Genomic DNA, 112932 nt, shown 5'->3' on the forward strand with positions numbered 1-112932 from the left:
GCGGTCCAGCCCCTGCTGGACGCGGGCTGGGAACGCAAGCCGCTCGCCCGCGGCTTGATCGAGATCGTCTCACCGGACCAGCTGGCCGGCGCGAGCATCGACGTCGTCAGCGGCGATCCCGATGCCGAAGTGGTGACGCTGTGGGCCGGACCTGACGCACGGAGTTCTCGTGCTCAGGCGAACTTCACCGCACGCACCCCGAAGCACCTGATCGCCGCCATGGCGGCCTCCTTTGTCGCACCGGCCCCCATCGCCCGCTACCAGGCCGACCTGAGTCCCCGGCTCGCCCAACTCGCCCAGCTCACCCCCGTCCAGCCACCGAAGCCTCCCGTGCCCACCCCGCTCGACGTCCAGCAGACCGTCACCGCCCGCCGCCGCCCGCCCGCGCTCGGCACGCGCAGCGTCCCCCGCTGGAGCACCACCACACTCCCACCGGCCGTGGCCGGTGCCGCCCTGCCCGCCCGCCGCCGCTGAGGACCCCCATGTCAATCGACCCCTTGGACAACCTCAGCCCCGATCAGCAGGTGAAGGTCCTGCCCCGTCACCTTGCCGGTCCCGGATCCATTGACCTTCCTACAGTCTGGCCCTTCCCCAAGGACTGGACCGTGCACCAAGCCGACGACGGAGCAGCCCTCGCCACCAGCCCCTGCCTGCGCCTGGTCGCCAGCCTCGCCCCCGATGCCGACAGCCCGCGCAAGGGGAAGTGAACGGTCACCGCCAATCGCGCCCCATTTGGCCCTGCGGCCTGGCAGGTCACCTTCGACGCCACCACTCCCATCGAGCTGCTGCACGACTTCCACAGCGAACTGGTCGACCTCTACCTCGAAGACCGCCAGAGCGGCCAGGGCCGACTGCTAGAGGACAACACCCCAGCGCAGGAGGCGTACACGCAGCTGCTCGCCCGCGGCTGGAGCCACCAGGTCAAAACTGACGGCACCCAGTTCTTCCGCGATTCTCAGCCTCTCGGCGTCGTCCAGCACCGCTACGCCCTCATCGGCACCGACACACCCATCTGGGCAGCCTGGGGCGGACCCGCCAGGGAGCCCCACTGGCGCGCACGGTTCTCCCGCGGTACACCCACCACGCTGGCCGCCGCCTTTACCACCTCCCTGGTCTCTACGGAGCTGGTGAGCCGTGCGGTGAAGGACATCCCGTCCCAAACCCGACGCCACCTGTACGTCGCGGCAACGACCCCGGCGCAGCAGACGTCCGTCTCCTCGCCGCTCCCTCCACCTCCTGCGCGCCACGGCCCGAGCCGGGCCCGCTGACCAACCCTTCGCCCCGGCATTGCCGCCAAATACCTGGAGAGTTCCTACGTGCACACCCGATCCGCCCGCCTTCTGCCGGCTGCGGCCCTCACTGCCGTCGCCACCGTGACCGGATCCCTGGCCTGGGCCCCGACCGCCTCCGCCCAGACCCCGGATCCGACCCCGTCCGCCTCCACCACGCCCGCCCCGCGCAATGCCGCCGAAAACGGAGGCGTCGCCATCCTCAAGAAGGACCCGGGCGGCGACGTCCTGTCCGGGGCGTCCTTCACCCTCTACGACGCCAAGGGCAAGGAAGCCGGGAGCGGCAAGACCGACGCCGAGGGCCACCTGTCCTTCAAGGACCTGGCGCCGGGCGTCTACCGGCTCAAGGAAGTCTCCAGCGGCAGCCCGCTGCACGACGTCGTCGAGGACCAGGACGTCATCGTCACCCCCGGCAGCGACGCCCCACTCACGATCATCGACCCGTTCAAGCACGCCTCGGTCCTGCTGAAGGCCAAGGACGACAAGACCGGCAAGCTCCTGCCCGGCGCCACCGTCAACATCGGTACGGGTGACAAGACCATCCTCACCCTCACCACCGGCGACAAGGGCACCGCCACCGCCAAGCTCCCAGTCAACAACCGCACCGGCACCGACTTCTGGGTCAAGGAGACCAAGGCGCCCGCGGGGTATGACCTCTACAAGGGGCAGCGCGAGTTCAAGGCCAAGCCCGGCGACCCGGTCACCGTGACCGTCACCAACGCCAAGACCCACACCACCCCGCCGAGCCCCGACCCCACGGACAAGCCCACCGACAAGCCGACCGAGAAGCCCACCGACAAGCCGACGGACAAGCCCACAGAGAAGCCGACGCCCGGCGGCTCCGGCGACGACAGCACGTCGGAGCCGACACAGAAGCCGACCGGCTCCCCGGCCTCCGACGAGACCGCATCGAGCACTTCGGCCCCCGAGTCCGACGGCTCCCTCGCCCACACCGGCGCCGACGCCACCCCGTGGCTGCTCGGCGGCGCCGGAGTCCTCCTGGCCGCTGGCGGAAGCGCACTCCTGGCCGCCCGCCGACGCCGTACGGACGACTCCACCGACGAGAGCTAACCTCTCCCACAACACCGCCGAAGGCCCCCGGAATCTCCTGATTCCGGGGGCCTTCGGCGTGGGCGCGTGTGGAAGCGGACAGGAGGATCGACGCCCGTCGAGCGCTCCAGCCCATCGTGCGGCCTCGGCTCGGAGCGCCCTACCGGGAGTGGAAGACGATCGCCAGGAGCCGTTCGGCGCGCGCCCTGACCTGAGGTTCGGGGTGCGCCAGGGCCACGGCGAACAGCACCGTCAGCAACGCCAAAAGTGGGCTGGAGAAGGCCATGAACTGCGTATCAGGTGTCATGCGCCCGAAGGTACCCGAAGCGCTCTGACCTGGGCTTTGCGCTAATTTTCCCCCGCAGGGGAGGTGGGTCAAATTAGAAGCGTCAAACATCAACAGCCGTGCTGGTCAGGCATGTTGATGTCCGACGTGCACCCCGTCGCTCGCGGCGAAGACTGTAACTCGACTGTTATCGAGGTCGGCTTGGCGGCCTGCCGGCTTCAGAGTCGACAACGGCTTCCTAAATGCGAAGGTGACGTCCGCACTCAACCGGCTGCGGTAGACGCGGCCCCCGCGCAGCCACCGAGCCGTCGCTACTACGGACGGCGCTGCGCACCGAGCGGTGATACGCGTGCGGTCCTGGAGGTCATAGTGCAGGACCTCAGCGTCTAGGTTTACCGGGTGAGCACGCGGCCCCAGCTTCCAGGCGACCCTTCCAACCTGCACCTACGCATCTCCTACGACGACGAACTCTGGGACACCCCGCAGGCCGACACGCTGGAGCGATGGAGTGTGACCGTTCTGCACCGTCGGCGTGTGCACGACGGCGACCGGGGGGCGGAGACCACGAGCGGCTGCGCCACCGCGGATTGCACCTCGTGCACAGTCGAGGACGCCGTCGTGGGGTCGATGACGTTTTACCAGGTACATCTCGACCGCGGCCGGAACGCCTACTGGGCCATGGAGGAGGAGTCCGAGGAGCTGTACGAGACGGCCCAGGTGCTCCTCGATCCCGAGACAGGCTCGTTCACCAGCGAGGTCAGCGAGCGTCTGGAATACGTCGGTTCCGCGCTGCTCATCATGGACCGGGTGACGCTGGATCCTGCGTGGCGTGGGCACGGCCTGGCGGCCGTACTCGCCTGCGAAGTGATCCACCGGCTCATGATCGGCTGCCGGGCCATTGCCTGCTTGCCCGGAGTCACCGACCTCAGCAGCCAGCGGCTGACGGATCAGTCCGAGTGGCATCGCGTAAACGCCAAGATCGCCCAGGGATGGGAGAGCCTCGGGTTCCGCCTCTACCGAGACAACGTCTATCTCCTCTCGCCTGCGTCGCAATAACTGGAAGAGCAGCGCGCAGTACTTCGAGGGCGGCTTGCGGAACTCGGTGCGTCGTGGCGGACCGGGACCTCCTGAGGGGCGTCCCGCTGCGATCGTCGTGTGCCGGTTTTCGTCATGCTGTTCTGTGTGCAGCCCGGCGGAGTGGTGACCACTCAGGGTCGGTAGCACGATCATTCTGTGCCGCCTGGGCAGTGCGTGTGCGCTGATGTCGCCAGCGCTGCACTGCATTGGTGGTTGCGGTCTCGCATCCGCCGGGCCTACAGGAACGATATGGGTTGGCTGAAGGCGGGCGGCGTGCCGAAGGGGGAGTTCATCCATTCGGGGATGGGTTACTACTCGGCATGGGGATGACCCTGTCAAGCGCTTTGTCGTGCAGTGGCCGCGGCGCGATTCGGTGGCGACGTTGGGTCCCCATGCGGCGTAGGAGGAGTAGTTCGCCGGGGGCAGACAGGAAAGATCGCGAAAGGACTGGTGGAAGCCGCCAGGGGCATGTCAACGTAGACGACCTTCCCCGAAACCCCAGGTCAGAGAGGTGATGCCCGTGACCGTGGACGCATCCACACCCGGATTCTCCACCACCACCGAGGCGCTGCGGCTGCGTTCGTGGCAGCTGGGGCCAGGCCAGCCGACGATGGTCACCGACCTGTTCAAGGCGGAGTTCTTCCACCTCGTTGTGGACGACCGGGCCGATGTCCATGTCAGCAGCAAGGACGGCCGCTTCTACCTCGGATGGTTCCCGCTGGGGCGCCCCGGCACCGACGGCGACGGCTGGACGCTCGCCGTCACCGGCACCGCCAAGGTCCCCGGCTACCGGATCCGCTTCGACACCGAGACGCCGGCGGAGATCGTTGCGGCCACGGTCCAGCGCGTGCTGGCCACCTCCCGGCCGCTGTGAGTCCACTGCCACCGCGCGGCTCGGAGCTGCCGCTCACGTATGGCACGTACCCTGGCCTCGGCCCCTGGTGGGGCGCCCGTTACTGCAAGGAGATGCGTCTTGGCCCCGGAGCTGACCGTCGGCGACCTGCTGGAGAGCCTGTCCGCCAGCGGCCGCGACGTGGTGGTCCGTCTGTGGATCAACCCCTTCGCCCGCTCGGCCCGCCGCCTGGGCGGCGTGGTCCCCACCCGCGACGACGCAGGCCGGCCGGTGGTGTTCATCGCCGAAGCCAAGGGCACCGAGCCGCTCAGCACACTGCCCGAGCCGACCGTCGGCGACCTGCTCGACCATCTGTCGGCCTGCGACCGCACCGCCGTCGTGCAGCTCGCCATCAACCCCGACTTCCCGATGGCCCACCGTGCGGGCGCCGTTGCCGCTGCCCGCGACGAGCAGGGCCGACCCGTGCTGTTCCTCACCGAGCCGGAGGAGGCCGAGCAATGCGGCCCACTCCTGCCCGACGTCGCGGTCGCGCTGACCTGGCACGAACCGACCGAGGCCCCGCCGCGCCGACGGCGCGGCACCCGCCCCAGCGGCGGGCAGTGAACCACCCCCGAGCCCACGGAGGCGCCCCTGCACCCGCACCATCCCTCTGACTCCTCCTACCCCGCCGCCTCGCCGGACCCGGTGCGCTGGGTCACCCCGCGCCATCTGGCCGGCGACGACGACGCCCTCGCCGAGCGGATCGGCGACACCTTGACCGGTCTGGGCTGGCGCATGTGGCCGACCGCCCGGGACACCCTGCTGTATGTGAGCCCGGACGAGCTGCGCGGCGCCGAATGGATTCTGGCCAGCAGCCCGTTCACGCTGGGCGGCCTGCGGGTGGCCCTGCAGATCTCTGCCCGCCCGGACACCGCCAGCGCCCTGGTGCAGTGGAACGCCTACTTCACCACCGGCGTGCCGCACGAGGCACTGCACGACTTCCTCGTCGCGCTCGACGTCAGCGCGGTGCCCGACAGCGGCTTCGAGGAGCCCGAGGCGGTGGTCACGGCGCTGAGCGCACGGGGCTGGATCCGTGACGTGGACCGCCCCCGCACCGCGGCCACGGACCCCGGCTTCGCCTCGCACGTCTCACTCGAGATGCTGCCGGACTTGATCGCGGACGCCGACCTGCGGGAGGACCTGATGGGCTGGCAAGCGTGGGCCGAGCCCACGTTCGGCGCCCCCTACCTGTGGTGCGCGAACTTCAGCCCCAGCGTCCCCAACGAGCTGGTCGCCATCTTCGCTTCCTCGCTCGCCTCCCCGGTCCCGGTGGCACGCCACCGGCTGCCGCAGAGCGCGGAGAAGCGCCTCACCGTCGTCCACCTTGGCTGACTCGGGGCCGGCACGCGAACGACGCCCTGCCGTTCGCGTGCCGCGTTCCCGCCTCAACCTTTGGAGGTGTCCTTCACGAACCCGCTTCCTGCTTCCGGCGCGCAGTGCTGCGAGCGCTGCGGCTCCGTCGGCTTCCTCGCCCGCAACCGCGACCTCACCCATGCGCCCGCCTGGTGCATCAACTGCCACGAACGAGCCGACACCACCCAGGCCCGCGCCGGTCACCCCTGCGAGGACGGCTGTGCCCTCGCCACCGACCACGACGGCCTGTGCGCCGTACGCGTCTGACCGCCTGCTCCCCGCTGCCTAACCTCACGGAGGTCCTTTGTCCCTGCCGCTGATCCGGCTCGCCATCGGCCGTACGAACGGCACCGCCCACTACGGCGTCCTGCTCAATGGCGCCCAGCCGATGACCATGTGCGCCACCCACTCGCCCGACCTTCAGCCCATCGGCGAGAACACGGCCCACACCCTGTGCCAGAGCTGCACGCGCGCCTGGCTCATCCTCACCACGTCGTCCTCCAGCGCCGAGCCGGACGCCAGGCCCGCTGCTGGGACCGGCGCGAGCGCCATGGCGCACCGGCCGATCCCCGGTCACCTGCTGGGCTACTGCGGCAAGGCGCTCGACAACTGCCGCTCCGCCGAGCGACGCACGTGCGCCCACTGCACGCGACTCAGCGACGCCCTTGCGGCCTTCACGAAGCGGGCCGTGGAGCTGGACTTGCCCGCGGCTGACCCGTGCCACGTCGATGATGCCGTGCTGTGGGCGACGAAGGGCCGCGCCAACCTCGTCACCGGCCACTACCGGGACGCGGTCTCCGGCAAGGCGCATTGCGGTCGGCCGCTCGACCAACCCCTGCCCGGCGCCCAGCCGTGCGCACCGTGCCGACGGTACTGGGAAGAGACCGAGGTCCTGCGGCAGATCCAGACCCTGCCCCGCATGCGCGAGCAGACCGTGGGCTGGACGGACCGGGTGCGGGAAGTCTTCGATGACACCGCGGCCGTACTGGAACCCGGCGACGCCTACACCGTCTCCGGATGCACCCAGCGCCACCATGTGGCCGAGACCCTCGGGCGCCTGCACACCGGCCACGCCGAGCTGCTCGTCTACCTCGACGGCGAGGACCGGCTGAGCGAGGTGCGGGTACGGCGCGAGCGCCTCATCACGGTGGAGCGCCCTGATCCCGGGGAACGGGAAGGCGAGGAGGGTGTTCGCGGTGTGAGCAGAGAGCGTTGACCAAACCGCTGTGCCCGGCAGGCCCTTTGGCCTGCCGGGCCTTCGTCGTAAGCGCTGACTCTCCCCGGCGTGTGCCAGGCCGCCGCGTCGGCGGCACCTCCACGACTGAGGTGGTGAAGGGTCCGCTTCCTACTCCGAGACCAAGATGGGGCAGGTCACGGCATTGGGGCAGGTGGCTCGGTTGGTCCGCCTGCGATCCAGGAATTGCGGCTTCTGCCCATCCAGTGCCACGGCTCTCGAAGGTGGTGCTGTGCCACGGTGACGTAGCGGGACAGGTGACGGTCGAGATCCGCCGCGCCCACCGAAGGGTCGCTCAGAGAGTTGTCGATCGCGTCCATCAAGAACTGTGCATGCGCCGTGACATTGTCGGTGTCTTCCAACCGCAGTACCTGATAAGCCCGCTCGGCCTCAGCCAGCAGCGTTTCGTCCAAGGAACCCTGATCTCGCTTGCGGTCTTCGACGAGCGCCTGGGCGGCTTGCAGGAAGGCCACGTAAGCCTCGCGCTTAGCGTCGATCTGCTGATTCCTGGCCTGCGCTTCCAGTGTCTGCTGCACCGTCTTGAGAACGGCCTCGGCCTGCTTCTCTCCAGCGTGCCGTACCGCAGCAGCCTGTTCCTCACCTGCCAGATGTGCCGCGGATGCTTGGCGAAGTCCGGCACTGCGCGTAAGCCAGCCGGTTACGACACTGCCCGCAATCGCTGATCCTGCCGCGATCAGCGCTACCCCCCACTCACTCATGATCGGTATCTTCTCGCAGGCGGTCGGTGGTCGTATGCGCGGGGGAGGACACTGCCGCTCAGCAACGCCTGGCGAAATGACGGTGCCCCTGCCAGAAGTGGCAGGGGCACCGTTGAGTGCTGCTTCACGTGGTGTGGTTGGCGCGCTAACCGACCTCGTGATTGCGGAAGATGGTCCGTATCCCGAACGCGATGAGGCTCACGCACACCCCGCAGATGACGCCCACCAACCACCACCGCGGGCTGCCGGTGAACACCCAGGCGAACAAGCCAAACAGCACAGCAGTCCCACCACCCAGCCAAAGAACGGGTGGTGCATCGGAGACGGAATTGTGCGAAGCGAACATCCGAGAGCGCCCTTCCACGCATTGCACGCCGGGTAGGGACCTCATCCCTGGGCACGCGCCTTGTTCAGCGCCTTGTCGAGGTGGGCATCAACCAGGGCTGGTGAGCCGGAGACGATCACTACGATGTTCCCGGCGCGGACTGCCGTCTGCTTGACGACGGTACGCTGCCCGCCAGCCGCGTACGTCAGCAGATGGCTCCATCGCTCGTCCCCGAGGTCGGGTGCGGTGGCTGTCTCAGTGGTCATGTCGACGGCGGTGCTGCCCGCGACGACCTGGTACTTGGGGCATGAGGCCATCGCCTCGAAGATGCGGTCCACGCCGTCGGACAGCTTCCGCGCGGTGTCGCTGTACAGCTCCTCGCTCAGCTCGGAGTTGCTGTTCCTGCTGTAGGTGAAGGCGGTCTTTGCCTTGCGCGGGAAGTCGAGGCTCGCGCCGGTCGACGCGTCCTGGCCGAGCCTGTCGAGGGCGGGGCATCCGATCACCGTGACGTCGTCCGTGTTCGGAGTCCGCTCGGCCTTGCGCGCATATCCCTCGCCCAGGTCCTCCTCGGTCAGTAGCCGTGTGCTCAGCACGGCCGAGGGCAGCGGCTTCGTTGCCGCCGTGCTGCCTGCGCCACGAGACGCGGAGGATGCCGACGACGAGGTACGGGAGGAGCTGGAGCCGCCATCGGAGCATCCCGCGACAGCGAGCCCGGCGAGCGTGGTCAGGACGAGAACGGCGGTGGTGTGGCGACGCAAACAAAACCCCTGGAGTGTGCGGAGCGGACGGTCTGACTGGGCCGCCGCGCAAGGCACTGCCGGCGGGTAGGGGTTAGGGGTGGTCAATGGCCCAGGTGGCGCAGGCCGTCGTCCAGCGTGGGGTGGAAGTGGTCCACCGGACCGGAGTTGCGGTTGTACCAGGCCGGGTCCAGGCGCGGCTCGGCGGTGTTGTGGCCGGCGCGGCAGCGCAGCCAGATCGTGTCGTCGCGCATGCTGAAGACGATCCAGTCCCGGTACGCGCCGCACTGCGGGCACTCACGTACCTCACCGTCGATGACGAGCGGCTGCTCCCAGCGCATCATCAGTCCCTCGACCTCGTGGCGGGAGGGCACGCGAAGGTCCGGCGGCGGGAAGTCGGGCACCTGCCCGATGCCCCCGCCGTGGGCGGGCGGCGCCGGCTCGGCGGCCGGGCTGCCGAAGTCGGGCGCCTGCCAGGTCGCGTGCATCTGCAGCATCGCCTGGCCGGCGCGCTGGGCGTCACGGAACTCGCGGTCCGCGCGTCGTCGAAACATTCGTCCCCCTCTTCGTCGTTCATCGGCCACACGGAGAGTGCCCCAGGCCCCTGACCTGCTGCAACTTGCAGATTCAGGAATCATCTCGGCTTCCTGGGCCGGGTGCTGCGCCCGGTGGTGGGCCGCTTCGGCCGCCCGGCGCTCTGCGGCGCGGCGGTGTCGGCCTCGGACATGGCGGAGGCGTCGGCGGGCAGGTCGGCCAGGCGGCGCAGCCGCCAGACCAGGACGTCGCTGACCGACTCGGCGGTGTCGAGTTCGCGGCGTGCCACGGCTTCGGTGAGCAGGGCGGCGGGCTCATGCCCGGCGGCTTCGATGTCGGCGAGGGTGGCGGCGAGCGCGTGCCATCCGGGCTCGGCGAGGATCTGCTCGGCCAGCTCCGGCATCGCCTGGCGTAGGTGGGCCACCTGGCGGCGCTGGAGCGGCTGGGAGAGGCGGCGGCCACGGTGGCGCAGGACGGCCATCGGGTGCTGGGCGGCGGACTGGTAGGCGGCGCGTAGGTGTTCGGCGGCCTGGCGGGCGGCTGCGGCCTGCTGGGCGTGGTTCTTCTTGCCGTGCCAGTGGGCGGCGGCGATGACCAGGAAGGCGACCATGTCGATCACCATGGCGGTGGTGGCGCCGTCCTCTCCGCGGCCCAGGGCCGGTCCGCCGTAGATGAGGTCGCGGGCGGCCTGGCGCAGGGCGCGGTCGTGCCCGCGCTCGGCCTGTACGTGGGAGCGGGAGGCGCGCTCGAAAGCGCGTGCCGCCTCTTGGAGTTGCTTGCGGGTATGGGCGGCGGACGTCTTGGCGAGGGCGTCGAGGACCTCACCGGCCGCCGCGATGAGAGCTGCGGCCTGACGGTCATTGCCGTGGTCGATGATCACGAGCGCCTGCCAGGCAGCGGCTGCCGCACGGCGCCGTGCCCGTGCCGGACCGCTCGGCGCGCTGGCGCGGTCGTCCGGCCCGGCGGCGTCCTGCTGGGTTGCCGACCAGCGTTCGCGGATGCGCGGCAGCGAGAGGTCGGGGGCGAGCGTGGAGCCTGCGAAGTAGACCGGCTCGTTGTCCTCGTTGCGGTCGTCGGTCAGCGCGACCTTGTAGCCGAGCAGGTCACCGGAGGGTGCTTCGCGCTTGCGGACGAGCAGGCCGGCGGCGGCCAGCCGGTCGAAGAACTCCTCCTCGCTGGTGGCGCCGGCCACCGCCCGGCGGACGGTCTCACGCAGTTCCTCGCGGGCGGTCTGCTCCCGGCCCTGACGCTCCGCCTTGTGGCGCTCCGCGCTGGTGGGCCGCTTGGCGGCAGTGCCGTCGCCCGCGTTGACCAGAGTCAGGCCCAACTCCTTCTCGATGAGACGGCATTCGGCCTGGGCACGCATACCGGAGCGGAAGTCGTCGGGGCGGCTTCCGTCCTCGCACACGAGGGTGGCGACGATGTGGATGTGGTCGTCCGCGTGCCGTACGGCTGCCCAGCGGCAGCCGGGTTCCCCGCCGCCGGGATCGATGCCGGTGGCGGCGACAACCCGGCGGGCGATATCCGCCCATTCGTCGTCGGACAGCGTGCGGTCGCCAGGAGCCGCACGCACCGACGTGTGCCACACGGGCAGGGCGGGGCGGGAGTGTGGGGGGAGAGCCTCGACGGGCTGGTCGATGAGACCCGCCAGATCCTTGATGGCGCGGTGGAAGTCGGCGCTGCGGCCGGGGTCGGGCGCCAGGCCGTCGAAGGACGCGACGAGGTGCGGGTCGACGTGCTCCTCGGCACGGCCGGGACCGTACAAGTAGTAGAGGAGACCGGCGGTGTCGTCGCCCGGGTCGTTGATGCTGGGAATCATGCCGGGTTCATGCCGCGTTCTGCTGGCGGGCGATGAGCTGGGATACGGCCTCCTGGACGCGGTCGGCCGCCGCACGAACCGCGGCGATGGCCGACTCTAGCTGCGGCGCGTCGGCGCCGGAATTGAGTGCCTTGACGGCCTGGTTGAGGTTGCTGCCCGCCCAGCCGAGACGGCGACGGGAGTCGAACAGGGCAGTGATCACTTCGCGGTCGTCGGCGATCTCGGCAGCAGTGCGGTCAACGTCGCGGGCGGCGCGCAGGGCGGAGCGGGCGAGGAAGCCGGCGACGGACAGATTCGACTGGGCGGCGGCGGACTTGATCAGGGCGAACTCTTCATCGTTGAAGCGTGCATTGGGCTGGTGCAGACGCTTCTTCTCGCGCGGCTGGCGCGGACGCTGACGGGCGCGCGGCGCGGAGGGCTGGCGGCGAGGACGGCGGTTCGCTTCATTCTTCCCCCCAGGCTTCGGTCCGCCCTCGGTCGAAGCCTGCCGGACCTGCGCCCCCTGGTGCAGGTCCGCTCCCGCCCCCTTCGGGGCGGGGTCGGCGGAAGCTACGCTTCCGCCCCAACTTGCTCCCCGCGAGAGGAAGTTGGATACCGCCTCGTTGGGGGTACGGGGCTGCGTGTTGTTCGGGCGTGTCATCGGGTGCGGTTCCTCGTGGTGCGGGTATGGAGCTGGACCTGGGCGGCGAGATCGACCATGGCGACGGGCCCGTCCAGGACGCGTACGGGGGCCTCGGGAGCGCTCTGCACGAGCCACTGCCCGCTCGGGGCCAGGACAGCGGCGTGCAGGAGACGGCGGCGGACCAGGACTTCCGCCCAGGCGCTCGCCTCGGCTGCGGTCGGGATCGACGTACGGGACTGGCGGGAGCGGATGGCGGGTCCTCCAGGGCCGGGGCGGTGGCCGGCACCGGGCCGGGCCACCGCTTCACAGGGGGATAAGGTGTTTGACCTGCGGTTATCGCCTGGTCATCCGCATATCGGGCAGCCTTCGAAGTGCCGGCCGAGGGCTTTGGCCATGCGGGACTTCACGGCGAGGGCGTTGGTCGCGCTCGTCTTCGCCGCCTTTGTGCCCGCGCTGCGCCGGGAGTGGTTGCGCAGGTAGGTGATGTCCCGCTCGTAGCCACGCTTGATGCGCTCGAAGCGCTCGCAGGTCTTCATCGGGCTCTCCTCGTGTCTCGGGGCAGGTGAGCGAGCGTCGGATCGGCGTACAGGGCGGCCTGGAGGTCGCTGAACAGCTCGTTGCTGACCTTGATCTTGGCGCTGCGCAGGTGCGGTCGGAGGGCCCGGCGGGTCATCCGGCCTTCCGCGAGAGCGGCTCTGCGGGCGACCTCGACCTTCGCTTCCCACGGGACCTTGTCTTCTTGGTCCTCGGGCTTGGTCCGCGGATCCGGCGCAGAGGCGTCATGGTCTGCGGTCCGCGCCCCCTGCGGTCCGCCCGAGGCGCCGCCCTCGTCTTGGTCCGCCGACGGGTCCAGCGGCTGGTCCGGTGCGGGGTTGACCCGGTGGTCCGCAGCCGTGGCATCGCGGTCCGCAGGAATGGAGGCTGCTGGTTGGTCCGTGGTCCGCGTCTCGTGGTCTGTGGTCTGCGGGTGCTCGCGGTCCGGCATCTGGTCCGCCGGGGCACCCTGGTCCGCGCTCACCGGACCAGACCCTTCGGCCGGTCCGCGTACGTGGTCCGCCCGCTCGTGGTCCGCCAGACCACGCGGTCCGGGGGCCGCTTGGCCTGCGGCGTTGCTGGTCCGCCCCTCGCTGTCGGCCTCCTGCGGACCAGCAGCGATCTGCTGGTCCGCAGCGGTCACGTCGTGGTCCGCGACCTGGTCCGGCTGGTCCGGTGCGGGGTTGGCCCGCTGGTCCGCAGCCGTGGCGTCGCGGTCCGCAGGGACGGAGGCGGCTGGTTGGTCCGTGGTCCGCGTGCCGTGGTCTGCGGTCTGCGGGTGCTCGCGGTCCGGCATCTGGTCCGCCGGGGCACCCTGGTCCGCGCTCACCGGACCACGCTCCTGGGCTGGTCCGTGCTCGTCGTCGGCGAGGGCGGGAGAGGGCGGTTGGTCCGTGGTCCGCCCGTGCTCGCGGTCCGGCGTCTGGTCTGCCCCGGCGCCCTGGCCCGCATTCTTCGGACCGGTCTGGGTCGCTCGTTCGTCGCCGTGGTCCGCTCGGTCGTGGTCCGCCGGGGCCTCCGCCGGATCCTGGTCGGCCGGGTGGTAGCGGGTGATGAGGATGTACAGATGGACCGCGCCGGCCAGGGCGAGTGGGGCGAGGGTGGAGAGCACGGCGACGACCGTGTCCCCCAGCCGCAGACCGGAGCGGATGGTCTGCTGGTTGAGGCGGACCGCGTGCAGGGCGTTGGCCCAGATGCTTGCTGCGGTGGCGGTTCCGAAGAGTACCCAGACGTAGAGCCGGGCACGCAGCGGGGCCTCGGAGAGAACCATCAGGGCCCGCACCCCGTAGGCGATGAAGCCGTCAATCACGAGCGGGAAGAGGTAGGTGAGGAATCCGCGGATGTGGATGGCGACGGCCATCTGCTGCAGAGCGTCGTAGCTGAGGGCGCAGCCGGCAAGACCGAGGACCACGATCGCGAGGCGGTCCCAGAAGCCGACGGGCGCGACGGTGGGGCGTGCAGCGGTGCGGTGGGTCATGCGGCCTTTCCGAGCGAGGAGATCAGGGCGTGGGACTGCACCTCGCGACCGTGTGTCGCGGCGTGCTTCTCGTCTGGGTTGCCGGGGCGAGGCTCGCGGAGCTTGCCGTCGGTCTCCTCCACGAGGCCCCAGTACAGGTCGCGTGCCTCAATGGCGCGGGCGGCCTCGCGCATCAGGTCGCGGGTCCAGTCGAGGTCGGCGTTGAGCCGGTGGGCCACGCGTTCCGGGCTCCAGCCGCGCAGGCGCAGTTGATGGATGACGGTGCTGCGCTCCGCCGTACTCAGGGGGACGTCGCGGCCCTGGAGGGTGGCGCGAACGCGGTCGTAGTCCAGACGCTCACCGCGCTTCTTCAGCCAGGGCTGGCGCTCCTTGTCGGTCAGGCCGCCCCAGATGCCGAAGATGACCTGGTGGTCGATCGCGTAGTTGAAGCAGTCCTTCTTCACCGGGCAGGTGGCGCATATCTGCTTTGCCTCGGCGATGGCCCGGCGGTCCCGCACCGTGTGGAAGAACAGCTTGTCGGCGAGGGCCGGGGCCATGCCGTAGCAGGCGCCCCGGGCGTGCCAGCTGTGGTCGCCGGTTCCCCGCAGGTCCGGCGCGGGCGAGTCGTTGGTGGTCTTGTAGCGCAAGGGAGTCTCCGAGGTCGCCTCGCAGGAAGGCGGGCAGGGCAGCACCGCGGTACGGCGGTGTGCGGCGAGGCGGGACAGGGTGCGGCGGACAGGTCCGCACGGTGGAATCAGTGGCGCAGGGGCAGGTCAGCGGCGCTGGAAGCGGCGGTCGGGCCCGGTGAACTCGACGGCGGTGCATATGCCGGACAGGCGGGAGAGCACGCGGTCGCCGACCTTGTCGCGCAGCACCGCCTGGCGCGCGGGCATCCGGTCGGTGCGCACGGGCGGCATGTTGCTCGTGACGATCGTCGGCAGCCGGTTCTGGCAGCGCCAGTTGACCAGCCGGAAGGTGATCTCCTCGGTCCACTCGCTCGGCTTGGCCGCACCGAGGTCGTCGAGCAGCAGCACCGGGATTCGCATGACCCGCCGCAGCGTGTGCTCGGGGTCCACCCCGGCGCGCGGACGCAGCTCGGCGTAGAGGTCGGCGGCGGTGGTGGCGTGCCAGCGCACCCCGCATCCGGCAGCGGTCAGGGCGCGGATCGCGCCGAACGCCTCGTGCGTCTTGCCGGCACCGGTGGAGCCCCACAGCAGCAGGCTGGGCCCATGCGTGATCTGCCTGCGCCCGGCGGTGCCGTAGTGCGGGTTGACGCCCTCGGCGTTCGGCGCCACGGCGTTGTCGGCGATGGCCCGCACCCACGCGGCCACCTCCGGGTGCTCGGGCACCGCGGCGCGGTAGTCGACCGGGATGCGCGCCTGGGCGGCTTCCAGGGCCGGGATCGGCTCAGGAGTGTCCGGCAGAGCCCGGTTCAGGTCCAGGCCGCGCTCGGCGAGCTTGGCCTCCAGGCGCTCACGCAGCCGCTCGGAGATCGCCGGCTGCGGGTCGGCGTAGCGGGCGCGGGTCACAGGCGGCCTCCAAACGTCGTGGGCTCGGCGGTGGGGTTGAGATACGGCGTGTAGGAGCTGCCGGTGCTGACCCAGGGCCCGGCGCCGGAGGCGGAGGACAGCGCGGCAGCCGACTGGGGCATCGCGTTGACGACCTCGTTCACCAGGCTCGGCAGGACGCTGGGGTTGAGCCCTTTGGCCCGCAGCTTGTCGAGCGCGGCGCGGATGTCGTCGGCCTCGAACCGCTCGTCGAGCAGGGCGTTGACCTTCCGGCCCAGATGGCCGAGGAAGTCCTCCGGAGGGCGGCGGTTGCAGCCTCGGACGTACTCGGCCACCAGATGTTTGGCCGAGACCTTGACCGAGGAGGCGTCGGGCGCGGGCGCCTCGCGCCCCGTAAGGAAAGATCCAGGATCCAAGATCCTAGATCCAGGGCGTGACTCCTCCTGTAGTCCTCCCGTAGTCCTCCGGGAGTCCTCCGGTATTGCCCTCTGACCTGCGGTTTTACCCGTCGCTGTCGAAGCGGCGTCCGTTGAGGCGCTGACCGTCGCTGTCTCGGGCTCCAGAGTACGCCCCGAGGCGTCGGTGGCGTGGATGAGAGGGCTGGGGAGTCCTCCCCGCGGGCTCCGGGAGCCCTCCGGAAGTTCTCCGGGAGGAGTCAGTGCCACCGAGGGCGATGCCTCTGCCCGCGTGCTGGGGCAGGCCCCGCCCTGGCACTTGCCGCAGTGCTGCCGGGCCTGATGGCTGGGGCAGCGCGGCAGGCGAGAAGCGGTCGCCTTGTTGATCTTCTGGTGCTGGTCCCAGGTGACGATGTGCAGCCAGGTCCGCCCGTCGCATCCGGTGTAGCGGCACACCAGCCCGGCCGAAGCCAGCTCGTCCAGGTCGCGGGCGACGTGGGTGGCGGTGTGCTCCGGACGCAGGGCCCACAGCCGTCCGGCGATGATCGCGGGGTGGTCGCGGTGCCGGCCGGAGTCGTCGGCCTGGGTCAGGAGCCCGAAGAAGGTCCGCTCAGCAGTGAGGCTGACCGAGGCCAGGTCCTCCGACTCGAACGCCTCGGGCTTGATCGTGCGGATGCGTGCCATCAGGCCCCACCTCCGACGCTGTGCCGGAGCGGGCCCCGCCCGACCGGCATGCGGTCACGGGCAGTGGACAGGGGGCAGCCTGCCGCGCCGGCCGGGTGAACCGGCCTTTTGCGCAGGGCAGCGCGCATGCAACACTCTCCTCTGAAGTAGAAGCCGCGCCGGGGCGTGTATGGGAATTGGCCCGGTGCGGTGATGGTGGGTAAATCTCCGGCCCTTGCACGGGCAGGAGTCCCATTGGGCGGTCGGCGTCTGGGAGTTGCACCTCTCAGGCGCCGCCGCTGTTTTCTGGGCTACTCGGCCCGGCCGATTCGCGTGAAGCCCACGCTGTTCCTCCTCGTCTCTGTCGCCGGGCGGGATGCCCGGCGAGGGACGACGAACATATGCGGGCGCCGCGACAAGATCCAGACTTAGCTAAAGGCGGCGGTACAAGTCGCAGAGGGAGGGCGTCGGCTCCTGCGTCTGCGGGTCGAGGCCACGGGCCGTGCTGCGGGCAGCCGTCGGATCGCTCCGAGCATCCCGGAGATGATCTGCACTGCAACCCCCCTGCGCCTCTTGTCACAACGTGTTGAACCGGCTGGTCAGAAGGATTTAAGCCAAGCCTCACCGGCAGCGTCAACGGCGATCTTTTGCCCGATTTACATGCATAGATCAGGTGTGTCGCACCCGCTCGCCAATCCACCTACGGGGCCGTAAGTCGCTTGTCGTGTAAGCGGAATGAGGTGATCCACTGCTGCAGGAGGCCGATTTGACAGTCTGGTCTAGACCGCCCTCAGTGGCCGGGAACGAAAACCGGCAATCTTTTGCCGGTTTCGCGGAGTGATCTTGACCTGTCCGCCGAGATGCCCGATTCGCCAGCGAACGTCTCCTTGATATGGCCGAGTTCCGTTCAGTAATAAACAATGCATTCCGCGTGGTATGTGGGCGAGGCCACACGTGGTCAAGGTCGGCTAAATCTTTGCGTATGGTCGTGGTGGGGAGACGACAGGGCGGGGGCCAGCTATTGCGCTGACCCCCCTTTTTCATGCCCAAAATCAGGCGTCTCCGTTCGAGAGGAGAGGGAGGATCTCAATGGTCGCGAAGGAACCGGACCAGCCCGACAGCAACGGCGCTGCGGAAGAGGGGACCTCCGACACAAGCGCAGAGCAGCACCCCGAGGCGGGCAGGGCCAGTGCTGCGGAGACAGAACTCATGCCCGCGCGCCCCACGCCCGCTGGCCAGTTCATCGGCTTTGGCGCGATGCTCAAGCGGTGGAGGAAGGCCGCCGGGGTCACGCAGCCTCGCGCCGCCCGCGCCCTGGGAATCAGTGAGCGCAAGCTGCGCGGCATCGAATCCGGCGCCACGCCGCGCTTCACGCAGGAGCAGTGCGACGCCCTGGTCGAGCTGCTGCAGCTCGACTCCGAGGATCGCCACGCGCTGCTGCTCCACAACGTCGGCACCTATCTGCGGTCCGCCGAGGGGCAGCCCGAGGTGGGCCCCGCGCTGCGCCTGCTCATCGACCAGCAGATGCCCAGTCCCACGTACCTCAGCGACAGGAACTGGAACATCCTCGCGTACAACACCGCGATGGCCGAGACCTGGCCGTGGGTGATGGAGCCGAAGGCCAACCTGATCAGGTGGGCGCTGACCACCGCCGAGGGGCGCGCGACCTACCACGACTGGCACAAGCACGCCACGGTCTTCGTGCGGATGCTCCGCTTCGCGGAGAACATCCACGGCGACGACCCCGACCTCCAGGAACTGATCGAGGACGTCAAGAAGAACCCCGAGGTGCTCCGCATCTGGGAGTCGGACAATGACTTCGTGGAGCACCGCGACGGGCACGTGTTCCTCGCCACCGTTCCGACGCTCGACTACAAGACGATCGAGATCGTCAGCCACGTCGCTTACCCGGCGATCATGCCCGACTGCCGGTTCGTCGTCATGACGTGGGTCGAGGCCGGAGCCGAGGTGGAGCCCGATGCTCAGCGCGACGCCCTCGGTGGTGTCCGCGACGCCTGGGCGGACGAGACGCACAACGGTGCACACGAGCGGGACCGGGCGCTGGGCCGGATCGCCGAAGCAGACCGCCTTCGCGCGGAAGACCTTCGCACGGCCCGCCTTTTGGTCAGCAGCGCGGCGCAGGCTGCGGCCCAGGCGGGCGAGGACGCCATCCCTCTGCCTGCCCTCAGCCGCCTCATGGGCCCCGACGCTCAGCTGACGCTCTCACCCTCCAAGCGGAGCGTGTTCTGGGCAGTGGAAGAAAGTGCTGGCCAGTGGGGCGTCACCGAAGTAGCACCGACGACGGTGATCGCACGGGTCCCGCGCAAGGAACTGTCCGGCGAGCGGCTCGACGAGATGAAGCAGCTCGTACGCGTGGGCCTGCCCGCCGAGCCCAAGGCCGCCGCAGCGCGCATCGAGCAGCTCCTCGGCGAACGCGACATCGAGCAGCGCATACTCCGCGACATCCTGGCCGATCTGCCCCTGCCCGACAGCGACCCACCGAACTCGCACGACGAGGCAGCCTAGGGCCCGTACCGGTCCCGGACCCGAGCCCGGCACCGCATGCGCCGGAACCAACGCGGCAGGCGTGGCCCTCTCCACGCCTGGCGCAGTCTCACCCTTCTTCCGAAAGAATCCACACGTGAACAGGTACACCTACCCCTGCCCGCTGCGCTGGGCTGACGCCGATGTGTACGGGCACGTCAACAACGCGCTGTATCTCCGCTTCATGGAGGAGGCGCGCACGCGGATGTTCCAGGAGGTGCTGCCCGCGGACGAAGCAGATCGCCGCCGGCACGCGTTCGTCGTCAGCCGAGCTGCTATCGAGTACCGCGTACCACTGCAGTACCGCGAAGACCCTGTCGACGTGTGCGTCAAGGTCGCGCAACGCAAGGGCGTGTCGTTCGATCTGACCTATGAAGTTCGCGATGCTGATCACGTATACGCCGAGGGCACGACCACCATCGTCGCCTACAACCTGGATACAGGACGGCCCCGCCGTCTCACCGACGCCGAGCTGGCATTTCTGGACCGCTACACGGAGTCCTGACTCCGGGGTCTCCCCGGAAGGGTGCCGGGCCCGCCTCGACGTGACAGATGGAATGCACGCGGCCCCTGGCGTTGATGAAAGGCCCGGAGAGTTAGTACGTCGAACCCGTCAGGCAACGAGGGCTGACCCTCGCCCAGCTCGGTGAGAAGACCGGACATTCGGCCGCCCAGGTGTCCCGCTACGAGCGAGGCATCGCCCCCATGAACGACGTGGACGTGAGGCGCAGGTTCGCGGACGCCCTCGAACTGCCACACGAGGCGTTCGGACTCCTCGCGCCCATGCCCGCCCCGCGGTGAAGTCACTGATTTCGAGCCTGCCCGTTTCCGGACCGGCGTCGCCGGAGTTGCGCGGCCTCGCGACGCGCAGCGGCGTCCTTGTCTGACAGCCCTCCCCTCTCAGCGGTGATGTCGCGAGCGAGAAGCAGCATCGGTTAGGTACAGATCACATGCGGCCCGTGTAAAAGTCACCGGAAATCGGTGGCCAGGTTGGCATGACGGCCCTGGTGATGGCTCCCAGCGTGGCCCAGGCGCAGATCGGCTCGGCCAGGAGATCCGCGACTCGACAGACCACCACCTTGCCCTCCGCCCCGCCGTCTGCACCCTCGGTGTTTTGGCTGCGGAGGGCGGTGAGTTCGTCCTCGGTGAGTTCGAGTACGGCCACGCTGCGCTTGGCGGCCAGGAGGGAGGAGTCGTTGCGGCCTCCGAAGGATCGCAGCCGGCCTGCGTCGATGCCGTCGATGCCGAGCGCCTCGTTGAAGTGCTGCAGAGCACGGGTGCGGATGTCTCCGTCGCCGCCGAATTCGGTGGCGACGGTCAGTAGCCGCAGAGACTGACCCTTGGGCGCGTCACGGCCGGGAGTGCTGGACAAGCTGTTGTCGCAGTGGACTAGGACGATCTCGCAGTCCGTCCACCGTTCGCGCCGGTGATAGGCGACAACACTGGTCACCATGGGATGACACACGAGCAGTTCGCTCGTGATGCGGTGATCGGCGTGCAGGATGCGCGCACGCATCGACCACCACAGTGCTTTATGCCCGGAGCCCTCGTCGCTGTAGACCCATTCGATGTCCGCCCCGGTGAGAGCCTTACGGGCCTCCCGCAGGGCGTCGCTCCATGCGTAGAAGCCGGTGGTGCGGGCCACCAGCAGTGGAACTTCCCGTTCCCCGCCCTTGCGTTCGCGGCCCCGACCAATGCGCTCGCGGAGTCGTACCGGGAGGCCGCCGGGAGCGGCGGAGACCGAGCGCGCGGCAGTGAAGGATCCGACATCAGAGGCTGGTGCGGATCGGGTGTGTCCAGTCGAAGTCGAGGCGAGTGTGCTGCTTCACGAGAGTGCGGGCGCCGGTCGGTTCTGTGTCGCCTTTGAGGCGAGAGCGGATCGTCAAGCGGGGAGCGTCGCGGATGTGGTGGTCGCGGTCCCAGATGATGACTTGCTGTGTCATCTCCTCGGCGAGCTGCTCGGCGGCCGGTCCGTAGGCGTGGATGACCCACTCCCACGTTGAGGTGCCGGTCTGCTGGAGCAACAGGCGGGCGAGGGAGCCGTCGCGGATCACAGCCGCTGCGTCCCAGCCCTTGGGGCGCTCGACGAGCCCGGTGTCGAGGTTCGGGTCGACAGCGAGGCGGCAGAAGCCGTCCATCGTGGTGGCGAGCCGCAGCATGAGCTTGTCAAAGGGGGTGTTGCCGGGCAGCGTGACGCCGGTCCGGCGTTCGAGGCGCGGCGCCTTAAGGGCCTGGGTGAGCTGCTCGGCGTCCGCTGTGCCGCCCTCGGGGAAGCGCAGGCGGATCTCTCCGCCTCGTAGGGACACGACGTCTTCCGCCCTGGCCCCGGCTCCCTGCATGGGGACGAAGCCACACACCGCGTAGGAGCGGCTGACCAGCTCGTTGCCGCGCTTCTCGAAAGCGATGGCCCAGCTGTATCCGTGGATCCTCAGCGGGACCACCAGGCGCCCGCCCTCGACGATCGGGGTGACCCAGGCCGACGGGATGTCGAGGGCCTGGACGGTGACGAGGATCGCGTCGAGGGAGCCCTCGTCGGTGAGGCCGGGAGCACCGTGCTCGCCGTCGCCCAGTACGACGCGCACCCGGTCGTAACCCGCGGCGGGCAGGAGGCGCGCTGTGCGTTCGACGACGAACGGGTCGATGTCCATCGTGGTGACTTGCCCCTCGGCGCCGACGCATTCCTGCATGAGTGCTGCGTTGGGGCCATTGGACCCGATCTCCAGCGCGGTCTGGCCGGCGCCGAGGGCGGCCTCGCGGAGCATGACGGCTTGCAGCCAGGGCGCCGAGACCGTGCTGGTGGGCCGGCCGCTGCCGTCGCACTTGGTGGTGACGGTCGCGTCGGCCGCGGCGTACACCGTCTTCAGCGGGACTCCGGGGAGGAAGAGGTGGCGACGCACACGACGGAAGGCGGCCTCGATGGAGGCGTCGTTGATGTAGCCCTGTTCGATCAGCTGGTCGGTCATTTCCTGGCGTAGCCGGTGGCTCTCGTGCGCCTGCACTGCGTCCTCGTGCGGGGCGGGCTGGAGGGCGCGGTTGCGGTGCACGGGAGGCAGCCCTTTAAGGAGGCCGGGCCAGACGCAGTCCAGTACATGCGCGGACGGCGTGAACAGCGTGCCGGTGAGGGCGGGGAGGTCGGCGGGCCAGTGCCATTCCCAACGGTGGAACAGGTCGGGTTCGGTCACGGTGGGGATGCCGTGGTGAGCTGTGATGCGGACGGCGGCGGTCAGGCGTGGGATGTCGTGGGTGGTGTCCATCAGGAAGGCGAGCACCTGCGCGTTGTCCACCGAGGTTTCGAGCCCGGTCTCCTCGGCCAGCTCGCGTACGGCTGCCTGCTCGAAGGATTCACTAGAAGTTGGCTTGCCGCCGGGCAGCTCCCAGACCCCGCGTACGGATCGGCCCAGCAGTACGCGGCCCTGCTCGTCGGTGACCACGACACCCGCGCCGATGAGGGCCTGCGGCGTGGGGCGTCGCTTGTCGGCGAAGGACACCGGACCCGCGGCAGGCTCCCGGAGCATCAGCACGGCCATGCCGTCGGCGTCGAACCGCTCGGCTGTGGCCCATCCGGCCGTGGCCAGGGCGATCTCGCCTTCGTCGAGGGCGATGTCACGCCGGTCTGCGGGGACGGCGCCCGCGAGCGGGGTGATGATGCAGATCGTGCCGCCGGGCCGAAGATGCTCGCGAAGGCGGTTGAGGAGCCACGTGCGGTTGTGCAGGAATGCGTAGCACAGGCGCAGAGTGATCAGGTCGTACTCGTCATGGGGCAGGTCGGCGAAGCTGTCGTGCTCGATGTCGTGGTGCAGGAAGTGCACGTCGACGTCGTCCGGGGCCTGCGCGGTGGCGAGTTCGATGGCTGACTCCGCGTAGTCGACGGCGTCAACCGAGTACCCCACCTCGTTCAGGTAGAGGGCGAGTTCGCCCAGGCCGCAGCCCACGTCCAGGGCGACGGCTGGACCGGCGGGGCGGAGGGCGCTATCCAGGACGGCGCGTTCGGAGCCGGTCAGGGCCCGGAACCTCTCGCCGCGGGCGTAGTGGTCGTGCCATTCGGCCTGTTGTGTGTATTCCACCGAGGCTGCTCCTTGCGGTCGAGGGGTTGGTGGTCAGAAGGAGTGAGTGTTCTGGAGGCGTCGCAGGGTTCGTCGGCCGCGCTCGACGACCTCGGGGTCGTCGTGGGTGAGGCCGAAGTCGATACACGCCGCCCGCCCGACGGCGGGCGTGGCCGGCACCACGGAGCTGGCGGCCACGCTGGTGCCCTCCCCGAGCAGGTAGAGGCGAAAGGGCCGATGCCGCCACAGGTTGGCGTCCTGCTCGATGGCAACTGGCGTCTGCTCACCGGACATTTGCGGCAGATCACACGAGGACGTCATGTGCCACCCCCGGCGTCGACGTCGTCTGGCACCTCAGGTGCGGTGCTGAGGTAGCCCGCGGCCTGGAGGGCGAACATCGAGGCGTACTCTCCGCCCAGCCTCATGAGTTCGCGGTGCGTACCGGATTCGATGATCCGACCCTGGTCGAAGACGTAGATCATGTGGCAGCCGACGACGGACGCCAGACGGTGGGAGATCAGCACGGTGATGCGGTCGGCGTGGTGCTCGCCCCGCAGCACCGCTTGGTACACCGCGTGCTCGGCCTTGGGGTCCATGCTGGCCGTCGGCTCGTCCAACAGCAGTACGGGGGCCTGTTTGTACAGGCCGCGGCCGACCGCGACCTTCGCCCACTGGCCGGCCGACAGCTCCTGTCCGTCGCGGAACCGCTTCGACAGCACCGCCCGCCAGGTGCCCGGTAGCGCAGCGATGACGGGTTCGGCGCCCGAGGCCCGTGCGGCGGCCAGAGCCCGTGTCGGGTCCGCCTCGGTCAGCGTTCCCCGGGAGACGGTGATGTTCGCCAGCGCCGGGAAGGGGAAGTGGACCGGATCTTGCAGCACCGTCGCTACCCGGGACTGCACGGACTCGCTGTCCATGTCGATTAGGTCGACGCCGTCCCAGGAGATGGACCCCTTGCTGGGGTCGTGCAGCCCCGCGATCAGGCGAGAGGCGGTGCTCTTGCCGGAGCCGTTGACGCCGACGAAGGCGACCGTGGTCCCGGTCCGCAAGGTCATCGACACCCCGTCCAGCGCGGGGGTGTCCGAGCCCGGGTAGGTGTAGGAGACGTCGCGGAGTTGGATCTCTTTGACGACGGCCGGTGCGATCACGCCGCCGCGCCGGGGCAGCAGCTTGCGGCACTTGTCCTGGAAGCGCAGCAGGTCGTCGACCCACATGGCGTGTTCATAGACGAGGTGGGCGACCTGGACGGCCTCAGTCATCGAGGAGCGGCTGTTCTGGATGGCCAGCACCGCGCCCGCGCCGGCGGCGAGCGGTAGCCACTCGTTGAGCAGCATGGCGCACAGAGCGAGGTAGGTGATGCCGGTGCCGATCCCGCCCGCTGCCCGCCCGACCAGGGACAGCCGGGCGGAGCTGAGACCGAGACGGGTGTCCTCGTCCGCGATGCGCTCGGACAGCCGGTAGTGCTCGGCCAGCAGCGCGCGCTGCGCGGTGTCGGAGCGAAGCTCCGCGGCCGAGTCCCGGTCCAGCAGCAGCCAGGAGAAGACGTTCACCCGGCGCTGCAGCGCGTTCCACCGCTTGAAGCTGTGGAATCGGGCGCGGGCCGCGGAGATCGCGGCGGCCCCGACCGGCACCACGGACAGCGGCAGCAGCGCGATCAACAGAGGGTGGAGGACGGTGATGACGCCGGCCGTACCGACCAGGCCCAGGAGGGAAGAGGCCAGGGTGATGATCTGGCCGACGATCTGCCGGGCGTAGAACAGGCCCCGGTCGCGGGCCCGGTACGCCTCGTCGTGCCAATCGGCGTTGTCCACCACCTCCAGCCGGACATGTGCGGTCAGCTCCAGGAACTCCCGCTCCAGCGCGGTACGGATCTTCGGTGTCAGACGGGCCTGGGCCACCGAGACCCCGTACTCCAACATCGCCCGCACCGACAGCACCGTCACCACGACCACGAGCTGTGGAGCGGCGGCCCGGATCCGATCCGGGGTGGGGCCCTCGCCCACGACATGCTGGACCACCCCCACGGTCGCCATCAGGCCGAAGGCGAGCATGGCCGCCGAGCCTAGCTGCATGACGACCAGCCGCACGGTCACCCAACGGTCGGTCGACCAGGCCAGACGACCGATTTGGCGCACGATCCGCGGCAGTCGGCCCAGGATCTGCCCGACGCTGGCACTGGCCGCCGCACCGTCGTACACCGACCAGTACGCCTCTTTGAGGTCATCGGTGATGTCGCCGTCGATGTCCGTTTCGAGGGAGGAAGGCGGCAGGTCGAGGACGTGCTCGCGGGGATGCGGCACTCCGCTCGGCGCGTCGTCGTCGGGGCTCAGGCTGAGTGCATCACTCATGCGCGCTCCCCGGCCGGTGACGGGACCGCCGCCTGGGCGTGGTGCGGCAAGGCCCACTCCACGGCGGCGCGGCCGGTGCCGGAGATGACGTACTGGGTGCCGTCAGCGGCGATGTCCAGGCGGTACGAGGTCGGCTTGCCCGCCGTCACCCAGCGGGCGTGCACCTCCTCGACCTGGTCCCAGATGGGCCGCGCGCCCACGGACTCGGTCATCCAGCCGCCTCCGACGGTGGGACGGACGACGACCCATGAGTCCTCGTCGGGGGCGATGAGGGTCAGGTGTTCGGCCTGATAGTCGCGCACCAGCCCAGGGACAAGATGGTCCAGGGCGAGCCACAGGCCGTACGCACTCTCGTCCGGTGGCGCCAACGTGGTACTCCGACGCGTACCTGGCTCGGCGGCGATCCGCTCGCGGTGGGCGAGCACGCTCACCCAGTCCAGCCCCTGAGCTGGGCGATGACCGCTTCGCACCCCCCGCAGTGTGGCCTCCACGCGCCCGCCTGCGGTCTTCTCCACCAGAGCACGCCCCGGCCAACTGGGCGACCGAGCCGTGAGCGTAGTCAACAGGCGGCCCCCAGGGGCCAGTTGTTCCAGTCAGGGCAGAGGGAGGGCTTCCACCGCGAAGCCGGACAGCATCCTCTTGAACGGCCCGAGGTTCGGTGCTCCGACGTAGCCGTCACCAGTGACGCCATGAGGTCGCAGGCCGAGCAGGCAGAGGCGTTCCAGGACCGCTTCGACTAGATACGGATCGCGGTCCACGAGTGTCACGCGCTCCGGGCCGCAGATCAGGCAGGCCAGCATCCCGGTTACCCCGGCGCCGCTACCCAGGTCGAGGAAGGATTGGCCGCGCTGTGGTTGAAGTTCGGTGAGGAAGGCAGCGGTCATGCTCATCACGCTGGACATGGAGGTCATCCGCCCGCCGGTCACCACGCCGCGCCGCTGCCGGTCCAGGCGCTCACCGTTGTGCTGGATGCGGACGCTGTCGCCGCTGTACAGCACTCTGAGCCACTCGTCGCGATCCTCGGGATGCGCGCCGTTGAGGAGCTTCCACACGCCCGGTTCGACGCCGTCCGGCACCTGGCGGACGTAGGCCCGGGGGATCAGCACGTCCAGGCGCAGAGCGAGCAGCGCCTCACGCACGGCCGGGTCCAGCGGCTGGGCGGCATCCAGCCGGGCAACCATCTCCTGCCGGGCGACGGCGGCTTGGGGAGGCTCCTGGGGCAGGGGAGGGGGAGGAGGCGTCGCGGCGTGGGGAGCGGCGGGAGTGGGCTGGGTCATGCGAGCCTCCAGGGAGCGGGTCAGTTCAGCGGGGCGAGTGACTGGCGAAGATGTGGGTCGTTCAGGACTCCTTCGGCGTTGTCAGCGCGGTATGGCGGGACGGCGGGCGTGCGTCGGGCCAGCCGAGTTCGGTGTACGGGCTGCCCGCGGCGATGCCTTCGAGGGCGGCTTTGGCGTACGGAACGATCGGCTCGGGCAGCGCGGACCTCGGCCACCAGGCCCACTTGTGGCACTTGTCCGGCTCCATCAGCTGCGGCTCGCCCTGCCAGCGCCGCACGCGCAGGACCAGCTCGAGAAGTGGTCGGGGATTGTCCGGATCCAGAAGATGGACGCTATGCACCAGGTCGAGGTGCTCGGGCTCGAGGCGGAGGCCAAGCTCCTCTCGCGCCTCACGGACGGCGCACTGCTTGATCGACTCGTGCTCGCAACATCTGGCAGGGAAGTGCCAGGTGTCAGGGGCGAATTCGGCGGTGGAGCCTCGCAGGCCGAGCAGGATCTCGTCGTCGCGCTCGAAGAGCAGGTGGACGCCAATCAAGTTCAGGGTGGTTGCCATCAGTTCTCCTTCACAAGGCGGAATCGGGAGGCTGTAGTCGGGTCGGCCACGACACACCACGCGCAGTCCGAGGCCGACTCGACTACGGGGAAGCCCTCCATTGCAGCCAGCGGTCGACGACGGCCCGCAGGTACGGCGGCATCTGGTAGCTGTCCAGCTTCTGCGGGGACACGAATCGCAGCTGACGGCCCTCGCCGAGGACCAGGTCCTCCGGCTTGCCGTCGTACGGCGCGGCGAAGACGTGGACCAGCTGCTGCGAGCCGCTGAGATCCCACACGCGTTCCACCAGGCGCGGTTCACTGACGCGCAGTCTGGCTTCCTCCCACAGCTCACGGATCACGGCCTCATCGGGGAACTCGGCGTCCTCCAACCCACCCCCGAGCAGCGACCAGTACCCCGGCCAGCAGGGAGCCTGCTCGTCGCGCTCGTGCAGCAACAGCTCGCCGCTGTCCGGCCGGTACACGATGGCCACCGCGCCCTCGGTCAGGGCGCGGCCGTTGACCAGCTCCACCGCGCCCGCGCCGGCGGCGCGCACCGCCAGGCAGGACCGGACCCGGGGAGCGATTCCGTCGGGCAGCAGGGCGGACAGGTCCTCCTCGCTGTCCGCCAGGCGCCATTGCGTCAGTTCGTGCTCGGGCAGCCGGATCGACGCCAGCTGGTGCGCGGACAGAGCGCCGCCGTCGTAGACGTGGACGACCTCTGCCGGGCGCTGCATCTGCCGGATCCAGTCGGTGGCCAGAAGCGGCCCCACGGGCACGCTGATCCCCAGCTCCTCGCGGACTTCGCGCACGGCGGCCTGCCGCGGCGTCTCGCCGGCATCGCAGTTGATCGCGCCACCGGGCAACAGCCACCGCCCGTCCTTGCGATAGACGGGACGCATGATCAGGACCCGGCCGTCGAAATCCGTGAACAGCACGGCCGACGCGGTCAGCGCCTTCGGCCGCACGGCGAGGTGATCAGCCGCCGCCAGGTCGCCGCCCTGCTCCAGACGTTCCCGTTCCGCAGGCGTCAGCCCGACCGGCGACCCGCGGTGCGGTACGCCTTCCTCCAGGTGCGCGATGCTCCCGCTGCGCAGGGCCTTCACGCCGGCGAGCATGCGGCGTCCGACACGCCGGGGGAGCCGCTCGGCCGCCTCACCGGGGGAGAGCCAGTGCGCGGCGCTGATCTCCCCGTCGGCAAAGTGGAGGTCGGCGATCTGCTCCTCGGTGAACGGTCCGGCATGGAAGACGTGCAGGATCACGGTGCGGCCGTAGCGGTCAGCAGGTACGTGGTCGACGGCCAGGAGCCGCCCGACGGGGACGTTGTCCAGGCCCAGTTCCTCCGCGATTTCCCGGGCGGCTCCCTGCCGCGGCGACTCGTGGGCCAGGACCATGCCGCCGGGCAACCCGAAGTAGATTCCGTCGCCGTGGTCGTAGGGGTGTTCAACGACCAGGACTCGGCCCAGTTGGTCGAAGACGAGGGCGGTCGCAGACATCAGGGGCGCCGGCAACAACGCGTAGTGGTCACGCTGGTTGGTCTCCACCGGCTTGCCGTCGCGCAGATGCGCGGTGCCCGCCCCGCCCTCGGCGTCCAGCGCGGCCCGCACCCTTCGCCGCAGCAGCTCCGGAAGGCGGGCAAGGGCCTCCGCCACGGGCAGATACTGCGCCGCGCGCACCTCCTGGGTCTGGAGCTGAAACTCCTCGGCGGGCGTGGGGCGGTCGAGGTGGACTGCGTAGATGGAGGCGATCAGGGTGCGGCCGTAGACGTTCCTGGGGACCGTGTCGAGGGCCAGGAGTCGACCCACACAGGCCGGGAACGGGCCCAGCTCCTCATGGGGTTCGCGCAACAATCCGTCGACTGGCCCTTCGTCGCCGAGCATGCCGCCCGGCAGGTCCCAGCCGGGCTTGTAGACCGGGTCGACGATCAGCAGGCGCCCGTCCTCGTCGCGGATCAAGGCGTCCACGGCGGCCACGGGGGCGGGGTGCTCTGCCAGGCACCGGGCCAGGTCGGGATCAGCCGGAAGGGGGGAGGTTTCCGGGCGAGAAGCATCGAGGAAGTCGCTCATGCCGAGGCCCTCTCGTCGGCGACGATACTGATGTTGGCGCGCGGTGCACCGGTGACGAACTGCCGCAGCAGCTCGCGCGTGAACGGGTGGGCATCCGCAGGCGGCTCTCCGGGATCGGCCCACACCAGCGCGGTGTGCCGGTCCGGCTCGCAGTTGTACGGCTCTCCGGTCCAGGACTGTGTCGTGAACAGCAGGGCGAGGCGACGCTGCCCGCTTGGCGCGAGGAGGTGAGCGGTGCAGCTCAGCTCAAGGTCTCTGGGCTCGACGCGAACGCCGACCTCCTCGCGAACCTCCCGGCATGCCCCTTCGTCGCACCACTCGTGATCTTCGAGATGCCCTCCGACGATGGTGAGCTGACCTTGATACTCCGGTTCGGCCCGGCGCAGCAGCAGGACGCGGCCGTCCTGCCGGTACAGCAGGACTAGGACGTCGACAACGCTCGTGTACGGCGCGGCGGGTGTGGTCATGCCCGTGCCCCCAGCCCTGCTCGCGCTCGGTGGACACTTCCGCGTGCGGCAGCGTCCGAGGCGAGGCTGGGACCGCTCAGGGGTCGGGTTCCGGGAGGAGGAAGGGGGCGCGTAGGCCGTCCGGCAGGGCAGCCCTGTTCGAAGGTTTGCTGGACCCGGGTGCTGTGCGTGCCGTAACGCATGACGCCTCCTCGTTGACGCAAATCTCGGACAGGTGCTCGGACTAACGGCCGTCGGCGAACCGCGTTCGGGGGTGACGGGGGCGAACTTTTCGAGCTGATGTGCGGATGTGGCACTTTGGGGCTGTGCGGACCGGCCTGGGCTCCTGTTCGATCACACAAATGAGTGTCCGAGTCGAACCCGAACACGATCTAGTGATTGCGCGGGCCCCTGTGCGGGAGCGCTGACGTCGGCGGTAGTCTGCCCTGGCGGTCCCGTATGCGTATGGGTGCCCCGTGGCAGATGCCTCCGGGGAGGAGCCGGGTGCCGTCGGGCTGGACCGAGGGCGAGCGCGTACAAGGTGCGGCGGGGCGAGCGAAACGGCGGCCATCAGGTGTGCTCCGCTCAGGGCTCGGGGATCGTGAGCGGAAGTCCGAGAAGGTCTTGAAGGCGTTGCACAGTCAGCGTCGGGTGCGTGGCATGGATCGTCGTGATGCCGAGGGCGTGCGCTGGAGGAAGGTTCGCAGTGATGTCGTCCACGAAGATGCAGTCCTGCCCTCGGCAGTCGAGCCGGTCCAGCGCGAGCTGGTAGATGGCGGGATCTGGCTTGCGCAGTCGGACCTGCTCGGACAACACGACTACGTCGTGGGCGTCTTCGAGGGCCCATGGCTCATACGGGTTGAACGGGCTCATGCCCATGCTGTTGGACAGGACGGCGGTCTTCAGGCCGGCGCCGCGGATGGCGCGGGTTGTATCAACGAGGAGCGGCTCAGGCTGGAGGGTTGTAAGGGCCCGGCGCATCAAGTCGGTGCCGTCGATCCCGAGCAGGCTGGCGATTCCCGAGTTCCAGGCTTCCTGGGTGATGTCGCCGCGCTCCAGCTGTGCATACAGGCGGCGACCGTCGGGATTGACGGCGATGGCGTGCAGGTAGGCGTCTTCGGGGAGTCCGCATTCCTTGGAGAAGGCGCGGGCGCAGTCGTCCAGGCTGGTGGTGAGGACTCCGCCGAAGTCGAATATGACAGCTTTGTACGGCATGGCAGCTCGTGGGCGTCAGATGGAGGGCGTGTTGGAGTGCGATGGTGACTGGGCGGTCAGAGGCGGCGCCGTGCCCGCTCGGACAATCGCCGCCATGAGGTGGATGGTCCGCCCGGCGCGCTGGGGAGAGCACCGAGGAGCCCGGCCGTCGCGCAGGGCCTCGGCGAGATCCAGGCTGCCCATGCCGCGGCCGGCGGCTGCGGTGGTGGCTGGATGTGGGAGGACTTCGGCGGTGCGGGCGCCGTAGGGGCGGTGGAGCACCTCACCGTTGTGGAAGTTCGGGTCGGGGAGGACGAGCGTGCCCTCGGTGCCGTGGATCTCCAGGTGGGGCGTCTGGGTGGCGGCGGCGTCGAAGCTGGCGATCAGGGTGACAGGGACCTTGTCGTCGATCTCCAAGAGGGCGGCGACGTAGGTGGGAGCGTGGGCGGTGAAGCCTTCCCCCGCGTGTGGTCCGGAGCGAATACGGCGGTCGGTGCGTGTGTGGACGGTGGCGGCGCGTACCCGCAAAGGGCCGAGCAGGTAGTCGAGGGCGGTGAGGTAATAGGGGCCCATGTCGCCGAGCGGGCCTGCGTGTTCGGCGTAGAAGGGCTGGGGCGCGGGGTGCCAGCGTTCGGGGCCGGTGCTGAGCAGGGTGGCAGTGGCGGAGCGTACGTCACCGATGAGACCGTTGCGCAGGGCGGCTGCCGCCGTTTGAAGCGCCGGGCCGAGCAAGGTGTCGGGGGCGGCGCCGAGCAGGACACCGGCGTGCTCGGCGCGGGCCGTCAGCGCGGTGGCCTCCTGCGGGTCGGTGGTGAGGGGTTTCTCGATCCATACCGCGCGCAGGCGTGCCGTGATGGCCTGGTGGGCTAGGTCGGCGTGGGTGGGGGGCGGAGTGAGGATCAGGACCAGGTCGATCGTCTCCGGGGTGAGGAGATCCACGACGGGGACGGCCGAGATGCCGTACTGGTCGGCAAGGCGCTGGGCTCGCTCGTGGTCGAGGTCGGCACACGCCGTGAGGTCCACGCTGCTGCTGGCGGCCAGAGTCGTGGCGTACTCGGTGGCGACCATGCCGCAGCCGAGTATGCCCGCCCGCACGGGGTGCGGGCTCACCGTGCACCCGCAAGGGTCGTTTCGATGAGGCGGGTCAAGTCTGCTGCCCAGGAGGGGTGTTCGGCTACAGGAAGCCAAGGGATCTGGACGTCGAGATAGCGGCGGGCATCGATGAGGGGGCGCTCGGGCTGGACGGGCCAGGCGGCGGCCGTGTGCAGGTCACCAGGGCCGGGCCACCAACTGCGGTAGCCCCCATGGAAGAGGCTGTTGGCCAGGTGCTCCGCTGCGGCGGGGTCGGGAAGGCGGAGCCCGACCAGCGAGCCGTTGCCGATCGGAATGCTGGAGGCGGGGACGAGAGTGATCCCGCGGATGCCGTGCAGGGACTCCAGTACTCGCTGTTGCAGGGTGCGCAGGTCGGCCACGAGTGTGGGCAGGTGGTCGAGTTGGGGCAGGGCGAGCCCGGCGGCCAGTTCTGTCATCCGGGCCTTGGAGCGCCATACGGCGTGCGGAGTGGGCTGACGGGTGTCGCCTCCTATGGCCCGCATCAAGGCCATGGTGTCGGGACGGTCACCGACGACGAGCCCGCCTTCACCGGTGGCGACGAGCTTGAAGGTGTGGGTGGAGAACGTCGCCAAAGTTCCCCAACCGCCGGCCGGACGTCCCTCGACCTCCACGCCCCAGGCTTGCGCACAGTCCTCGATGAGGTCGATCTCGCGATCGTGCAGGTGGGCGGCGATATCCGCAGTGCCCGGGGCGGGACGGCCGCGCAGGTGTACCAGGACGACGGCCCGGGTGGCGGAGGTGATCAGCGGGAGGATCTGTTCCCAGGTCGGTGTCAGTGAATCCGTCGCGGGAGCCACGCGGACGGTGGCGCCGAGCATGTCGGCGGCGGCGCCGATGGAGACCCACCCCAGCTCCGGGATGATCACCTCGTGGCCTGGGCCCACGCCCAGGCCGCGCATGGCCAGGCGCAGGGCGGACGATCCGGAGTCGACGGCCAGGGCCTGTGCGCGGCCGGTGAGGCAGGCGACGCGCTGTTCGAGCGCGGAGAGGTGCTTGCCGTCGAACGTGGCGATCTCGCCGGACAGTATCCCGCCCCCCACGATCACATTCTGTTGATCGGAGGTGAGCTGGCTGTACTGGTACAGGAGTGTGGTCTGTGGGGAGTTGGGCATGGTGGTGCATCCCTTCGCTATAGGAGGGTGCGGGGACCGACTGGTCAGAGGTGCGCGGCGCTTGGCAGGCGGCCCAGGATCGGTATGGGGGTGAAGGCTTCGGCGCGTGCAGCGCCGATCCGGCCGCCCCACAGAGTGGCCAGGTTTTGGGCCATCGGGCCGAAGTGGTCGTCGATCGGCTGCGACCGGTGTTCGGCCAGGGCGCGCATCTTCTGGTCGAAGGTCGCCGTGACGTTGACGATTACCCGGGCGTTGACCGGGCCGCTCAGGGTCAGGGAGTTGTAGCTGTCGCAGGTGTACAGCCGTCGCGGGCAGCCGGTGTGGATGTGCGCCTCGGGCAGGCCCGCCAGGACAGCGGCGGCGACCGCCCGGTGGTCGGGGTGGACGTCGTCGAGCGGGTGGGTGATCAGGATCTCTGGCCGGTGGCGGCGTATCAGGTCGTCGACCGCGGCGGCATCCGCGATGTTCAGGAGTTCGAGTTCGATACCGAGGACCTTGGCGCTGGCAGCGGCCTCAGAATCCCGCACTTCGTCGTGTGCCGTGACGGCTCCGGTCACCGGGGCGTGACGGGCATGCAGGGCGAGCGTGCCACCGGCCCACAGTTCCAGGTCATCGGGGTGGGCCATGACGGCTAAGACGGATCCCGGCACCTTCACCACATCCCCAGCTTCTCGATGACGTCCGCCGGCCGGGGCAGAGGAGGGCTGGCGTGCCCGGTGGCCTGCCACGGGATGGGCACGTCGCGGCGCATCCGGCTCAGTGCGCGCCACCGCAGGACGTCCTCCCAGGCGGTGGTGATCGCGGCCCCCTTGGTGCCGGCGAGCCGCCCGGAGTCCGGGAGATCTTCGAGGGTCAGACCGTCGGCGAGTAGCCCGGCGGCCGTCTTGGCGCCGATGCCCTTGACGCCGGGCAGGTTGTCCGACTTGTCCCCGGTCAGGGCCCGGTAGTCGGGCCACTGAGCGGGGGTGACGCCGTAGCGCTCGTGGACTTCGGTGTCGGTGATGATCCGCTTGGACGCTTTGCGTGAGCGGTTGATGATCCGCACGCGCTCCCCGTCCAAGAGCTGGTAGTAGTCCTGGTCGGCGCTCATGATGCGGATCGTCCGGTCCGGGTGGCGGTGGACGAGGGTGGCGACGACGTCGTCGGCCTCGGCGTCATCGATCTCCACCCAGGCGATGCCGTAGGCGTCGAGGGCTTCCTTCATCGGCGCCAGGAACTGCAGCGGCGCCAGGGCCTCCGGCGTGGACTCCCGGTTGGCTTTGTAGTCGGCGTCGGTGTCCTTGCGCCCGGCGCTGCCGTGCTCCCCGTCCAGCACGACGCATACCTCGGCCGGCGGCGTATCCAGATCATCGCGGAGGGTCACCCGCAGCAGGGCGAAGAATGCGAACAGGCCCGTCAGGTTCCGCTGCTTGTCGCGGGAGAAGATCGGAGCCGGGAAGCCGAAGTGCCCGCGCCACAGGACGTTGAAGCCGTCGACGAGGAACAGCGGGGCTGCCGAGGAGTGAGACGGGGCTACAGCACCCATCACGACACCGCCTTAATAAATTGCAGGGCGATTCGGTCGGGCCTGTAGTCCTGAGCCAGGTGGTACATGGCCTTTGAAGTTCGCCCGTAGGCTACCGGATCGGTCAGCAGCGCATCGACCGTGTCGAGGAGCGTGTTGGGTCCTGACCGAGGATCGCCCATCAACCGCTCGGTGGCGTACTGATGTTCCAGGAGGGCGGGCAGGTTGCCGACCGGGTAGCTGACCACGGGCACCCCCTCGCTCATGGCCTCCAGGGCGACCAAGCCGAACGTCTCCCGCAGAGACGGAACGATCACGGCGGCGGCCCCTGCCAGCCAGGTGGGAACCTCGCGCCAGGCCAACCCGCCCTCGGACAAGGTGATGTGCGCCGAGGCGTCCGCGAGGGCTCGGCATTTGGCCAGGAGCCGTGCTTGGGATCCGGTGGCCGCCTCGAAGCCCGCCGCCGCGACCATGACCTCCAGCTCCCGGCCCCAGTCGGCGGCGGCAGTCAGCAGAGGCACGAGGCCCTTCTCATGTCCGAGACGGGCCAGCACCCGCACGGGCCCGGAGCGGCGCCGTTCGATGTGTGCGTCATCGGGTAGTGCAAACGGCGTGAAAAGGAGTGCGTTGGGTACTACGCGCCACCCGCGGGTCGGCAGGCCCGCGGCTTGGGCCTCGGCCGTGACCACGGGCGAGGGGACGATCACTGTGTCCGCGCGGGAGAGCGCCGCGGGCGCGTCCTCCGCGTTGGGCAGCACATGCGCCGCGAGCACCCGGCACACGCCGTCGGGCAGTGCGGCGGCCAGCCGCCCCAGGCCCCACAGGGCGTCGGTGAAGACGACCGTGTCGGCCTGATGGCGGGCGATGATCTCCCAGAGGCGGGCTTGGAGCTTGCCCTCGTACTGCAGGACGGCCTTGCGGAGCTTCTCGTCCGAGCAGGGGAAAGTGATGGAAAGGTCGAGGTGCTCGATGGCGACCCCGCCGAGCGCGCTCCTCGACTTGCGGGGTACGGCGGTAGCGATGGCCACGCGGTGCCCGGCGTCGGCCAGGCCGCGGGCGAGTGCGGCCGTGGCGCGTTCGATGCCGGCGGGCGCGTCCATCTGCCAGGAAGCGAGCACGAAGACGAAGCCGCGGGCCCCCACGCGGGTGCCGGTCATGGTGTGTGGATCCTCTCGGGTACGGGCAGCGGCTGCACGGCGGTGTCCGGGCGAGGCTCCCAGGGGAAGACGACCCAGTCATCTACGTCCCAGGCCCACCAGGCGGGGCGAAGTGGGCTGCCCACGTTGCGGCACAGGGCGACGTTGTCCACACGGACGTCCGGGGCAAGGCGCCCGGCGAGGGCCTTCGCGACGGCGGTGAAGGTGGCGCCGGTGCCGCAGATGTCATCGACCAGGAGGACACGCCCACCCAGCGCAGCCGCAAAGCCGTCCGGGACGGTGACCGTCACCGTGCCGGTGGCCTGGGTGTACAGCGCGTCGGAGGCGTTGTGCTTCGCTGCGACATGGCACACGGGCACACCGAGCCGGGCGGCGATCTCCTCGGCGGGCCGCCTCCCACCGCCCGCGATGCCGATCACCGTGGCGATCGGCCCGGCCGCGGCGGTGGTGTCGGCCAGGAGCGTGAGCGCCGACTCGTACGCCTGTGCGGTCAGCTGGTAGGCGGTCTGATGGCGGAAGACGCGTTGGACGGGTGCGGTCGATGTCATCGCCGAACCCCCTCGGTGAGAGGCAAATCCAGATCGGCGCCGGTCAACAGGGGGCGTGTGGCCTCGATGTCCGTGGCACCGCGCACGTTGTGGTACACCTGCCCGTCGGCGCGGATCACCGTGAACCCTTCGGCGAGTTCGCGGGTCCGTAGCCGGACGCGCAGTCCGTGCGGCGGCTGGACGGACTCCACGATGCGCCGGGCCTCGGCGTCCTCGACCAGCTCCGCGGCGGCGAGGTGAGCGCCGCCCCCGATGGGCAGCATCTGCAGGAAGGTGACGCCGACGGCACCGAGGTCGGCGGCTAGGTCGGCGACCGACTGGGCACGGTGGGCGGTGGACTGCATCATCACCGCGTGCAGCTGCACCGGTACACCCTGGCTGACCGCGGCGCGGGCGCCGGCCACGGCCCGCTCGAAGCTGCCCTTGCCCCGCCAGTGGTCGTGCGAGGCGGCGTCGGGGCCGTCGAAGCTGACGCGCACCGCGTCCACTACCGGGGCGAGTTCCTCCGCCCGGCGCTGAAGGTGCCAGCCGTTGGTCGTGCAGCTCACCGCGGCCCTCTGGCTGGCCAGCACTTCCAGCAGCTGCGGCAGGGACCGCAGCAGCAGCGGCTCGCCGCCGGAGATGTCGTGGCCGAGGACGTTGCTGGCGGCGAGAAGGCTGGCGATGCGCTGGCGTTCGGTGGCGCCGCTCTCGGGGAGCGTTTTGTCGTCCAGGCACTGCGGACACTGCAGGTTGCAGCGCACCAGGGGCGACCAGCAGATGTTGAAGGGGACGTGGGTGGCCACCTGGTGCTGGGTGACGGTGGGCCACTGGTCCACCTCCGCATCGTCCAGGAGGACCCGCCCGGCGGGCACATGCCGTCCGGGCGTGTGCGTGAGTTCGGTGGCCGGGTCGTACACCAGGGGCGTCTCACCCAGGGTGGCCGCGGAGAAGATCCGGACTGTCATCGGCTGATCACCTCTGACTGGGAGAGCAACTGCTCGGCGGCAGTGCGGAAGGCAGCCGCGCGGCCGTGCGGGGGCGGGTCGTCGAGCAGGCGGCGGTAGTAGGCGAGGGTGCTTGGCCAGCCGGCGAGCTTGGTCTGCCACTGGGCTTCGGCGTCCGGGGGATCGAGGTGGAAGCCGACGCACTGTCGCAAGGGGACGACCAGGCAGCCAGCGGCGATGAGAGCGGCGCCGAGGTGGGTGTCCTCCATGCCCCAGCCCACAAGCCCGAACACCGGGTCGAAGCCTCCGACGTCGAGGACCTTCTCGCGCGGTGCGGCCATCAGGGCGGTGACGACCACGCGTGGGAGGTCCCAGTCCAGATACGTGGCGCCGTGGCCGAGCTTTTGGAAGTCGTCGGTGTCGTTGAGAGGACTGCCGGTGGTGGGACGGTCCAAGACGATGCCGGTGTACATCTGTTTGCCGCCCTGGCTGCGCCAGGTGACGCGGTGATCGGCGGCTAGGTCAGCGCTTCCTTTGGGGACTCGGGCGGCGCCGTCGCGGCTCGGGGAGTAGGGGGCGTTGTGGCGGAAGCCCACCAAGACGGCATCAGGGTGGAAGCGGACGGCGATGTCCGCGAGGGCGTGGGGTGGGAGGACCATGTCCCCGTCCAGGAAGACGACGGTGTCGGCGCCGGCCAGGGCTGTTCCGGCGTTGCGGGCCGCTGCGGCGCCGCTCTGCTGGGGGAGCCGGACCAGCGTGTCGACGACTGGGTGGGCGGCGGCGATCTCGGCGGTCGCGTCCGCGGACGCGTCATCGACCACGATGGTCTCGATGGAGCCGGTGGTGTCCTGGGCACCGAGGGCGTCGAGGACCGGCCCCAGCGAATGCGCCGTGTTCCGTGCCGGCACGACGACCGACACGGCGTGGCCGGCGGCCAGGGGCGCGGGCGTGGGCGCGTGCCAGGCGAGACCGGTGCGTGCTTCGAACTCCTCCCTCAATTTGCTGTGATCGTTGGGCCGGGTGGTGAGGGCCTGAGCGAGGGTGTGGGTCACGGCCAGTTCCAATCGTCGAGTACGGCGGCGGCCTGTGACCAGCCGCGGGGGTCGGGGATCCAGTGCACGAGCGGGCGGTCCTCGTCGGCGAGCAGGTCTGCGATCAGGACGAAGTAGAGCGGCTCGGCCACGACCAGGAGCCGGGCTCGGGCATCGAGGGCGTCGAGGCGCCAGCGCAGCTGGCGGTGCACCGTCGGGCGCAGCTCGGACGCGTGCTCGGTGGTGAGCGGCTGGTCGTAGGCCAGCAGGGGGGTGTCGGCGCAGACGAGGCCGTATCTGGCGGACAGGAAGAAGACCCGCTGACGCAGCTCCGGGTGATCGCCCACGCGGTCGTGGAGCTGTGGCGCGATGCCGCCCGCGTACAGCTCAAGGGCGGGGAGGGGGATGACCGAGTCGGCCTTGCGGCGCGAGCATCCGGCCAGCACCAGGGTTCCGGACAGAGGAGTGGTCATGGTTCCCGCACCACCCGGAAGCCGATGCCGTCCGACTCAAGTTCGGCCGGGGCGGCGTTGAGGAAGGTCGACTTGGCGTACAGGACCGGGGAGTCGTGCGAGGCTCCCCGCAGGATGAACCCGTTGCCGAGAGTGGCGCTGCTGGTCCACTCCCAGACGTTCCCGGCCATGTCGAGCAGTCCGTCCGGGGTCGCCCCGTCCGGGTACGCCCCCACGGGAGTGGGCCGACCCGGGCCGCCGCGTAGGTTGGCCCGATCCGGCGTGGGCTCCTCGTTACCCCAGGGATACGTGCGGCAGGCGGGCCCGGATGCCGCCCACTCCCACTCGACGGAGCGGGGCAGCCGTCCGCCCATCGCGCGGGCGAGGGCGGCGGCATCTGGCTGTGCGAGGCCCGTGACGGGCCGCTGGTCGGTGCCGCAGTCGAGCTGGGCCCAGGTCAAGAGGGTTTGGGTCCACTCCAGGGTGCGCACTTTGATGCGGCGCTGCTGATCGCCGAAGCGGCATACCCCGCCCGTGATTCGGACCCAGTGCACCGTAGTGCTCACCGTGGCCGTGACGGCGGTCGCCGAAGACGCGGTCATGAGGATCACCCGCTGATCAGGAACAGGTCCTCAGCGTGGGCCGAGGAGCGGATACGGCTCTTGTCCGGGTGCGGGCGAAGGCCCGCCGCGGCGAGCGCGGCCACCAGCACCTCGCGGGCGCACTCCGCCTCGGTGCGGCTGGTGGCAAAGAGGCAGTAGTTGTCCGCGAAGCGGACCACCGCAAGGTCCTGCAGCTGTGCGTCCACCCGGGACAGCCGCAGGTTGATGAGCAGAGGGCTCAGCCCGCACCCTGGCATGATCGGGTCGGGCAGAGCGTCCAGGGCCGTACGCACCCGGGCCAGGAAGGTGCCGTCCTGGACGTGGCAGGCCAGCCAGTCGACAACTTCGCTGGTGCTCGCTCCGGCCGAGACCCGCTGGACATCGACGTCGACCACCCACCTCCGGCCTTCGGAGAGATGCTCGGCTGCCTGGCGCAGGGAGGTGAGCCGGTTGCGGCCCCGACGGAATCCCGATACCCACGGAGCGAATGCCGTCTCGTCCAGAACGGGCTCGACTGCGCGCCGCATCGCCCGGTGGACGACGCGGTCGCGGACCGTGGGGATCACGGTGTCGATGTGTTTGCCCGTGTACGCGATCACATGCGAGGCCCGCAGCGGACCGGGCTGCCATGTGCCCTGCTGCAGCTGCTCGCCCAGCTCGTCGAGCCGCCCCTTGAGCCCGGTGCGGAACCCTGCCCAGGTGAGTCCGTCTGCCCCCGGCGCGGACGCCCGGCGCATGCATTCCCGGGCGGCGCGCTTCAGATGGACTGGCTCGATCAGATACGGCATCAGCGAATGGGCTGCCACGAATGGGGAGTTGGGCGCTACAGTGAAGGCAGCCTGGGTGGCTGGAACGATCCCGCCCTCCCTTTGAGAGCCGCTTCCCAACACGCGCGGCCTGGGGGAGCTGGAACGACGGCCCCACCCAGGCGTCGTCGTTTCAGCGGCCACGTTCGTCCTCCCACAGCTCCACGTGCAGCCGAGGGCTGAGATTGAAGCCGCGGGCCAGGGCCTCCTCCGCGATCGTCCGCAGGCCCTGCCGCACCGTGTCGGCCGAGGTCCCCTCGGGCATCACCCATATCTCGGTCATCGCGAACCGCTCGGCGAGGTCGGCGATCTCCTTGAACTCCTCCAGCTCGCTCACGACGAACTTGAACCGCGCCTTTCCCGAGGCGACGAACGCGGCCAGGGCCGCAGGGGCGATCCGCACGATTTCCCGGCCGCCGGCGGCGGCCAGCTTCGGGGAGACGTTGAAGGCGGTCACGGCGGCCACGAGGTCCTCGCTGGGGATCAGCGTGCCGTTCGTCTCAATCTCGACCTCGTAACCCTCCGCGTGCAGCTTGGCCACCAAGCGCTCTAGCCCGAACCGCTGGATCAGCGGCTCGCCTCCGGTGATCACCACGAGGCGGACCGTGCGGGCCTTCACCCAGGCCATCAGCTCATCCAGCAAGACCCGGCGCCGGATCTTGGGATCCTGCGGGTCGTACGTCTTGAAGTCCCAGGTGTACGCGGTGTCGCAAGCCCAGCGCGCCCCCGGCCCCTGGCCGCAGGACAGGTTGCAGTGGCTTAACCGGATGAACAGGGCCTGCCGGCCGAGCGAGGGCCCCTCGCCCTGGAACGTCGGTCCGAAGGTGTCGGCGATGAACAACCCGCGATCGTCCGCGGCCTGCTGGCCGAGCAGGTGGAGCACGCCTGTGTTCACGGCCGGATCACCTCGAACTCCGCCCACGACGACGGGGTTTCCGACACACGCACCGTCTCCAGGCGCCCTCCGATGCCCGGCTCGACGTGCTCCACGAACCACTCGGCGAGGTAGCGCGCGAGGTTCTCCGACGTCGGCTCGACAGGCAGCACGTCATTGAGCGACCGGTGATCCAGATGGCCGTCGAGGAATGTCTTCACTGGTGCCAGGTCGCCGAAGTCGGTGACGAATCCGGGGCCGCTGAGTTCCTCGGCCGCAAGGACAAGTTCGACGGTGTACGTGTGCCCGTGCAGTCGGGCGCACTTGTGTCCCTCGGGCAGTCCCGCCAGGTGGTGGGCGGCATCGAAGGAGAAGCGTTTCCCAATCCGGTACCGGCCCTTAAGTGCGGTCACTTGGCCACCCCCGCGGTGTAGGGAGTCGGATCAGCAACGCCCGCGAGATCAAACGCCTCCCGCCTCTCCGTGCATGTGCCGCAGGTGCCGCAGTGCACCTCACCGCCCTTGTAACAGGACCACGTCAGCTCGAACGGCACGTTCAGTCCGGCGGCCGTCTCCACGATGTCCGCCTTGGTGACGTGCAGGAACGGTGCGACCAGCTGGAAGCCGTCGGCCAGGAAGCCCTCGTTGCCCGCCCGGATGGCGGCCGTGATCTTCTCGAAGAAATCGGGGCGGCAGTCCGGATAAATGAAGTGGTCGCCCGCATGCGCACCGAACGCGACCGCGTCCGCTTTCGTAGCGACGGCGACGGCCGCCGCCACCTCCAGCATGATCGCGTTGCGGTTGGGGACGACGGTGATCCGCATCGTCTCGTCGGTGTAATGCCCGTCGGGGACATCGAGCCCGGCGTCGGTGAGTGCCGACCCTCCCAGCAGTCGCCCGACGGCGGTCAGATCGACGACCTCGTGCGCGGCCCCGAGAAGGTCGGCGATCTGGGCGGCGCACTGCAACTCCTTGCGATGGCGCTGGCCGTAGTCGAAGGACAGCAAACTCACGCTGGCGCCCTGGGCGGCCAGCAAGTACGCCGCGGCGGTGCTGTCCAATCCGCCGGAAGCGATCACGACCGCGTGACGCGGCACATGTCCAGTCATCTCCCGCAAACCCTTCGAGATCCCCCGCGCCATCCAGCACGGGGAAGTGGAGTGAGTCCGCCCTCAGACAGGGGCGGCAGTCGGACTAGGTCGCCGCAGCGACAGGCGAAGGGCGGCGGGCGCGGCGCCCAGGAGCGCGACCGAGGTCGCCGCCTAGCACTATTGGGCTCCAGGCGGGCAGGATGAGGCGACCATGAGGAGCGCTCACTCACGACCTTCCTCAACTCCCGCAAAGGAGCAGAGCCTTGGAGAGCGAGGAGCGGTCCACCTTCGCGGCGGAACTCACGCACTGGCGCAACGTGCGGGGCCTGTCGAAGGCGGCCTTCGCACAACGTCTCAACATCGACCCCTCGTACGTGAGCCACATGGAGGCCGGGCGTGAACACGGCAGCTCCCAGCTCGCGCGCCGCGCTGATACCGAACTCGAAGCAGGCGGCGCCTTGTGGCAGGCATGGCAGCGCACCGACGCGTCGCCGCAGGCGTCCGAGCAGATTGAACCGCCCTCTGGAACAGGGCTGCTGGTTCTGGAGGACGAAGCGTCCCTGAGTTTCGACGGCAGCGCCTACCGCCTGAGCATGCGCCGACTCCTGTGCAACAACGGCATCCACCCCGTCACCCGCTACCTCGTACGCATCGCGGTGGACCGCTACCCGTCCGAACCCGAGCGTTCCAATGCCCTGTACCGCCGCGACCCGCTCACATGGGATGAACTGGATCTGACGGCGCACTGCGGCACCGAGCCGATGGGCTGGACCGTCAAGCACGACCGCGACGCGTTCAAGGAGGTATGGCTCCAGTTCCAGAGCCCCACCAGCCGCTTCCCTCTCTACCCCGGGCAGGAGGCGGAGATCACCTACTCGTACTCCGTTGGTGCCGAGAAGTGGGGTCCCTGGTTCCAACGAGCCGTCCGGCTGCCCACCCGCCGCCTCGCCGTGGAACTCGCCTTCCCCCGCGACAGCGAACCGACGGTCTGGGGCACTGAGACCTCCATGAGCGCGGACTTTGCTCCACTGCGCACGCCGCCCCAGCGCACCGAAAGAGGCGACCAGTCCGTCTTCTCCTGGGCGACGGTCGATCCACCCCTGCACGCCCGCTTCCGCCTTGAATGGCGCCTGAAGAACGCTGACGACGCGAAAGAGAACGGCCTCGTGAATACTCTCTCCGCCAGCCAGGCAATGGCGAACGCCGGCATCGTCCAGGACGGCGACCCGGTCCTCGGCCGCCGCGCACGCCCCTTCGACCTTCCCGGCGAAGCCGAAGCGGCCAAGCAGGTCATCCACGGACTCCTGGCCGCCGTCGACCGCGTCCGCCAGCTGCACACCTTCGGGAAGGGCATGGGCATTGCCGCCCCACAGACCGGCATTGACCGGTCCGCCGCCGTGGTCTTCCCGCCCGAGGCCGGAGCGGAGCCGATCGTGCTGCTGAACGCCACGGTCACAGAGTCCTCCGAAGAAGAGGACGAACAGTACGAAGGCTGCCTGTCGTTCTTCGACGTACGCGGGCTCGTGCCTCGCCCCCTGAGCATCGTCGTCGCCCACAGCGACCTCGACGGCACCACACGACTGTCCCGCTTCTCCCAGGGGCTGGCGCGCCTCGTCAACCACGAGGTCGACCACCTCGACGGTGTCTTGTACCGCGAGCGCATGCGCCCAGGTGTGGAGCCGATCCCCGTCGATGAGTACCGCGGCACCGGTCAGCGGTGGACGTATGGCTGAGCCTGTGTGGAGCCGCTCCTGCCAGGATCGGAGCGACCGACCATGAAACGCGCGGCTGGTCTGGCTATGCATGTGCGTCACCGGCCGCGAAGTGCTGCTCCAGGTCGCCACCTGGGTGTCGTTGAGTTGTTCGATCACGGGGTGGGGAAGGAACATCTCGTCCTCCTGGACAGTGAAGGATTGGTGCGCGGCTCGCACTCCTTGGGGGTAGAAAAGCCCCGAGAGCGCTCCGCGCTCGCGCAGCTCTCGCAGTGCGCAATCGCGTTGCGGATACCGCGAAGAGCCTTGACATGGGCCTCGCCCGCGGCCTCGTGGGGCTTGTCCGGGGCGGACGCGGCTTCGGGCCCGGGGCCGGGCGGTGCACCCGCCTGCCGCCGACGGGCGGACGGGGCGTCTGCTCAGGTGGCACATAGTGCGTACGCGGCCTGCGTGGCCCATGGCTTCCAGGCGTGCGTGCGCGGTGGAAGCGGTAGAAGAGCAGGGCGTGGTCGGTGACGGCTCGGGTGTTCTCGTTGTCGATGACCTCGACGTGTTCGAGAGCTGAGGCGGCGCCGCCCGCCCCGTACTCGCGGTCGATGCGCTGAGCGCCGCCTTGGGACGGCTTGGTGAACCCTGTAATGGGCGCGAGTGCGTCCTGCGCCCGGTCCCGTCGAGGTGATCGGCGGCGTGGTAGGCGAGGTCCACGTACCTGGCGTCGATGAGGGTGCCGTCGGGTCGGGTGTCGCTGTGGCGGCGGCCGTGCCCATCGAGGTAGGTGCGCTGCACCATGTGCGCGCGGTCGGTGACGTTCTCCCAGGCGGGGAGAGTGACGGGTTCGGAGCGCCGGGGGTAGCTGTTGGTGTCCCCGGCTGCGATGGTGACCATGCTGGGGTGGGCGAGAGTGGTGAGCCACCCGGCTTCGGTGACTCGCTGGTCGGTGTCGAAGAAGCACATATGGAACGACACGAAGTTGATCGGCACGGGGTGAGCGCCCAAGTGCGCCTGAACGTGGCAGGGGTGTAGCCACCAGGGCTTCGCGCGGGGCTTTTGCTTGGCGACGTGGAACATGCCGGGTCGCAGGTAGACGGCGGTGGCGATGCCGGCGTCGACGCCCGGGTTGGGGGCTGCGAGGAAGCCGCGCAGTCCCAGGCGCTTCTCCGTAGCGTGCAGGAGCCGTCCGCCGTGTTCGCGGCTGTGCTTCGCCTCCTGCTGGAGCACGACGTCTGGGCCGCCGTCCCCGAGCTGAGAGAGGATGTCGAGCGCGAAGTCCCGGCGTTCGCCGTCGCGCCCTGCGTCTGCCTCGATGTTCCAGACAGCTATGTCGATGGTGCTGGCGTCCATGGAGTTCCTTCTGTGAGTGCAGCAACACCTGGTGGGAGCGGGTTATCTGGGCCGGCCGCTTGCTCCCCCACAGAGCGCGGCCGGGGCGCCGGGTGGGCGCCACCTCCCCTCGGGGGCGGCCTCGGGGACTTCCCGCGCGGGGCGGGCGTCCCGGCTAGACCAGAGGAGGCCCCAAGCCTGTGGTCAGGCGACCGGTCGCTCGGCCTTCCACCGCGGCCGTGTGCTGGGTCTGATCAGTGAGGTGGTGGAAGGAGGGTCGGTGCCCTCGGGGATCGGCAGGTAGACGAGGAAGGTGTCGTCGCGGTCGGTCTCTGGGTGTGAGGGGCGTGTGCGGCGCCGGATCTGGTATCCCGCGCCGATGAGCGTCTGGGCGAGGTAGGTGACGCCTTGCAGCCAGTGCGTGTACGCGCCGGGCGGTGGAGTCGACTGGTTGGGGGCGCGCTGGTAGAGCGGGGCCGGTTCCCATGTGACGAGGGCGCAGTCTTGCGTGCCGGGCGGCCACAGGTGCTCGTCCACGTCGCGCACGATGCATCGTCCGGTCCGCAGTGCCCCCGTGTCCTGCTGCTCGTGGCGGCTGAACAGGGGCGGGTCGGCTCGTTCGAGGAGAGCTTCGATCGGCCATATGTCGGTGGACCGGCGAGTCTGGAAGTTCGGGCGCGGAGGGTGCGCATGCCGCAGGTCCTCGGCGGTTCGAGGGGACGGTGTCCTGCCCGCAGGGAGTCGGTAGACGACGAGGTCGGCGCCACTGTGCAGGTCCGGAGTTCTGGGGATGCCCCACTCCTCGACGACGAACCCGCAGTCCGCGAGGGCGTCGGCGCACGCGTCGAGTCGTTCGGTCCAGTGCTGCATCGCACCAGGCGGTAGGTGCCCGGTGTTGTCGTTGCGGCGGAAGAGGGGGTCGGGGAAGAAGTGCACGACGACGGCGAGTTCGGCGTGGGCGGGCCACAGCACCTCGGGCAAGGGCTCCGCTCGGCACCAGCCTCGGCCCTCGGGAATGTCCCGCGGGGTCTTGGTGAAGTCCAGGTACAGGCCCCCGAGCTTCAGCCACGTCAGATGGTGGTTGACGAGGGCGACGGCGGATCGGGAAGGGTCCGCGGGGTCGTAGAGCGCAGGTGTGCTCACCGTCGTGTCCTTTGCAGGAGAGCTGAGTAAGCGGTGTCGAGAACGGAGGCGGGGGGCCATGCGGCTGCTCCGGTGACGGGCTCGGGCGAGCGAGCTGCGGCCCGCCGTACTCGCTCTGCGATGACCGAGGCCACGATGCCCACCGGTACGGCGATCAGAAGGTGGTGGGTGGGCGGAAGCGGCATGAGGAATGCGCCGAGCAGATCAAAGGAGGCATGGCCGATGACCAGCGGAAGCACACGTCCGGAACGCAAGTAGAGCCGCAGACGGCCAGCAGCGAAGAGGGCCATCGCGACCGCGGGCGCGCCGAAGTATGCGTGCAAGGCGACCTCGACTGCACAGACCGTGGTGTAGATCTGCCAGGCGGGCCGTCCTGCGGCCGTCATCAGCGCAGCGGTGGCGGCCACGATCACTACGTCCTCGACAGCCACGACCACCCCGAGCTGGGCCATGGAGTCGAGGGGGCTCGTGACGCCGACGGTGTCCAACTGGTTTCCGGCCATGACTGGCAGAGCGGCCACGTCGAGGAGGAGCAACGCCTGTACGCCTAGGTAGGCCAGGCACCCGCCTGCCGCGCAGGCACCGAAGGCACGTCCTGCGAGGTCGCAGGTCTGAACACACCAGCGTTGCGGATACTTCTCGCAGGGTGCCTTCTCCAGAGTGATGCCGTGAGAGCGGCAGACCTCCCACGCGAGCCACGCGAAACCCAAACCGGTCGCGAGGGGCCCGAAGTGGCCAAGGGGCCTGTCGGGGTCGGCGGCGAACAAGGAGGCGGAACTGCAGCCCAGTGCCGCACAGCGTTGGAGTATTCGCTGGCGTGGGGAGACACGGTCGAGAGTGGTGCGGGCAATGACCGTCCAGAGCAGCCAGAAGAAGACCACGACGCCGACGCCTATGCGGATGAGCGCGGTGTAGTGGGGGGTCTGCTGCGGCCAGCGGACGTCGTACAGGGCACCGAGTTGCAGCCCCGCGTTGACCAAGAACGTGATGGAGGCGAGGAACAGCAGTGCGGCGGCGTGGAGCAGGGCCCCATGAGGTGCGGTTATGTGCAGGGGGGCGGGGGTGAGCGGGTGTGTCACGCCGCCACCATCTCGGTGGTCGCGGGCCGGTGCGGGGCGATGATCTGGCCGTCCGGCAGGAGTTCACCGGTGTCCTCGAAGAGCAGGACGCCGTTGCACAACCGGGTCCAGCCCTGCTCCGGGTGACTCACTTCTATGAGCGCGGCCTCCCGGTCGGGGGAGTCGGCGGTCGGGCACGGCGGCTTGTGTTGGCACATCGTAGGACCTTCTGGGTCGCGTCGGGAGGGGGCAAGCGTGCACGGGGTGCGGCAGGAGGGTTGGGTTGGCCGGCCGCCGCCTCGCGCCCCTGAAGGGCGGCGGCCGGGGCGGCTCCCGCATTGGCCGGGCTGCGGGAGCGCCGCTTCCTCCGCGCGGTGGTCTCGGGCCGCTCCTGCACGAGGGGCACGGGGGCCGCAAGACCGGAGGAAGCCCAGTCAGGGGAAGCTAGGTGCGGGCAGTGGCGCTGCTCGGGGGTCGCGCTGCCTGCCGCAGGCCGTGCTGGCGGGCCCGGGTGACGACGTGCGCCCGGCTCTGGGCGTCAAGGACCCACATCAGCCGCCGGACGTACACGCCGACCTGAGCGGGCGATCTGTGTATCTCGGCCGCGATCTCGCCATTGGTCAGACTCCGCGTGAGCAGCGTGATCAGATTCCGTTGCTCCGGGGGGAGGTGGACCGTGCCGTGCTCGAGGGCAGGCAGGCGGATCAGCCCCAGGTCGTAGGAGCAGTCGACGAGCGCGGCCTGTCCCTTCGCACCCACCTTCTTCTTCGCTGTGCTGATGTGGTGGCGGACCGTCCCCGGCTTACGGTTCAGGCGGCGCGCGATGACGCGGTCGGTCAGGCCCTCAGCGAGGCCCTGTACCACCTGCCGCTCACGGGAGGTGAAGGAGACGGTCGAGGCGTTGACGGTCACCTCTGTCCTTTCTCTGCATGACGGATGGTGCTCCGCTCGACGAGCCGGGCATATGGCCGCCGGCCCGCCGAGCGGCGGTCTGGGAGGCGCGTACTTCTACAGGTCATCCAGGTTGACGACCGTGAACGCGCGCAATGTGCGCACCAGTTGGGTAGCCACGAGCCAGGCCAGGTCGGCGTGGCCGTAGGGCACTGGGACCCCGTCGCACGCCATGACCTGGATGCTGCGGTCCGGCATGTACCGATGGGGGGTGCCGATGACGCCGTACAGGGGCGCGCTCTGTGCCAGAAGGGCGACGTTTCCGTACTTGGCGAGGTGAGGGCACTGCTTCGGAGCCGTGGACGCGTGTACGGGGCAGAGGGGCGGCTGTGCGGTGCGGACGGTGGTGTCGGGGTCGGGCACGCCCTCTTCGGTGCTGTGGGGGAACAAGATTCCCTGGTCCGTTCTGGCGGGCTCGCGGCAGACCTGGCACAGCAGCTTGGACATCGTCTCGCGCTGCCGAGCGGGGTTGATCATCCGCCAGCGCGGCGCGCCCGTCAGAGCCCCCTCATCGTCGCGGGACTGCGAGACTCGCGCCCACAGGACGCCCTGCGCGTCGCGGTCCCTCCACCCTTCGTCCGTGTAGCTGATGCGGCCCCACCCGGTGCTGCCGAAGGACGGGCGTAAGGCACAAAAAGATTCGTCCACCTCGCCTTCGCGGGCTGTGATGTAGGGGATGGATGTCTGCGCCTGCGGAGCGCTTCCGCCGCTGCTGTACGTGCCAGCCAGTGCGGGGCTGCTGGCCTCCGGGCAGGTAGCGGGGCGCCGGAGCTGCCGAAAGGCCATACCCCGCCGCACAGCGGAGCGCAGCCGAGAACGAAGTCCTCGGGACCGGTCCGTGCCGGCTTCGGGGTTGGCCCCGCCGACATCAGCGCCGGGGGGCGGTATGTGAACGGACATGCGTGCTCTTCCTCTCGGACATGCTCAGACAGGGGGCCGCTCGGGCGAGAACACCGAGCAGGAGACGGGGGGAACGGTCAGTACCTGTGTGCGGCGTGCCGTGTACTGGTCGATGGCGGCTTCGCTGTAGCCGTAGAACCGCCCCACGTCGGCATCGTTGGCGTCCGGCCAGAGCGTGGGCGGCCTCTCGCCCCACTCGACGACGTAGATCTCGTCGGGGCGGGTAGACCGCCGCATCCGCAGGTGCGGGTAGCCGGGCCGGCCTTGCAGCGCGTCACGAACGGCCAGCGCGAAGCAGGGGCAGGGCACGGGGTAGTACCCGCCGCGGCGTGTGCCACCTACCGGGACCGCGAGCAGCGGCATGCGCCTCATGCGCACCGCCCAGCTCTTCTTCAGCAGCTCCGGCTCTGTGATCCGCTGCACGTAGTACTCGAAGTCGTATGCCTCCCATGGAGACATCAGGACAACAGTCACAGGCGGGTGTTTGCAGGTCGTGGGGGCATTGATCATTCGGTGTCCTGGAGGCTCGTGATCAGCTCATCCAGCAGGTCGTGGACCGTGTAGCCCAAGCGCCGGGCGAGGCCCAGGGCCGACCGGTATTCCGCGGGCGTCTCTGCCTCGTACAGCGGCGTGCCCTGCTCGATGACCGCTTCCAGCTCGTCGGAAGGCGGGAACTTCGGGTCAGACACCGCGATGTCGCGCAGCCGTCTGAAGTGCTCGCGCAGACGATCGAGGAGCGCGGTCAGATCCTTGGCGGGTGGCGGTTGCGGGCTTTCCAGCGCGAGGTCCAGGTCCTCGAAGATGCGCGCGACGACGAGTGGCTGCCATGCCTTGGCTTTGGCCAGGATGTCGGCAAGGGCGGCGGCGTCGTGTTTCGGTACCCAGCGGGGGACGGTTCTGGGAGCGGTCATCACGATTGCCTCGCCGGGATCGTGAAGGTGCACCACGTCGCCCTGCCGTCGGGGCGCACCCCCCAGTCGCTGGAGAAGGTCTCGACGAGGAGCATCCCGCGGCCGTGCTCTTCCTCCGCAGACGGCCTGCGCACGTACGGCCTACCAGGTACGCCGTCGGTCACCACGACCCCGACCTTGTCCCTGGTGATGATCAGGCGGAACCCGAGCATGTTGCCGTAGCGCAGCGCATTGGTGGTCAGCTCGCTGATCACGACCATCGCGTCCTTGACGAGGGCAGGGGGTAGCCCCCAGAGGTTCATCCTGGCCGCGCCGATTTGGCGGCAGCGCCCGACCCATTCGGTCTCGTGCCGGGGCACGGGTGCACCCGGGGCCCGGGGTTCGAGCTGAATGGTGAAGACCTCGTCCTCAAGCACGTCGTCCGGGTCCAAGGGGAGATATTCGTCGAGTCGGCCCGTCACAGTGCCCATCACTTTCCGCCTCCGATGATCTCCGCTGTCGGCAACGCACTGAGCGCCCACGGGGTGAGGGAACGCGTGCTTGTTCGCCGGTATCCACGACTCCTTAAGCGCCGACTTCGTACCTTCAGCAGTGACGTCGGTGATGGGCGTCATGGGGAACCTCCCATCTGCTCAGTGCGGGGACCCTGCAACGTGCGCCGACTCCCGAAGCTGCGGTCACCAGCGGCCTCTGCACATCACGGTCGAGTGCTGTCACTGGTGGTCCGGCCTGCGAGATCCGGGTGTGTAAGGGTCGTCACGAGGGCCGTCGGCAACAACCGTGATCTGAGCGCGTTTCACGGGTTTATCGCCCGCTTCACGGGTTCGCCCCTCCGAACCGTAAAGAAGTCACGGATTCTCAACGCAGCGTCGTGACCTGCTCACTACGCTCGTGGCGGGTAACCGCGTACGGAGAGGGGACCAGCTCTTGAATCAGCGTTCGGTATCGCACAGCCCCTCGTGCGCTAAGCGCATCCGCGAAACTCGGGGCGAAGCGGGGTACGCAGCGTCGCAGATCGCCGTAGAGATCCACCGGTGCTGTCATGTCAGCTTGCTGCGCGCCCAGCGCCTTGCGCGCGGGTGGACCCAGACCGAAGCCATTGATCATCTACGTACCATGGCTGAGCACCTAGGACTAACCGCGCCGCGCACTGATGCCGACCAACTGCGGCTGTGGGAACTGGGGATGCACCAGCCGCGACAGAGCGCGATCTCCTTGTTGTGCCGCCTGTACGACTGCTCGGCTCGTGATCTCGGCTTCGTTGTTCCGCCGGCGTCGGAGGGCGCCTGGGCGCCGCCGCAGCCGTCCGACAGGGTCAGCGCACCGGTCGACCTGCTCGACGACCGGGTTGAGGCCGCCCGCCGTTCCATGGACCGGACTCTGGCGCTGGGCAGCGTCACCGCCGCGCAGATGGACTTGCTCGACGAACGCATCCTGGATGTCCGGCGGCAGTACGTCTACACGCCGCCCACAAAGATGCTCACCGAACTCCTCGATGAACTGGAGGAAGTCAAGAACCTGTCGGTAGACCGGCAGCCCGCTGCGGTGCAAGTCCGCCTGTCGGAGATGACGGCGGTGCTCGCCACACTGATCGCCGATGCTTTGATGAAGCTGGGACGCCTCTCGCCGTCTCGCGCCTGGTATGACACCGCGCAGAACGCGGCCGACGACAGTGGCAACCTCGAACTCAGAGCTCGAGTCCGCGCCCAGCGCGCCATGCTGCCGTACTACTACGGTCCGCTGGAGGGCGCCGTCACCTTGGGTCGGGAAGCTCGTCTGCTTTCGCGGGGCCGACAAAGCGCGACAGCAGCTTTCGCGGCCGCGGCGGAAGCCCGAGCCCTGGCCCGCCAAGGGAACGTCGCCGCAGCGGAAACAGCCATCGTCGCCGCCCAGCGTCTGTACGACCGTTGCGACCCCGGCGACCAGGACGACGCCTTCAGCTTCCCCGAGCGGCGGATGCTGCTGTACCTCAGCGGCGCCTTCACCGCCCTGGGCCGCAGCAGCCAGGCCCGTAGAGTGCAGGAAGAAGCACTCGCCCTGTACCCGGCCCGCACGGGAATCGACCCCGCCCTCCTCCAACTGGAGGCGGCGATCTGCCTGGCACACGACCGCAGTCCGGCCGAGGCATGCCAACTCGCCGGCAGCACCTACCTTCGGGTACCGTCCGACCATCGGACCCACATCCTGGAGGAGCGGGCCCGGGACGTCCTGGAAGTGCTCCCATCGGGCATACGCAGGGGACGCGCTGCACGCGAACTCACCGAAATCCTCGCGCTGCCCAAGGGCCCCGCGTGACAGCGCCCAGGCTCGTCAGCGAGCCTGAACCCTATGACAGCTCCAGCATCGGCACCCGGCGGCTTCGACGAATCCGAACTGCGCCACATCGTGCAGCACACCTGCAAGGCAGCAGAGCTCGACGCGGCGAACGCCCGCCTCCTGCGCGGACACACAAACGCCGTCATCCTGCTGCCCGACGCCGCCGCGGTGGTCAAGGTCGCCCGCCGGGGCACCTCGGTCACCACAGTGCAACGCACCACCCACTTCGTGCGCTGGCTGATGGACCGCGGCTTCCCTACCGTGCCGCTGCGCCCGGGGCCGGAACAACCTCTCGTAGTCGACGGGCACGCCGTCACCATCTGGACCTATCTCCCGCAGCCAGACCGCCCAGTCAGTGCTGCCCAGATCGCCAAGCCCCTCTTCCACCTCCACAACCTGCCCACACCACCCGTCGAGCTGCCAGAACACGACAACGTCCGCGCCATCCGCAAGTCCATCGCCGCGATCACCTCCCTGCCCACAGCGACTCTCCGCTTCCTCACCGACCGCGTCGACCGACTCGAAGCCGAACTCGCCGAGGTGGAATTCTCCTTGCCGACCGGCCCCCTGCAAGGCGACCCCCAGCACCGCAACGCCCTCCATCACGGCGACGAAGCGGTGCTGTGCGACTGGGACACCGTGGCATACGGCCACCCCGAGTGGGACTTGGTCACCATCGAGGTCCACTGTCGGCGCTTCGGATATACGCCGGAGCACTACAAGGACTTCGCCACGGCCTATGGGTACGACGTCACCGCGCTGGCTAGCTACACAATCCTGCGTGACCTTCGTGAATTGCGCATGATCACAACGAACGCACGCAAAGTGCACCACGCCCCGGAATCCGTCTACGAAGTGCTGCGCCGAGTAGACGGTCTCGGGAACGAAGACCCGGGTATGCGCTGGCACATTCTCTGACGAAGCCTCTGCACAGACCTCTCAGGTGCACCATGCCGCAACTCTTGGCTGTTTGTGTACTGCACCGGCAGAGCGGCACAGCTCGGCTGGCGCAGGCTGACCTCTGCTAACGACCTTGCCGACTCGTGGCGGCCTGGAGTTCCCTGACGCCGCTCGTGCGGGGGTGGCGTTGTGCCAGCTCGTCGACGATGTTGCGGATCACGGGGCGGTCTCGGACCTCGCCGGGGCTGGCTCGGTAGGCGTCGAGGAGGGAACGGGCGGTCTGCTCCGGGCGCCCCCAGGCCCACCAGGCGCGCGCCATGTCGGTGCCCATGCGGGCCTTCCGCTCGGCGGTGGGGAACTGGGCGGGGCGGAGGTCCTTCCCGGCTTCCAGGGCGGCTCCGGCATCTCTGAGCGCCCAGTGCACACCGACGGCTTACAGGTCGACGGCGGCCGGGCTGATCGGGAACAGGCGGCCTGGAGGGGCGGCCGCCGGCAGCCGACGCGCGGCGCGGCGGGCTTCCTCGGTCATCGACAGGGCCTCAGCGCGGTGGCCACCTCGGGCGGCGGTGTAGGCCAGGGTGCAGAGCATTTGTGCGTACGCCGACACCGACGCATCGGTGTGCAGGCCGGTCGCCTCGACCGCGGAGGCGGCTGTCGTCATGAGGCGCTGGGCTTCCGCTCCGCGGTCCTAGTGGCGCAGGACGATCGCCAGCTCCCGGGCGGCGGCCGCGGACGCGAGCGGGGAACCGGAGATCTCGGCCCAGGTGCGCGCGCGGTCTGCGGTGAGCCGGGCTTGGCCGTAGGAGCCGAGCTTGGTCAGTACCGCAGCGGCCAGGCTGTAGACGGAGGAGAGCCGGGCCTGGTCGAGTTCGCGACGCGAGGAGGCCGCGGCATGCCCATCCGCGATGAGGCCGGGCAGCGCGGCGAGCAGACGAGAGTGCGCGCCCTTGTCGTACAGCGCGCGGGCGGCCGCCATCCGGGCATCCAGCGGGCCTGTGCCGGTCGGGGCGGGTGTGTCGGCCAAGGCCTCGTCGAGCCCCATCATCAGGGCGACCGGCCCGGCAGCAGCCGTGGCAGTGAGCAGCGTACGGCGGCGCATCGGGTCCTCCTCGGCGTGCGGACTGGCCGTCACTCTAGTGGCCGTCGGCACCTTCGAGGCGGGTGGCGCCAGGGAAGTCATCAGGATGTGTCGCGGAACGCCGACCTCTTGAGCGGCGCGGTGGACCAGGGCCAGGTCGACGACCCTTCTGCGCCGCTCCAGCTGCGAGACCGTGGCGGGGTCGCAGCCGAGCCTGCCGCCGAGGGTGGCGAGCGTCCAGGAACGGTGCTCGCGCCCGAGCCGGATGAGCGCGCCCGGACACCGCTGTTCGGCTAATTCGAGAGCTTTGGGTGTGCTCCAGAGCCGGTCAACGGACACAGGTCCTCCCACGCTGCACGACCGGGGCCCTCCACGGTACGGACGGCGGTTGCCGCCGTCGAGGCCGCTTGCATGCCGTGCAAAACCCTTGCACGGCACGGCTATCGATCACCGTAGGACGAGGGGCTGCGGTGTGCTGGCTGCACCGCCCCGAACCACGGGGCTCGTCCATCGGAGGCATCATGGCAACCGCTGTCGCAACTCCTCTGACCACTGATTCGATGAGCGGCCCGGTCCGCTCTGCGCGGGAGGTCGTACCGGCCGGCCTGCGGGACAAGCAGGTCGGGCTGCTCGTGCGCGACTACCCGTACGACTCGGTCATGGCGGCCCGGGTCCTGGAACAGGGCTACGCGTACCTGCTGACCGCGATGCGGCACCGGGGCGAGGGGCTGGGGCTCGCGCCCAGCAAGCTCGTCGACATCGGGGCCCACACGATCATCCTCGACACCGTGGCGTACGCCGAACTGTGCGAGCGCTTCAACGGCGGCCACTTCCTGCACCACGTGCCCGAAATCGAGATGAAGAACGACGGCTCGGTGATGCGGACGGCGCATATCGTCGCCGCCGACGGGTGGGAAGTCGACCTGCCGCTGTGGGCGGACGCCGCCCCGTGCGGCCCCTGCCACCCCGGCAACGACTCGCACTGACCAGCGACAGAGCCGTGGGGGGGGGGGCGGCGGCGGGGGGGGGCGGGCCGGGGGGGGGGGGGTGTGGGGGGGAGGGGGCGGCCGCGGGGGGGCGCCCGCCGCAGGAGGGGGGGGGGGGGGAGGCCCGCCACGGCCGGGGGGGGGCGGCGGCCCCCGGGGGCGCCCCCGCCCCCCCGGCCAACCACGCCCAGTCCCCCGCCACCGCCCGGGCCCCGGCCCGCCCCGGGCGGGGCCACGGCACTCGGTCGGATGAGGTTGACCGGAACCGGCCCGGCGCCGGGCCGCGCCCGCCAAGATGGGGCGGATGACGACCACGGCAGACCTCTGGCACCACTACTGCCGCACCCGCTCCGAGCGCGACCGTGCCGTCCCTGATTCCTTCCACTGGATCTGGAGCCAGGACGGCGGCCCCGGTTGCGAAGTGTTGGGCGATCTCTCGGGCCGAGTGGTCGGCGACCTCGGCGCCGGAGCCGCCCGGCACGTCGCGCACCTGGCGGTCCACCACGAGCCCGCCGAGGTCGTCGCCGTCGATGCCTCTCCCGCGCAGTACGAGATGGCCACCGGCCTGTTCGCCCACCTCGCCCCGCGCCTGCGTATCGCGTCGTCCGACGCCGTGCCCCACCTCCAGGCGGCGAAGAGCGCCTACGACGTGCTGTACAGCGTGTTCGGAGCCGTCGACTTCACTGATCCGCGCGAGCTGCTGCCGGCAGCAGCCGCTGCGCTGAAGGCGGGCGGGCGACTCGTCTTCTCCACCCTGGCCCACTACTTGAACGGCGCCCAGGCCCGACCGGATCTGGTAGCAACCGACGTCCCCGCGAAGACCCCCGAGGGCGAGCCGGCTTCCCTGCGTCGCTGGGTTCTCCAGGAGCAGGTATGGGTAAAGGCCCTCGACGAGGTCGGATTCACCAACATCGCCGTGGACGTGCTTCCTGCTGGGGCCGACGGACCGCAAGGGGCGGACACATTGCTCGTGATCGCAAACCAGCAGCGCTGACCTCCTCTCCCGTTCCTCCCAACGCAGGGCGGGCGGCCTGTCATACCGCGGTCCACCGTGCCGTTCCTGACCAGCACGCGGTGGGCCTGCCAGTCGTAGGAGAGCACCCGCCGACTGGCAGACCGGGAGAGATTCAGGGGATCGACTGTGGCATTTCGTGTGACCGCGAAGGGGCTAGCGGTAGCGCGGGCGCAGCCGCGCAGCCGCCCTGCGGAGGGGAAGCCGACTGGGCATTCGCCCACGGCAGACGGGAAAGAGCCCCAAAGGACTGGAACCTCCGCCGAGACCATGTCAACGTACAGCGTCCCGGAAAACACCAGGTCAGCGGAGGGGCGAGGACATCTGGCGGGCGGCACGCCAACCCACCCCACGACAGCCCGCAGCCCGCGTCACTCGGTCTCGCGACCAGGCGCCCGACCCCACGGAGGTCCACATGTCGAAACCCGCAATCCGATCTGCCCGCTTCACTGCCCCCGTCCTCTTGGCGCTAGGCGCCGTGAACGCGTGGGCAGCCCAACGAACTGAGGACTACAGATCTCTGTCCACGGCGCTGTGCCTTTGCGTCTGCGCCGCCAGCCTGTTCGGCGAGGATCTGCTGCAACGTGGCTACCGCCGTGACAGTACGGTCCTCGCGCACATCGCGGCGCACCCTGGGGCCGCAACTCGCCATGTAGCCCGCGCCGTCGGAGCCCCGGAGCGTGTCGTTGCTCGGAACCTCGACCGCCTCACAGATGACGGACTGTTGGTGCTTGTCAATGACGGTGCGATTCCCGCGCTTCGGTCCTACCGACTGGCGTCGTGATCAGCGCCGGAGGTAGCGGGCAATAGACACGCCCTCGTGGCGCAGGGAGATACATAGCAGACGATCCCCGGTTAGCGAAACCGGGGATCGTGCGGACCATTGATGTCGTTCGCACTCGGCTGCGCTTTGCGGTGGAGCCGTAGCGGATGCAGCAGACAGCGCCGCAAGAGATAGGAGGCAGTAAGCGGCTCCTGCCCGCTGCTGCCCGCAATCTGCAGCACTTCGCCGGAAGGCGACGACGCCCTCGTCGGTCGGCGTGCGAATCGCCGGTGCTGTCGGACTCGTTCTGGCGCAGGTGCGCCGCTCCGTAAGGGATCCCTCTCTCCTATGCCGATTTGCGATACCTCCATGCCTCTTCACGCTCCGAAGCTGCGCAAGGCGCCAACCCATGCCTCATCAGGGCGGGACCCCGGCGCAAGTGACGCGTTTGAGCAGGCGTTCCTGAACGTCAAGAGCGCTGCACGGTACCTGGGCGTATCACCAAAGACGTTGTATGTCTGGCGGCATCGTCGCCAGGGGCCCCCGAGCTTCCGGCTTGGTCCGCGTGGGCGAGTGGCATATCGACTCACGGCCCTTGACGCCTGGGTGTCTGAACAAGAACGAGCGGACTCCCGCTCCAACGACGCCCTCAATCCGCTGAACGGATCCCCTGGAGCGCGCACTCCTTCGCCTCTTGCCTGATCTGGGTGACCGATAAATCTTGTCTCGCTGCCGCACCACGTAAGAGGAAGCTTTTTTGGCTGGCTACATAGAAGACCGCTGGATCAAAAAGAAGAAGGACCCAGTCACCGGAAAGCGGGAACGCACTACCCGCTACGGCAAGGGCAAGCGCTACCGAGTTTCGGGTATCCCCGGGGTGCGGGATATGTCCTTCGGGACGTTGGAAGACGCCAAGACATGGCTGAGCACTGCCAGCACCGACAAGGGGCGGGGCGAGTTCGTCGACCCCCGCGACGGTTCGATCGCACTCACCGACTATGTGACGCGCTTTTGGTGGCAAGGCGTCCGCGGTGTGCCGGGGACCATCAAGAGGATGGATGAGCGCGTACGGCTCCACATCCTGCCGCACCTCGGCGAGGTCGCCCTGCGCGACATCTCCGCAACAGTGCTCCGGGGTTACATCACGACCCTTGAGAAGGAATGCGCGGCCCGGTACGCCCGGCAGATCCTCTCTGTGCTCTCGAACATCTTCGAGACGGCGATTGACGACAAGCGGTTGCTGCGCAACCCGCTTCGGGCCAAGACTGTCCGCTGGCCCAAGGCGCCGGACGACCTGCGGGAGGCATGGCCGCTGGAGGTCGCCCGGAAGGTGCGGGATGCGATCAAGGCGCGGTATCGCATTGCCGTTGTGCTCGGGCTCGGGTGTGGTCTGCGCCAAGGTGAAGTCTTTGGTCTCTCGCCACAGGACGTTGACTTCGCACGCGGGCTCATCCGGGTTCGTCGGCAAGTGCAACTCCTGGGCGGGCGGCTGTACTTCGCGCTGCCGAAGGGCGGTAAGACACGGACGGTCGACATGCCCGAGGCCGTTGCCCGTGAGCTAGCCGACTACTTTGCCGAGTATCCGGCAGTCGAGGTCGAGCTGCCCTGGGGCGGGCCAGATCCTGACCTAGATACCAGGAAGTTCCCGCTCATCCTTACCACCACGTACGGCAACGCCCTTCGCGCGAACATCTTCAATGTTGAGGTGTGGAAGCCAGCCCTGGCTGCGGCGGGCGTCATCCCCATGCGTGAGAAGGGCGCACGGTGGCAAGCATCCCGCAAGGACGGCTTTCATGCGCTGCGGCACACCTACGCGTCCATTCTCCTCGAAGCCGGAGAGTCCGTTGTCACGCTGGCTCGATGGCTTGGCCATTCGTCTCCGACGATCACCCTGGACTTCTACGCCCACTTCATGCCGGAGGCCGGAGCGAAGGGGCGCTCGGCCATCGATGCGCTGCTCAACAATGCTCCCTACGGCGTCGTGCTAGATCAGGAGGACTCGGTCTCTGATGAGGCGTGGGTATCCACGCCCGAACCCCCCCTTGTACGTAGCGGATATCGGCTCGTACCTCCTCGCGTTCCGCCATCGTGAGCATGCGGAGACTGTGGTGGACCAGTGGCAGAAGGACTGGCCTGGGCGGAGGGCAGTTGTGGAGGAGTGGGACCTCCAGCGTTGGGGGAGGCTGGGGCCGGGCGGCATGCGTGCGATCCGCGATCATGTTCCCGACCGGCGCCTCGTGCACCAGGCCCATGCCGCCTTCCTGCCTGATGGCAGCAGGCTTCACACCGCGGTCCCGCAGACCTGGTCGGTGCCTGCCTGGGAATTTATGGTCGACGAATACAGCACGTCGCCGGCGCACTGGCGTACTGAGAGACGACCTGGTCCTGACGGGACCGTCGAGGCCCAGGTCCGCGGCACCGACGAGGCTGCGGTTGCGGAGGCGTTTGGGCTGGCGTGCCGAGAGGCGGTCGACCGAGCCACGCATCCAGAGAAGTACGGCGACCCCGCGGATTGGTAGGTCCCTTCCACGGAGCGTAAGGGGGGAGCTATAGGCGTCGGGGCTTCACCGAAGGCGGCTGGGGCGCAGCGAATGCTGTGCCCCAGCCGCCTTCGGCGTATCGGCGATGGCTACTCTGCGTCACCTTGCCGGAGGCTGGCCGAGTCCGGTGGGATGCAGTGACGCCTGCCGGTAGAGGGTCGCGGCGGCGACTGCGGCCCGCGCGGCTCCAGCCGATTCTCCCCAGATTCTCCCCAGAGGGCTCCAGGTGGGCCTGAGAGCGGCTGATCCGCATCTTGCGTACGGGCGATCCCATTAACGGCTCGGTTACTCAGAGCCAGTCTCGTCGCTTGAATACAAGGTACAAAGTCACGCAAACGATCCCCATCAGGGCAACGGCGAAGGGATATCCGAACACCCAGCGTAGTTCTGGCATGGTTTCGAAGTTCATGCCGTAGACCGTGCCGACCAGCGTCGGAGCGAACAGGATCGCCGCCCAAGACGAGATCTTCTTGATCTCCTCGTTCTGTTCGAACCCCGCCTCCGCCAGCGCCCGCATCTCCGCGTTCTGCTGCTGGGTGACTAGTGTGGCGTTGACGGTGAGGATGTCGGTCAGGGCCTGGCGGAAGCTGTCCACGCGTTCGCTGGTGTGCGTCACGTGGTCGGCCACGTCGCGGAGGTAGCGCTGGAGCTCCTCGTCCGTGCCGTACTTCGCGAAGCCCGCCATAAGGCCGTGCAGCATGCCCACCAGGGGGCGCGTCGCCCGCTGGAACTCCACGACCTCGCGGGAGAGTTCGTAGATGCGGCGGGACACCGACGGGTCGCCGCCGAAGACCTCGGTCTCGATCTCGTCGATGTCGTTCTGGACGCCGGACACCACGGGGGCGTAGCCGTCCACGACCGCGTCCAGGATGGCGTACAGGACCGCCTCCGGGCCCAGGCGCAGCAGCTCCGGGCTCTGCTCCATCCGGTGGCGCACCGCCGACAGATCGGGGGCCGCCCCGTGCCGCACCGTGATGACGAAGTCGGCGCCCACGAAGATGTGCAGCTCGCCGAAGTCGACCTCCTCCGGCGCGTCCAGGTAGCGCGCCGCCCGCAGGACCACGAACAGCGTCTCGCCGTACCGTTCGAGCTTCGGGCGCTGGTGTGCCTCCATCGCGTCCTCGACGGCCAGTTCGTGCAGGTCGAACTCGGCTGCCAGGGAGAGGAGCTCCTGTTCCGTCGGCCGGGCCAGGCCGATCCACGCCATGCCGTCGGGCTCAGCCCGCAGCGCGCGGAACGTGGCCGCCAGGGACCCGGGCGCCGCGACCTGTACGCCGTCGCGGTACAGCGACGCCTGCACCACGCTCGGGTCCGCCGCGGGTGCGGGGCGCTCGTGCTCGGGCTCGCGCCCCCCGCGGTGCTGCGGTGGGTCCGCCGGTGGCTTCCCGCCCTGCGCCGACTGGGACGACGCCCGCCGCCAGGAGTGTTTGCGTGCCTGCTGCGGGCGGTGTGTCCGTCGCTCGGGGGTCACCTGTGCCCCTCCCGTGGTCGTTCGATGCGTCGTGCGTCGTTCGGCTGCCTTGTCCGGCTGCCGCGTGCGTCGTGCCGGGGTACGGGCGCCCGTGCCCGCGCCCGTGCTCGGTACGTCCCCGATCAGGGTATATGCGGGGCACCGACCGCCGCGCGACCCCCGTCGGCAGCCGCCCCGCGGACCGTACCCGTGCGCGACCGGCGCTAGCGTGCGGGGCATGACGAAGACCCCGGCCGCCCCGGCGAGGCCCTCCGCGCACGCCCCGGTGCTCAGCCGTCGCGCCCTCAACCGGGCCACCCTCGCCAGGCAACTCCTCCTGGAGCGCGCCGCGATGTCCGCCGAGGCGGCCCTCACCCATCTCGTCGGGCTCCAGGCGCAGAACGTCAAGCCGCCGTACTACGCCCTCGCCGCCCGGCTCGCGGGCTTCGATCCGTTGGAGTTGTCCGGGCTGATGGGCGAGCGGGCCGCGGTGCGCATCGTCACCGTGCGGTCCACCGTGCACACCCTCACCGCCGCCGACGCCCTGGTCCTGCGGCCCTTCAGCCAGGCCGCGCTCGACCGCGAGCTGCGGATGTTCCGCCGCGGCCTCGTCGGCGTGGACCTCGACCGGCTCGCCGCGCTGGCCCGGGCCCACGTCGAGGAGGAACCCCGTACCCCCGCCCGGATCCGTACCGAGCTGCTGCGGCACTGGCCCGACGCCGACCCGCAGTCCCTCGGCATCGCCGCCCGCGTCCGCCTTCCGCTGCTCCAGGTCACCCCGCGCGGGCTGTGGCGCCGCAGCGGCCAGGTCGCGCTCACCACCGCCGAGCACTGGCTCGGCCGGCCGCTCGCCGACGAAGCAGCCCCCGACGGCATCGTGCCGCGCTACCTCGGCGCCTTCGGGCCCGCCTCCGTCAAGGACATGCAGGCCTGGGCGGGCCTGACCCGGCTCCGCGAGGCCTTCGAACGGCTGCGGCCCGGGCTCCGCACCTTCCGCGACGAGCATGGCGTCGAGCTGTTCGACCTGCCCGACGCGCCCCGGCCCGACCCCGAGACCCCGGCCCCGCCCCGCTTCCTGCCCGAGTACGACAACCTGCTCCTGGCGCACGCCGACCGCACCCGCGTCATGGACCCCGTACACAAGGACCGCACCTGGACGGGGAACCAGCCGCACCGCACCTTCCTCGTGGACGGCTTCCTCGCCGGTGTCTGGCGTCTCGACGAACCCGGGGACGGAGACGGGGGCGGGGGCGGCGGCGCGGGTGGGGCGGGCGTGCGGCTCACCGTGCAGCCCTTCGTGGACTTGGACCGGCAGCAGCGCCAGGAAGTCCTCGCCGAGGCCGAGCGCACGGCCCGGCTGCTCGGCGGCGACGGTGCCCCCGCCACGTCGTCCTGCGACATCCGGTTCGGGGAGGTCGTCCCCGGGCGTTGAGCCGCCGAGCACCCGCCCCGGAGCACCCGCCCCGGAGCACCCGCCCCGGAGCGCCCCCCAGAGCACCCGCCCCGGGCCCGGGAATCTACGGCAGCACCCCCATGCGGCGCGCCACCACCACCGCCTCCCACCTGGTGTGCGCCCCGAGCTTCCGCATCGCCGAGCGCAGATAGCCCTTCACCGTCTCGGGGCGCAGGCCCAGGCGTTCCGCGGCCACCGCGTTGGTGACGCCGTCCGCCAGGCAGACCAGCACGTCCACCTCGCGCGGGGCGAGCCGCGGGCCCGCCGGAGCCGGTCCCGGTCCCGGTGCCGGGGCGGGAGCCGGTGTCGCGGACGTCAGCCTCGCGCACGCCGCCAACAGCTCCTCCCGCAGAGCGGAATCATCGATGCGCGGAGCCAGCGCGCGCAACGCCTCGTGCGCCTCCCGTACCTGCTCCCACGCCCCCCTGGGGCCCGGCGGCAGACCGGACGCCGCCTCCCGCGCCGCCGCCACGAGCGCCGCCGCCTCGTCCCGCACCACCAGCGCCTGCTCCACGTCCCGCGCCGCCGCCACGGCCGCCGCCAGCGTCCGGTCGCCCAGGGGCAGCGCGGTGCGCAGCGCGCCGTACAGCAGGCCGCGCACCCGGCGGCGCACCACAAGGGGCACGGCGAGCACCGCCCGCAGGCCCTCGGGGGCGACGGCGGCGTCGTACTCGTGGCTGATCTGCCGCGAGGTGCTGTAGTCCGTGACGGCGCAGGGCCGGGCGAGGGCCACCGCCTTGCCGCCGAGGCCGTTGCCCGCGCGGATGGTCAGGCCGTTCAGGGAGCGCGTCGCGGTGCCGCTCAGCTCGGCGATCCGTACGCAGGAGGCGTCGTCGACCAGGCCGCCGAAGGCCACCTCCAGACCCGTACCGCGGCGCAGCCGCAGCAGTGCGGCCCGCACCTGTGCCGCCTCGACGCCGTCCGCAGCCGTCACGCCTCCGCCCCTTCCGCCTGTGGGCTCCGTGTCGCCCCGTGGCGCCCCTTGTGCCGGCGGGACACCACCCCCGTCCGGGGGTGGTGAGACCTGCGTCACGGATTAGACGATGGTACGGACGAGCGGCGGTACGCGGAATGCGAGGGGTGCAGATGACGGCGACCGGAGCGGGCGGCGGCGTGGAGGACTTCCGGGCGGCCCGGGACTTCCTGCTGCGCCACCGGGAGGACTACAAAGCCGCGTACGAGGGCTTCGCCTGGCCACGGCCCGCCCACTTCAACTGGGCCCTCGACTGGTTCGACACCATCGCGGCCGGGAACGACCGCACGGCCCTGCACATCGTGGAGGAGGACGGCGCCGAGACGCGGCTGACCTTCGCCGAGCTCTCCCGGCGCTCCGCGCGGGCCGCGAACTGGCTGCGCGGCCTCGGGGTGCGCGCGGGGGACCGCGTCGTCGTGATGCTCGGCAACCAGGCCGAGCTGTGGGAGGTCGCGCTCGCCGCGATGAAGCTGCGGGCCGTGGTGATCCCGGCGACACCGCTGCTCGGCGCCGCCGACCTGCGCGACCGCATCGAGCGCGGCCGGGCCCGGCACGTCGTGGTGCGCGGCGAGGACACCGCCAAGTTCGCGGACGTGCCGGGCGACTACACCCGGATCGCGGTCGGGGACCGCCCCGGTGCGCAAGACCCGTCCGGCCCCGAGTGGATCGCGTACGGCGGTGTCGACAGCGCCCCCGCCGACTTCACCCCCGACGGCCCGACCCGGGCCGACGACCCGCTGATGCTGTACTTCACCTCCGGCACCACCGCCCGCCCCAAACTCGTCGAGCACACCCATGTGTCGTACCCGGTGGGGCACCTGGCGACGATGTACTGGATCGGGCTCACCCCCGGTGACGTGCATCTGAACATCTCCTCGCCCGGCTGGGCCAAGCACGCCTGGTCGAACCTGTTCGCGCCGTGGAACGCGGAGGCGACCGTGTTCCTCTACAACTACACGCGGTTCGACGCGGCGCGGCTGATGGCCGAGATGGACCGCGTGGGCGTCACCAGCTTCTGCGCCCCGCCCACCGTGTGGCGCATGCTCATCCAGGCCGACCTCACCCAGCTGCGGACGCCGCCGCGGGAGGTCGTCGCGGCGGGGGAGCCCCTCAATCCCGAGGTCATCGAACAGGTGCGGCGCGACTGGGGGGTGACCATCCGGGACGGCTTCGGGCAGACCGAGACCGCCGTACAGGTCGCCAACAGCCCCGGGCAGCGGCTGAAGCCCGGCTCGATGGGGCGGCCCACGCCCGGCTTCGTCGTCGAGCTGCTCGATCCCGTCACGGGCGAACCGGGGGCCGAGGAGGGCGAGATCGCGCTCGACCTGTCGGCGCGCCCGGTCGGCCTGATGACCGGCTACCACGGCGACCCCGAGCGCACCGCCGAGGCCACCGCGGGCGGCTACTACCGCACCGGTGACATCGGCGCCCGCGACGCCGAGGGGTACCTCACGTATGTCGGCAGGAGCGACGACGTGTTCAAGGCCTCCGACTACAAGATCTCCCCGTTCGAGCTGGAGAGCGCCCTCCTGGAGCACGAGGCGGTCGCCGAGGCCGCGGTCGTGCCCGCCCCCGACCCGGTGCGGCTCGCCGTCCCCAAGGCGTACGTGGTGCTCGCCGAGGGCCACGAACCGGGGCCCGGCACGGCGAAGCTGCTGTTCGAGCACGCGCGGGCGACGCTCGCCCCGTACAAGCGGATCCGGCGCCTGGAGTTCGGCGCGCTGCCCAAGACGGTGTCCGGCAAGATCCGCCGCATCGAGCTGCGCGAGGCCACGGCCAAGGGGTCCGACGCCGAGTACCGCGAGGAGGACTTCCGGTGAGCGCGACGGCGGACCAGGTGCCCACCGGGCTCTCCTACGCCCACGGCACCAGCACGACCGGGCTGCTCGGCGACACCGTCGGGCAGAACCTCGCCCGTGCCGTCGCCACCTGGCCCGACCGGGACGCGCTCATCGACGTCGCGGCCGGGACCCGGTACACGTACGCGGAGTTCGGGGACGCCGTCGAGCGCCTCGCCCTCGCGCTGCTCGGCTCCGGGGTCGGCAAGGGCGCGAGGGTCGGCATCTGGGCCGTCAACTGTGCCGAGTGGGTGCTCGTGCAGTACGCCACCGCCCGCGTCGGCGCGATCCTGGTGAACATCAACCCGGCCTACCGTGCGCACGAACTCGCCTATGTGCTCAGGCAGTCGGGCGTCTGCCTGCTGGTCGCCACCGAGCGGCACAGGACCAGCGACTACCGGGCCATGGTCGACGAGGTCCGGGGCACCTGCCCGGACCTGCGGGCCGTGCACTACATCGGGGACGACGCGTCGTGGGGTGCGCTCCTGGACGCGGCGCGGTCCGTCGGTGAGGGTGAACTCGCCGCGCGCGAGGCGGAGTTGAGCTGTGACGACCCGGTCAACATACAGTACACATCGGGCACCACCGGCTTCCCCAAGGGGGCCACGCTCTCCCACCACAGCATCCTCAACAACGGGTACTGGGTGGGGCGCACCATCGGCTACGGCGAGCAGGACCGGGTGTGTCTGCCCGTGCCCTTCTACCACTGCTTCGGCATGGTGATGGGGAATCTCGCCGCCACCTCGCACGGCGCCTGCGTCGTCATCCCGGCGCCGTCGTTCGACCCCGTCGCCACGCTGCACGCCGTGGAGCGCGAGCGGTGCACCTCGCTGTACGGGGTGCCGACGATGTTCATAGCAGCGCTCAACCTCGCCGACTTCGCCACGTACGACCTGACCAGCCTGCGTACGGGGATCATGGCCGGTTCCCCCTGCCCCGTCGAGGTCATGAAGCGGGTCGTCGCCGAGATGCACATGGCGGAGGTCTCCATCTGCTACGGCATGACGGAGACCTCGCCCGTATCCCTCCAGACCCGCATGGACGACGACCTGGAGCGGCGCACCGGGACCGTCGGGCGGGTCCTGCCGCACGTCGAGGTCAAGGTCGTCGACCCGGCGACCGGGGTCACGCTGCCGCGCGGCACGTCCGGCGAGCTGTGCACCCGCGGGTACAGCGTGATGCTCGGCTACTGGAACGACCCCGAGCGCACCGCGGAGGCCGTCGATTCCGGGCGCTGGATGCACACGGGCGACCTCGCCGTGATGCGCGACGACGGATACGTGCAGATCGTCGGCCGCATCAAGGACATGATCATCCGTGGGGGCGAGAACGTCTATCCGCGCGAGATCGAGGAGTTCCTGTACGGGCACCCGAAGATCGCCGACGTGCAGGTGGTCGGAGTGCCCGACGAGCGGTACGGGGAGGTGCCGCTCGCCTGCGTCATCCCGCGCGACCCCGAGGACGCCCTGACGCTCGCGGAGCTCCACGAGTTCTGCGAGGGGCGGCTCGCCCGCTACAAGGTCCCGGCGCGGCTGCGCATCCTGGAGAGCTTCCCGATGACGGTGTCGGGCAAGGTGCGCAAGGTGGAGCTGCGGGAGCGGTTCGGCTGAGGGGGCCCTCGCCGGGCGGGCGGCGCGTGGGCTTGTGCCCGGGGGGCCGGACGTGTGCCCGGCGGTCCGGGGGCGTGCCCGGGGGCCGGACGCGTGCCCGGGGAGCCGGATGCGTGCCCGGCGGTCCGGACGCGTGCCGGGCGGTCCGGGTGCCGCGTCAGGGTCCCGTCGCCGTCAGCTCGTCCCCCGCCTCAGGGCCCCGTGGCCGTCAGCTCGTCCGCCGCGCCGTTCAGGGGCTCCGGCGTGCCCGCGCGGGCGATGCGGAACAGGGCCACGCCCAGTTCGTCGGCCCGGGCGCGGGCCCCGGGGGTGAAGCCGGCCACGGCGAAGCACACGCAGGTCACCGCGTGCGTCATCGCCGTCAGCCAGGCGCACTCCACGTCCCGCAGGCGGAGGGGCCGTGCCGTCGGCTCGATCTGCGCGAGCACGCCGAGGGCCGTGAGCCGGGTGCCCGACGGGGGCCGCTCCTCGTCGGGGCGGGCCTCGCGCACGTCCTCGTAGCCGAGCCGCCGCAGGAACAGCACGGCGGTGGTCACCACGTCCCTCGCGCCATGCACGGGAACCCGGCCCGGGGCCCCGGGACCCTCCGCGGCCACCGGGATCCGCAGCACCGCCCCGCACGCGCACCCCAGCTCGGGCCGGGGCCAGTCCGTGCCCCGCCCGCAGGCCGCGCACCGCACCCTCACCCAGGCGCCGGCCGGGGTGCGGTGGGTGAGGGCGGTGGCGGAGCCGTGGGTGACGGGCGGGACGACGGGGGCGCCGCAAGGGCAGGGGAAGGCCGGGGGCGCGTAGATCTGCTCGTGCCGGCACACCGGGCACCGCACCAGGACGTCGTACCCGCGCATCGCCCCCACCCCCGCCTGTCAGTGCTCACCGTCCGCGGGGCGTACCCCGCGGCCGCCGCGTTCCCGGCCGCCCCGGAGGGACTTGTCGGCCACCGGCCGACCGCAGCCCATCGTCGTACGGAACGCAACCATCCCGATACGCCATTTTGAGCTGGAGCGGGCCCCGGGTCCCTCGACGGTCCTCGGGTCCCTTGACGGCCCTCGCGCACCCCTTTACATTGCTTCCATATAGCAGAACATATTTTCCGCAATGTGGAATTCACGGCTCATCGCGGGGCGCGACGGTAGCCCGAATCCGCCAGCCGAAGCAGGAGAACTCCATGGCTCGTATGACCGCTGCCCGCGCGGCAGTCGAGATCCTCAAGCGCGAGGGCGTCACCAACGCGTTCGGCGTGCCGGGGGCCGCGATCAACCCCTTCTACCGGGCGCTCGAGGAGGCCGGCGGCGTCGACCACACGCTCGCCCGCCACGTCGAGGGCGCCTCGCACATGGCCGAGGGGTACACCCGCACCGCGCCGGGCAACATCGGTGTCTGCATCGGCACTTCGGGCCCGGCGGGCACCGACATGATCACCGGTCTGTACTCCGCCATCGGTGACTCGATCCCGATCCTGTGCATCACGGGCCAGGCGCCCACCAACGTGATCCACAAGGAGGACTTCCAGGCCGTCGACATCGCCTCCATCGCCAAGCCGGTCACGAAGATGGCCGTCACGGTCCTGGAGGCCGCCCAGGTCCCCGGCGTCTTCCAGCAGGCCTTCCACCTGATGCGCTCGGCGCGTCCGGGGCCCGTCCTCATCGACCTGCCCATCGACGTCCAGCTCACCGAGATCGAGTTCGACCCCGAGACGTACCAGCCGCTGCCGGTCTACAAGCCCGCGGCGAGCCGTGCCCAGATCGAGAAGGCCATCGGCCTGCTCCTGGAGTCCGAGCGGCCGCTGATCGTCGCGGGCGGCGGCATCATCAACGCCGACGCCTGCGAACTGCTCGTGGAGTTCGCCGAACTGACGGGCACTCCGGTCGTCCCCACCCTGATGGGCTGGGGCATCCTGCCCGACGACCACGAGCTGAACGCCGGCATGGTCGGCCTCCAGACCTCGCACCGCTACGGCAACGCGACGTTCCTGGAGTCCGACTTCGTCCTCGGCATCGGCAACCGCTGGGCCAACCGCCACACCGGCTACAAGATGGACGTGTACCGCAAGGACCGCACGTTCGTGCACGTCGACGTCGAGCCGACCCAGATCGGCAAGATCTTCGCACCGGACTACGGCATCGCGTCCGACGCCAAGGCGGCCCTCCGGCTCTTCGTCGAGGTCGCCAAGGAGCTGAAGGCGGCCGGCCGCCTCCCCGACCGCGGCGAGTGGATCGCCCGCGGCCAGGAGCACCGGGCCACGCTCCTGCGCCGCACGCACTTCGACGACATCCCGATGAAGCCGCAGCGCGTGTACGAGGAGATGAACAAGGCCTTCGGGCCCGAGACCCGGTACGTCTCCACGATCGGCCTCTCCCAGATCGCCGGGGCCCAGATGCTGCACGTCTACAGGCCGCGGCACTGGATCAACTGCGGCCAGGCGGGCCCCCTCGGCTGGACCATCCCCGCCGCCCTCGGCGTCGCCACCGCCGACCCGGACGCCCAGGTCGTCGCCCTCTCCGGCGACTACGACTTCCAGTTCATGATCGAGGAACTGGCCGTCGGCGCCCAGCACCGCATCCCCTACGTCCACGTCCTGGTGAACAACTCCTACCTGGGCCTGATCCGCCAGGCCCAGCTGGGCCTCGGCATCAACTTCCAGGTCAACCTGGAGTTCGAGAACATCAACTCGCCGGAGCTCGGCGTGTACGGCGTCGACCACGTCAAGGTCGCCGAGGGCCTCGGCTGCAAGGCGATCCGCGTGACCGACCCGAACGAACTCGGCGCCGCCTTCGAGCAGGCCAAGAAGCTCGCGCAGGAGTACCGCGTGCCGGTCGTCGTCGAGGCGATCCTGGAGCGCGTCACCAACATCTCCATGAGCCGTACGGCCGACATCAGCGACGTCACCGAGTTCGAGGAGATCGCCACGGAGCCGTGGCACGCCCCGAGCGCCGTCAGGACCCTCAAGGCCTGACCGACCGGGCCTGCGGGCCCGGCCCCCCACGGACCCCCGTGCCAGGAGAGCCGCAGCTCCCGGCACGGGGGTCGGCCGTTCCCGCGGCCCGCACGTACGGGTCCTCACGCCCTGCGGCAGCGGCGTACGTAGTAGTGCGCGCTCAGGGCCAGGACCAGCGGGCCCCACAGGCCGGCCGGCAACACGCACGCCCGGAACAGCAGCTCCCAGGCGCCGTTGTCGAAGTCGTCGAAGGAGACGCCGAGCCCGAGGGCACCCACAGGCACTGGCCGAGCAGCACGAGGGGGACGGCGTGGGCGGCCCGCTCGGCCCAGCGCGGCACGGGCCGTGCGGTGCGGATGTCCCAGCCGGTGTCCCCGCGGCGGACTCCGGCGTGCCTGTCGTGAACTGGGGTCGTCGTCATGGCGTTCACTCTGCCGCCCGCCCCGGCGCCGGTCGTCAGCCCGGCCGCCGGACCGTCTCCGCCGCGCGGGGGAGGGGGCGTACGCCGACAGTACGCAGGCCGTACGCACGCAGTACGCACGTAGGACGCCCACACGGCGAGGCCCCCGGTGCGTCGAGCCGACGCGTGCCGGGGGCCGAGAGCGTGCGTGGGAGGGGGAGTTGCCGCCGCCCGACGGCGTGCGACCGGCGGAACACGCGTACGCGCCGCCGGGCGGAATCCCTGGGGCGACGACCGGGACCGCGGCGGTCGGGCGACGGTCCCCGGACACCCTTCCCCAGGTCGAAAAGGGGCCGGGGGACCTTCACCACCGCACTGGCTCGCCCGAGCCACCGCGGTCCTCGTCGTCCCGCCCGCCGGGTGACCACCCCTCATCGGGTCCGCGGCGGAGCGGGTCTCCGCGCGGGGCACCGACCTCCCGTCAGGTGCACCGCGCAGTCTGTGGGCCAAAGGAGCCCGGCGGGGCTCAGTCCTCGCGCAGGGCGCGGACCGCCGCCTCCACGCGCCTGCCGTAGTCCGGGTCGGCGGCGTGGAAGTGGGCGAGGTTCTTCTCGATGACGTCCTCGCGGGAGACCTGGGAGAGGCCGCCCGCGATGTTCGCCACCAGGCGGGACTTCTCCTCGTCCGACATCAGTCGGTACAGCTCACCGGCCTGGAAGAAGTCGTCGTCCTTGGTGTGGGCCGGGGCCTCGTGCGTGCCGGTGTGGCCGCTGACGGCGAGGGGCGCCGAAAGGGGCCTGCCCGTCTCGGCGGGTCCGTCGTAGGAGTTCGGCTCGTAGTTCTTGCGGTCCCGGCCGTAGGCGTTGGACGCCATCAGGCCGTCGCGGCCGTAGTTGTCGGCCTTCGTCGCCCTCGGCGCGTTCACGGCGAGCTGGGTGTGGTTGACGCCGAGGCGGTAGCGGTGCGCGTCCGCGTAGGCGAACAGGCGGCCCTGGAGCATCTTGTCGGGCGAGGGGCCGATGCCGGGCACGAAGTTGTTCGGCGAGAACGCGGCCTGCTCGACCTCGGCGAAGACGTTGTCCGGGTTGCGGTCGAGGACCAGACGGCCCACGCGCCGTAGCGGGTAGTCGGCGTGCGGCCACACCTTGGTGAGGTCGAACGGGTTGAAGCGGTAGTTCGCCGCGTCGGCCGCGGGCATGATCTGCACGTGCAGGGTCCAGGACGGGTTCACGCCCCGCTCGATGGCCTGGAGCAGGTCCGTCTGGTGCGAGTTGGCGTCCTTGCCCGCGAGCTCGGCGCCCTGTTCGGCGGAGAGCGAGCGGACCCCCTGGTTCGTCTTGAAGTGGTACTTGACGAAGAAGGCCTCGCCCCGCGCGTTCGTCCACTGGTAGGTGTGCGAGCCGTAGCCGTTCATGTGGCGGTACGAGGCGGGGATGCCGCGGTCGCCCATCAGCCAGGTCACCTGGTGCGTGGCCTCGGGGGCGTGCGCCCAGAAGTCCCAGACGTTGTCGGGCTCCTGCTTGCCCGTGAACGGGTCGCGCTTCTGGGAGTGGATGAAGTCGGGGAACTTCAGCGGGTCCTTGATGAAGAAGACCGGCGTGTTGTTGCCGACGAGGTCGTAGTTGCCCTCCTCGGTGTAGAACTTCACCGCGAAGCCGCGCGGGTCGCGCACGGCGTCCGCGCCGCCGAGGCTGTCGGCCACGGTGGAGAAGCGCAGGAACACCTCGGTGCGCTTGCCCACCTCGGCGAGGAAGTCCGCGTGGGTGAAGCCGGTGACGTCGTCGGTCACCTCGAAGTAGCCGTACGCGCCCGAGCCGCGGGCGTGCACGACGCGCTCCGGGATGCGCTCACGGTTGAAGCGGGCCAGCTTCTCCAGCAGGTGCTGGTCCTGGAGGAGGATCGGGCCGCCGGCGCCGGCGGTGGCGGAGTTCTGGTTGTCGGCGACGGGAGCGCCGGACTCGGTCGTGAGCACACGCTTCGACATGGTGGCGGAGTTGACCTTCCGTACGGACTGCTGGGACTGCTGACGGTGAACCGGAGCGTAAGGACCTCCGAACAGCTCCGTCAACAGTTTGTTGAAGTTGCTGAAGGGGGTTCCGGGCCGCGGCGGCGCCTGGGCGCGACAGGACAGGTGTCAGCGACACCGCGGCCCGGAAGTCTGGGGTGCCCGTGGTGTCAGGCGACCGGGTTGCCGGAGAGGCGCTCGACGGAGCGCAGGAGCGCCGAGTGGTCGAGGCCGCCGTCGCCCTGGGCGCGGAGGCTGGCCACGAGCTGGGCGACCACGCCGCCGACGGGCAGGGCCGCGCCGACGGTGCGGGCGGCGTCCGTGACGATGCCCATGTCCTTGTGGTGCAGGTCGATGCGGAAGCCCGGCTTGAAGTCCCGGTTCAGGAAGTTGTCCTTCTTGCGGGTCAGGACGGTCGATCCGGCGAGCCCGCCGTTGAGCACGTCCAGGGCCGCCGTGAGGTCCACGCCGGACTTCTCGAGGAAGACCACGGCCTCGGCGCACGCCTGGATGTTGACGGCGACGATCAGCTGGTTGGCGGCCTTCACGGTCTGACCGGAGCCGTGCGGGCCGCACAGCACGATGGTCTTGCCGAGCGCGTCGAGAAGCGGCCGGGCCGCGTCGAAGTCGGCCTGCTCGCCGCCGACCATGATGGAGAGCACGGCCTCGACGGCACCGGCCTCGCCGCCGGACACCGGGGCGTCAAGGACACGGATGCCCTTGTCCTTCGCCGCCTTCGCCAGATCCACCGAGGTCTGCGGGGTGATCGACGACATGTCGATGAGCAGCGCACCGGAGCGCGCGTTCTCCAGGATGCCGTCCGGGCCGTACGCGATCGCCTCCACCTGCGGGGACGCGGGCACCATCGTCACGATGACGTCGGCGTCGCGGACGGCGTCGGCGAGGGAGGGGGCGGCGGTGCCGCCGGCCGCGGCGAGGCGGTCGAGCTTGTCCTGCTCCAGGGTGAAGCCGGTGACGGAGTAGCCCGCCTTGATCAGGTTCTCGGACATGGGCGAGCCCATGATCCCGAGCCCGATCCAGGCGACCTTGGGGAGGGTGTTGCTCATGGGGAACCTCTCTAGATGACTGCCGCTGTGGTGCGCCGGCTGGGTGGTGCGGGATGACGGGTGGGCGGGGCGGAGGCATCCGCCGCGCGGCGGCGGTCTCGTCCGCGGAGGGCCGCCGGTCGAACTAGTCCGCGGAGGGCAGCCAGCCGAAGGCCTCGGCGCTCGGGCGGTCCCCGGCCTTGTACTCCAGGCCGACCCAGCCGTCGTACCCGGCCTCGGCGAGCTGGTCGAGCAGCTCCTCCAGGGGCAGGGTCCCGGTGCCGGGAGCCCCGCGGCCGGGGTTGTCGGCGATCTGCACGTGCCCGGTCTTCGCCGCGTACCGCTCGATGACCGCGGGCAGGTCCTCGCCGTTCATGGAGAGGTGGTACAGGTCGAGGAGGAACTTGGCGTTGCCGATGCCGGTCGCGGCGTTGACCGCGTCCACGATCTCGACGGCCCTCGGCGCGCTGACGACCGGGCAGCGCGGCGACTCCACGGCGTTGAGCGCCTCGATGAGCAGCACCGCCCCCACGCGGTCCGCCTCCCGGGCGGCGAGCACCAGGTTCTCCAGGGCCAGTTCGTCCTGCGCGGCCGGGTCCACGCCGTCGACGCGGTTGCCGTACAGGGCGTTCAGGGCCTTGCAGCCGAGCGACTCGGCGAAGTCGGCCGCCACCGGGAGGTTCGCGCGGAACCTGGCGCTCTCCTCGCCGGGGATCGACAGCGCGCCGCGGTCGGGGCCCGGAAGCCGTCCGGCGTAGAAGTTCAGGCCCACCAGCCGCACGCCCGCGTCCTCGATCGCCCGCTTCAGGGCGTCGAGCTCGGACTGCTCGGGGGTGGGGGCGTCGACCCAGGGCCACCACAGCTCCACGGCCTCGAAGCCGGCGGCCGCGGCTGCCGCGGGCCGATCGAGCAGCGGGAACTCGGTGAAGAGGATCGACAGGTTCACATTGAAGCGCTGGTCGGAGTATCCCATGGGGGCTTCCGCGCTCCTTCCGTATTGCGGAAGTTCATTTCTGCTTGATGGAAGACTGCCTGCGATCCGCGGAAGCTGTCAAGAGGGGCTGCCGGAAAATCAAGGGGCCGCGTTAAGTTGGCGCCGTGCGATTGAGAGTGGAGTTCACCACCGAGCCCTTCGACCTCGACGAGGCGCCGCCCCACGCCGTGGCCGCCCGCGAGGTCATCCAGGGCGCCGACCTCGACGCCGTCGACGTCGGCCCCTTCGGCAACACCGCCGAGGGGGACGTCGACGCCGTCCTCACGTCCGTCGACGCCATGCTGCGCCGGTCCCTCGGCGCCGGCGCCACCCGCGTCTCGCTCCAGGTCAACGTGATCGCGGAGCCGGGCGGGCGGGCCGCGCCGGGGGAGGTGGCCAGGTGACCGGATTCGGGGACGTCCCCTTCGCGGCCGCGGTCAAGCCGCTCGTGGACGCGATGGGCGGCGAGATGGTGGAGCCGGACCAGGCGGGACCCGACGACGTCGTCCTCGCCTGGGAGGGCGAGGACGTGCTCGCGGTGCGCCTGCCGCAGCTCGCCGACTCGCTCGACCACATCCTGCTCGCCCTGGAGCGCCAGCGCGGCAAGCCCCTCGCGGAACTGGACCGCAAGGCCAAGCAGGAGGTCGTGCGGGTGCTCGAGGCCCGTGGCGCGTTCTCCGTGCGCCATGGCGTGGAGACCGTGGCGGGCGCGCTCGGCGTGTCCCGCTTCACCGTCTACAACTACCTGAACAGGGAGAATGCCGCGAAGGGAAAGTAGCGACACGTCCACGACGTGAGCGATGTCACGCAGCGCGGTCGAGCCGTCACCCGGATCATGGGGTGGCGGCTTCTTTGTTCAAATGATTTCAACAAACTGTTGACGCGCTGTTGTTGAAGGTCTTAGCTGTTCCGCAGCCCGTCCAGCCAAAGGCCACGGAGGCTCCCGTGACTTCCCGTACGACGCCGGGCATCGCCCGGTTCAACGCCTTGGAGGAGGCCGCGGCCACCGCCGCGCTCCACGAGGCCTGCGCCTCTACGGCCTGGGGGAGCAAGCTGCTCTCCCGGCGCCCCTATCCCACCGCCGAGGCCCTCTTCGCCGCGAGCGACGCCGCCATGGCGGAGCTCACCGCGGACGACCTGGCCGAGGCGATGGCGGGGCACCCGCCGATCGGCCGCCCGAAGCCCGGCGACCCGACCTCGTCCCGTGAGCAGCGGGGCATGGCGGGCGCCTCCGAGGAGCTCAAGGCCGAGATGCTCGAACTGAACCTGGCGTACCAGGAGAGGTTCGGACACGTCTTCCTGATCTGCGCCACCGGTCGCACCGGCGAGCAGATGAGGGACGCGGTCAAGGAACGGATCGCCAACTCGCCCGCCCAGGAGCGGGAGATCGTCCGCTCCGAGCTGGGCAAGATCAACCGTATCCGTCTGACCCGCATCCTGGAGGAGGAGACCGCATGAGCGCGGACCCCACGGACACCACGCACCCCACGCACCCCACAAAGACGCCCGCCTCGGTGTCCACGCACATCCTGGACACCAGCGTCGGACGCCCCGCCCAGGGCGTGGCCGTCTCCCTGTCGGCCCGTGGCGCGGGGGAGTGGGAAGCGCTCGGCGGCAGCAGCACCGACGCGGACGGGCGCTGCAAGGACCTGCCGGCGCTGCCGGCGTCCACCACCCACGTACGCCTCGACTTCGCCGTCGAGCCGTACTTCCTGAAGCCGCAAGAACAGCAAGCCGAGGCGCAGCAGGACGCCCCCGCGAATCGGGACAGCGGTGCGAACGGAGTGTTCTTCCCCGAGGTGGCGATCACCTTCGCCGTCGTGCCGGGCGAGCACTACCACGTACCGCTGCTGCTCAACCCGTTCGGCTACTCCGTTTACCGAGGGAGCTAGCGAAGATGCCCACCATTCTGGGACAGAACCAGTACGGCAAGGCTGAGAACCGGGTCGTCAAGATCACGCGGGACGGCGACACCCATCACATCAAGGACCTGAACGTCTCCGTCGCCCTCTCCGGCGACCTCGACGACGTCCACTACAGCGGCTCGAACGCCAACTGCCTGCCGACGGACACCACGAAGAACACCTGCTTCGCGTTCGCCAAGGAGTACGGCATCGAGTCCGCGGAGCAGTACGGCATCCACCTCGCGCGGCACTTCGTGGACAGCCAGCCCCCGATCCACCGGGCCCGCATCCGCATCGAGGAGTACGCCTGGGAGCGCATCGCCGCCTCCGACGCCAACTCCCGGTTCATCGGCGCCGACGAGGTCAAGCACTCCTTCGTGCGCAAGGGCCAGGAGACGCGGCTCGCCCAGATCACCTACTCCGCCGAGGGCGACGGGGAAGCGCGGTTCGAGGTCCTGAGCGGCCTGAAGGACCTGACCGTGATGAACTCCACGAACTCCGAGTTCTGGGGCTACATCAAGGACAAGTACACGACGCTCAAGGAAGACTACGACCGCATCCTCGCCACCTCGCTCTCGACGTGGTGGCGGCACAACTGGACCAGCGACGAGCAGCGCATGCCCGGCTGGGAGAAGTCCTACGAGCAGTCCAGGAAGCACATCCTCCAGGCCTTCGTGGAGACCTACTCCCTCTCCCTCCAGCAGACGCTGTACCAGATGGGCTCGCGGGTCATCAACAACCGGAGCGAGATAGACGAGATCCGCTTCTCCGCCCCGAACAAGCACCACTTCCGCCAGGACCTGTCCTTCTGCGGCCTCGACAACGAGGCGAAGGACGGCGCGGTGTACTACGCCGCCGACCGTCCCTACGGCCTCATCGAGGCCACCATCCTGCGCGACGGCGCCGAGGCGAGGATCCCGGTCGACATGACCAACCTCTGACGCGGACGCGCGCCCCGGCACCGCTGCGCCGGGGCGCGCCACACCGGAGGGAACGACAGCTATGGCACAGCCCGCAATACCCGACGGGGCGTCACGTCCCCCGTGTCACCCGGTGGATGAGAAACTCCATCCCTCGCGGCTCGTCCCCGCCGCGCTCCAGCACATCGCCGCCATGTACGCGGGCGTCGTCACCCCTCCGCTCATCATCGGCCAGGCCGTCGGCCTCGACACCGCCGCCCAGACCAGGCTCATCGCGGCGAGCCTCCTCATCGCCGGGCTCGCCACCGTCCTACAGACCATCGGCGTCAAGGGCTTCGTCGGCAACCGCCTGCCGTTCGTGAACGCCGCGTCCTCCGCGGGCATCGCCCCGATCCTCGCCATCGCCGAGAACAGCGCCACGGGACACCAACTCCCCGCCATCTACGGGGCGGTGATGGTCGCGGGGGTCTTCTGCCTGGCCGTCGGCCCGTTCTTCGGCCGGCTGCTCCGCTTCTTCCCGCCGCTCGTCACCGGCGTCGTCATCACGCTCATCGGCGTGACCCTGATGCCCGTGCCCGTCACCTGGGCGCAGGGCGGCGACAAGGAGGCGGCCGACTTCGGCGACATGCGCTTCCTCGCGCTCGCCGCGTTCACGCTCGTGGTCATCCTGCTCTTCCAGCGCTTCGGGAGCGGCTTCCTGCGGCAGGTCGCCCTGCTCATGGGCCTGTTCATCGGCACCCTCGCCGCGATCCCGTTCGGCCTCGCCGACTTCGCCGCCCTGGAGTCGGCGCCCGTGGCCGCGGTGCCCGAGCCGTTCGCCTTCGGCGCCCCCGAGTTCCAGCCCGCCGCCATCCTGTCCCTGTGCATCGTGATGCTCGTCCTGATGACCGAGTCCAGCGCCGGGATGCTCGCCCTCGGTGAGATCTGCGAGCGCAGGACCGACGGGCGGACCATCACCCGCGGACTGCGCACCGACGGCCTCGCCACCCTGATCGGACCGGTCTTCGGCGGCTTCCCGACCTCCGCCTTCGCGCAGAACGTCGGCGTGGTCTCCCTGACACGTGTACGCAGCCGCTATGTCGTCGCCGTGGCGGGTGGCGCGCTGCTGGTGCTCGGTGCCTTCCCGGTGCTCGGCGCGGTCGTCAGCCTCGTCCCCATGCCGGTGCTCGGCGGCGCGGGCATCGTCCTCTTCGGCTCCATCGCGGTCAGCGGCATCCGTACGCTCTCCGAGGCGGGCCTCGACGACAGCTCCAACATCATCCTGGTGGCCGTGGCGCTCGGTACGGGCATCATCCCGCTCGCCGCGCCCGCCTTCTACGCGGACTTCCCCGCGTGGGCCCAGACCGTGCTCGGCTCCGGCATCAGCGCCGGCGCGCTCACCGCGGTGACGCTCAACCTGTTCTTCCACCATCTCGGCACCCGCGGCGGCGCGCGGCACGCAGACGCCGTCGCGGCACTCAAATCTTCCTAGGGTCATGCCGTGCCCAGCAATTCGCCACTCACGTAAGGAAGCATGATGGCAGCATCGGCAAACCCCGACGGCGCGGGTACGCGCACCGTCATCGAGAACTGCGCCATCGCGACCGTGGACGCGGCCGACACCGAGTACGCGTCGGGCCACGTCGTCGTCGCGGGCAACCGGATCGAGTCGGTCGGCGCGGGGAAGGCTCCCGAGGGCCTGGAGAACGTCGTACGCCGCGTCGACGGCACCGGCCACCTGGTGACACCCGGCCTCGTCAACACCCACCACCACTTCTACCAGTGGATCACCCGGGGCCTCGCCACCGACCACAACCTCTTCGACTGGCTGGTGGCGCTCTATCCGACGTGGGCCCGAATAGACGAGGAGATGGTCCGCGCCGCGGCGCAGGGCTCCCTCGCGATGATGGCCCGCGGCGGTGTCACCACCGCCATGGACCACCACTACGTCCACCCGCAGGGCTCCGGCGACCTGTCCGGCGCCGTCATCGGGGCGGCCCGCGAGATGGGGGTGCGCTTCACCCTGGCGCGCGGCTCGATGGACCGCAGCGAGAAGGACGGCGGGCTGCCCCCTGACTTCGCCGTGGAGACCCTGGAGGGCGCGCTCGCCGCCACCGAGGAGACCGTCAGGCAGCACCACGACGCGTCCTTCGACGCCATGACGCAGGTGGCCGTCGCCCCCTGCTCGCCGTTCTCCGTCTCCACCGAGCTGATGAAGCAGGGCGCCGAGCTCGCCCGCCGCCTCGGAGTGCGGCTGCACACCCACGGCAGCGAGACGGTGGAGGAGGAGAAGTTCTGCCACGAGCTGTTCGGCATGGGCCCCACCGACTACTTCGAGTCGACGGGCTGGCTCGGTGACGACGTGTGGATGGCGCACTGCGTCCACATGAACGACTCCGACATCGCCGCGTTCGCCCGCACCGGCACCGGCGTCGCCCACTGCCCGTCCTCCAACGCCCGGCTCGCCGCCGGGATCGCCCGCGTACCCGACATGCTGGCCGCGGGCGTCCCCGTCGGCCTCGGCGTGGACGGCACCGCCTCCAACGAGTCCGGCGAGCTGCACACCGAACTGCGCAACGCGCTCCTCATCAACCGCCTGGGCGCCCACAAGGAAGCCGCCCTGAACGCCCGCCAGGCCCTGCGCCTCGGGACGTACGGCGGTGCCCAGGTCCTCGGCAGGGCGAGCCAGATCGGCTCCCTGGAAGCGGGCAAGCTCGCCGACCTGGTGCTCTGGAAGGTCGACGGCATCGGGCACGCCTCGATCGCCGACCCGGTCACCGCGATCGTCCTCGGCGCGGCGGCGCCGGTGACCCTCTCCCTCGTCGACGGCGAACCGGTCGTCGAGAACGGACGGCTGCTGCACGTCGACGAGGACGCCATCGCCCGCGCCACGCGGGACGAGGCCCAGCGACTGGCACGCATCGCCGCCGGCAGCTGACCCCTGGATCTCCGGTCGGGGGGGACGGCCCCCGACCGGACTCGAGCAGCCGAGCGGGCTGCTCGAGTGCCGCCCCGGAACGTGGCCCAAAGCTTCACGTCGCCGGGGCGGTCAGTACTACCTGGGCGCTTCGACAACCGCATACCGAGCAAGTCCTTGCATCACGCACCACCTCCCAGAAGCGCGTGCCGGTCACCGGCCGGCACAGGAAAACAACCGGAGGAGCCGCAGTGGCGACCAAGCCCAGGTTCACCAAGCAAGGCACCACCCCCGATCCCGAGGGGTCCTCGCACCCCGAAGGACCTTCGCACCCCGAGGGGTCCTCGCACCCCGAAGGGACGTTGCACCCCGTCGACGAGAAGCTGCCGCCCCTGAAGATGGCCACCACGGGCCTGCAACACGTCGCCGCCATGTACGCGGGCGTCGTCGCGCCGCCCCTCATCGTGGGCGCGGCGGTCGGGCTCTCGGCGAAGGAACTCACCTTCCTCACCGGCGCCTGTCTGTTCACAGCCGGACTCGCGACCTTCCTCCAGACGCTCGGTGTCTGGAAGATCGGCGCCCGGCTCCCGTTCGTCAACGGCGTCACCTTCGCCGGTGTCGCGCCCATGCTCGCGATCGTCGACTCGACCAAGGACAAGGACGACGCGCTGCCGATCATCTTCGGCGCGGTGATCGTCGCGGGGCTGCTCGGCTTCGTCGCCGCGCCGTTCTTCTCCAAGATGGTCCGCTTCTTCCCGCCCGTCGTCACGGGCACGGTCATCACCCTCATAGGCATATCCCTGATGCCGGTCGCCTTCGGCTGGATGCAGGGACCCAACCCGGGGGCCGACGACTACGGCTCGACGAAGTACCTGTCGCTCGCGGGCATCACGCTGGTGATCGTGCTGCTGCTCCGCCGCTTCACGCGCGGCTTCGTGAAGCAGATCGCGGTGCTGCTCGGCCTGGTGCTCGGCACGCTCGTCGCGATCCCCTTCGACGTCACGGACTTCGGCCCGGTCGCGGACGCGGACGTGGTCGGCTTCCCGACGCCGTTCCACTTCGGCGCACCGCAGTTCGCCGCCGCCGCGATCGTCTCCCTGTGCGTCGTCATGGTCGTCTCGATGACCGAGTCGACGGCCGACATGCTGGCCCTCGGGGAGATCGTGGACCGCCCCGCCGACGAGCGGACCATCGCCGCGGGCCTGCGCGCCGACACGCTCGGCTCCGCCGTCAGCCCGCTGTTCAACGGCTTCATGTGCAGTGCCTTCGCGCAGAACATCGGCCTCGTCGCGATGACGAAGATCCGCAGCCGGTACGTGGTGGCCACCGGCGGCGGCTTCCTCGTCCTGATGGGCCTGTGCCCGATGGCGGCCTCGCTCATCGCGGTCGTGCCGCGCCCGGTGCTCGGCGGCGCGGGCGTCGTCCTGTTCGGCTCGGTCGCGGCGAGCGGCATCCAGACCCTGGTCAGGGCGGGTCTGGAGCGGGACAACAACGTCCTGATCGTCGCCGTGTCGCTCGCGGTGGGCCTGATCCCCATCTCCGCGCCGGAGTTCTACCACGCCTTCCCGGAGACCGCGAAGATCATCCTGGACTCGGGCATCTCCACCGGCTGCCTCGCCGCCGTCGTCCTGAACCTGCTGTTCAACCACACCGGCAGGAGCCGCGACGACGACGAGGTCACCGCCCCGATGGAACCGGGCGGCGAGATCTCCCAGACCCGGGTGCCGAAGCAGGCCGCGGCCCACTGAACCGCCGCGGGGCGGCCCCGGTGGGGCCGCCCCGCGCCCGGCTCGGCCGTCGAGCCCGGTCAGCGCGTCCACGACCGGCCCCGGGTCGAGCGGGGACGGGGGCGCCGGGGGCAGCGGGGCGGTGTTTGTGTCGCCGGGAACCGGTCCCTACGTGACCGCTGCCGCCACCGTCGCGGTGAATCCGTCGATGTCCTCCTCCGTGGTGTCGAACGAACACATCAGACGCACTTCCCCACGTTCCTCGTCGTTCAGGTAGAGGGTGTACTGGTCCATGACTCGGGTGAGGGCCGTTCGGGGCATGGTCGCGAAGACCGAGTTGGCCTCCACGGGCCGGGTCACGGTCACGTCGGCGATCTCGGTGAGCCCCTTCCTCAGTCTCGCCGCCATGGCGTTGGCGTGGGCGGCGTTGCGCTGCCAGAGGTCGCCGCCGAGGAGTGCCTCGAACTGCACGGAGAGGAAGCGCATCTTGGACGCCAGGTGGGTGGAGCGCTTGCGGAGGTACGGCAGTCCGGAGACCCGGGACGGGTTCAGGGCCACCACGCACTCGCCGAACACGAGGCCGTTCTTCGTGCCGCCGAAGGACAGGATGTCGATGCCCACGTCGGCCGTGCAGGCGGACAGCGGGATGCCCAGCGCCACCGCGGCGTTCGCGAGACGAGCACCGTCCATGTGGACGGCCAGGCCGTGTGCGTGTGCGCGAGCGGCCAGTGCGTGGAGTTCCTCCGGGGTGTAGCAGGTGCCCAGTTCCGTGGCTTCGGACAGGGAGAGGGTCTGCGGCTGGGCGGTGTGCACGTCACTGGCCGCCGTGACCGCCGCGTCGACGGAATCCGGGCTGACTTTTCCGTCCACGGAGGGAAGCTCGACCAGTTTCAGTCCCGCCAGGTGTTCCGGGGCACCTCCCTCGTCCTCGTTGAGATGCGCCTGTCCCGCGCACAGCACCGCGCCCCAGCGGCTGGTCACGGCCTGTAGGGCGATGACGTTGGCCCCCGTGCCGTTGAAGACGGCGAACGCCTCCGCGGTCGGCCCGAAGTGGCGGCGGAAGACGCTGTCCAGGTGCGCGGTGTAGCCGTCCTCGCCGTAGGCTTGTTGGTGCCCGCCGTTCGCCAGGGTCAGGGCGGCGAGGATCTCCGGGTGGGCGCCCGAGCAGTTGTCACTTGTGAGTTCCCTTCGGCCGGGGTCGTGGCGGAGGACCGCATCGGTGTTGGGCCGGGAGCGGACGCGGACCGGTGCGGGGCGGGCGCGGGGTGGCGCGGCGGACGGTGGCGCGTCGGCGGACGCCGGCGCGTTCCTTCAACCACCGGCCACATAGGTCCAGTACGGGTCGACGAGCTCCCCCAGCTGCCGGGCGGTGTGGAGGATGCGGTCCGGCTCCTCTCCCCGGCCCAGGCCGTACGCGAGTACCTCCAGGGTGCCGTCGGCGACCTCCGGCGGTGGCTTCTCGCCCCAGGACTCCATGTAGGTGATCACGGGGGTTGGTGCGTCCGGCAGCCCCCGGGAGGCGGAGCTGACCCGGGAGAACAGGGTGCACCAGGTCGAGAGGTCCGTGTGCAGGTAGAGGGCGGCTTCGGCCGGTCCCGCCTGGGTGCCCATCCAGGTGAGGTCGCGTACGACGCGGAACAGTCCCTGGTCGACCGGCACGGGCGGGATGTCGCGGTCGGGGATGCCGACGGACGGGGCGGCCTCGCGCAGCTGCCGGCGGACGGTGGCGATGGTGTGCTGGATGTGGGCGAACAGGGTCGCAGGCACCTCGTGGCGGTGCCGGGCCACCAGGAGGGCGTACGTGGACAGTTCGGCTTCCTGGCACTGGTACTCGGCGAGGAGGATCCGCTTGAAGTGGTCGGGTTCGATCCGTCCCGCCCGCGCGAGTTCGACGACCTGGTTGTCGCTGACGAACCGCTCGACGTCCGGCTTCATCGCCTCGATGAGCTGTTCGGGTGTCATTCGGGTCTCCTTGGTCGTTTTGGTGGGTGAGGGGTACGGCCGCTCCCGGTACGCGCTCACCGGGACGGCGGCCCGTTCCGCGACGACCGGACGGCCGCCCTTGAAGACGTGCCGTGCGCGGCTCGTGGCGTGGATGTCCTCGAAGGGGTCGCCCTCGAGAGCGACCAGGTCCGCTGTCGCCCCCGGGGTGACGGTGCCGAGGTCGGGGCGCCGCAGCAGGTCCGCCGCGACGCACGTGGCGGCCCGCAGCGCACGGAGCGGGGTGTAGCCGTGGGCGAGCAGGGTGGGGAACTCGCGCCAGTTGTCGGCGTGCGGGAACATCCCGGCGTCGGTCCCGAAGGCCGTCTTCACGTTCGTACGGGCCGGCCTCAGCAGACCCTCGCGCAGCACTTGGGCGTGTTCCCGGTAGTTCCGGCGGACGACGGCCGTGGACTCGTCCCAGAAGTCGTCGTCGTCGAGCCGGTCGAGGAAGTAGACCTGGGCGTAATGGGTGGGCACCAGGAAGACGCCCGCTTCCTCCATGGCCCGGTACGTCGCGTCGGTGGCGAAGCAGCCGTGCTCCACGCTGCGCACGCCCGCGGCGACGGCTCGCGACACGGCGCGGTCGGTGAGGGCGTGCGTCGCGCAGGGCAGTCCGAGGTCGTCCGCGGTGGCGACGATGGTGTCTGTCTCCGCGCGCGAGTAGGCGGTACTGGAGGGACTGTCCACCGGTGAGGAGAAGCCGCCGCCACCGGCGAACTTGATCCAGTCGGCACCGGCGCGGGACTGTTCCCTGACGGCGCGGCGCAACTCCTCGACGCCCTCGGCCAAGGTGCCCACCTGGTGTCCGTACCGCTGGGCGAGGGCGGGTTCCTTGTCCCCGTGACCGCCGCGGGGGGACAGGATGTTGGGGGCGGCGAGGATACGCGGCCCCTCGACGAGGCCGTCCTCGACCGCCGCGCGCAGGGACACATTGAGAGGGAGGTGCGCGCTGCCCAGGTCCCGGACGGTGGTGAAGCCCCCGTGCAGCAGGGCCCGGAGGACCGGCACCGCGGTGAGGGTCTGGTACGCGGCGGCTTTCGTCTCCGCCCCCTCGTCCAGGAGGTGGACGTGGCAGTCGATGAACCCGGGCAGGAGCGTACAGCCGGGCATCTCCATCACGTCCGCCTCGGGGGCGGCGGTGAGGTGGTGCCCGACGGCTGCGACCCGGCCGTCGCGCACCAGGACGGACAGTCCGTCGACGGGTGTGTCCGCGACGGCGTCCCACACGCGGTCGGGCCGCAGCAGGAGGTCTCGGCCGGGGGGTGGGTGCACGGGTACCTCCGGTTGCGGTGGCGTGAGGGGTGGTGTCCGTACGGGTGCCGGGTGGTGTCCGTACGGGTGTCGGATGGCGTCCGTACGGGTGTCGGGTGGCGTCCCGACGGGCCGTCGTGGAGCTGTGCCGCGGCCGGTCGGGCGGGCCTCAGCGGGTCGTGAGCGGTGTGAAGCGGGGGTCGTCCCACAGGTCGCCGGGCCCGGGGTTGCCCGGGTCGGGGTGCGCGCCGAGCTGGCGCAGGACTCCCCAGGCGGCGTTGAGGCCCGAGGCGAGGGCGTGGTTCAGCCAGCCGGGGGACCAGGAGGTGTCGTCACCCGCCAGGTACAGCGCGTTCGGCGGTTCGCCCGGCACGGCGGGCGCACCGGTGAAGTCCTTCATGAAGTGGGCGAACACATCGCGCTGGTAGGGGTGGTCACCCGGCCAGGACCAGCGGCTCAGACCGCGGAAGTGCTTCTCGTTCTCCCACGACACGGTCACCGCCTCAGCCGCGCGGGCGTGGGTGCGCAAGCGGTCCGCGACCTCGGGGTGGATGTCCGCGAGGTCGCGTACGAAGAGGTCGACCCGCTCCTCCAGGGTGGAAGGGGCGACCTTCATGGCGTCCTGTGCCCAGGTGAAGCTGAGGTCCAGCACGCCGCGGCGTCCGTCGGGCCCCCGTACGGGCCCGTAGTCGATGGTGTAGGCGGCCCGCGGGAGCCGGTCGGTGAGGGTGACGCCGTCCATGGACGTGTCCTCCCAGAACGGGTGCTCGACCACGAGTGCGGTCTTGGAGGACTGCCAGTAGCGCAGGCGGCGGACGGCCCGCAGCAGCCGGGGGCCGAGGGCGGGAATGCGGGCGGAGGTGGAGCGCACCTCGACGCCGGTCTCCAGGAGACGCAGCTGCGGGGTGAACACCGCGGCGGCGAACCGTTCGCTGCGCCCGTCCTCGCTGTGCACCATGACACCGCGGGCGGCGTCAGGTTCGACGTCCAGCGCGCGCACGGCGGGACGCAGGGTGCCCTCGTTGCTCTCCTCCACGCTGCACGTCCGGCCCCGGGCGTCGGTGGTGCGGTGGCTCCAGAAGCCCTCGGCGAGGCGGCCGATGCCCTCGGGGGCGTACAGCAGCCCGCTTCCCTCGGTGCACAGCAGCAGGCGCAGTATCTCCACCGTGCTGAGGTCGAAGAAGGAGTCCCAGACGGCGGGCCCCACCCCGGCGGTGCCCAGGAGCCGTGCCTGGTCGTGACTGAGGCCCACGCCGTCCGGGTCGCGCAGGAAGCGGTAGAAGGGCCACAGCTCGAATCTGAGCAGTATCCCGCGCCAGTGGCGGCGCACCGCGGTGAGGTCGCGCGCGGCCACGGCCCGCTGGATCTGGAAGAGACCGATCCGGGCCAGTGCCTGCTGCCAGCGCGAGTGCGCCGCGCGGAAGCCGTCATGGAGGCCGTGGAGGTCCTCGATCTCCCTCGCGCGGTACTGACGGCCGTCGACGTCCAGCACGGTCAACGGCGTCGTGGGCGCCGCGTAGTTGTCCCTGAACGGCTCCAGTCGCACGCCGAAGGTCTGACCGTACTGGCGTACCAGCCGTGCGGAGGTCGGGAAGCGCAGACAGCCCAGCTCCACGACAGCGCTGTCGGCGTCACGAAGGCGCCGACTGTACATGCGGCCGCCCAGACGTCGCCCTCCCGGCCCGTCCGGGCTCCGTTCGGCCTCGTACACGACGGGACGGCAGCCCGCCCGCAACAGCTCGTAGGCGGCGGCCAATCCGCTGCCGCCCGCGCCGATGACGGCGATGCGCGCCCCCTGCGCGTCCTCGGGCAGCCGCCCCATGCGGCGGCCGTCACCCACATGAGCGGCGTAGTCGAACGGGAAGTCGACCTGGAGGTCACTGGCGGGCGGTGGGCTGCTCGGACTCATCGCTGGCTCCATGGGGGGAGGTCGGGCACATTCCAGGTGTGTACGGGACCGGCTTCCGCGGCGAGCCGGGCGTAGCGCACGGTCAGCTCGCCCAGCTCGCCCAGCTCGCCCAGCACTCCCGCCTCTCCCGGCTCTCTCAGCTCTCCCAGTTCTCTCACCTCTCTCCGCCCCCTCACCTCTCCTCGGCCCCCTGTCCCCGTCTCCCGCCGTCGACGCAGCACCTCGCGGGTCCGCTGCTGCCACCACGCCCCGGTACGCCCGGTCGCGACCCGGTGGTGCAGGAGGTCGAGGAGCGCGTCGGCCTCGTCGGCGTCCACCGCGGCCAGGGCGAGGCCCTCGCGTGCCTGCGGCAGCAGTTCCTTCACCAGGGCTCCGGCACAGTGCTCCCGCGGAGCCGACCCGGGCGAGGGCCACCACAGGGAGGCGTCGAGACCGTCCCGCGCGGCACGGTAGAAGTTGGCTTCGGCGCAGGTGAACGGCAGCTCCCGCGCCACGTCACGTCCGTCGGCCGCGAGGAACAGGGTGAGACCCACGAGGAAGGCGGTGTTGGCCGCCATGTCCAGCGGCGTGGGTCCCGAGGGAAGCGCCCGGAACTCGATCCGCAGGTGCCCGAGGGGGTCGTACACCGGACGGTTCCACGACCACACCGTGCTCAGATGGATCTGCAACTCCTCCAGCGCCGGATACGGGGCGCCGGGAGGGCCGCCGTCGGCCCGCTCCTGGCCGCGCGCCGGGAGCAGGACGTCGTAGCGGTGCACGGCTTCCTCGAACGCGGCGAGGGGGCCGCCCCGCAGCCAGCCGCGACCGAACCCGACCCGGGGCCGGAAGGTCCCGCCCCCGGGGGTGGTGCTGCGGTCGCCGAAGCCCTGCTCGTACAGCGGGATCCTGGACTCCTGCCAGCCGGACCGCCCCAGGGGCAGTGCGGAGTTGCCCGCCGCGGCGAGGGCCGGTCCGGTGGCGAGCCGGGCGGCGTCGAAGGTACGGCGGAAACGATTCGGCGGCACGGTCAGATGTATCTGCCAGGAGCAGGCGGCACCTTGCACCGCCACGGACTGCGCCTGCACGGACCCCAGGTCGCCGTCCGCCACGCGCAGGGTGAAGGGCGTCGGGCGGCGCAGCGCCCAGGCCTGCTCCAGGACGTGATAGCGCGGCAGCGGGGTCAGCGCCGCGGCGGTCAGGTCCCCGGGCGTCAAGGTGGGCAGCGTGCCGATCGGCGCCACCCGTACCCCGTGACGCGGCAGCGACCACGCGGTGACGCGTTCCAGTGTGCGAGCGGCCTGTGCTGCCATGGCGGTGAAGGGACGTCCGCGCAGGAGGACCGGCCGCAGGTTCGCCTCCAGGTTGAAGCGCGCCACCTCCAGGGTGAGCAGATCGTCGTGCAACGCCTCGGCCACCGCCGCGTTCAGCGAGGCCGGGCGGCCGTCCTCCCCGACGAGGGACACCTCGAGCTCCGCTCCCAGCGTGCACGGCTCCGTTCCGAACTCCGGGTGCCGCACGACGTGGCCCAGCGTGCGCAGGCAGTCCGCCAGGCGGGCCCTGAACCGCGCGTAGCTCTCCTCCGTGAAGGTCACGTTCCCGATGTCGCAGCCCATGTCCGCTCCCGAGTGCTTCCCGCGCTCCGCTACGGCGTCCACCGTCCGCGGTCTTCAGCCGCCGGCCGCGACAGCGCGCCACCAGGCGCGCAACGCCGGTTCCACCCGTACCGCGCTGCGCGTGATCCACTCGTCCGGCTCGTGCCGCGCCCGGCCGTGGTCGATGACCTGGAGTACGCCGTCCGCGACCTCCGGCGGGTTCTCCCGGAAGGCGCCGACGTACTCCACCGCGGCACCGGGAATCCGCTCCGTCCCGCTCAGGACGTCGGTGAGGACCGCGCAGCTGTTGCACCACAGGGTGAAGTCGGTACGTGCCACGAGGGCCGCCTCCGCGGCTCCGGCGTGCAGGGCGACCCAGGAGATGAACTCGGTGAAGCGCCGCACCGCTTCCGAGCGGGGCGCCCGGCGCATGTCGTCGGGCGACATGCCGAGGGCAGGCGCGAGACCCGCCACCATCCGGTGCCGTGCCTGCGTCAGCTCGCGCACGACGAAGGAGAAGAACCCGGCGGGAACCTCGTGCGGATACCGGGACAGGAGCAGGCCGTACGCGGTGAACTCGGCCTCCTGCGACTGGAACTCGGCGAGCGCGAACTGCCGCAGGTGCCTGTCCTCGACCATGCCCTCCCTGGCCAGGGAGAGGAACTCATTGGCACTCAGGTGGTCGGGGACGTCGACGGCCACGGTCTCGATGAACTCGGTGGCAGGCACAAGGGAGCTCCTTCGGTCAGGAAGGTGTGCTGGCGATGGTGGTGTGCGGTGGCTTCCGCGGGCACGCGGCCGGTCGCGGAGCCTTCCCCCTGTGCGCGTACGGCGCTGCCGCACGCAACCGCTTGTGTACCCAACGAACGTACTTTCGCACCCGGGCCCGGCGGCCGCACAGACGGACCGCCGCACCCCTCCTGTCGTCCCGACTTCCCCTGCGACCACGCACTCCGCGCCTCTGACCTGCGCGCATTCCCTAGCCTTCCGCCCCTGTGCGACTGCCTGCCACGGACGCACAAGCGGAAGGCTTGTGACGCGTTCTTGCGTGGCACAGACCCCCGGGAAGGAGCTCTTGGCACATTCGGTGCGCCGTTTCCCTCCAGCCCCTCGCCAGGGCCCTGCTTCAAGCCGACTTGAGAAACAGGAGTTCGAGCGCGGGCCCGGCGCGGGCGGCGGCCACCGGGGCCGCCGGTGGCGGTCAGCGGCAGTACGTGTCGCTACTCGGCCGCTCGCCCGTCGCGAGGAAGCGGGTGACCGTCCGGTCGCCGCAGGCGTTGCCGTTGTCCAGGTAGGAGTCGTGGCCCGTGGCGTCGACGGTCACCATCGTGGCGCGCCCGCCGAGGGCGGAGCGCATCCTGCGGGCACCGGCCAGCGGTGTCGCGGGGTCGCGTTCGTTCTGGACGAGGAGGATGTCGGAGGGGCCTTCGTCCGTGATGCGGACGGGAGCCTCCCGGGGCGGGTACGGCCAGGCCGCGCACGGCATGGCGTTGCGGGGCATGCCCGCGGTCAGCGGGTACTTCGCACGGCTCTCGGCGACGCCCTTGGCGTACACGGCGGCCGACCTCGGCCAGGCGATGTCGTTGCAGAGCGTCCCGGTCCCGACGGCCACGGAGTTCTGGAGTGCGGCCGCTCCCGGCGGTGCGGGCGCGGGCGGAGTCCTGCCTTCCCGCGCGGCGCGGATCAGCTCGGCGAGCCGGGGGAAGTCGTCGGGGTCGTAAAGCGCGGTCAGCAGGGCCTGGCGCAGCACGTCGCCGTTCAGCTCCGCGGGATTGGCGCCGGGCCAGGGGACCGGCGCGCGGTCGAGGCGGGCGGCGAGCCGCAGCACCAGCGCGCGCACCCCGGCCGGTGTCCCGGCGAGGCGCCCCTTGGTGGCGGGGTCCGAAGCCCATGCGGCGAACACGGGGAAGGTGTCCTCGACGCCCTGCTCGTGCGCGGCGAGCCAGCCCCGGCCGACCCGCGCGGGGTCGGGATCGTCGACGCTGTCCAGGACCACGCGGTCGGTGCGGTGCGGGAAGAGCTGCGCGTAGACGGCGGTCACGTACGTTCCGTAGGACACCGCCCACACGGAGAGCTTCCGCTCGCCGAGCGCGGCCCGGACGAGGTCGAGGTCACGGGCGTTGTTCGCGGTGCTGATGTGGCGCATCAGCTCGCCGCCGTCGCGGGCGCACGCCGCGGACATGCGGCGCGCGGTCTCCATGGTGCCGGTGACCGAGCCGTCGGGGGCGGGCCACGGCCGCTGTTTCGACGCACCCAGGTCGGCGAGGTCGAAACCGCAGTCGACCGGGGACGAACTGCCCATGCCGCGCGGGTCGATGCCGATCAGGTCGTAGCGGTCGCGGATCTCCTGGGGCAGTCGCTGCCCCTTGCCCGACGGGTTGTCCAGGCCCGGGCCGCCCGGCCCTCCGGGTGCCAGGAGCAGGACGCCCCGGCGGGCCGAGGGCTGTTCGGCGGGGATGCGGGAGAGGGCGACACGGGTCTTCGCGCCGTCGGGTCGGGCGTGGTCCACGGGTACCTCGACGGTGGCGCACTCCTGGCGCGCGTCGCGCCCCTTCCGCACCTCGCACCGCGTCCAGTCGAGGGAGGTCCCCCCGGCGGCGGGCGGGGCGGCGCTCGCGGTGACGGGTGCGGTGAGGCCGCCGAGGACGGCGGCGGAGGCGGCGAGCAGTAACGCGGTGTGGCGCTTCGACTTCGTCATGGGGAGATCCTGACCCGGCCGCCCCGCCCGCCACATCCTCCCGAAGGGCCGCGCGGGGCAAGGGTTCACCCCGGCGCGGCCCTTAGGGGGCGCCCCTCCCCTGATGCGGGGCGTCCCGTCACCCGATGTGGAACGAGTCCCCGTACACCTTCCAGTCCAGCGGCGGGTTCAGGTTCAGGTTCTTCTTGTTGAGGAACACGCGCTGCGCGGTGTCCACGCGGCTGGTGTCCTCGTGGGCCTCCTCCTGCTTCATCGCCCACACCCGGGCGTCGAGGAAGGCGTGCAGGTACTTGACCTCGTCGCCGCCCTGCGCCGGGGGCTTGGCCTTGGTCAGGGCACGCTTGCGGATGTTGCGGAAGCTGGTGCTGTCACCGCCGTCGCCGTGCATGACGATCGCGTCGTAGTAGGCGAACTGGCCGAGCACGCCGATGCCGTCGGCCTTGCCCTGCTTGACGGCCGGGTTGAAGTAGACGCGGTCGCGCTCGTCGTTCTGGGCCTTCTGGAACGCCGGGTCCTGCGCGGCCTTCCTCCAGTCCTTGGGGTAGTTCGGGTCGAGCCCCTCGTGGGAGTCGGTGCCGTCGACCTCGCGCAGCGCGGGCAGGTACTTCGCGAGGACGTTGCCCGGCTTGCGCTTCGTGTAGAGCTCGACGAGGTCCAGCATGTCGCCGGTGCCGGAACAGAAGCCGATGATGCCCGCCGTGTAGCCGCGCTTGTCGCCGATGTCCTCGATGTATTTGTACTGCGCCTTCCAGTCCAATGAGGAGTTCTCCGCGCTGGAGACCAGCTTCATGGCGATCTCCTTCTTCGCCGGGTCGTCGAGCCCCGGCGCGGACTGCCCGGGGGCGGCGCTCGCGGGCCGCGGCGCGGGGGCCGCGCCCGCGGTCTGGGTGACGACCAGCGGGCCCGCGATCAGGGCGGCGCCGACCAGGCCGATGACCGCACGTCGTGACGTGCGCGAGTGGGGGGTGCGGTGAGCGTGCAACGGGTCCTCCAGGTGGGGGAGTTCAGCGTTCCGCTGTCTGTTAGGAAGGTTTCCTACCAGAGATTGGGAGTGACGTATACCCGTCAGGCAGTGGGCGGTTCCGCGCCGGGGGCGACTTCCCCGTCGCCCCACGGGGTGCGTGGCGCCGCCCGTACATGGCCGGACATCGCTCTAGTCGCTCCGCACGCTGGTCCGTACTATCCCAGCACCCTCAGCCTCCGCTCATCGCTCGCGGGCCCGCTCGTCACCGCGGGCGAGGGTTGAGTCAGTTCCTCCCAGCACAGCTGTATCCCCCACCTCACCGCGGTCGGCGCCGCCGTGCGCGCCGTGGTGGGCCGAGCAATGAATGGGAGAACCAATGACCGCTGCACTGTTGGCAGGCGGCTCGCTCGCCGTCCTGCTCGCCGCGGGCCTGCCCGCGCAGGATCCGTCGGAGATCGCCGATCCGCCGCCGGACAAGATCGTGATCGAAGTTGCCACCGTGAACGGGTCGGGGTGTCCCAGAGGCACCGCAGCCGTCGCCGTCTCGGACGACAACACGGCCTTCACCGTGACCTACAGCGACTACCTGGCGCAGGCGGGCGGCAACTCCTCGCCCACCGCGTTCAGGAAGAACTGTCAGCTCAGCCTGAAGGTGTACGTGCCCCACGGCTTCACCTACGCGATAGCGAGCGCCGACTACCGCGGCTTCGCCTCCCTGGAGCGGGGCGCCAAGGGCACGGAGAAGGCGTCGTACTACTTCCAGGGTTCGCCGGACACGGGCGCCAAGTCGCACGTGTTCACCGGTCCCGTGGCCGACAACTGGCAGGCCACCGACGAGACCGAGGTCACCCAGCTGGTCTGGGCGCCCTGCGGCAAGCAGCGCAACTTCAACATCAACACCGAGCTGCGCGTCGACGTCGGCACCTCCGACCGCACCAGGACCAGCTTCATGACGATGGACTCCACCGACGGGGACATCAGCACCGTCTACCGCGTCAAGTGGAAGGAGTGCCAGCGGGACGGCGACGAGGGCTGATCCCGAGCCGATCGTCCCCGTGAGGGCTGACCGGGCCCGTGAGCCCTGGTGAGGGGGCCGCGCCCGCGGCGGTTCGTCGCCGTCCTGCCGTGGGCCCGGCACCTCAGTCGCCGGCGAGCGCCGCGCGCACCTGCTTCGCGACCGCGTACGTGTCTCCGGCGGGCCGCACGGCGAGGCGGCCCGGGTTGCGGGTCCACCGGTCCTCCAGGGCGAACCAGTCGATGTCCTTCGGGGCCCGGTCCTCGTCGAGGGCGGAGCGCAGTTCCGTGAAGAAGGTCTTCCAGCGCAGCCGGTAGAGCCCGCCGACCAGGCCCGCCCACTCGCGGTTCGCGTAGTCCCCGAGCCCTTCGTCGGCTGCGGCGCGCGGACCCCACACGGTGAGGAGCGACAGCTGGTCGTGGCTGAGCCAGTCCCGTTCGCGGGCGTCCGCGCCCCAGGCACGGGCGTCGGCGAGATGGCGGCCGAGCAGGTGCCGGGCGTCGGTGGCCGCGAGCCGGTCGAGGAGGCCGAGCAGGCGCAGCCAGGTGCGGGTGAGGTCGTCGAAGCGGCCGGTGTCCCGGGCGTCGTAGGCGGCCCTGACGCGCGGCAGCAGCACGCGGCTGCGGTCGGACAGGGCCTGCCGTGCCACGTCGAGCAGGTCCCTGCGGTACGCGGAGGAGTCCCGCAACTCCCGCCGTACGGACAGCAGATGGTCCAGGGCGGGCGCGAAGTCCGCCGGGTCGTGGCGCAGCTCCTTGGGCGACCAGGAGGCGGCCGACCGCACGGTGAGCCCCGGGCGGGCGCCGAAGAGGCCGTCGGCGCCCTCGGCCCACTTGTCGGCGCGGGTGGTGCCGTACACGGTGCGGCGCAGCACGTCCCAGGCGGCCCGTGCGTGCGGGTCCCGCGCCCCGTAGCGTGCCAGGGCCCAGTCGTCGAACCAGGCTTTCAGGTCCAGTGGGCCCTCGGCCTCGGCGTCCCGCCAGGCCAGTTCGGAGAAGAGCGCGAAGGCGGCCGGGTTGTTGTCGGCGGCCTCCGGCATGAGGGCGATGCCGCGCAGGGCGCTGCCTTCCTTGGTGCGCCACTTCTCGTAGAGGTCGGCCCAGTCCGGGGTGTTGGCGCCGAGGGCCGTGTGGCCGCCGAAGTTCCAGATCGACCCGAAGGCGTACGGCGTGGAGCCCCAGTCCGACTCGCGGTCGGTGACCGTGGGGTAGCGGTCGGAGAGGCCGTCCACGATGAGCATGCGGGAGGTGTCGACGGCGCCGGTGAGGGCCTCCGGCGGATTGCGCCGCCAGCCGAGGATGACCCAGACGGCGTCCGGATGCGCGGTCCGCAGCGCCTTCTCGACGCCCTTGGCCGCCTCCCCGACCGGTACGTCACCGGGCTTGCCGCCCTCGTGCAGCAGGTCCATCTTGTACATCGTCGACGGCCCGAACAGCTCGTCCTGCACCCGGTAGAAGGCGGCGGCGACGCGGGCGAACGCGTCGGTGCGCGGATCGAGCCAGTCGGGGCGCGCGAACCCCAGCCAGGTGCCCTGCGGCACGGTCCGCGCCCCGGGGTTGCGGTCGGCGAAGCCGTCGGGGACGGTGCCGAAGTAGCCGGGGAGCACCGGCGTCATGCCGAGGTCGCGCAGCCGGTCGGCGATGCGGCGCCCGAGGCGGGCGCGCCTGGCGAGGAGCTGGTGCGACACGGGGTGCGGGAAGGACGCCATGTTCTGGAGCAGCCACCACGGCTGGTGCGCGGGGCCGGGCACCCAGGCCCGCAGTTCCGCGTCCCCGTACCCGAACTCCTGGAAGAGGCGGTGGTACACGGCGTCGGCGCCGGTGCACACGAGGACTTCGTTGTAGCCGTGCAGGGCGAGGACGTCCAGCTCGCGCTCCCAGTAGTCCCACTCGGCGTACGCGTTGGTGTAGCCGTCGTTGGTGTCGTTCAGGGCGAAGCGGTGCGGGACGTTCGCGTGTCCGGTGACTGGCGGGCCCGGGTCGGGCAGGACCGCGGGCAGGTCCACCTGTTCGCCCGCCCAGGTGATGGTGGCGTGCGCGGAGTGCTTGAGGTAGTGGCGCAGGCCGGTGAGCTGGACGGCGGCGGTGGGGCCCGCGACGACGACGCGGCCGGGCTCCCCCGACACCCGGAAGGTGTCGGCGGCGCCGCCCCGCACGGTCCTGAACGTGATCTGGTCCGCGTGCCGGGGGAGCAGCCGCCCGGCCGCCGCGGCGGCCACCGCGGCGGCGTCGGGACCCGTCCGCGTGCGGTCCGCCGCCCCGGCCGCCGCCCCCCGCGCCCCGGGCGGCGACTCGGGCGAACAGGCCGCGGCGGCACCGGCCGCACCGGCGAGGGCGGCGGTCAGGACGGTGCGCCGGCGGGGCGGCTGCGGCATGCGGGGCTCCGGGGTGGGGGCGGACGCGAAGAGTACCGGGTGTGTCATGCCCGGTGCGGGCATGGCCCGCAACCCCCGGTCCGGTGAACAGCGCGGGACGCGCCGACGACGTACGCCGGGAGGCATCGAAAGGCAGGCGCGGCAAGGCCGCCCCGCGTCGCGGCGGCGAAGGGATCACAGCGCCGCGAGCGTGCCCTCCACCGTGCCGGCGAGGACCGCCCTGTCGTCCTGGACCCGGCTCAGTACGCGCAGGCCGTAGTACGTGCTCTGCACCAGGCGGGCCAGGGCGCGGGCGTCGCGCCCGGGTGTGATCTCGCCGGTGGCCTGGCCCGCGGCGACGACCGCGCACAGCTCGTCCTCGACCCGGTCGAAGGAGCGCCGCACGGAGCGCTTGACGTCCGGGTCGAGGGCGGCGGCCTCCATCGCGGCGTTCATGGCGAAGCAGCCGCGCCGCCCCTTGGCCTCGTCGGTGTTGTAGAGGCTCGAAGGGCCGAGGCCGGTGCTCTCGCACAGGTCGCGGGTGGAGGTGCCCTCGTACCCCTGGCGCCAGAAGGTGTCCATGGCCGCGGTGATGACGCGGTCCTCGACTGGAGCGCGGGGTTGGTGACGTATCCGGCGAGGCCGAGCAGGAAGGCGAGGCCGACGACGACGGGCGCGCAGTGCGCGGTGGGCGCGAGGACCGCGGAGGCGACGGCGAGGGCGCCGAGCCCCGCGGCGAGCGTGCCGACGGCGTGCGCCCGTGCGGTGCGGCCGCCGATGACGAGTCCCGCCATCCCGCCCGCGCCGAACAGCGCGAGCACGGCGGGCACCCCGCCCTCGGCGATGCCGCTCTCCTCGGTGAGGAAGGGCGCGAGATAGCTGAAGGTGACGATCACCGCGCCGAAGGCGAAGGCCGTGACGGCGTACGAGAGCCACAGCTCCGGCCGTCCGATGCCTGCCGAGCTGCGGTGCCTGTTCGTACGGTCCGTACGTGTTCATGCCGTGTACATGTACGCGCCCGCTGCCGGTGGCGCCCGCGCCGCCCGGTGCCGCGATCTTCACGACGGCACGCCATGCAGCACCCCGCCCCCACGCGCCCCCCGCACCTCACGCAGCGCCCGCACCTCACGCACCCGGAGCACCCCATGGACCGCAGAGCCCTCCTCGCCGCGAGCGGCGGCGCCCTCGCGACCGCCGCCGTCGCCGCCGCCCCGCAGGCCAATGCCGCCGCCCCCGAGCAGGCGTCCACGCGCGGCCACGGCTGGGGTGTCACCCGCTTCAACGTCATCAGCGACATCCAGGGCGACCTCGCCGACTTCGGCCGCGCCCTGGACGACATGGCGGCGGTCAACCCGCGCAGCGCGGGCCTCGCCGTCGCCGGCGACATCACTCCGCGCGGCTACGACTTCGAGTACGCGCAGGTCGCCACCGAACTGCGGCGCCACACCCACCCGCGGGACGTCGCCTGGGCCATCGGCAACCACGAGTTCTACGTGCCGAAGTGGCGCGACCCCGACACCCTCGCGCAGGACACCTGGCCCAACGGCACCACCGAGGACTCCCTCTTCCGCAGCTTCTACCGCTTCGCCAAGCGCGGCTCCGTGCAGGCCGAGACGTCCTTCGGCGGCGTGCCCGTCCTCACCCTCGGCACCGAGCGGTACTCCCACTTCCACGACCCGAAGCTCTGGGACGAGGTGTGGATCAGCGACGCCCAGTTCACCTGGCTGGAGGACCGGCTGCGGTACTGGTCACGCCGCCGCAAGCCGGTCATGGTCGTCACCCACCACCCGCTGCCCAACACCGTCTCCGGCACCCGCAACAAGCTCTACTCCAGCGACTACCTCCAGGCCGACCGCCTCCTCGGCATCCTCGGCCGCCACCCCGACGTGTTCCTCTTCTCCGGCCACACCCACTGGGACCTGGACCTCTCCGACTGGGTGGTACGCCGCGTCGTCCCCGGCACGGCGAACCTCAGCGGGTTCACCGTTGTCAACACCGGCGCCATCCAGACGGGCTTCCGCGACGACGGCAAGGGCGGCGAGGTGTCCGTGGGCGGCTCCTTCAACCAGGGCCTCCAGGTGGAGGTGCACCGGGACAAGGTCGTCATCAAGGCGCGTGACTTCGCCCGCCGGGCGTGGCTGAAGGAGATTACGGTGCCGCTCGCACGAGCGTGAGGAAGTCTGACCAGGGGGTCGGCCGCAGGGTCAGGCTCGGCCCGTCGGGCCTCTTGGAGTCGCGTACGTGTATGGCGGCGGGGCAGGGGGCGACTTCTACGCAGTCGTCGCCGGACCCGCTGCTGTGGCTGGACTTGCGCCAGGAGAGTGCGACTTCGAGGCAGTCGTCGCCGGACCCGCCGCTGTAGCTGCTCTTGAACCAGGTCAGTTCGGGGGTGCTCATCATGCTCCTCGCATCCGCTCCAAGAGGCTCACCGACTCCTCGAACGAGAGAGCCTGTGAGCGCATCCTGGCATATCGCTTCTGGTGCATGCTGACCACCGTCGGGTCGGAGATGAGCTGCCCACTCTCCTGCCCTTCGCAGTACGCGAACCACTTGTTGCTCGGCGTCTCCAGGAGCCTGATGGGCCCGCCCAGTCCGGCGTGGGTCTCCCTCACGAGTGGCATGATTTGCAGCTCGATGTTGCGCCGTACGGCCACAGTGAGCACGTGGTCAATGAGTTCCCGGGTCACGTCAGGCCCGCCCATGTTCCGCAGGAACAAGTGCTCTTCGAGGATGAAGCTGTACGCCGTGTTCGGGCGCTCTGTGAGCAGCCTCTGGCGTTCGATGCGTGCCGCTAGCTGCGCCTGGATCTGTTCGTCGCCCAACGGGGGCAATTGGTTGGCGAACAGCGCCTGCGCGTACGCAGGTGTCTGCAACAGCCCCGGAATCAACCGGCACTCGTACGCGTAGAGGGTGATCGCCTCCTGCTCCAACTGGGCCCACCTCCTGAACCAGGAGGCCAACCCCCGCTGCCGGGAAACCTGATGCACAATCAACCGCAGCGTCCCGAACGCATCCAGCGTGGCCTCCGCCTGGTCCACGAACCGTGGGGGAGGGAACCGTCTCCCCTGCTCGACGGACGCGATGAAATGCGTCGAGTAGCCAATCTCAGGCCCCAGGGCCTCTTGCGTGTACCCGGCCCGCTTGCGGAAGCTCTTCAAAGCCGCACCGAAGGCTTTGAGGCCCTCGCTCGGCTCCGGCTCGTTCGTGCCGGGCGCGCTTGACGACGTCACGCGCCCATGCTCACGGAACGTCACGCGTACTGTCCACACTTCGCACTCGTACAATTACTCAGCGTACGAGTTGTGCCCCTCCCGTCCCACAGAGCCACAGGTCACCGTGGGCGCCATGGCACGCCAGGTACAAACCCCCACATCAGCACACACGTTCACGCAGCGCATCAGCGCGACCCCGCGCGGCGCCCGCCTGGCCCGCAGGCTCGTGCGGTTCCACCTCGACGGGTGGGGCGTCCCGTACGACAGCGAACTGTCGGACACGGTCGCCCAGATCGCCGCCGAGCTGGCGGCCAACGCGGCGACCCACGGGCGCGTACCGGGCCGCGACTTCCAGCTGCGCCTGCTGCTGCGCGCGGACTGCGTACGGGTCGAGGTGAGCGACACGCGTACGGAGTGCGGGCCGCCGCAGCGGCCCGAACAGCCGCCACCGGACGCCGAGTCGGGACGCGGGCTCGTCCTGGTGGCGGCGCTCGCGGCACGGTGGGGCGTCGAGTCGCGGGCCGTCGGGAAGACGGTGTGGGCCGTGGTCAGCCTGCCCGGCGGCTGAACGGACCCCGCGGCGCCCGGTGCGGGGGGTCAGAGGCCGAGCACGCGCGGGTCCGACGCCAGGGCCCTGAAGTACTCCCTCGGGTCCGCCACCATGCGCCGCTCCTTCAGGTCGAGCAGGCCGCCGACGCCGGAGAGCGTGGCAGCCGTCCTGCCGTCCGCCTTGGTCACGGTCTGCTCGATCCTGAAGGTCTTCCCCTCGCTCCACACGAACGCGCAGGACACCGTGACCTCGTCGCCCGCGTGCAGCTCGCTGCGATACCGCACGGTGTTCTCCAGGGCGACGGGCCCGACGCCCTTGTCCAGCAGGTCGCGCTGCTCGATGCCCGCCGCCCGCAGGAGCGACCAGCGCGCGTGCTCCGCGTACTGCAAGTACACGGCTTGATTGAGATGGCCCTGCGTATCCGTCTCGTACCCACGGACGGTGATGCTCACGGAGAACGGCTCGGACACGGCTACCCTTTCGACGACACCGCACAGCAACTGCCGGAACTCTCAACCGTGCGGCGATCAGCGGCATTCCTGCCGCGGAGACCGTCCTGGCGGGGCGGCGGACCTATCCTGTGGCCATGGATGCCGCAGCCGCCGGGGCGGCCGGACTCATGGTCGCGCTCACCGCAGCCGTGCGCGAGTTCCAGGCCTACGGGTACGAGCAGTTCCGCACCCACCAGTCGGGCGTCCTGCCGCGCTACGGCGGGCTCCTGACGCCCGCGACCCACCCCGTGGCGGTCGTCGGCGTGTCCTTCGACCTGCTGGGCGGCCCGCGTCACGGCGAGCGCCGCGAGGCCCGGACGTCGGTGTCGGTGACGCTGCTCGACGGGAAGTTCGTCGTTGCGGGGGAGGCGGGCGCCGACGCGCTCCGTCCGGGCGACGCCGACGAACCCTGGCAGTACCTGCGGGAGTTGCCCGAGGTCGCCGTCCAGGACCTGGACGGGTGCGTCGCCCTGATCCGCGACTACACCGCCCGGCTCTGCGGCTACACCGCGTTCCTGGACGACCTCGGCGTTCCCCGCACCTCCTGACGCCCGGCCGCGTCATGTCCTGCGGGGCGACGCCAGGACGTACCGCACGCCCGTGCGGGTCTCGCCGTGCTCGCTGACCTGCCACCCGGCCCGCTCCAGGACCGCCCCGCAGGCGCGCACGCCCTCGGCCGTCGGCTCGCGCACCTCGACGGCGTCGGGCTGCGGGGTCACGGTCACGCGATACCCCTCGCGGCCGGGCCCCGCGGGGACGCGCCCCGCCGCCTCCAGGGCTATCGCCGCGGCCTGCACCAGATGCGTACGCTCCCACGCGCACGGCCGCTCCCGGTCGCCGTCGGCGTTCGTCATCCGGCGCATCTCGACCAGGCCGAGCCAGGCGTCCCGCACCTCCCGCGCCCGCGCCGGGCCCGCACCGCCGGGCGGGTCCGCCGCGGTGCCCGTGCGGGCGGCGAACACGCCGGGCACCGGCTCCACGGGCGCCGTCTCCGGCTCCGCGTCCACCGGCTCGTCACGCACCCGGTGCCCGGCCGGGGTCAGGAAATACGCGTGCGGCGGACGCGGGTGCCGGAACGCGAGGCGCAGCCGCACCAGGGCGGACAGCTGCGCCTCCGTGCCGGGCAGGCGGCCCGTGGCCGGGTCCGCCGCCGCGATGATCCGCCGCTGCGCGGGTGTCGTCGGCTTCGCCATGCTCCGATAGTGCCTCGCCCCACTGACACTCGCCCTCCCGCACCGACACCCGCCCCACCGCCGACGGCACCGTACCGACCCGAAGCACGCCGGTCAGGCGCGGCGGACGGTGCTCCCGTGGTCGTCGACCGCGAGGCGCCGCACGGGCCCGCCCGGCACACCGCCCGCCGCGCCGTGCGCCTCGTCCTCGCGGTCGCCGGGCCCCGCCGCGGTGCCGGCCGCGCGCTGGGCGACGATAGACGGCGCGAGGCGCGCCCCCGCGGCGTAGGCGGCGCCGTTGGTCCCGGCCTGCCGCTCCGACCCCTGGTCCGGGTCGGTGACAGGGGTTCCGGCGCCGTTGTCCCTGCCCGTCTCGGGGACGCCCTGGAGGTTGTTCCTGAGGTGGTCCAGCTCGTGGCCGATGGGTCGGCAGGGCCCGAACCCGTCCCGGGCCTCAGCCCGTTGTACGCCACCGCGCCCGGGACCGGCAGTGCCCTTGGGGTACCCCGGGGGGCAGCCGCGCCGTGCCGCGCGGGCAATCCGCCGCCCGGTCGGTCCTTGCCGGGGGCCCCCGATCCCGCCCCCTTCCCGTAACCAAGGGGCTCCGCCCCCTGGACCCCCGTTATCGGCGCTTCGCGCCTCGTCCTCAATCGCCGGACGGGCTGGAACCTTGCCGCACCGGCGAGAATTTCAGCCTCTCCGGCGTTTGAGGAGCGGGGTCTGGGGCGGAGCCCCAGTTTCGGAGAAGGGGCGGGTCTGGGGCGCCCCGCGCAGGTACGAGCCCCGCTCAGGGGCGTAGGTTCCACGTGGCGAGGACGGGGCGGCCGTGTTCGTAGCCGAGGCGGCTCACCGTGCCGGTGGCGAGCTGGAAGTGGGCGCCCGCCGCAGGGGGGAAGCCGAGCCTGCGGGCGGTCAGGACGCGGAGGAAGTGGCCGTGGGCGAAGAGGACGACGCTGCCCTCGGTGTTGGTGAGCGCGGCGTCGACCTTCGCGAGCATCCGGTCGGCCCGCTCCCCGACCTGCTCGGGGCTCTCACCGGGATGCTCCGGCGGCCCCGGGGCCACCCCGTCGGTGAACAGGAACCAGTCGGGCCGGGTCCGATGGATCTCCACGGTGGTGATCCCCTCGTACGCCCCGTAGTCCCACTCGCAGAGATCGGGGTCGACGCGCGCGTCCCCGCACCCGGCCAGCTCCGCGGTCTCCCGCGCCCGCGACCGCGGACTGGTGAACGCCGCGTCGACGCGGTACTTGCCGATGAGCGAGGCGATGGAACGCGCCTGGTCACGGCCCCTGTCGGTGAGGGGGATGTCCGAGACCCCGGTGTGCTGCCCGGACAGCGACCACGCGGTCTCACCGTGCCGGACGAGAAGAAGATCACCCATGGTGTCGACGGTCCTGTTCTGACGGGCGGAACCTCAGCTCCGCGTATGTATACGAAATCCGCATGTATGGCGGTCCCCGGCTTTGGATAGCGATGTGCCCAGGCCATCCCTGGCCATCCCTCATTGAAGTCGAAGGGTGTTCAACGTGCATCCGGCTCAGAAATTCGGCGATAACCCTGTCGAAGTGCGAGAAACCGGCCACTACACGGAGGAATACGTACCAAGCTTCGTCGAAAAGTGGGACTCACTCATAGATTGGGAGCGGAGGGCGCAGAGCGAGGGGAACTTCTTCATCGACCTGCTGCGCAAGCGCGGTGTGAAGAGCGTGCTCGACGTCGCGACCGGCACCGGGTTCCACTCGGTGCGGCTGCTCGCCGCCGGGTTCGACACCGTCAGCGCGGACGGCAGCGCGGACATGCTGGCGGCGGCCTTCGCCAACGGCATGGAGGACGGGCACGTGATGCGGGTCGTCCAGGCGGACTGGCGCTGGCTCAACCGCGACGTGCACGGGGAGTACGACGCGATCGTCTGCCTCGGCAACTCCTTCACGCACCTGTTCTCGGAGCGCGACCGCCGCAGAGCGCTCGCGGAGTTCTACGCGATGCTCAAGCACGACGGCATCCTCGTGCTCGACCAGCGCAACTACGACGCGATCCTCGACGACGGCTACACCAGCAAGCACACCTACTACTACTGCGGCGAAGACGTCTCCGTGGAGCCCGAGTACGTCGACGAGGGCCTCGTCCGCATGCGGTACAGCTTCCCGGACGACTCCGTCTACCACCTCAACATGTTCCCGCTGCGCAAGGACTACACCCGCAGGCTGATGTCCGAGGTCGGCTTCCAGAACGTGGAGACCTACGGCGACTTCCAGCACACCTACCGAGGGGAGCAGCCCGACTTCTTCGTGCACGTCGCGGAGAAGGAGTACCGCGCGGACGAGGAGCAGGACGAGCGCTACTCGGGCGCGGTCGGCGTCGCCCGCACCTACTACAACTCCGCCGACGCCGACGCCTTCTACGCCGAGGTGTGGGGCGGCGAGGACATCCACATCGGCCTCTACGAGCGTCCCGGCGAGCCCATCGCCGACGCCAGCCGGCGCACCGTCGAGCAGATGGCCGCCAAGCTGGACCTCACCTCGGACACCGTCGTCCTCGACCTGGGCTCCGGCTACGGCGGCTCCGCCCGCTACCTGGCGTCGACGTACGGCTGCCGCGTCCTCGCGCTCAACCTCAGCGAGGTGGAGAACGAGCGGCACAAGGAGCTGAACCGGCGCCGGTCCCTGTCCCACCTCATCGAGGTCGTCGACGGGTCCTTCGAGGACATCCCGCACCCGGACGCCTCGGTCGACGTCGTGTGGTCGCAGGACGCCTTCCTGCACAGCGGCAACCGGGTACGGGTCCTTGAGGAGATCGCCCGGGTGCTGCGGCCCGACGGGCAGGTGATCTTCACCGACCCGATGGCCGACGACGACTGCCCGCCCGGTGTGCTCCAGCCGATCCTCGACCGCATCCACCTGGACGACATGGGATCGCCCGGGTTCTACGCACGTGAGCTGGCCCGCCTCGGGTTCACCCCTGCCGGGAGCGGGTTCGAGGAGCACCGCGCGGAGCTGGTGACGCACTACGCGCGCGTGCTTGAGGAGACCGAGCGGCAGGAGGCCGACGGGCTCGCCCGGCTCGTCAGCCACGACTACCTCACGCAGATGAAGCTGGGGCTCGCACGGTGGGTCGCCGCCGGGCGCGACGGGCACATCACCTGGGGCATCCTGCACTACCGCCGGGGCGGCGGCACCGCCTGACGGCAGGCCGGAGCGCCGGGGGGCAGCGCCGACGGCCCCGGCGCTCCGGCCGCCCCTGCGCCCCCTCAGGCCCTCGGGCCCCGCCCCTCAGGTCGGGCGCAGCTCCCGGCCGCCGAACGCGCCCGTCCCGTCCGCCTGTTTCCACCAGGACTCCAGGCCCGCCTGGTCCAGGCCGCGCCAGCGCGGGGTGTGCTCGACCAGGGCGTGGCCGAGGCGGCGGCCCAGGTCGACCATGGTGCGGCCGGCCACCGTGCGGTCGGTGTCGTAGGACTCCAGGGCCTCGGGCCAGGTCGTCGCCGTGACGATGGCGGACTCCAGGACCGTGGCGTCCTGGAGTGCCTTCACCGCGCCCGCGCCGGTGTGCGGCCGCGCGACGGTCGCCGCGTCGCCCGCGAGCAGCACCCGGTCCCTGGCGTACCGGGGCGCCGTGTAGTCGTACATGGGCTGGAGGGCGACCTCCTCGGCCCGGGTCGCGCGCACCAGGGCGCCCCAGTAGGGCGGCATCAGCTCCTCGGCCACGTAGGAGAGATGGGCGTCCAGGGCGTCGCTGAGGCCGCCGGGAGGCAGGCTCGTCGGGCTTGCGAAGCCCGGGCCCGCGTCCAGGGGCGAGGGCGGCGCGGTGTACAGGATCCAGTTCACGCGGTGGCCGCCCGCGCCGTCCGGGATGCGGTACACGACCGCGTGCCCGCCGTCGAAGACGACGTACACGCAGTCCTCCTCGGCCCACAGGTGCGGGTCGGCGAGCCGGTCGTGCGGGTACGCGCCGCGCCAGGCGAGATAGCCCGCGTACCGCGCGTCCAGGCCGGGGTGGGCGGACGCGCGGACCACGGAGCGGTAGCCGTCGGCGCCGATCACGACGTCGTGGCGCTCGGTGCCCCCGGCGGTGTCCACCTCGGCGCCGACGGGCCCCGAGCGCACGGCCTCGACGCGGGTGCCGGTGCGGAACTCCACGGACTCCGGCACCCGGCGCCGCAGTTCGCCCCAGAGCGGGCCCCAGTTGTAGGTGCGGAAGGGGAACGGCATGGAGCCGATCTCGTGCCCCAGCGGGCTCGACGCCCGCTCGTCGCGGACGTACCACCGGCGCCTCTCGAGCTGCACCCACGGCATGTCGGCGTCCATGTACCCGGCCGACTCCAGCTCCACGTAGCGGGAGTTGTGCACCGCGAGCCCGACGCCGCGCTCCGCGAGGCGGCCCGAGGCCCGCTCGTACACCGTGATCTCGTCCGCACCGCCGCGGTGCGCCGCCAGCGCCATGGCGCAGCCCGCGACGCTGCCGCCGACGACGGCGACCCTGCCCGAATGCATCATCGCGCCATCCTGACAGCTCGGATGACGTTCTGTCATGAGCACATGTCAGCGCGTGAGCGGCCCGCCCCCGGCCACCATGGACACGCCGCGCCCCGCGAAGAACGTCTCGAAGACGGCCGGGGCCAGCTCCGCCGTACGGGTGAGCGCATCGATGCCCGGGCGTGCACCTCGCGTGCGTACGCGGCGAACGGCGCGTGGACGAGGCCCCGGATCGCGCCTTCGGCGTCCTCGGTGTACGCGCCGTACGTCGGGCTACTGGCGGTATCCGCTCAGGAAGCGGCCGATGCGGCTGATCGCCGCGTCGAGGTCGTCAGCGTACGGGAGGGTGAGGATGCGGAAGTGGTCGGGGCGCGGCCAGTTGAAGCCGGTGCCCTGGACGACCTGGATCTTCTCCTGGAGCAGCAGGTCGAGGACGAACTTCTCGTCGTCGTGGATCGGGTGCACCTTCGGATCGAGGCGCGCGAAGGCGTAGAGGGCGCCCCTGGGCTTCACGCAGGAGACGCCCGGGATCTCGTTCAGCCTGCGCCAGGCGCGGTCGCGCTGCTCGTACAGGCGGCCGCCGGGCGCGGTCAGGTCGTGGATGGACTGGCGGCCGCCGAGTGCCGCCTGGATCGCGTACTGGGCGGGCGCGTTGGGGCACAGGCGCATGGAGGCCAGCATCGTCAGGCCCTCCAGGTAGTCGCGCGCGTGCTGCTTGGGGCCCGTCACCACCAGCCAGCCGGAGCGGAAGCCCGCGACCCGGTAGGTCTTGGAGAGCCCGCAGAAGGTCAGGACCACCAGGTCGGGGGCCAGCGAGGCCACGCTGTGATGCACCGCGTCGTCGTACAGGATCCGGTCGTAGATCTCGTCGGCGAACACCATCAGGCCGTGCCGGCGCGCGAGGTCGAGGATGCCTTCGAGGATCTCGCGCGGATAGACCGCGCCGGTCGGGTTGTTCGGGTTGATGATCACGACGGCCCTGGTGCGGTCGGTGATCCTCGCCGCCATGTCGTCGAGGTCCGGGTACCAGTCGGCCTGCTCGTCGCACAGGTAGTGCACGGCCTTCCCTCCGGAGAGGGTCGTCACGGCCGTCCACAGCGGGAAGTCCGGGGCCGGGACCAGGACTTCGTCGCCGTCCTCGACGAGGGCCTGCACGGCCATCGTGACCAGCTCGGAGACGCCGTTGCCGAGGAAGACGTCGTCCACGGAGACGCCCTCGATGCCGAGTGCCTGATAGCGCTGGGCCACGGCGCGGCGGGCGGAGAGGACGCCGCGCGAGTCCGTGTAGCCGTGCGCGCCCGGCAGCATCCGGATCATGTCCTGGACGATCTCCTCCGGCGCCTCGAAGCCGAAGAGCGCGGGATTGCCGGTGTTGAGGCGCAGCACGCTGTGGCCCGCCTCCTCCAGGGCGTCCGCGTGCTCGATGACCGGGCCCCGGATCTCGTAACAGACCTCGCTGAGCTTGCTCGACTGCCGGAACTCCATGCGGTGTGCCTCCCGTGGCGTGCGATACTTGGTTTTACCAAGCTGCCGCTTGGAAAGTCCAACGACTTGTCTAGACTGCGGCGCATGCCACCTCGACCGCCCGCTCGACCGCGCCGAAGCTACGACCAGTACTGCGCCGCCGCCCGCGCCCTCGACGCCGTCGGCGACCGCTGGACCCTGCTGATCGTCCGGGAGCTGCTCGCCGGGCCCCGCCGCTACACCGACCTGCACGCCGATCTGCCCGGCGTCAGCACGGACGTGCTCGCCTCGCGGCTCAAGGACATGGAGCAGGGGGGCCTCGCCGAGCGGCGCAGGCTGCCCGCGCCGGTCTCCGCGTACGTGTACGAACTCACCCCGCGCGGGCGGGAGTTGCTGCCCGTGCTGCGGGCGCTCGCCCGGTTCGGCGCCGACGACCTGGGGGACCGCGCCCCCACGGACGCGGTGCGGGCGCACTGGTTCGCCCTGCCGCTCCTCGACGGCGTCGCCCTGGAGGAGGGGCTCTTGGAGGTGTGTCTGCCGGAGGGCGGGTTCCACGTACGGGTGGGTGGGGACGGTGTCGTCTCGTACGGGGACGGGCCCGCGCCCGGGGTGCCCGACGCTCGGATGGTCCTGGACGCGGGGGCCGCCGTGGAGGTCGGGCGCGGGGTGCTCGGTGTGGGTGAGGGGGTGCGGGGCGGGCGGATCGTCGTCAGCGGGGAGGGTGCCCTCGCCAAGGCGTTGCGGGCGGGGTGAAGGGGTGGGTCCTGGCCCTCGCGGGGCGCCCCGGGCCCACCCCTTCACCGTAACCGGGGGCTGCCGCCCCCTGGGCCCCCGCTCATCGGCGCTCCGCGCCTCGTCCTCAAACGCCGGACGGGCTGAGAACGCCCCCGGTTGCGGGCTGGAAGCGCCTGGAAGTGCCCCCGGTTACGGGCTGGGAACCGCTCTGCTGCCGCGCGTCAGCGTGTAGCCGCCCACGCCCGCCAGGGCCGCCAGGATTCCTCCCGCCCCCGTCCAGATCCAGCGGTCCGTCCACCAGCCCGACGACCAGCCGTCCTCGGGCTCGGCGGGGGAGCGCTCGGTGCCCGGCACCAGTGGGGCGCCCAGGGTGCCGTCCACCGCCGCCGCGCCGCCGACGTCCTTCGACGTGGCCTCGATCTCGGCGGTGACCGGCTGGCCCAGGTCGGCGGTGCGCAGGCCGGTCGCTGTCAGGCGTACGTAGTACGTACCGGGCAGCGGGTCGTCGGACCACGGATCGGACCAGGCGCGCACCGTGCGCAGGGTGCAGGCGAGCTTCACCGGGCCGGCGGCAGCCGGACGCGCCTGCATGCCGTACACGCAGGGCTGACGCCGCCTCAGGCCGTCGTACACGTCGATCCGCCACTTCGCGCCGGACGCGCCCGACGCGGACTCCGGCAGCTTCACGGTCGCCTCGACCGTGGGCCGCTGACCGGAGTCCGCCGGGAAGGACCAGTACAGGTAGTCACCCGTGGAGGCGTCGGCCGTGCCCTTCCGGCCCTGCTCGATGCCGGTCGCCGTACGGAAGGACGTGCCCGCGTCGGCGCGCCGGTCCTTGCCGTTCCCGCCCGCCCCGTCACCGCTGCCGGAGGCCGCGAAGGCGGTCCCCGAGGTGAGCAGTGCGCAGATGCCGAGCAGCCCCACGGCCGCCGACAGACGTTTCGTACGCATCAGTTCGTCCTCCAGACAGCGACGCGCCAGCGTGCGAGCCAGCCCCACAGCACACCGCCCACGAAGCCGGTGAGCACCAGGGCACCGAGCAGCCACCAGCCGCGGCCGAGGCCGAAGGCGGCGACGTCGGAGGAGCCGTCGGGCGCGTCCACGACGTCGACGGCCAGCTCGACGGGCAGGCCGGGCTTGCCCTTGGCGGCGGCGCCCGCGGCGGGCGAGTAGGAGTGCGACACCTGGAGGCAGACCGTCTCCTCGTCGTCCGCCGCGTCGTCGTCACGCTCGGGCTCGGGGTGGCGCAGACCCGTCGAGATGACGTCCGTGCGGCCGTCGCCCGCCTCCGAGCCGCGCACGATCTCGCGGTCGTGCTCGGTGACCGCGCGCAACAGCACGCCGTAGTCGTTGTTCACGGCCCGGTCGGCGCCGACGCTCACCGAGGCGCGCAGCTCCTTCCCCCGAGCCACGTCCACGCGGTACCAGCGGTGCTCGCCGAACCCGGCGCGGTCGGAGTACAGGCCGGGCTTCAGCTCCGGCGCGGCCGAGCACCGGTCGGCGCCCGTCACGGCGACGGGGTTGACGACGGGATCGGCCGCGCGGTCCACCAGCTGGCCCACCCGGTCGGTGAGTTCGTCGGTGTGCCGTACGGAGGTGTAGGTGCCGCCGGTGGCCTCCGCGATGCAGCTCAGCTGGGCGCGCATCCTGGTGTTCGGGACCAGGCCGAGGGTGTCGATGGTGAGGTTGATCCCCTTGGCGGCGATCGTACGCGCCACCTCGCACGGGTCGAGGGGCTGACAGGTGTCCTCGCCGTCGCTGATGAGGACGATGCGGCGGGAACCCTCGCCGCCTTCCAGGTCGTCGGCGGCCTTCAGCAGGGCCGGGCCGATCGGTGTGAAGCCGGTGGGCGAGAGCGTCGCCACGGCGGTCTTGGCGTCCCTGCGGTCCAGCGGGCCCACGGGGTAGAGCTGCTCGGTGTCCTTGCAGCCCGTCCTGCGGTCGTCGCCGCGGTAGTTGGCGCCGAGGGTGCGGATGCCCAGCTCGACGTCCTTCGGGGTGGCGTCGAGGACTTCGTCGAAGGCCTGCTTCGCGGCGGCCATCCGGCTCTTGCCGTCGATGTCGCGGGCCCGCATCGAACCGCTCACGTCGAGCACGAGCTCGACCTTGGGCTTCGCCCCGCCCTCGGCGGTCCCGGAGTCGTCCGGATCGTCGGCCGCGTACGCGACGGTCGGGGCGAGCCCCGTGCTCAGGGCCGCGAACAGGGCACAGAGCCCCACCGCGAACCGTTTTCTGGTGATCATCAGCGGATCCTATGGATCAAGGTCCGTCCGCTCCAAAAGCGGGCCGTCGCGGCCGTGACCGCACTGCCGGCGGGCGGCCGGGCGCGATGGCGCCCACGTGCTGCCGAAGCCTGGCAGACTGCCGTCGACCGGACCGCCCCGGCGTTCTCGCGGCCGACCACGCATGGCGGGTGTCGGCTACCAGGAGGTGTGACCGGACGGCACCCATGAGAAGAAGAGGAACGCCATGGACGGCACCCGTGCTGTGGAGCGTGCGCTGACGTGCTCGGCGCCTCACCTGCTGGTGCAGGCGTTGACGAGTGCCCTGCGGCAGCACTACGGCGCGAGCGCGGTGGAGCTGCGGCTCGTGGACTACGCGATGCGTTCCTTGCAGTCGGTCGAGCCGCCCGCCCAGGGCGCGGAACCCGTACCCGTCGCCAACAGCCCGCAGGGCCGCGCCTTCGGCTCCCAGGAGCCCCATGCCGCATCCGACGGCGACGACGGGACGACGCTGCACCTTCCCGTGACCTTCCGCGGCGACCGGATGGGTGTGCTGTCGGTGACCGCCCCCGCCCCTTCCTTCTCGGTCTCCGTACGGGCGGACCTGCGGCACATCGGCACGGTCCTGGCCCGGGAGATCCTGCTGGCGGGCCGGGAGACCGATCAGTACGAGATCGAGCGGCGGGCCGAGCGCCTGACGCTCGCCGCCGAGATGCAGTGGCTGCTGCTGCCGAGCCGCTCCGTCGTGAAGGAGGAATTCGAGCTCGGGGCCCAGCTCGAACCGGCGTACGCCGTGTTCGGGGACGGCTTCGACTGGTCGGTCTCGTCGGAGCACCTGACCGTGGCCGTCGTCAACGGGATGGGGCAGGGCATGGACGCCGCCCTGCTGACCAGCCTGGCCGTCACCGCCGTGCGCAACGCGCGCAGGGCGGGTCTTGGGCTGGCCGACCAGGCGTCCCTCGCCGGTGAGGCGGTGTACGCCCAGCACCGGGGGAGCGCGCACGTGGCGATGCTCCTGCTGCGCTTCACGCTGGCCACGGGGCAGGTGGAGGTCGTCGACGCCGGATCGCCGCGTCTGTGGCGCCTGCGCGCGGGGACGCTGACGAGAGTGGGCTTCGACGCGCAGATGCCACTCGGGATGTTCGGGGACACGCACTACGGGACGGAGGAGATGCGGGTGGAGCCGAAGGACCGCCTGCTGATCGCCAGTGACGGTGTCTACTCCGCTGTCTCACCGGCCGGGGAGGTCTACGGAGAACGGAGCCTGGAGCGGGCGGTGCGGCGTACGCGGATGCTTCCGCCCGCCCAGGTCCCCGCGGCCTTGCTCGACGCGCTCGCCCACCACCAGGGGGAGTCGCCGCTGTCGGACGACGCGGTCGTGCTGTGCGTCGACTGGCTCGGGCGACGCCGAGCGGCCGGGGACGCCGCCGACGCCCGGCCGTGGGCGCTTCAGGCGGAACGTGCGGGCAGCCCGTCGGCGGGACCCGCGGAATGACGGTGTACGGCCCTGCGGAGAATTTCCGCGCTCGCCATCAGTGATTCGCGCTGTGCCGGAGTCATCGTGTCCACCACCGAGGCCAAGGCGCGCTCCCGCCCCTGCCGCAACTCCGTCAGATAGTCGGTGGCCCGACGCGTCAGATGGAGTTCGATTTCCCTGCCGCTCTGCGGACTCGGCGTACGCCGGACGAATCCCATCGCCTCCAGTCGTGTGCACAGCCGGCTGAGGGCCGAGGGTGCCGAGTCGAGGGCTTCCCCCAGGTCCCGCAGATTGACTCCGTCCGAGGTGTCAAGGACGTACAGGACCCGTAGCTGGGAGGCCGAGACGAGATGGGACGTGTGGTTCTGGCGCTCTCGTTCCCACAGGGACTCCAGGCTCTCCAGCACCACGCGCAGCGTGCGGGCGGCGTCCTGGGGCCTGCGCGGCAAGGGGGAATGCGCGCCCATGCTGAGTACTCCGAATATCAGTTCCGAGCCGAACGTCACGCCGAAGTGATCATTTCGGTGTGATCGCTGTGTCAAGCTTGATCGGTGCTTGCGTAAGCTTGATCGGTGCTTACGTAAATTGATTGCGGCACCAGTGAATCACACCGTGGCAAAGCGAGGGAGTGCGGAGTGTGAATCCGGCGCGCGCGTAAACGGAAAGGCGCCGTACGCGCAGTCCCGGTCCGCCGGTCGCACCCGTTCGTCCGCACTGGTCACGCCACCGTGGTGGAGCGCCCGCCGCTCGAACCGGTGGGCCTCGCCCGTCGTCCGCGCGGCCCGGGGGGACCGGGAATCGATCGTGTCCGGGGGCTGCGCCCCTGCCCCGGAGGATTTCGAGTACCGTACGAACGGTTTCTCCATGGAAACAGTTCGTCGGCGGTGGGGGGCGTAGCCGGATCAGGTTCACGCAAGCCGCGTCGCGACTGCCGGTTGTCATTGCGGAACGAGGTTGTGTCATGCCCGAGACGTCGGTCGACGCGTCGTGCCCGGCGCCACGGGCGGGAACGGCGAGCGCCGCCGGAGAGGCCGGTGAGCCGGAGCTGCGCCAGTTGCTGGCCGGCTTGACGGCGGTGCGCGACGGGGACTTCGGCTCCCGGCTGCCGGACGGCTCGGACGGCCTCATGGGCGAGATCGCCTCCGTCTTCAACGGCATGGTCGATCAACTGGCCCTGTTCACCTCGGAGGTCACCCGGGTGGCCCGCGAGGTCGGGACCGAGGGCACCCTGGGAGGACAGGCGGAAGTGCCGGGGGTCTCGGGGACCTGGGCGGACCTGACCGACTCGGTCAACGCCATGGCCGGGAACCTCACCACCCAGGTGCGCGACATCGCCCAGGTGGCGACCGCGGTCGCCCGGGGGGACCTGTCGCAGAAGATCGACGTCGACGCACGGGGCGAGATCCTGGAACTCAAGGACACCGTCAACACGATGGTGGACCAGTTGTCGTCGTTCGCCGACGAGGTCACCCGGGTGGCCCGCGAGGTCGGCAGCGAGGGGCGCCTGGGAGGTCAGGCGCAA

Annotated in this window: 107 protein-coding genes and 5 pseudogenes (2 of these 112 cut by a window edge); 40 read left to right on the plus strand and 72 right to left on the minus strand. The window is 70.6% G+C overall.

Annotated features, from left to right (window positions below; translation table 11 throughout):
• The 4 genes and pseudogenes from ACH4DX_RS25485 to ACH4DX_RS25500 all read left to right on the plus strand — a co-directional run.
• Positions 1–474 carry the 3' portion of a DUF317 domain-containing protein gene (locus ACH4DX_RS25485; protein ID WP_398156849.1) on the plus strand. Its footprint begins 369 nt before the window's first position, so only the last 474 of its 843 coding nucleotides appear in the window; its start codon lies beyond the left edge, outside the window; it ends in the stop codon at positions 472–474.
• Between the two features lie 245 nt (positions 475–719).
• Positions 720–806: pseudogene (locus ACH4DX_RS25490) on the plus strand (DUF317 domain-containing protein); the annotation flags it as partial.
• Positions 807–1268: a DUF317 domain-containing protein gene (locus tag ACH4DX_RS25495; protein WP_398156997.1), complete on the plus strand. Its 462-nt coding sequence runs from the start codon at positions 807–809 to the stop codon at positions 1266–1268. It begins immediately after the preceding pseudogene.
• Positions 1269–1316: 48 nt separating this feature from the next.
• Entirely contained in the window at positions 1317–2360 is a 1044-nt protein-coding gene (locus ACH4DX_RS25500; RefSeq protein ID WP_398156850.1) for a SpaA isopeptide-forming pilin-related protein, read from the plus strand.
• Between the two features lie 139 nt (positions 2361–2499).
• On the opposite strand, the gene ACH4DX_RS25505 is transcribed toward ACH4DX_RS25500, so the two are convergent.
• On the minus strand, positions 2500–2646 hold the full coding sequence (locus ACH4DX_RS25505; protein ID WP_205033602.1) for a hypothetical protein: 147 nt from the start codon (positions 2644–2646) through the stop codon (positions 2500–2502).
• 378 nt (positions 2647–3024) lie between these two features.
• Between ACH4DX_RS25505 and ACH4DX_RS25510 the strand changes: the two genes are divergently transcribed.
• From ACH4DX_RS25510 to ACH4DX_RS25535, 6 genes are all read left to right on the plus strand, one after another.
• Entirely contained in the window at positions 3025–3681 is a 657-nt protein-coding gene (locus ACH4DX_RS25510; protein WP_398156851.1) for a hypothetical protein, read from the plus strand.
• A 535-nt stretch (positions 3682–4216) separates the two neighbouring features.
• Positions 4217–4576: a DUF317 domain-containing protein gene (locus ACH4DX_RS25515; RefSeq protein ID WP_239567323.1), complete on the plus strand. Its 360-nt coding sequence runs from the start codon at positions 4217–4219 to the stop codon at positions 4574–4576.
• 99 nt (positions 4577–4675) lie between these two features.
• Positions 4676–5158, plus strand: a complete 483-nt coding sequence (locus tag ACH4DX_RS25520) for a hypothetical protein (RefSeq protein WP_398156852.1) — start codon at positions 4676–4678, stop codon at positions 5156–5158.
• Positions 5159–5239: 81 nt separating this feature from the next.
• Positions 5240–5926, plus strand: coding sequence for a DUF317 domain-containing protein (locus ACH4DX_RS25525; protein WP_398156853.1), 687 nt, complete (start codon positions 5240–5242; stop codon positions 5924–5926).
• Between the two features lie 66 nt (positions 5927–5992).
• Positions 5993–6214, plus strand: a complete 222-nt coding sequence (locus tag ACH4DX_RS25530; protein ID WP_398156854.1) for a hypothetical protein — start codon at positions 5993–5995, stop codon at positions 6212–6214.
• Positions 6215–6251: 37 nt separating this feature from the next.
• On the plus strand, positions 6252–7163 hold the full coding sequence (locus ACH4DX_RS25535) for a hypothetical protein (RefSeq protein WP_398156855.1): 912 nt from the start codon (positions 6252–6254) through the stop codon (positions 7161–7163).
• 155 nt (positions 7164–7318) lie between these two features.
• Here the strand turns inward: ACH4DX_RS25535 and ACH4DX_RS25540 are convergent, their stop codons facing one another.
• The 11 genes and pseudogenes from ACH4DX_RS25540 to ACH4DX_RS25590 form a co-directional block, all read right to left on the minus strand.
• A complete protein-coding gene (locus ACH4DX_RS25540) occupies positions 7319–7900 on the minus strand; it encodes a hypothetical protein (protein ID WP_398156856.1) in 582 nt (193 codons plus the stop codon).
• Positions 7901–8287: 387 nt separating this feature from the next.
• Positions 8288–8818 (minus strand): hypothetical protein, encoded by a 531-nt coding sequence (locus tag ACH4DX_RS25545; protein ID WP_398156857.1) that lies wholly within the window; start codon positions 8816–8818, stop codon positions 8288–8290.
• 248 nt (positions 8819–9066) lie between these two features.
• Entirely contained in the window at positions 9067–9516 is a 450-nt protein-coding gene (locus ACH4DX_RS25550) for a hypothetical protein (RefSeq protein WP_398156858.1), read from the minus strand.
• A gap of 80 nt (positions 9517–9596) precedes the next feature.
• Positions 9597–11315 carry a mobilization protein gene (locus tag ACH4DX_RS25555; RefSeq protein ID WP_398156859.1) on the minus strand — a complete coding sequence of 573 codons (1719 nt, stop codon included), beginning with the start codon at positions 11313–11315 and terminating at the stop codon, positions 9597–9599.
• 7 nt (positions 11316–11322) lie between these two features.
• Positions 11323–11955, minus strand: a complete 633-nt coding sequence (locus tag ACH4DX_RS25560) for a plasmid mobilization protein (RefSeq protein ID WP_398156860.1) — start codon at positions 11953–11955, stop codon at positions 11323–11325.
• Positions 11952–12236, minus strand: coding sequence for a hypothetical protein (locus tag ACH4DX_RS25565; protein ID WP_398156861.1), 285 nt, complete (start codon positions 12234–12236; stop codon positions 11952–11954). The genes ACH4DX_RS25560 and ACH4DX_RS25565 overlap by 4 nt, the downstream gene beginning before the upstream one ends.
• Before the next feature lie 45 nt (positions 12237–12281).
• The gene (locus ACH4DX_RS25570; RefSeq protein WP_398156862.1) at positions 12282–12473 is read right to left on the minus strand and encodes a hypothetical protein; all 192 of its coding nucleotides are present in this window, start codon (positions 12471–12473) and stop codon (positions 12282–12284) included.
• A gap of 1042 nt (positions 12474–13515) precedes the next feature.
• Positions 13516–13948: pseudogene (locus ACH4DX_RS25575) on the minus strand (DUF2637 domain-containing protein); the annotation flags it as partial.
• Positions 13945–14574: a WhiB family transcriptional regulator gene (locus ACH4DX_RS25580; protein ID WP_398156998.1), complete on the minus strand. Its 630-nt coding sequence runs from the start codon at positions 14572–14574 to the stop codon at positions 13945–13947. The pseudogene ACH4DX_RS25575 and the gene ACH4DX_RS25580, both read right to left, overlap by 4 nt.
• 126 nt (positions 14575–14700) lie before the next feature.
• Positions 14701–15456, minus strand: a complete 756-nt coding sequence (locus ACH4DX_RS25585) for an ATP-binding protein (RefSeq protein ID WP_398156863.1) — start codon at positions 15454–15456, stop codon at positions 14701–14703.
• A complete protein-coding gene (locus ACH4DX_RS25590) occupies positions 15453–16514 on the minus strand; it encodes a hypothetical protein (protein WP_398156864.1) in 1062 nt (353 codons plus the stop codon). The genes ACH4DX_RS25585 and ACH4DX_RS25590 overlap by 4 nt, the downstream gene beginning before the upstream one ends.
• 1068 nt (positions 16515–17582) lie before the next feature.
• Here ACH4DX_RS25590 and ACH4DX_RS25595 point away from each other — a divergent pair.
• The 3 genes from ACH4DX_RS25595 (at position 17583) to ACH4DX_RS25605 (ending at position 19838) form a co-directional block, all read left to right on the plus strand.
• A complete protein-coding gene (locus ACH4DX_RS25595) occupies positions 17583–19019 on the plus strand; it encodes a helix-turn-helix transcriptional regulator (RefSeq protein WP_398156865.1) in 1437 nt (478 codons plus the stop codon).
• Positions 19020–19134: 115 nt separating this feature from the next.
• Entirely contained in the window at positions 19135–19542 is a 408-nt protein-coding gene (locus tag ACH4DX_RS25600) for an acyl-CoA thioesterase (RefSeq protein ID WP_398156866.1), read from the plus strand.
• A gap of 122 nt (positions 19543–19664) precedes the next feature.
• Entirely contained in the window at positions 19665–19838 is a 174-nt protein-coding gene (locus ACH4DX_RS25605) for a helix-turn-helix domain-containing protein (protein WP_398156999.1), read from the plus strand.
• Between the two features lie 145 nt (positions 19839–19983).
• On the opposite strand, the gene ACH4DX_RS25610 is transcribed toward ACH4DX_RS25605, so the two are convergent.
• From ACH4DX_RS25610 to queC, 24 genes are all read right to left on the minus strand, one after another.
• Positions 19984–20682, minus strand: coding sequence for a hypothetical protein (locus ACH4DX_RS25610; RefSeq protein ID WP_398156867.1), 699 nt, complete (start codon positions 20680–20682; stop codon positions 19984–19986).
• A gap of 124 nt (positions 20683–20806) precedes the next feature.
• Positions 20807–23101, minus strand: coding sequence for a methyltransferase, FxLD system (fxlM, locus tag ACH4DX_RS25615; RefSeq protein WP_398156868.1), 2295 nt, complete (start codon positions 23099–23101; stop codon positions 20807–20809).
• Between the two features lie 33 nt (positions 23102–23134).
• The gene (locus ACH4DX_RS25620) at positions 23135–23374 is read right to left on the minus strand and encodes a hypothetical protein (RefSeq protein ID WP_398156869.1); all 240 of its coding nucleotides are present in this window, start codon (positions 23372–23374) and stop codon (positions 23135–23137) included.
• A gap of 23 nt (positions 23375–23397) precedes the next feature.
• Positions 23398–25425 carry an ATP-binding cassette domain-containing protein gene (locus tag ACH4DX_RS25625; RefSeq protein WP_398156870.1) on the minus strand — a complete coding sequence of 676 codons (2028 nt, stop codon included), beginning with the start codon at positions 25423–25425 and terminating at the stop codon, positions 23398–23400.
• Positions 25422–25856, minus strand: coding sequence for a hypothetical protein (locus ACH4DX_RS25630; RefSeq protein ID WP_398156871.1), 435 nt, complete (start codon positions 25854–25856; stop codon positions 25422–25424). The genes ACH4DX_RS25625 and ACH4DX_RS25630 overlap by 4 nt, the downstream gene beginning before the upstream one ends.
• 162 nt (positions 25857–26018) lie before the next feature.
• Positions 26019–26702 carry a hypothetical protein gene (locus ACH4DX_RS25635; RefSeq protein ID WP_398156872.1) on the minus strand — a complete coding sequence of 228 codons (684 nt, stop codon included), beginning with the start codon at positions 26700–26702 and terminating at the stop codon, positions 26019–26021.
• Positions 26703–26763: 61 nt separating this feature from the next.
• Positions 26764–27255 carry an NUDIX domain-containing protein gene (locus ACH4DX_RS25640; RefSeq protein ID WP_398156873.1) on the minus strand — a complete coding sequence of 164 codons (492 nt, stop codon included), beginning with the start codon at positions 27253–27255 and terminating at the stop codon, positions 26764–26766.
• Positions 27256–27337: 82 nt separating this feature from the next.
• Entirely contained in the window at positions 27338–29197 is a 1860-nt protein-coding gene (locus ACH4DX_RS25645) for an NUDIX domain-containing protein (protein ID WP_398156874.1), read from the minus strand.
• 98 nt (positions 29198–29295) lie between these two features.
• Positions 29296–29766, minus strand: coding sequence for an NUDIX domain-containing protein (locus tag ACH4DX_RS25650; RefSeq protein WP_398156875.1), 471 nt, complete (start codon positions 29764–29766; stop codon positions 29296–29298).
• A 564-nt stretch (positions 29767–30330) separates the two neighbouring features.
• Entirely contained in the window at positions 30331–30960 is a 630-nt protein-coding gene (locus ACH4DX_RS25655) for an HAD family hydrolase (RefSeq protein ID WP_398156876.1), read from the minus strand.
• 15 nt (positions 30961–30975) lie between these two features.
• Complete coding sequence (locus ACH4DX_RS25660) at positions 30976–32049, minus strand: Gfo/Idh/MocA family protein (protein ID WP_398156877.1); 1074 nt, start codon at positions 32047–32049, stop codon at positions 30976–30978.
• The gene (locus tag ACH4DX_RS25665) at positions 32046–33164 is read right to left on the minus strand and encodes a DegT/DnrJ/EryC1/StrS family aminotransferase (RefSeq protein WP_398156878.1); all 1119 of its coding nucleotides are present in this window, start codon (positions 33162–33164) and stop codon (positions 32046–32048) included. Before ACH4DX_RS25665 ends, ACH4DX_RS25660 begins: the two co-directional genes overlap by 4 nt.
• Before the next feature lie 44 nt (positions 33165–33208).
• The gene (locus ACH4DX_RS25670) at positions 33209–33790 is read right to left on the minus strand and encodes a PIG-L deacetylase family protein (protein ID WP_398156879.1); all 582 of its coding nucleotides are present in this window, start codon (positions 33788–33790) and stop codon (positions 33209–33211) included.
• A 26-nt stretch (positions 33791–33816) separates the two neighbouring features.
• Positions 33817–34689 carry a 5'-3' exonuclease H3TH domain-containing protein gene (locus tag ACH4DX_RS25675; protein ID WP_398156880.1) on the minus strand — a complete coding sequence of 291 codons (873 nt, stop codon included), beginning with the start codon at positions 34687–34689 and terminating at the stop codon, positions 33817–33819.
• Complete coding sequence (locus tag ACH4DX_RS25680; RefSeq protein WP_398156881.1) at positions 34689–35825, minus strand: glycosyltransferase family 4 protein; 1137 nt, start codon at positions 35823–35825, stop codon at positions 34689–34691. The genes ACH4DX_RS25675 and ACH4DX_RS25680 overlap by 1 nt, the downstream gene beginning before the upstream one ends.
• Positions 35822–36373: a phosphoribosyltransferase gene (locus ACH4DX_RS25685; protein ID WP_398156882.1), complete on the minus strand. Its 552-nt coding sequence runs from the start codon at positions 36371–36373 to the stop codon at positions 35822–35824. Before ACH4DX_RS25685 ends, ACH4DX_RS25680 begins: the two co-directional genes overlap by 4 nt.
• Positions 36370–37320: a radical SAM protein gene (locus ACH4DX_RS25690; protein WP_398156883.1), complete on the minus strand. Its 951-nt coding sequence runs from the start codon at positions 37318–37320 to the stop codon at positions 36370–36372. The genes ACH4DX_RS25685 and ACH4DX_RS25690 overlap by 4 nt, the downstream gene beginning before the upstream one ends.
• Positions 37317–38351 carry a glycosyltransferase family 2 protein gene (locus tag ACH4DX_RS25695; protein WP_398156884.1) on the minus strand — a complete coding sequence of 345 codons (1035 nt, stop codon included), beginning with the start codon at positions 38349–38351 and terminating at the stop codon, positions 37317–37319. The genes ACH4DX_RS25690 and ACH4DX_RS25695 overlap by 4 nt, the downstream gene beginning before the upstream one ends.
• Positions 38348–38803, minus strand: a complete 456-nt coding sequence (locus ACH4DX_RS25700) for a DUF6884 domain-containing protein (RefSeq protein WP_205033654.1) — start codon at positions 38801–38803, stop codon at positions 38348–38350. The genes ACH4DX_RS25695 and ACH4DX_RS25700 overlap by 4 nt, the downstream gene beginning before the upstream one ends.
• Entirely contained in the window at positions 38800–39384 is a 585-nt protein-coding gene (locus ACH4DX_RS25705) for a formylglycine-generating enzyme family protein (protein WP_398156885.1), read from the minus strand. Before ACH4DX_RS25705 ends, ACH4DX_RS25700 begins: the two co-directional genes overlap by 4 nt.
• 5 nt (positions 39385–39389) lie before the next feature.
• The gene (locus ACH4DX_RS25710) at positions 39390–40172 is read right to left on the minus strand and encodes a reverse transcriptase domain-containing protein (protein ID WP_398156886.1); all 783 of its coding nucleotides are present in this window, start codon (positions 40170–40172) and stop codon (positions 39390–39392) included.
• Between the two features lie 151 nt (positions 40173–40323).
• Positions 40324–41085 (minus strand): 7-carboxy-7-deazaguanine synthase QueE, encoded by a 762-nt coding sequence (locus tag ACH4DX_RS25715; protein ID WP_398156887.1) that lies wholly within the window; start codon positions 41083–41085, stop codon positions 40324–40326.
• Positions 41082–41477 carry a 6-pyruvoyl trahydropterin synthase family protein gene (locus tag ACH4DX_RS25720; protein WP_398156888.1) on the minus strand — a complete coding sequence of 132 codons (396 nt, stop codon included), beginning with the start codon at positions 41475–41477 and terminating at the stop codon, positions 41082–41084. Before ACH4DX_RS25720 ends, ACH4DX_RS25715 begins: the two co-directional genes overlap by 4 nt.
• Positions 41474–42160, minus strand: a complete 687-nt coding sequence (gene queC / locus ACH4DX_RS25725; RefSeq protein WP_398156889.1) for a 7-cyano-7-deazaguanine synthase QueC — start codon at positions 42158–42160, stop codon at positions 41474–41476. Before queC ends, ACH4DX_RS25720 begins: the two co-directional genes overlap by 4 nt.
• Before the next feature lie 257 nt (positions 42161–42417).
• On the opposite strand from queC, the gene ACH4DX_RS25730 reads away from it, so the two are divergent.
• On the plus strand, positions 42418–43887 hold the full coding sequence (locus tag ACH4DX_RS25730; RefSeq protein ID WP_398156890.1) for a peptide deformylase: 1470 nt from the start codon (positions 42418–42420) through the stop codon (positions 43885–43887).
• Between the two features lie 1503 nt (positions 43888–45390).
• Here ACH4DX_RS25730 and ACH4DX_RS25735 read toward each other — a convergent pair.
• From ACH4DX_RS25735 to ACH4DX_RS25770, 8 genes are all read right to left on the minus strand, one after another.
• Entirely contained in the window at positions 45391–46329 is a 939-nt protein-coding gene (locus tag ACH4DX_RS25735) for a hypothetical protein (protein ID WP_398156891.1), read from the minus strand.
• A complete protein-coding gene (locus ACH4DX_RS25740) occupies positions 46326–47408 on the minus strand; it encodes a hypothetical protein (protein ID WP_398156892.1) in 1083 nt (360 codons plus the stop codon). Before ACH4DX_RS25740 ends, ACH4DX_RS25735 begins: the two co-directional genes overlap by 4 nt.
• Positions 47405–47605 (minus strand): DUF5999 family protein, encoded by a 201-nt coding sequence (locus ACH4DX_RS25745; protein ID WP_398156893.1) that lies wholly within the window; start codon positions 47603–47605, stop codon positions 47405–47407. Before ACH4DX_RS25745 ends, ACH4DX_RS25740 begins: the two co-directional genes overlap by 4 nt.
• Positions 47606–47831: 226 nt before the next feature.
• Positions 47832–48299, minus strand: a complete 468-nt coding sequence (locus ACH4DX_RS25750; RefSeq protein ID WP_398156894.1) for a LuxR C-terminal-related transcriptional regulator — start codon at positions 48297–48299, stop codon at positions 47832–47834.
• Between the two features lie 96 nt (positions 48300–48395).
• On the minus strand, positions 48396–48986 hold the full coding sequence (locus tag ACH4DX_RS25755) for a hypothetical protein (RefSeq protein WP_398156895.1): 591 nt from the start codon (positions 48984–48986) through the stop codon (positions 48396–48398).
• 276 nt (positions 48987–49262) lie between these two features.
• Positions 49263–49697, minus strand: coding sequence for a DUF6302 family protein (locus ACH4DX_RS25760; protein WP_398156896.1), 435 nt, complete (start codon positions 49695–49697; stop codon positions 49263–49265).
• 47 nt (positions 49698–49744) lie between these two features.
• Positions 49745–50149, minus strand: a complete 405-nt coding sequence (locus tag ACH4DX_RS25765) for a DUF6415 family natural product biosynthesis protein (RefSeq protein WP_398156897.1) — start codon at positions 50147–50149, stop codon at positions 49745–49747.
• Positions 50149–50619 carry an ATP-binding protein gene (locus ACH4DX_RS25770; protein WP_398156898.1) on the minus strand — a complete coding sequence of 157 codons (471 nt, stop codon included), beginning with the start codon at positions 50617–50619 and terminating at the stop codon, positions 50149–50151. The genes ACH4DX_RS25765 and ACH4DX_RS25770 overlap by 1 nt, the downstream gene beginning before the upstream one ends.
• 580 nt (positions 50620–51199) lie before the next feature.
• On the opposite strand from ACH4DX_RS25770, the gene ACH4DX_RS25775 reads away from it, so the two are divergent.
• Positions 51200–52444, plus strand: a complete 1245-nt coding sequence (locus ACH4DX_RS25775) for an XRE family transcriptional regulator (RefSeq protein ID WP_398156899.1) — start codon at positions 51200–51202, stop codon at positions 52442–52444.
• Positions 52445–52477: 33 nt separating this feature from the next.
• The gene (locus ACH4DX_RS25780) at positions 52478–53383 is read left to right on the plus strand and encodes a phosphotransferase family protein (RefSeq protein WP_398156900.1); all 906 of its coding nucleotides are present in this window, start codon (positions 52478–52480) and stop codon (positions 53381–53383) included.
• A gap of 106 nt (positions 53384–53489) precedes the next feature.
• On the opposite strand, the pseudogene ACH4DX_RS25785 reads toward ACH4DX_RS25780, so the two are convergent.
• Positions 53490–54782 (minus strand): annotated as a pseudogene (locus ACH4DX_RS25785) (helix-turn-helix domain-containing protein).
• Between the two features lie 182 nt (positions 54783–54964).
• On the opposite strand from ACH4DX_RS25785, the gene ACH4DX_RS25790 reads away from it, so the two are divergent.
• The 4 genes from ACH4DX_RS25790 to ACH4DX_RS25805 all read left to right on the plus strand — a co-directional run bounded on the left by ACH4DX_RS25790 (position 54965) and on the right by ACH4DX_RS25805 (position 59296).
• Complete coding sequence (locus ACH4DX_RS25790; RefSeq protein ID WP_398156901.1) at positions 54965–55429, plus strand: hypothetical protein; 465 nt, start codon at positions 54965–54967, stop codon at positions 55427–55429.
• Between the two features lie 304 nt (positions 55430–55733).
• On the plus strand, positions 55734–56423 hold the full coding sequence (locus tag ACH4DX_RS25795; protein WP_398156902.1) for a class I SAM-dependent methyltransferase: 690 nt from the start codon (positions 55734–55736) through the stop codon (positions 56421–56423).
• Positions 56424–57573: 1150 nt separating this feature from the next.
• Positions 57574–57906: a helix-turn-helix transcriptional regulator gene (locus ACH4DX_RS25800; RefSeq protein WP_398156903.1), complete on the plus strand. Its 333-nt coding sequence runs from the start codon at positions 57574–57576 to the stop codon at positions 57904–57906.
• A 55-nt stretch (positions 57907–57961) separates the two neighbouring features.
• The gene (locus tag ACH4DX_RS25805; protein ID WP_398156904.1) at positions 57962–59296 is read left to right on the plus strand and encodes a tyrosine-type recombinase/integrase; all 1335 of its coding nucleotides are present in this window, start codon (positions 57962–57964) and stop codon (positions 59294–59296) included.
• 737 nt (positions 59297–60033) lie between these two features.
• On the opposite strand, the gene ACH4DX_RS25810 is transcribed toward ACH4DX_RS25805, so the two are convergent.
• Entirely contained in the window at positions 60034–61215 is a 1182-nt protein-coding gene (locus ACH4DX_RS25810; protein ID WP_398156905.1) for a magnesium and cobalt transport protein CorA, read from the minus strand.
• 217 nt (positions 61216–61432) lie between these two features.
• Between ACH4DX_RS25810 and ACH4DX_RS25815 the strand changes: the two genes are divergently transcribed.
• Positions 61433–62626: a winged helix DNA-binding domain-containing protein gene (locus tag ACH4DX_RS25815; protein WP_398156906.1), complete on the plus strand. Its 1194-nt coding sequence runs from the start codon at positions 61433–61435 to the stop codon at positions 62624–62626.
• Positions 62627–62711: 85 nt separating this feature from the next.
• Here ACH4DX_RS25815 and ACH4DX_RS25820 read toward each other — a convergent pair whose 3' ends face one another.
• Positions 62712–63581, minus strand: a complete 870-nt coding sequence (locus ACH4DX_RS25820; RefSeq protein WP_398115325.1) for a response regulator transcription factor — start codon at positions 63579–63581, stop codon at positions 62712–62714.
• 152 nt (positions 63582–63733) lie between these two features.
• Here ACH4DX_RS25820 and ACH4DX_RS25825 point away from each other — a divergent pair, with 152 nt between their 5' ends.
• Entirely contained in the window at positions 63734–65440 is a 1707-nt protein-coding gene (locus ACH4DX_RS25825) for an AMP-binding protein (RefSeq protein WP_398156907.1), read from the plus strand.
• On the plus strand, positions 65437–67068 hold the full coding sequence (locus tag ACH4DX_RS25830) for an AMP-binding protein (protein WP_398156908.1): 1632 nt from the start codon (positions 65437–65439) through the stop codon (positions 67066–67068). The genes ACH4DX_RS25825 and ACH4DX_RS25830 overlap by 4 nt, the downstream gene beginning before the upstream one ends.
• Positions 67069–67259: 191 nt before the next feature.
• Here ACH4DX_RS25830 and ACH4DX_RS25835 read toward each other — a convergent pair whose 3' ends face one another.
• On the minus strand, positions 67260–67913 hold the full coding sequence (locus tag ACH4DX_RS25835; RefSeq protein ID WP_398156909.1) for a hypothetical protein: 654 nt from the start codon (positions 67911–67913) through the stop codon (positions 67260–67262).
• Positions 67914–68242: 329 nt separating this feature from the next.
• Here ACH4DX_RS25835 and gcl point away from each other — a divergent pair, with 329 nt between their 5' ends.
• Positions 68243–70021: a glyoxylate carboligase gene (gene gcl, locus ACH4DX_RS25840; RefSeq protein ID WP_398157000.1), complete on the plus strand. Its 1779-nt coding sequence runs from the start codon at positions 68243–68245 to the stop codon at positions 70019–70021.
• A 104-nt stretch (positions 70022–70125) separates the two neighbouring features.
• On the opposite strand, the gene ACH4DX_RS25845 is transcribed toward gcl, so the two are convergent.
• The 4 genes from ACH4DX_RS25845 to ACH4DX_RS25860 form a co-directional block, all read right to left on the minus strand.
• Entirely contained in the window at positions 70126–70287 is a 162-nt protein-coding gene (locus ACH4DX_RS25845; RefSeq protein ID WP_398156910.1) for a hypothetical protein, read from the minus strand.
• A gap of 642 nt (positions 70288–70929) precedes the next feature.
• Positions 70930–72387: a catalase gene (locus tag ACH4DX_RS25850; protein WP_398156911.1), complete on the minus strand. Its 1458-nt coding sequence runs from the start codon at positions 72385–72387 to the stop codon at positions 70930–70932.
• 191 nt (positions 72388–72578) lie between these two features.
• On the minus strand, positions 72579–73475 hold the full coding sequence (locus ACH4DX_RS25855; RefSeq protein WP_398115316.1) for a 2-hydroxy-3-oxopropionate reductase: 897 nt from the start codon (positions 73473–73475) through the stop codon (positions 72579–72581).
• 124 nt (positions 73476–73599) lie between these two features.
• Positions 73600–74427 carry a TIM barrel protein gene (locus ACH4DX_RS25860; RefSeq protein ID WP_398156912.1) on the minus strand — a complete coding sequence of 276 codons (828 nt, stop codon included), beginning with the start codon at positions 74425–74427 and terminating at the stop codon, positions 73600–73602.
• A 125-nt stretch (positions 74428–74552) separates the two neighbouring features.
• Between ACH4DX_RS25860 and ACH4DX_RS25865 the strand changes: the two genes are divergently transcribed.
• The 8 genes from ACH4DX_RS25865 (at position 74553) to ACH4DX_RS25900 (ending at position 81895) form a co-directional block, all read left to right on the plus strand.
• The gene (locus ACH4DX_RS25865; protein WP_398115312.1) at positions 74553–74831 is read left to right on the plus strand and encodes a hypothetical protein; all 279 of its coding nucleotides are present in this window, start codon (positions 74553–74555) and stop codon (positions 74829–74831) included.
• Positions 74828–75205, plus strand: coding sequence for a helix-turn-helix domain-containing protein (locus ACH4DX_RS25870; RefSeq protein ID WP_398115310.1), 378 nt, complete (start codon positions 74828–74830; stop codon positions 75203–75205). Before ACH4DX_RS25865 ends, ACH4DX_RS25870 begins: the two co-directional genes overlap by 4 nt.
• Before the next feature lie 167 nt (positions 75206–75372).
• Positions 75373–75885, plus strand: coding sequence for a 2-oxo-4-hydroxy-4-carboxy-5-ureidoimidazoline decarboxylase (uraD, locus tag ACH4DX_RS25875; protein ID WP_398156913.1), 513 nt, complete (start codon positions 75373–75375; stop codon positions 75883–75885).
• Entirely contained in the window at positions 75882–76319 is a 438-nt protein-coding gene (gene uraH, locus ACH4DX_RS25880) for a hydroxyisourate hydrolase (RefSeq protein ID WP_398156914.1), read from the plus strand. Before uraD ends, uraH begins: the two co-directional genes overlap by 4 nt.
• A gap of 5 nt (positions 76320–76324) precedes the next feature.
• Positions 76325–77272 carry a factor-independent urate hydroxylase gene (gene pucL / locus ACH4DX_RS25885; protein ID WP_398156915.1) on the plus strand — a complete coding sequence of 316 codons (948 nt, stop codon included), beginning with the start codon at positions 76325–76327 and terminating at the stop codon, positions 77270–77272.
• Positions 77273–77333: 61 nt separating this feature from the next.
• Positions 77334–78722, plus strand: a complete 1389-nt coding sequence (locus ACH4DX_RS25890; RefSeq protein ID WP_398156916.1) for a nucleobase:cation symporter-2 family protein — start codon at positions 77334–77336, stop codon at positions 78720–78722.
• 45 nt (positions 78723–78767) lie between these two features.
• Positions 78768–80168, plus strand: coding sequence for an 8-oxoguanine deaminase (locus tag ACH4DX_RS25895; protein WP_398156917.1), 1401 nt, complete (start codon positions 78768–78770; stop codon positions 80166–80168).
• 230 nt (positions 80169–80398) lie between these two features.
• Positions 80399–81895, plus strand: coding sequence for a nucleobase:cation symporter-2 family protein (locus ACH4DX_RS25900; RefSeq protein ID WP_398115297.1), 1497 nt, complete (start codon positions 80399–80401; stop codon positions 81893–81895).
• A 147-nt stretch (positions 81896–82042) separates the two neighbouring features.
• Here the strand turns inward: ACH4DX_RS25900 and ACH4DX_RS25905 are convergent.
• The 7 genes and pseudogenes from ACH4DX_RS25905 to ACH4DX_RS25935 all read right to left on the minus strand — a co-directional run.
• A pseudogene (locus tag ACH4DX_RS25905) lies at positions 82043–83134 on the minus strand (threonine aldolase family protein); the annotation flags it as partial.
• Positions 83135–83185: 51 nt separating this feature from the next.
• Positions 83186–85129, minus strand: a complete 1944-nt coding sequence (locus tag ACH4DX_RS25910; RefSeq protein ID WP_398156918.1) for an amidohydrolase family protein — start codon at positions 85127–85129, stop codon at positions 83186–83188.
• A 148-nt stretch (positions 85130–85277) separates the two neighbouring features.
• Positions 85278–87017: a flavin monoamine oxidase family protein gene (locus ACH4DX_RS25915; RefSeq protein WP_398156919.1), complete on the minus strand. Its 1740-nt coding sequence runs from the start codon at positions 87015–87017 to the stop codon at positions 85278–85280.
• Positions 87014–88609, minus strand: coding sequence for a glutamate--cysteine ligase (locus ACH4DX_RS25920; RefSeq protein ID WP_398156920.1), 1596 nt, complete (start codon positions 88607–88609; stop codon positions 87014–87016). The genes ACH4DX_RS25915 and ACH4DX_RS25920 overlap by 4 nt, the downstream gene beginning before the upstream one ends.
• A gap of 54 nt (positions 88610–88663) precedes the next feature.
• Complete coding sequence (locus ACH4DX_RS25925) at positions 88664–89317, minus strand: hypothetical protein (RefSeq protein WP_398156921.1); 654 nt, start codon at positions 89315–89317, stop codon at positions 88664–88666.
• Positions 89318–89789: 472 nt separating this feature from the next.
• Positions 89790–91286, minus strand: coding sequence for an alpha/beta hydrolase (locus ACH4DX_RS25930; RefSeq protein WP_398156922.1), 1497 nt, complete (start codon positions 91284–91286; stop codon positions 89790–89792).
• A 118-nt stretch (positions 91287–91404) separates the two neighbouring features.
• Positions 91405–92268: a chitosanase gene (locus ACH4DX_RS25935; protein ID WP_398115285.1), complete on the minus strand. Its 864-nt coding sequence runs from the start codon at positions 92266–92268 to the stop codon at positions 91405–91407.
• Positions 92269–92626: 358 nt separating this feature from the next.
• Here ACH4DX_RS25935 and ACH4DX_RS25940 point away from each other — a divergent pair, with 358 nt between their 5' ends.
• Complete coding sequence (locus tag ACH4DX_RS25940; protein WP_398115283.1) at positions 92627–93286, plus strand: DUF4360 domain-containing protein; 660 nt, start codon at positions 92627–92629, stop codon at positions 93284–93286.
• A 103-nt stretch (positions 93287–93389) separates the two neighbouring features.
• Here the strand turns inward: ACH4DX_RS25940 and ACH4DX_RS25945 are convergent, their stop codons facing one another.
• The 3 genes and pseudogenes from ACH4DX_RS25945 to ACH4DX_RS25955 form a co-directional block, all read right to left on the minus strand.
• Complete coding sequence (locus ACH4DX_RS25945) at positions 93390–95639, minus strand: alpha-N-acetylglucosaminidase (protein ID WP_398156923.1); 2250 nt, start codon at positions 95637–95639, stop codon at positions 93390–93392.
• Between the two features lie 174 nt (positions 95640–95813).
• Entirely contained in the window at positions 95814–96074 is a 261-nt protein-coding gene (locus ACH4DX_RS25950; RefSeq protein ID WP_398157001.1) for a TetR family transcriptional regulator C-terminal domain-containing protein, read from the minus strand.
• A gap of 143 nt (positions 96075–96217) precedes the next feature.
• Positions 96218–96571: pseudogene (locus ACH4DX_RS25955) on the minus strand (MFS transporter); the annotation flags it as partial.
• Between the two features lie 192 nt (positions 96572–96763).
• On the opposite strand from ACH4DX_RS25955, the gene ACH4DX_RS25960 reads away from it, so the two are divergent.
• Positions 96764–97792: a metallophosphoesterase family protein gene (locus ACH4DX_RS25960; RefSeq protein ID WP_398156924.1), complete on the plus strand. Its 1029-nt coding sequence runs from the start codon at positions 96764–96766 to the stop codon at positions 97790–97792.
• On the opposite strand, the gene ACH4DX_RS25965 is transcribed toward ACH4DX_RS25960, so the two are convergent.
• Together ACH4DX_RS25965 and ACH4DX_RS25970 are read right to left on the minus strand one after the other, a co-directional pair.
• Positions 97767–98015: a DUF397 domain-containing protein gene (locus ACH4DX_RS25965; protein WP_398156925.1), complete on the minus strand. Its 249-nt coding sequence runs from the start codon at positions 98013–98015 to the stop codon at positions 97767–97769. The two genes, ACH4DX_RS25960 and ACH4DX_RS25965, sit on opposite strands and share 26 nt — an antisense overlap.
• Positions 98015–98848, minus strand: a complete 834-nt coding sequence (locus ACH4DX_RS25970; protein ID WP_398156926.1) for a helix-turn-helix domain-containing protein — start codon at positions 98846–98848, stop codon at positions 98015–98017. The genes ACH4DX_RS25965 and ACH4DX_RS25970 overlap by 1 nt, the downstream gene beginning before the upstream one ends.
• 115 nt (positions 98849–98963) lie before the next feature.
• On the opposite strand from ACH4DX_RS25970, the gene ACH4DX_RS25975 reads away from it, so the two are divergent.
• Positions 98964–99398 (plus strand): ATP-binding protein, encoded by a 435-nt coding sequence (locus ACH4DX_RS25975; protein WP_398115275.1) that lies wholly within the window; start codon positions 98964–98966, stop codon positions 99396–99398.
• Between the two features lie 29 nt (positions 99399–99427).
• Here the strand turns inward: ACH4DX_RS25975 and ACH4DX_RS25980 are convergent, their stop codons facing one another.
• Positions 99428–99850, minus strand: coding sequence for an acyl-CoA thioesterase (locus ACH4DX_RS25980; protein WP_398156927.1), 423 nt, complete (start codon positions 99848–99850; stop codon positions 99428–99430).
• 116 nt (positions 99851–99966) lie between these two features.
• On the opposite strand from ACH4DX_RS25980, the gene ACH4DX_RS25985 reads away from it, so the two are divergent.
• Positions 99967–100419: a hypothetical protein gene (locus ACH4DX_RS25985; RefSeq protein ID WP_398156928.1), complete on the plus strand. Its 453-nt coding sequence runs from the start codon at positions 99967–99969 to the stop codon at positions 100417–100419.
• Positions 100420–100431: 12 nt separating this feature from the next.
• Here ACH4DX_RS25985 and ACH4DX_RS25990 read toward each other — a convergent pair whose 3' ends face one another.
• Both ACH4DX_RS25990 and ACH4DX_RS25995 read right to left on the minus strand, forming a co-directional pair.
• Positions 100432–101064, minus strand: coding sequence for a hypothetical protein (locus ACH4DX_RS25990; protein ID WP_398156929.1), 633 nt, complete (start codon positions 101062–101064; stop codon positions 100432–100434).
• 766 nt (positions 101065–101830) lie between these two features.
• Positions 101831–102424 carry a histidine phosphatase family protein gene (locus tag ACH4DX_RS25995; RefSeq protein WP_398115267.1) on the minus strand — a complete coding sequence of 198 codons (594 nt, stop codon included), beginning with the start codon at positions 102422–102424 and terminating at the stop codon, positions 101831–101833.
• Positions 102425–102608: 184 nt separating this feature from the next.
• Between ACH4DX_RS25995 and ACH4DX_RS26000 the strand changes: the two genes are divergently transcribed.
• Positions 102609–104225 carry a methyltransferase domain-containing protein gene (locus ACH4DX_RS26000; protein ID WP_398115265.1) on the plus strand — a complete coding sequence of 539 codons (1617 nt, stop codon included), beginning with the start codon at positions 102609–102611 and terminating at the stop codon, positions 104223–104225.
• Between the two features lie 87 nt (positions 104226–104312).
• Here the strand turns inward: ACH4DX_RS26000 and ACH4DX_RS26005 are convergent, their stop codons facing one another.
• Both ACH4DX_RS26005 and ACH4DX_RS26010 read right to left on the minus strand, forming a co-directional pair.
• Complete coding sequence (locus tag ACH4DX_RS26005) at positions 104313–105533, minus strand: FAD-dependent monooxygenase (protein ID WP_398156930.1); 1221 nt, start codon at positions 105531–105533, stop codon at positions 104313–104315.
• Positions 105534–105785: 252 nt separating this feature from the next.
• Positions 105786–106997 carry a pyridoxal phosphate-dependent aminotransferase gene (locus ACH4DX_RS26010; RefSeq protein ID WP_398115262.1) on the minus strand — a complete coding sequence of 404 codons (1212 nt, stop codon included), beginning with the start codon at positions 106995–106997 and terminating at the stop codon, positions 105786–105788.
• 84 nt (positions 106998–107081) lie between these two features.
• Here ACH4DX_RS26010 and ACH4DX_RS26015 point away from each other — a divergent pair, with 84 nt between their 5' ends.
• A complete protein-coding gene (locus ACH4DX_RS26015) occupies positions 107082–107729 on the plus strand; it encodes a winged helix-turn-helix transcriptional regulator (RefSeq protein ID WP_398156931.1) in 648 nt (215 codons plus the stop codon).
• A gap of 171 nt (positions 107730–107900) precedes the next feature.
• Here the strand turns inward: ACH4DX_RS26015 and ACH4DX_RS26020 are convergent, their stop codons facing one another.
• A complete protein-coding gene (locus ACH4DX_RS26020; protein ID WP_398156932.1) occupies positions 107901–108662 on the minus strand; it encodes a hypothetical protein in 762 nt (253 codons plus the stop codon).
• Positions 108662–109954 carry a VWA domain-containing protein gene (locus ACH4DX_RS26025; protein WP_398156933.1) on the minus strand — a complete coding sequence of 431 codons (1293 nt, stop codon included), beginning with the start codon at positions 109952–109954 and terminating at the stop codon, positions 108662–108664. The genes ACH4DX_RS26020 and ACH4DX_RS26025 overlap by 1 nt, the downstream gene beginning before the upstream one ends.
• 226 nt (positions 109955–110180) lie before the next feature.
• Here ACH4DX_RS26025 and ACH4DX_RS26030 point away from each other — a divergent pair, with 226 nt between their 5' ends.
• Positions 110181–111428, plus strand: coding sequence for a PP2C family protein-serine/threonine phosphatase (locus ACH4DX_RS26030; RefSeq protein ID WP_398156934.1), 1248 nt, complete (start codon positions 110181–110183; stop codon positions 111426–111428).
• Here ACH4DX_RS26030 and ACH4DX_RS26035 read toward each other — a convergent pair.
• Positions 111383–111877, minus strand: a complete 495-nt coding sequence (locus ACH4DX_RS26035; RefSeq protein WP_398115253.1) for a MarR family winged helix-turn-helix transcriptional regulator — start codon at positions 111875–111877, stop codon at positions 111383–111385. The two genes, ACH4DX_RS26030 and ACH4DX_RS26035, sit on opposite strands and share 46 nt — an antisense overlap.
• Positions 111878–112371: 494 nt before the next feature.
• Between ACH4DX_RS26035 and ACH4DX_RS26040 the strand changes: the two genes are divergently transcribed.
• Positions 112372–112932, plus strand: partial view of a HAMP domain-containing protein gene (locus tag ACH4DX_RS26040; RefSeq protein WP_398156935.1) — the 5' end (the start) only. 3750 nt of this gene lie beyond the right edge of the window; 561 of the gene's 4311 nt are visible here — the first part of the coding sequence; its start codon is at positions 112372–112374; the stop codon falls past the right edge of the window.

The organism is Streptomyces sp. NPDC017940 (genome assembly GCF_044328435.1).
GTDB lineage: Bacteria > Actinomycetota > Actinomycetes > Streptomycetales > Streptomycetaceae > Streptomyces.

Bases quoted from the DNA above. Each gene is read 5' to 3' on its own strand.
- ACH4DX_RS25550 (WP_398156858.1), bottom strand. From the start codon at position 9,516: ATGTTTCGACGACGCGCGGACCGCGAGTTCCGTGACGCCCAGCGCGCC.
- ACH4DX_RS25780 (WP_398156900.1), top strand. From the start codon at position 52,478: ATGACAGCTCCAGCATCGGCACCCGGCGGCTTCGACGAATCCGAACTG.
- ACH4DX_RS26025 (WP_398156933.1), bottom strand. From the start codon at position 109,954: ATGATCACCAGAAAACGGTTCGCGGTGGGGCTCTGTGCCCTGTTCGCG.
- ACH4DX_RS25855 (WP_398115316.1), bottom strand. From the start codon at position 73,475: ATGAGCAACACCCTCCCCAAGGTCGCCTGGATCGGGCTCGGGATCATG.
- ACH4DX_RS25835 (WP_398156909.1), bottom strand. From the start codon at position 67,913: ATGCGCGGGTACGACGTCCTGGTGCGGTGCCCGGTGTGCCGGCACGAG.
- ACH4DX_RS25960 (WP_398156924.1), top strand. From the start codon at position 96,764: ATGGACCGCAGAGCCCTCCTCGCCGCGAGCGGCGGCGCCCTCGCGACC.
- ACH4DX_RS25640 (WP_398156873.1), bottom strand. From the start codon at position 27,255: ATGGCAACCACCCTGAACTTGATTGGCGTCCACCTGCTCTTCGAGCGC.
- ACH4DX_RS26030 (WP_398156934.1), top strand. From the start codon at position 110,181: ATGGACGGCACCCGTGCTGTGGAGCGTGCGCTGACGTGCTCGGCGCCT.
- pucL (WP_398156915.1), top strand. From the start codon at position 76,325: ATGCCCACCATTCTGGGACAGAACCAGTACGGCAAGGCTGAGAACCGG.
- ACH4DX_RS25945 (WP_398156923.1), bottom strand. From the start codon at position 95,639: ATGCCGCAGCCGCCCCGCCGGCGCACCGTCCTGACCGCCGCCCTCGCC.
- ACH4DX_RS26005 (WP_398156930.1), bottom strand. From the start codon at position 105,533: ATGATGCATTCGGGCAGGGTCGCCGTCGTCGGCGGCAGCGTCGCGGGC.
- ACH4DX_RS25815 (WP_398156906.1), top strand. From the start codon at position 61,433: ATGACGAAGACCCCGGCCGCCCCGGCGAGGCCCTCCGCGCACGCCCCG.
- ACH4DX_RS25890 (WP_398156916.1), top strand. From the start codon at position 77,334: ATGGCACAGCCCGCAATACCCGACGGGGCGTCACGTCCCCCGTGTCAC.
- ACH4DX_RS25800 (WP_398156903.1), top strand. From the start codon at position 57,574: ATGCCTCTTCACGCTCCGAAGCTGCGCAAGGCGCCAACCCATGCCTCA.
- ACH4DX_RS25860 (WP_398156912.1), bottom strand. From the start codon at position 74,427: ATGGGATACTCCGACCAGCGCTTCAATGTGAACCTGTCGATCCTCTTC.
- ACH4DX_RS25795 (WP_398156902.1), top strand. From the start codon at position 55,734: ATGACGACCACGGCAGACCTCTGGCACCACTACTGCCGCACCCGCTCC.
- ACH4DX_RS25895 (WP_398156917.1), top strand. From the start codon at position 78,768: ATGGCAGCATCGGCAAACCCCGACGGCGCGGGTACGCGCACCGTCATC.
- ACH4DX_RS25745 (WP_398156893.1), bottom strand. From the start codon at position 47,605: ATGTGCCAACACAAGCCGCCGTGCCCGACCGCCGACTCCCCCGACCGG.
- ACH4DX_RS25790 (WP_398156901.1), top strand. From the start codon at position 54,965: ATGGCAACCGCTGTCGCAACTCCTCTGACCACTGATTCGATGAGCGGC.
- ACH4DX_RS25650 (WP_398156875.1), bottom strand. From the start codon at position 29,766: ATGACCACACCCGCCGCGCCGTACACGAGCGTTGTCGACGTCCTAGTC.
- ACH4DX_RS26020 (WP_398156932.1), bottom strand. From the start codon at position 108,662: ATGCGTACGAAACGTCTGTCGGCGGCCGTGGGGCTGCTCGGCATCTGC.
- ACH4DX_RS25965 (WP_398156925.1), bottom strand. From the start codon at position 98,015: ATGAGCACCCCCGAACTGACCTGGTTCAAGAGCAGCTACAGCGGCGGG.
- ACH4DX_RS25825 (WP_398156907.1), top strand. From the start codon at position 63,734: ATGACGGCGACCGGAGCGGGCGGCGGCGTGGAGGACTTCCGGGCGGCC.
- ACH4DX_RS25665 (WP_398156878.1), bottom strand. From the start codon at position 33,164: ATGCCCAACTCCCCACAGACCACACTCCTGTACCAGTACAGCCAGCTC.
- ACH4DX_RS25625 (WP_398156870.1), bottom strand. From the start codon at position 25,425: ATGAGTGATGCACTCAGCCTGAGCCCCGACGACGACGCGCCGAGCGGA.
- uraH (WP_398156914.1), top strand. From the start codon at position 75,882: ATGAGCGCGGACCCCACGGACACCACGCACCCCACGCACCCCACAAAG.
- ACH4DX_RS25920 (WP_398156920.1), bottom strand. From the start codon at position 88,609: ATGGGCTGCGACATCGGGAACGTGACCTTCACGGAGGAGAGCTACGCG.
- ACH4DX_RS25560 (WP_398156860.1), bottom strand. From the start codon at position 11,955: ATGACACGCCCGAACAACACGCAGCCCCGTACCCCCAACGAGGCGGTA.
- ACH4DX_RS25515 (WP_239567323.1), top strand. From the start codon at position 4,217: ATGCCCGTGACCGTGGACGCATCCACACCCGGATTCTCCACCACCACC.
- ACH4DX_RS25595 (WP_398156865.1), top strand. From the start codon at position 17,583: ATGGTCGCGAAGGAACCGGACCAGCCCGACAGCAACGGCGCTGCGGAA.
- ACH4DX_RS25670 (WP_398156879.1), bottom strand. From the start codon at position 33,790: ATGGCCCACCCCGATGACCTGGAACTGTGGGCCGGTGGCACGCTCGCC.
- ACH4DX_RS25505 (WP_205033602.1), bottom strand. From the start codon at position 2,646: ATGACACCTGATACGCAGTTCATGGCCTTCTCCAGCCCACTTTTGGCG.
- ACH4DX_RS25685 (WP_398156882.1), bottom strand. From the start codon at position 36,373: ATGACATCGACCGCACCCGTCCAACGCGTCTTCCGCCATCAGACCGCC.
- ACH4DX_RS26015 (WP_398156931.1), top strand. From the start codon at position 107,082: ATGCCACCTCGACCGCCCGCTCGACCGCGCCGAAGCTACGACCAGTAC.
- ACH4DX_RS25620 (WP_398156869.1), bottom strand. From the start codon at position 23,374: ATGTCCGGTGAGCAGACGCCAGTTGCCATCGAGCAGGACGCCAACCTG.
- ACH4DX_RS25690 (WP_398156883.1), bottom strand. From the start codon at position 37,320: ATGACAGTCCGGATCTTCTCCGCGGCCACCCTGGGTGAGACGCCCCTG.
- ACH4DX_RS25990 (WP_398156929.1), bottom strand. From the start codon at position 101,064: ATGGCGAAGCCGACGACACCCGCGCAGCGGCGGATCATCGCGGCGGCG.
- ACH4DX_RS25570 (WP_398156862.1), bottom strand. From the start codon at position 12,473: ATGAAGACCTGCGAGCGCTTCGAGCGCATCAAGCGTGGCTACGAGCGG.
- ACH4DX_RS25765 (WP_398156897.1), bottom strand. From the start codon at position 50,149: ATGACCGCTCCCAGAACCGTCCCCCGCTGGGTACCGAAACACGACGCC.
- ACH4DX_RS25975 (WP_398115275.1), top strand. From the start codon at position 98,964: ATGGCACGCCAGGTACAAACCCCCACATCAGCACACACGTTCACGCAG.
- ACH4DX_RS25995 (WP_398115267.1), bottom strand. From the start codon at position 102,424: ATGGGTGATCTTCTTCTCGTCCGGCACGGTGAGACCGCGTGGTCGCTG.
- ACH4DX_RS25540 (WP_398156856.1), bottom strand. From the start codon at position 7,900: ATGAGTGAGTGGGGGGTAGCGCTGATCGCGGCAGGATCAGCGATTGCG.
- ACH4DX_RS26035 (WP_398115253.1), bottom strand. From the start codon at position 111,877: ATGGGCGCGCATTCCCCCTTGCCGCGCAGGCCCCAGGACGCCGCCCGC.
- ACH4DX_RS25680 (WP_398156881.1), bottom strand. From the start codon at position 35,825: ATGACCGGCACCCGCGTGGGGGCCCGCGGCTTCGTCTTCGTGCTCGCT.
- ACH4DX_RS25950 (WP_398157001.1), bottom strand. From the start codon at position 96,074: ATGAACGCCGCGATGGAGGCCGCCGCCCTCGACCCGGACGTCAAGCGC.
- gcl (WP_398157000.1), top strand. From the start codon at position 68,243: ATGACCGCTGCCCGCGCGGCAGTCGAGATCCTCAAGCGCGAGGGCGTC.
- ACH4DX_RS25940 (WP_398115283.1), top strand. From the start codon at position 92,627: ATGACCGCTGCACTGTTGGCAGGCGGCTCGCTCGCCGTCCTGCTCGCC.
- ACH4DX_RS25655 (WP_398156876.1), bottom strand. From the start codon at position 30,960: ATGCCGTACAAAGCTGTCATATTCGACTTCGGCGGAGTCCTCACCACC.
- ACH4DX_RS25770 (WP_398156898.1), bottom strand. From the start codon at position 50,619: ATGGGCACTGTGACGGGCCGACTCGACGAATATCTCCCCTTGGACCCG.
- ACH4DX_RS25930 (WP_398156922.1), bottom strand. From the start codon at position 91,286: ATGACGAAGTCGAAGCGCCACACCGCGTTACTGCTCGCCGCCTCCGCC.
- ACH4DX_RS25705 (WP_398156885.1), bottom strand. From the start codon at position 39,384: ATGACCGCGTCTTCGGCGACCGCCGTCACGGCCACGGTGAGCACTACG.
- ACH4DX_RS25915 (WP_398156919.1), bottom strand. From the start codon at position 87,017: ATGAGTCCGAGCAGCCCACCGCCCGCCAGTGACCTCCAGGTCGACTTC.
- ACH4DX_RS25590 (WP_398156864.1), bottom strand. From the start codon at position 16,514: ATGGCACGCATCCGCACGATCAAGCCCGAGGCGTTCGAGTCGGAGGAC.
- ACH4DX_RS25985 (WP_398156928.1), top strand. From the start codon at position 99,967: ATGGATGCCGCAGCCGCCGGGGCGGCCGGACTCATGGTCGCGCTCACC.
- ACH4DX_RS25850 (WP_398156911.1), bottom strand. From the start codon at position 72,387: ATGTCGAAGCGTGTGCTCACGACCGAGTCCGGCGCTCCCGTCGCCGAC.
- ACH4DX_RS25710 (WP_398156886.1), bottom strand. From the start codon at position 40,172: ATGCCGTATCTGATCGAGCCAGTCCATCTGAAGCGCGCCGCCCGGGAA.
- ACH4DX_RS26010 (WP_398115262.1), bottom strand. From the start codon at position 106,997: ATGGAGTTCCGGCAGTCGAGCAAGCTCAGCGAGGTCTGTTACGAGATC.
- ACH4DX_RS25675 (WP_398156880.1), bottom strand. From the start codon at position 34,689: ATGGGTGCTGTAGCCCCGTCTCACTCCTCGGCAGCCCCGCTGTTCCTC.
- ACH4DX_RS25555 (WP_398156859.1), bottom strand. From the start codon at position 11,315: ATGATTCCCAGCATCAACGACCCGGGCGACGACACCGCCGGTCTCCTC.
- ACH4DX_RS25700 (WP_205033654.1), bottom strand. From the start codon at position 38,803: ATGACCACTCCTCTGTCCGGAACCCTGGTGCTGGCCGGATGCTCGCGC.
- ACH4DX_RS25635 (WP_398156872.1), bottom strand. From the start codon at position 26,702: ATGACCCAGCCCACTCCCGCCGCTCCCCACGCCGCGACGCCTCCTCCC.
- ACH4DX_RS25760 (WP_398156896.1), bottom strand. From the start codon at position 49,697: ATGTCTCCATGGGAGGCATACGACTTCGAGTACTACGTGCAGCGGATC.